The 115,343-nt window shown below is 61.8% G+C and carries 99 protein-coding genes and 1 pseudogene (1 of these 100 running past the window's edge); 58 read left to right on the top strand and 42 right to left on the bottom strand.

The window, feature by feature from the left end:
• Positions 1–108 precede the first annotated feature (108 nt).
• The 4 genes from NCT03_RS25155 to tssB all read right to left on the bottom strand — a co-directional run bounded on the left by NCT03_RS25155 (position 109) and on the right by tssB (position 6,982).
• Positions 109–2,151, bottom strand: coding sequence for a T6SS effector phospholipase Tle3 domain-containing protein (locus NCT03_RS25155; protein WP_250494344.1), 2,043 nt, complete (start codon positions 2,149–2,151; stop codon positions 109–111).
• Positions 2,144–4,627, bottom strand: a complete 2,484-nt coding sequence (locus tag NCT03_RS25160; RefSeq protein ID WP_250494345.1) for a type VI secretion system Vgr family protein — start codon at positions 4,625–4,627, stop codon at positions 2,144–2,146. Before NCT03_RS25160 ends, NCT03_RS25155 begins: the two co-directional genes overlap by 8 nt.
• 242 nt (positions 4,628–4,869) lie before the next feature.
• Entirely contained in the window at positions 4,870–6,423 is a 1,554-nt protein-coding gene (tssC, locus tag NCT03_RS25165; protein ID WP_250494346.1) for a type VI secretion system contractile sheath large subunit, read from the bottom strand.
• A gap of 46 nt (positions 6,424–6,469) precedes the next feature.
• The gene (gene tssB / locus NCT03_RS25170; protein WP_250494347.1) at positions 6,470–6,982 is read right to left on the bottom strand and encodes a type VI secretion system contractile sheath small subunit; all 513 of its coding nucleotides are present in this window, start codon (positions 6,980–6,982) and stop codon (positions 6,470–6,472) included.
• A 528-nt stretch (positions 6,983–7,510) separates the two neighbouring features.
• Here tssB and tssK point away from each other — a divergent pair.
• From tssK to tssE, 6 genes are all read left to right on the top strand, one after another.
• Positions 7,511–8,863, top strand: coding sequence for a type VI secretion system baseplate subunit TssK (gene tssK / locus NCT03_RS25175; protein WP_250494348.1), 1,353 nt, complete (start codon positions 7,511–7,513; stop codon positions 8,861–8,863).
• The gene (locus NCT03_RS25180) at positions 8,860–9,588 is read left to right on the top strand and encodes a DotU family type IV/VI secretion system protein (RefSeq protein WP_250494349.1); all 729 of its coding nucleotides are present in this window, start codon (positions 8,860–8,862) and stop codon (positions 9,586–9,588) included. Before tssK ends, NCT03_RS25180 begins: the two co-directional genes overlap by 4 nt.
• A 5-nt stretch (positions 9,589–9,593) precedes the next feature.
• On the top strand, positions 9,594–11,267 hold the full coding sequence (locus NCT03_RS25185; protein ID WP_250494675.1) for an OmpA family protein: 1,674 nt from the start codon (positions 9,594–9,596) through the stop codon (positions 11,265–11,267).
• A 93-nt stretch (positions 11,268–11,360) separates the two neighbouring features.
• Positions 11,361–11,846, top strand: a complete 486-nt coding sequence (locus NCT03_RS25190; protein ID WP_244829927.1) for an Hcp family type VI secretion system effector — start codon at positions 11,361–11,363, stop codon at positions 11,844–11,846.
• Between the two features lie 119 nt (positions 11,847–11,965).
• Positions 11,966–14,641, top strand: a complete 2,676-nt coding sequence (tssH, locus tag NCT03_RS25195; RefSeq protein ID WP_250494350.1) for a type VI secretion system ATPase TssH — start codon at positions 11,966–11,968, stop codon at positions 14,639–14,641.
• A 10-nt stretch (positions 14,642–14,651) separates the two neighbouring features.
• The gene (tssE, locus tag NCT03_RS25200; RefSeq protein WP_244831024.1) at positions 14,652–15,077 is read left to right on the top strand and encodes a type VI secretion system baseplate subunit TssE; all 426 of its coding nucleotides are present in this window, start codon (positions 14,652–14,654) and stop codon (positions 15,075–15,077) included.
• Between the two features lie 57 nt (positions 15,078–15,134).
• Here tssE and NCT03_RS25205 read toward each other — a convergent pair whose 3' ends face one another.
• Positions 15,135–16,193: an NAD(P)-dependent alcohol dehydrogenase gene (locus tag NCT03_RS25205; protein ID WP_250494351.1), complete on the bottom strand. Its 1,059-nt coding sequence runs from the start codon at positions 16,191–16,193 to the stop codon at positions 15,135–15,137.
• Positions 16,194–16,606: 413 nt separating this feature from the next.
• Between NCT03_RS25205 and NCT03_RS25210 the strand changes: the two genes are divergently transcribed.
• The gene (locus NCT03_RS25210) at positions 16,607–16,885 is read left to right on the top strand and encodes a hypothetical protein (protein WP_244829924.1); all 279 of its coding nucleotides are present in this window, start codon (positions 16,607–16,609) and stop codon (positions 16,883–16,885) included.
• A 17-nt stretch (positions 16,886–16,902) separates the two neighbouring features.
• Here NCT03_RS25210 and NCT03_RS25215 read toward each other — a convergent pair whose 3' ends face one another.
• Positions 16,903–17,223 (bottom strand): HNH endonuclease, encoded by a 321-nt coding sequence (locus NCT03_RS25215; RefSeq protein ID WP_244829923.1) that lies wholly within the window; start codon positions 17,221–17,223, stop codon positions 16,903–16,905.
• Positions 17,224–17,363: 140 nt separating this feature from the next.
• On the opposite strand from NCT03_RS25215, the gene NCT03_RS25220 reads away from it, so the two are divergent.
• Entirely contained in the window at positions 17,364–17,666 is a 303-nt protein-coding gene (locus NCT03_RS25220; RefSeq protein WP_244829922.1) for a hypothetical protein, read from the top strand.
• A gap of 30 nt (positions 17,667–17,696) precedes the next feature.
• Here the strand turns inward: NCT03_RS25220 and NCT03_RS25225 are convergent, their stop codons facing one another.
• From NCT03_RS25225 to NCT03_RS25235, 3 genes are all read right to left on the bottom strand, one after another.
• Positions 17,697–18,128, bottom strand: coding sequence for a hypothetical protein (locus NCT03_RS25225; protein ID WP_250494352.1), 432 nt, complete (start codon positions 18,126–18,128; stop codon positions 17,697–17,699).
• A gap of 117 nt (positions 18,129–18,245) precedes the next feature.
• Complete coding sequence (locus NCT03_RS25230; protein WP_250494353.1) at positions 18,246–18,458, bottom strand: DUF3079 domain-containing protein; 213 nt, start codon at positions 18,456–18,458, stop codon at positions 18,246–18,248.
• A gap of 116 nt (positions 18,459–18,574) precedes the next feature.
• Complete coding sequence (locus NCT03_RS25235) at positions 18,575–19,780, bottom strand: NAD(P)H-dependent flavin oxidoreductase (RefSeq protein ID WP_250494354.1); 1,206 nt, start codon at positions 19,778–19,780, stop codon at positions 18,575–18,577.
• A 556-nt stretch (positions 19,781–20,336) separates the two neighbouring features.
• On the opposite strand from NCT03_RS25235, the gene cyoA reads away from it, so the two are divergent.
• The 8 genes from cyoA to NCT03_RS25275 all read left to right on the top strand — a co-directional run bounded on the left by cyoA (position 20,337) and on the right by NCT03_RS25275 (position 27,944).
• Positions 20,337–21,221 (top strand): ubiquinol oxidase subunit II, encoded by an 885-nt coding sequence (cyoA, locus tag NCT03_RS25240; protein ID WP_244829918.1) that lies wholly within the window; start codon positions 20,337–20,339, stop codon positions 21,219–21,221.
• A 3-nt stretch (positions 21,222–21,224) separates the two neighbouring features.
• Positions 21,225–23,240, top strand: a complete 2,016-nt coding sequence (cyoB, locus tag NCT03_RS25245) for a cytochrome o ubiquinol oxidase subunit I (protein WP_244829917.1) — start codon at positions 21,225–21,227, stop codon at positions 23,238–23,240.
• Complete coding sequence (cyoC, locus tag NCT03_RS25250) at positions 23,241–23,849, top strand: cytochrome o ubiquinol oxidase subunit III (RefSeq protein WP_244829916.1); 609 nt, start codon at positions 23,241–23,243, stop codon at positions 23,847–23,849.
• Positions 23,849–24,181 carry a cytochrome o ubiquinol oxidase subunit IV gene (gene cyoD, locus NCT03_RS25255; RefSeq protein ID WP_250494355.1) on the top strand — a complete coding sequence of 111 codons (333 nt, stop codon included), beginning with the start codon at positions 23,849–23,851 and terminating at the stop codon, positions 24,179–24,181. Before cyoC ends, cyoD begins: the two co-directional genes overlap by 1 nt.
• Positions 24,182–24,370: 189 nt before the next feature.
• On the top strand, positions 24,371–24,898 hold the full coding sequence (locus tag NCT03_RS25260) for a 2,4'-dihydroxyacetophenone dioxygenase family protein (protein WP_244829914.1): 528 nt from the start codon (positions 24,371–24,373) through the stop codon (positions 24,896–24,898).
• A gap of 122 nt (positions 24,899–25,020) precedes the next feature.
• Positions 25,021–26,322 (top strand): MFS transporter, encoded by a 1,302-nt coding sequence (locus tag NCT03_RS25265; RefSeq protein WP_250494356.1) that lies wholly within the window; start codon positions 25,021–25,023, stop codon positions 26,320–26,322.
• A 15-nt stretch (positions 26,323–26,337) separates the two neighbouring features.
• Positions 26,338–27,066 carry an SDR family NAD(P)-dependent oxidoreductase gene (locus tag NCT03_RS25270; RefSeq protein WP_250494357.1) on the top strand — a complete coding sequence of 243 codons (729 nt, stop codon included), beginning with the start codon at positions 26,338–26,340 and terminating at the stop codon, positions 27,064–27,066.
• 68 nt (positions 27,067–27,134) lie between these two features.
• Entirely contained in the window at positions 27,135–27,944 is an 810-nt protein-coding gene (locus NCT03_RS25275) for an IclR family transcriptional regulator (protein WP_244829911.1), read from the top strand.
• 11 nt (positions 27,945–27,955) lie between these two features.
• Here NCT03_RS25275 and NCT03_RS25280 read toward each other — a convergent pair whose 3' ends face one another.
• Positions 27,956–32,983, bottom strand: a complete 5,028-nt coding sequence (locus tag NCT03_RS25280) for an autotransporter outer membrane beta-barrel domain-containing protein (RefSeq protein ID WP_250494358.1) — start codon at positions 32,981–32,983, stop codon at positions 27,956–27,958.
• A gap of 417 nt (positions 32,984–33,400) precedes the next feature.
• Positions 33,401–34,738 (bottom strand): AarF/UbiB family protein, encoded by a 1,338-nt coding sequence (locus tag NCT03_RS25285; RefSeq protein WP_250494359.1) that lies wholly within the window; start codon positions 34,736–34,738, stop codon positions 33,401–33,403.
• Between the two features lie 502 nt (positions 34,739–35,240).
• Between NCT03_RS25285 and NCT03_RS25290 the strand changes: the two genes are divergently transcribed.
• From NCT03_RS25290 to NCT03_RS25300, 3 genes are all read left to right on the top strand, one after another.
• Positions 35,241–35,633, top strand: a complete 393-nt coding sequence (locus tag NCT03_RS25290; protein ID WP_250494360.1) for a hypothetical protein — start codon at positions 35,241–35,243, stop codon at positions 35,631–35,633.
• Between the two features lie 541 nt (positions 35,634–36,174).
• On the top strand, positions 36,175–36,585 hold the full coding sequence (locus tag NCT03_RS25295) for a hypothetical protein (RefSeq protein ID WP_244829907.1): 411 nt from the start codon (positions 36,175–36,177) through the stop codon (positions 36,583–36,585).
• Positions 36,586–36,763: 178 nt separating this feature from the next.
• Positions 36,764–37,174, top strand: coding sequence for a hypothetical protein (locus tag NCT03_RS25300; RefSeq protein ID WP_244829906.1), 411 nt, complete (start codon positions 36,764–36,766; stop codon positions 37,172–37,174).
• A gap of 6 nt (positions 37,175–37,180) precedes the next feature.
• Here the strand turns inward: NCT03_RS25300 and NCT03_RS25305 are convergent, their stop codons facing one another.
• Complete coding sequence (locus tag NCT03_RS25305) at positions 37,181–37,618, bottom strand: response regulator (RefSeq protein ID WP_250494361.1); 438 nt, start codon at positions 37,616–37,618, stop codon at positions 37,181–37,183.
• 228 nt (positions 37,619–37,846) lie between these two features.
• Between NCT03_RS25305 and NCT03_RS25310 the strand changes: the two genes are divergently transcribed.
• Positions 37,847–38,089 carry a hypothetical protein gene (locus tag NCT03_RS25310; protein WP_250494362.1) on the top strand — a complete coding sequence of 81 codons (243 nt, stop codon included), beginning with the start codon at positions 37,847–37,849 and terminating at the stop codon, positions 38,087–38,089.
• A 10-nt stretch (positions 38,090–38,099) separates the two neighbouring features.
• On the opposite strand, the gene NCT03_RS25315 is transcribed toward NCT03_RS25310, so the two are convergent.
• From NCT03_RS25315 to NCT03_RS25325, 3 genes are read right to left on the bottom strand one after another with little or no spacing between them, the layout of a single operon-like run.
• Positions 38,100–39,674 carry an efflux transporter outer membrane subunit gene (locus NCT03_RS25315; protein ID WP_250494363.1) on the bottom strand — a complete coding sequence of 525 codons (1,575 nt, stop codon included), beginning with the start codon at positions 39,672–39,674 and terminating at the stop codon, positions 38,100–38,102.
• The gene (locus NCT03_RS25320; RefSeq protein ID WP_244829902.1) at positions 39,658–41,241 is read right to left on the bottom strand and encodes a DHA2 family efflux MFS transporter permease subunit; all 1,584 of its coding nucleotides are present in this window, start codon (positions 41,239–41,241) and stop codon (positions 39,658–39,660) included. Before NCT03_RS25320 ends, NCT03_RS25315 begins: the two co-directional genes overlap by 17 nt.
• Positions 41,242–41,251: 10 nt before the next feature.
• Positions 41,252–42,418, bottom strand: coding sequence for an HlyD family secretion protein (locus NCT03_RS25325; RefSeq protein WP_250494364.1), 1,167 nt, complete (start codon positions 42,416–42,418; stop codon positions 41,252–41,254).
• A 340-nt stretch (positions 42,419–42,758) separates the two neighbouring features.
• On the opposite strand from NCT03_RS25325, the gene NCT03_RS25330 reads away from it, so the two are divergent.
• Positions 42,759–43,292: a universal stress protein gene (locus tag NCT03_RS25330; RefSeq protein WP_250494365.1), complete on the top strand. Its 534-nt coding sequence runs from the start codon at positions 42,759–42,761 to the stop codon at positions 43,290–43,292.
• Here NCT03_RS25330 and NCT03_RS25335 read toward each other — a convergent pair.
• Entirely contained in the window at positions 43,259–44,005 is a 747-nt protein-coding gene (locus NCT03_RS25335) for an IclR family transcriptional regulator (protein ID WP_250494366.1), read from the bottom strand. The genes NCT03_RS25330 and NCT03_RS25335 overlap by 34 nt on opposite strands.
• Before the next feature lie 147 nt (positions 44,006–44,152).
• Here NCT03_RS25335 and NCT03_RS25340 point away from each other — a divergent pair, with 147 nt between their 5' ends.
• The gene (locus NCT03_RS25340; RefSeq protein WP_250494367.1) at positions 44,153–45,340 is read left to right on the top strand and encodes a fumarylacetoacetate hydrolase family protein; all 1,188 of its coding nucleotides are present in this window, start codon (positions 44,153–44,155) and stop codon (positions 45,338–45,340) included.
• 79 nt (positions 45,341–45,419) lie between these two features.
• Here the strand turns inward: NCT03_RS25340 and NCT03_RS25345 are convergent, their stop codons facing one another.
• Complete coding sequence (locus NCT03_RS25345; RefSeq protein ID WP_250494368.1) at positions 45,420–46,403, bottom strand: substrate-binding domain-containing protein; 984 nt, start codon at positions 46,401–46,403, stop codon at positions 45,420–45,422.
• Between the two features lie 302 nt (positions 46,404–46,705).
• Complete coding sequence (gene msrC / locus NCT03_RS25350) at positions 46,706–47,212, bottom strand: free L-methionine (R)-S-oxide reductase MsrC (RefSeq protein ID WP_250494369.1); 507 nt, start codon at positions 47,210–47,212, stop codon at positions 46,706–46,708.
• Positions 47,213–47,540: 328 nt separating this feature from the next.
• On the opposite strand from msrC, the gene NCT03_RS25355 reads away from it, so the two are divergent.
• The 4 genes from NCT03_RS25355 (at position 47,541) to NCT03_RS25370 (ending at position 52,398) form a co-directional block, all read left to right on the top strand.
• A complete protein-coding gene (locus tag NCT03_RS25355) occupies positions 47,541–48,782 on the top strand; it encodes an ROK family transcriptional regulator (RefSeq protein WP_250494370.1) in 1,242 nt (413 codons plus the stop codon).
• Positions 48,772–50,331 carry a sugar ABC transporter ATP-binding protein gene (locus tag NCT03_RS25360; protein WP_250494371.1) on the top strand — a complete coding sequence of 520 codons (1,560 nt, stop codon included), beginning with the start codon at positions 48,772–48,774 and terminating at the stop codon, positions 50,329–50,331. Before NCT03_RS25355 ends, NCT03_RS25360 begins: the two co-directional genes overlap by 11 nt.
• Before the next feature lie 19 nt (positions 50,332–50,350).
• Positions 50,351–51,367: an ABC transporter permease subunit gene (locus tag NCT03_RS25365; protein WP_244829893.1), complete on the top strand. Its 1,017-nt coding sequence runs from the start codon at positions 50,351–50,353 to the stop codon at positions 51,365–51,367.
• Between the two features lie 80 nt (positions 51,368–51,447).
• Positions 51,448–52,398: an ABC transporter substrate-binding protein gene (locus NCT03_RS25370; protein ID WP_250468890.1), complete on the top strand. Its 951-nt coding sequence runs from the start codon at positions 51,448–51,450 to the stop codon at positions 52,396–52,398.
• 75 nt (positions 52,399–52,473) lie between these two features.
• Here NCT03_RS25370 and NCT03_RS25375 read toward each other — a convergent pair whose 3' ends face one another.
• Positions 52,474–53,391 carry an NHL repeat-containing protein gene (locus NCT03_RS25375; protein WP_250494372.1) on the bottom strand — a complete coding sequence of 306 codons (918 nt, stop codon included), beginning with the start codon at positions 53,389–53,391 and terminating at the stop codon, positions 52,474–52,476.
• A gap of 135 nt (positions 53,392–53,526) precedes the next feature.
• On the opposite strand from NCT03_RS25375, the gene NCT03_RS25380 reads away from it, so the two are divergent.
• Genes NCT03_RS25380 through NCT03_RS25390 form a run of 3 tightly spaced genes read left to right on the top strand, consistent with a single transcriptional unit; the run spans position 53,527 to position 54,982 of the window.
• Positions 53,527–54,012: a molybdopterin-dependent oxidoreductase gene (locus NCT03_RS25380; RefSeq protein ID WP_250468894.1), complete on the top strand. Its 486-nt coding sequence runs from the start codon at positions 53,527–53,529 to the stop codon at positions 54,010–54,012.
• Positions 54,009–54,557, top strand: a complete 549-nt coding sequence (locus NCT03_RS25385; protein WP_250494373.1) for a nitrogen fixation protein NifQ — start codon at positions 54,009–54,011, stop codon at positions 54,555–54,557. Before NCT03_RS25380 ends, NCT03_RS25385 begins: the two co-directional genes overlap by 4 nt.
• 35 nt (positions 54,558–54,592) lie before the next feature.
• Positions 54,593–54,982, top strand: a complete 390-nt coding sequence (locus tag NCT03_RS25390; RefSeq protein WP_244829888.1) for a winged helix-turn-helix domain-containing protein — start codon at positions 54,593–54,595, stop codon at positions 54,980–54,982.
• On the opposite strand, the gene NCT03_RS25395 is transcribed toward NCT03_RS25390, so the two are convergent.
• Complete coding sequence (locus tag NCT03_RS25395) at positions 54,979–56,316, bottom strand: DUF2325 domain-containing protein (protein WP_250494374.1); 1,338 nt, start codon at positions 56,314–56,316, stop codon at positions 54,979–54,981. The two genes, NCT03_RS25390 and NCT03_RS25395, sit on opposite strands and share 4 nt — an antisense overlap.
• A 248-nt stretch (positions 56,317–56,564) precedes the next feature.
• Between NCT03_RS25395 and NCT03_RS25400 the strand changes: the two are divergent.
• Positions 56,565–56,783 (top strand): annotated as a pseudogene (locus NCT03_RS25400) (biotin/lipoyl-containing protein); the annotation flags it as partial.
• A gap of 171 nt (positions 56,784–56,954) precedes the next feature.
• On the top strand, positions 56,955–58,364 hold the full coding sequence (lpdA, locus tag NCT03_RS25405; protein WP_250494676.1) for a dihydrolipoyl dehydrogenase: 1,410 nt from the start codon (positions 56,955–56,957) through the stop codon (positions 58,362–58,364).
• A gap of 6 nt (positions 58,365–58,370) precedes the next feature.
• Here the strand turns inward: lpdA and NCT03_RS25410 are convergent, their stop codons facing one another.
• Entirely contained in the window at positions 58,371–61,856 is a 3,486-nt protein-coding gene (locus tag NCT03_RS25410) for a response regulator (protein WP_250494375.1), read from the bottom strand.
• Between the two features lie 427 nt (positions 61,857–62,283).
• On the opposite strand from NCT03_RS25410, the gene NCT03_RS25415 reads away from it, so the two are divergent.
• Positions 62,284–62,583, top strand: coding sequence for a DUF4148 domain-containing protein (locus NCT03_RS25415; RefSeq protein ID WP_244829885.1), 300 nt, complete (start codon positions 62,284–62,286; stop codon positions 62,581–62,583).
• 37 nt (positions 62,584–62,620) lie between these two features.
• Here NCT03_RS25415 and NCT03_RS25420 read toward each other — a convergent pair whose 3' ends face one another.
• From NCT03_RS25420 to NCT03_RS25445, 6 genes are all read right to left on the bottom strand, one after another.
• Complete coding sequence (locus tag NCT03_RS25420; protein WP_244829884.1) at positions 62,621–62,947, bottom strand: hypothetical protein; 327 nt, start codon at positions 62,945–62,947, stop codon at positions 62,621–62,623.
• Positions 62,948–63,040: 93 nt separating this feature from the next.
• Complete coding sequence (locus NCT03_RS25425; RefSeq protein ID WP_244829883.1) at positions 63,041–63,259, bottom strand: hypothetical protein; 219 nt, start codon at positions 63,257–63,259, stop codon at positions 63,041–63,043.
• 79 nt (positions 63,260–63,338) lie between these two features.
• Complete coding sequence (gene phbB / locus NCT03_RS25430; protein ID WP_244829882.1) at positions 63,339–64,082, bottom strand: acetoacetyl-CoA reductase; 744 nt, start codon at positions 64,080–64,082, stop codon at positions 63,339–63,341.
• An 846-nt stretch (positions 64,083–64,928) separates the two neighbouring features.
• Complete coding sequence (locus NCT03_RS25435; RefSeq protein ID WP_250494376.1) at positions 64,929–67,244, bottom strand: cytochrome P450/oxidoreductase; 2,316 nt, start codon at positions 67,242–67,244, stop codon at positions 64,929–64,931.
• An 80-nt stretch (positions 67,245–67,324) separates the two neighbouring features.
• Positions 67,325–70,861 carry an autotransporter outer membrane beta-barrel domain-containing protein gene (locus NCT03_RS25440; protein WP_250494377.1) on the bottom strand — a complete coding sequence of 1,179 codons (3,537 nt, stop codon included), beginning with the start codon at positions 70,859–70,861 and terminating at the stop codon, positions 67,325–67,327.
• 273 nt (positions 70,862–71,134) lie between these two features.
• Complete coding sequence (locus NCT03_RS25445) at positions 71,135–72,478, bottom strand: Nramp family divalent metal transporter (RefSeq protein ID WP_250494378.1); 1,344 nt, start codon at positions 72,476–72,478, stop codon at positions 71,135–71,137.
• Positions 72,479–72,641: 163 nt separating this feature from the next.
• On the opposite strand from NCT03_RS25445, the gene NCT03_RS25450 reads away from it, so the two are divergent.
• The 5 genes from NCT03_RS25450 (at position 72,642) to rpoD (ending at position 80,867) form a co-directional block, all read left to right on the top strand.
• On the top strand, positions 72,642–74,666 hold the full coding sequence (locus tag NCT03_RS25450; RefSeq protein WP_250494379.1) for a site-specific integrase: 2,025 nt from the start codon (positions 72,642–72,644) through the stop codon (positions 74,664–74,666).
• Positions 74,667–74,821: 155 nt separating this feature from the next.
• Complete coding sequence (locus tag NCT03_RS25455; RefSeq protein ID WP_309848244.1) at positions 74,822–76,000, top strand: ParA family protein; 1,179 nt, start codon at positions 74,822–74,824, stop codon at positions 75,998–76,000.
• Positions 76,001–76,972: a ParB/RepB/Spo0J family partition protein gene (locus NCT03_RS25460; protein WP_250494380.1), complete on the top strand. Its 972-nt coding sequence runs from the start codon at positions 76,001–76,003 to the stop codon at positions 76,970–76,972. It begins immediately after the preceding gene.
• A gap of 316 nt (positions 76,973–77,288) precedes the next feature.
• Positions 77,289–78,614, top strand: coding sequence for a replication protein O (locus tag NCT03_RS25465; protein WP_250494381.1), 1,326 nt, complete (start codon positions 77,289–77,291; stop codon positions 78,612–78,614).
• Positions 78,615–78,863: 249 nt separating this feature from the next.
• Positions 78,864–80,867 carry an RNA polymerase sigma factor RpoD gene (gene rpoD / locus NCT03_RS25470; RefSeq protein WP_244829875.1) on the top strand — a complete coding sequence of 668 codons (2,004 nt, stop codon included), beginning with the start codon at positions 78,864–78,866 and terminating at the stop codon, positions 80,865–80,867.
• Positions 80,868–80,942: 75 nt separating this feature from the next.
• Here rpoD and NCT03_RS25475 read toward each other — a convergent pair whose 3' ends face one another.
• Together NCT03_RS25475 and NCT03_RS25480 are read right to left on the bottom strand one after the other, a co-directional pair.
• Positions 80,943–81,296, bottom strand: a complete 354-nt coding sequence (locus tag NCT03_RS25475) for a hypothetical protein (protein ID WP_250494382.1) — start codon at positions 81,294–81,296, stop codon at positions 80,943–80,945.
• 292 nt (positions 81,297–81,588) lie between these two features.
• Entirely contained in the window at positions 81,589–82,233 is a 645-nt protein-coding gene (locus NCT03_RS25480; RefSeq protein ID WP_250494677.1) for a glutathione S-transferase N-terminal domain-containing protein, read from the bottom strand.
• Between the two features lie 460 nt (positions 82,234–82,693).
• Between NCT03_RS25480 and NCT03_RS25485 the strand changes: the two genes are divergently transcribed.
• The gene (locus tag NCT03_RS25485) at positions 82,694–83,191 is read left to right on the top strand and encodes a hypothetical protein (protein WP_250494383.1); all 498 of its coding nucleotides are present in this window, start codon (positions 82,694–82,696) and stop codon (positions 83,189–83,191) included.
• A 122-nt stretch (positions 83,192–83,313) separates the two neighbouring features.
• Positions 83,314–84,081 carry an SDR family oxidoreductase gene (locus tag NCT03_RS25490; protein WP_244829871.1) on the top strand — a complete coding sequence of 256 codons (768 nt, stop codon included), beginning with the start codon at positions 83,314–83,316 and terminating at the stop codon, positions 84,079–84,081.
• A gap of 18 nt (positions 84,082–84,099) precedes the next feature.
• Here the strand turns inward: NCT03_RS25490 and NCT03_RS25495 are convergent, their stop codons facing one another.
• Positions 84,100–84,330, bottom strand: a complete 231-nt coding sequence (locus NCT03_RS25495; RefSeq protein WP_244829870.1) for a hypothetical protein — start codon at positions 84,328–84,330, stop codon at positions 84,100–84,102.
• 198 nt (positions 84,331–84,528) lie between these two features.
• Between NCT03_RS25495 and NCT03_RS25500 the strand changes: the two genes are divergently transcribed.
• The 7 genes from NCT03_RS25500 to NCT03_RS25530 all read left to right on the top strand — a co-directional run bounded on the left by NCT03_RS25500 (position 84,529) and on the right by NCT03_RS25530 (position 92,750).
• Positions 84,529–86,532: a sigma-54-dependent Fis family transcriptional regulator gene (locus tag NCT03_RS25500; RefSeq protein ID WP_250494384.1), complete on the top strand. Its 2,004-nt coding sequence runs from the start codon at positions 84,529–84,531 to the stop codon at positions 86,530–86,532.
• A 225-nt stretch (positions 86,533–86,757) separates the two neighbouring features.
• Entirely contained in the window at positions 86,758–87,822 is a 1,065-nt protein-coding gene (locus NCT03_RS25505; RefSeq protein ID WP_250494385.1) for an ATP-NAD kinase family protein, read from the top strand.
• Between the two features lie 20 nt (positions 87,823–87,842).
• On the top strand, positions 87,843–88,847 hold the full coding sequence (locus NCT03_RS25510) for a thiamine pyrophosphate-dependent dehydrogenase E1 component subunit alpha (protein ID WP_244829867.1): 1,005 nt from the start codon (positions 87,843–87,845) through the stop codon (positions 88,845–88,847).
• A 35-nt stretch (positions 88,848–88,882) separates the two neighbouring features.
• Positions 88,883–89,899 (top strand): alpha-ketoacid dehydrogenase subunit beta, encoded by a 1,017-nt coding sequence (locus tag NCT03_RS25515; protein WP_250494386.1) that lies wholly within the window; start codon positions 88,883–88,885, stop codon positions 89,897–89,899.
• A complete protein-coding gene (locus tag NCT03_RS25520) occupies positions 89,899–91,026 on the top strand; it encodes an acetoin dehydrogenase dihydrolipoyllysine-residue acetyltransferase subunit (protein WP_250494387.1) in 1,128 nt (375 codons plus the stop codon). The genes NCT03_RS25515 and NCT03_RS25520 overlap by 1 nt, the downstream gene beginning before the upstream one ends.
• Positions 91,027–91,140: 114 nt before the next feature.
• Positions 91,141–91,890, top strand: a complete 750-nt coding sequence (locus NCT03_RS25525; RefSeq protein WP_250494388.1) for a lipoyl protein ligase domain-containing protein — start codon at positions 91,141–91,143, stop codon at positions 91,888–91,890.
• Between the two features lie 29 nt (positions 91,891–91,919).
• A complete protein-coding gene (locus tag NCT03_RS25530; protein ID WP_250494389.1) occupies positions 91,920–92,750 on the top strand; it encodes a hypothetical protein in 831 nt (276 codons plus the stop codon).
• A 60-nt stretch (positions 92,751–92,810) separates the two neighbouring features.
• Here the strand turns inward: NCT03_RS25530 and NCT03_RS25535 are convergent, their stop codons facing one another.
• The 3 genes from NCT03_RS25535 to NCT03_RS25545 all read right to left on the bottom strand — a co-directional run bounded on the left by NCT03_RS25535 (position 92,811) and on the right by NCT03_RS25545 (position 94,630).
• Positions 92,811–93,335: a YMGG-like glycine zipper-containing protein gene (locus NCT03_RS25535; protein ID WP_244829862.1), complete on the bottom strand. Its 525-nt coding sequence runs from the start codon at positions 93,333–93,335 to the stop codon at positions 92,811–92,813.
• Positions 93,336–93,351: 16 nt separating this feature from the next.
• Entirely contained in the window at positions 93,352–93,702 is a 351-nt protein-coding gene (locus NCT03_RS25540) for a hypothetical protein (protein ID WP_244829861.1), read from the bottom strand.
• 172 nt (positions 93,703–93,874) lie between these two features.
• Positions 93,875–94,630 (bottom strand): DeoR/GlpR family DNA-binding transcription regulator, encoded by a 756-nt coding sequence (locus tag NCT03_RS25545; protein ID WP_250494390.1) that lies wholly within the window; start codon positions 94,628–94,630, stop codon positions 93,875–93,877.
• Positions 94,631–94,710: 80 nt separating this feature from the next.
• Between NCT03_RS25545 and NCT03_RS25550 the strand changes: the two genes are divergently transcribed.
• Positions 94,711–95,373, top strand: coding sequence for an NUDIX domain-containing protein (locus NCT03_RS25550; protein ID WP_250494391.1), 663 nt, complete (start codon positions 94,711–94,713; stop codon positions 95,371–95,373).
• On the opposite strand, the gene modC is transcribed toward NCT03_RS25550, so the two are convergent.
• The 3 genes from modC to modA are packed head-to-tail and all read right to left on the bottom strand — an operon-like array spanning position 95,295 to position 97,845.
• Positions 95,295–96,407, bottom strand: a complete 1,113-nt coding sequence (modC, locus tag NCT03_RS25555; RefSeq protein ID WP_250494392.1) for a molybdenum ABC transporter ATP-binding protein — start codon at positions 96,405–96,407, stop codon at positions 95,295–95,297. The two genes, NCT03_RS25550 and modC, sit on opposite strands and share 79 nt — an antisense overlap.
• Positions 96,400–97,080: a molybdate ABC transporter permease subunit gene (gene modB / locus NCT03_RS25560; RefSeq protein WP_250468986.1), complete on the bottom strand. Its 681-nt coding sequence runs from the start codon at positions 97,078–97,080 to the stop codon at positions 96,400–96,402. The genes modC and modB overlap by 8 nt, the downstream gene beginning before the upstream one ends.
• Positions 97,081–97,089: 9 nt before the next feature.
• A complete protein-coding gene (gene modA / locus NCT03_RS25565) occupies positions 97,090–97,845 on the bottom strand; it encodes a molybdate ABC transporter substrate-binding protein (RefSeq protein ID WP_250494393.1) in 756 nt (251 codons plus the stop codon).
• A 304-nt stretch (positions 97,846–98,149) separates the two neighbouring features.
• Between modA and NCT03_RS25570 the strand changes: the two genes are divergently transcribed.
• From NCT03_RS25570 to NCT03_RS25580, 3 genes are all read left to right on the top strand, one after another.
• A complete protein-coding gene (locus NCT03_RS25570) occupies positions 98,150–98,935 on the top strand; it encodes an enoyl-CoA hydratase/isomerase family protein (protein ID WP_502800428.1) in 786 nt (261 codons plus the stop codon).
• A gap of 4 nt (positions 98,936–98,939) precedes the next feature.
• Complete coding sequence (locus NCT03_RS25575) at positions 98,940–99,620, top strand: glutathione S-transferase family protein (RefSeq protein ID WP_250494395.1); 681 nt, start codon at positions 98,940–98,942, stop codon at positions 99,618–99,620.
• 153 nt (positions 99,621–99,773) lie between these two features.
• A complete protein-coding gene (locus NCT03_RS25580) occupies positions 99,774–99,959 on the top strand; it encodes a hypothetical protein (protein ID WP_250494396.1) in 186 nt (61 codons plus the stop codon).
• A gap of 511 nt (positions 99,960–100,470) precedes the next feature.
• On the opposite strand, the gene NCT03_RS25585 is transcribed toward NCT03_RS25580, so the two are convergent.
• The 5 genes from NCT03_RS25585 to NCT03_RS25605 form a co-directional block, all read right to left on the bottom strand.
• Positions 100,471–100,764 (bottom strand): c-type cytochrome, encoded by a 294-nt coding sequence (locus tag NCT03_RS25585; RefSeq protein ID WP_350030047.1) that lies wholly within the window; start codon positions 100,762–100,764, stop codon positions 100,471–100,473.
• A gap of 20 nt (positions 100,765–100,784) precedes the next feature.
• Positions 100,785–102,050: a PQQ-dependent sugar dehydrogenase gene (locus tag NCT03_RS25590; protein ID WP_244829851.1), complete on the bottom strand. Its 1,266-nt coding sequence runs from the start codon at positions 102,048–102,050 to the stop codon at positions 100,785–100,787.
• Between the two features lie 209 nt (positions 102,051–102,259).
• A complete protein-coding gene (locus tag NCT03_RS25595) occupies positions 102,260–103,054 on the bottom strand; it encodes a hypothetical protein (protein WP_250494397.1) in 795 nt (264 codons plus the stop codon).
• 221 nt (positions 103,055–103,275) lie between these two features.
• Positions 103,276–103,452: a hypothetical protein gene (locus NCT03_RS25600; protein ID WP_250494398.1), complete on the bottom strand. Its 177-nt coding sequence runs from the start codon at positions 103,450–103,452 to the stop codon at positions 103,276–103,278.
• A gap of 218 nt (positions 103,453–103,670) precedes the next feature.
• Entirely contained in the window at positions 103,671–104,543 is an 873-nt protein-coding gene (locus NCT03_RS25605; protein ID WP_244829846.1) for a LysR substrate-binding domain-containing protein, read from the bottom strand.
• Positions 104,544–104,656: 113 nt separating this feature from the next.
• On the opposite strand from NCT03_RS25605, the gene NCT03_RS25610 reads away from it, so the two are divergent.
• The 8 genes from NCT03_RS25610 (at position 104,657) to NCT03_RS25645 (ending at position 114,791) form a co-directional block, all read left to right on the top strand.
• Positions 104,657–106,201 carry an MFS transporter gene (locus NCT03_RS25610; protein ID WP_250494399.1) on the top strand — a complete coding sequence of 515 codons (1,545 nt, stop codon included), beginning with the start codon at positions 104,657–104,659 and terminating at the stop codon, positions 106,199–106,201.
• A gap of 138 nt (positions 106,202–106,339) precedes the next feature.
• Positions 106,340–107,371 carry a TRAP transporter substrate-binding protein gene (locus NCT03_RS25615; protein WP_250469012.1) on the top strand — a complete coding sequence of 344 codons (1,032 nt, stop codon included), beginning with the start codon at positions 106,340–106,342 and terminating at the stop codon, positions 107,369–107,371.
• A gap of 5 nt (positions 107,372–107,376) precedes the next feature.
• On the top strand, positions 107,377–109,275 hold the full coding sequence (locus NCT03_RS25620) for a TRAP transporter large permease (protein ID WP_250494400.1): 1,899 nt from the start codon (positions 107,377–107,379) through the stop codon (positions 109,273–109,275).
• A 32-nt stretch (positions 109,276–109,307) separates the two neighbouring features.
• Complete coding sequence (locus tag NCT03_RS25625) at positions 109,308–110,360, top strand: LacI family DNA-binding transcriptional regulator (protein WP_244829842.1); 1,053 nt, start codon at positions 109,308–109,310, stop codon at positions 110,358–110,360.
• Between the two features lie 20 nt (positions 110,361–110,380).
• Complete coding sequence (locus NCT03_RS25630) at positions 110,381–111,406, top strand: hydroxyacid dehydrogenase (RefSeq protein ID WP_250494401.1); 1,026 nt, start codon at positions 110,381–110,383, stop codon at positions 111,404–111,406.
• Positions 111,403–112,197, top strand: coding sequence for an amidohydrolase family protein (locus tag NCT03_RS25635; protein WP_250494402.1), 795 nt, complete (start codon positions 111,403–111,405; stop codon positions 112,195–112,197). The genes NCT03_RS25630 and NCT03_RS25635 overlap by 4 nt, the downstream gene beginning before the upstream one ends.
• Positions 112,198–112,245: 48 nt before the next feature.
• On the top strand, positions 112,246–112,944 hold the full coding sequence (locus tag NCT03_RS25640) for an SDR family oxidoreductase (RefSeq protein WP_250494403.1): 699 nt from the start codon (positions 112,246–112,248) through the stop codon (positions 112,942–112,944).
• Between the two features lie 245 nt (positions 112,945–113,189).
• The gene (locus tag NCT03_RS25645) at positions 113,190–114,791 is read left to right on the top strand and encodes a tetratricopeptide repeat-containing glycosyltransferase family protein (RefSeq protein ID WP_250494404.1); all 1,602 of its coding nucleotides are present in this window, start codon (positions 113,190–113,192) and stop codon (positions 114,789–114,791) included.
• Positions 114,792–114,855: 64 nt separating this feature from the next.
• Here the strand turns inward: NCT03_RS25645 and NCT03_RS25650 are convergent, their stop codons facing one another.
• A protein-coding gene (locus NCT03_RS25650) for a sensor domain-containing diguanylate cyclase (RefSeq protein ID WP_244829838.1) crosses the window boundary here: on the bottom strand, positions 114,856–115,343 show its 3' portion. The gene runs 556 nt beyond the window's last position; the window shows 488 of its 1,044 coding nt (coding positions 557–1,044); its start codon lies beyond the right edge, outside the window; the stop codon is at positions 114,856–114,858.

Below are 115,343 nucleotides of genomic sequence, written 5' to 3' on the forward strand. Positions count from 1 at the left end.
TTGACGCGAGCGCGCCTCCACAAATACGCAGACGCGAAAACCATGAATGCGGTGCTACAGACCGGTACGGCCCACCAGACAAAGGCTGTATAAGTGGCACTCATCTTGTCAGCCCTCCAGCTTGGGAGCGGGCAAAGGCCATTGTCCCGTTCCACCTGTCGGCGTGGTAAGGTCGTCGTAGATATTGAGCATGCTGGTTACAACCGGAAATGCCAAGACATCTGCCTTCGCGGGTGGGGCGTATCGACTCACAAGTCCAGAAGGTAGGTTTGGTTTGTTCATTTCCTGCTTGATATCTGGAGGCAGGACCCCGCTTGCGAAATACTGCTTCGCATTTGAATCAGGATTATTCGGATGCCGCCAATCGGCTCGCCGTAAGAGTCTCCACCAAAATTTTTCGTCGTCAAAGGCCACGCTCAGTCCGACCGCAATGTCGTAGGCCATGCATTTTTCAATCGTCTCATGATTCAGCGTGATGGCGGAATGCTGCGACCATTCGCCCCGTCGTTGCGCCAGTCTCGAAAGCCCTTCGGCCTTTGTCTCGAAGCGATCCACCATGAGAAGATTGGAACTGCCGCGAACCTGCCATGCCCGCGTGACCTGAAATGGGTAGCCACGTGCTTGTAAGGCAGAGTTGACAACGCTAGCTTGAACGACGTTGGAAGGCGCCTGATTAGCCAACGGGTCACTCTCGACACCGGTTATCGAGTCCACCACTTTCCTGACCGTCTTCGCCCCCTCGGCCGCCAACGCCGTGCCCGCGAGATGTTCTCCTAGGCGATCTGTTCCTGTGAGTATGAAGAACTTGTACGGCTCCGGAATGGGCGGTCCGTTGATCGTTCGCTTGCCTTCATCGCTTGGAATAGGGAATTTCCCATGTGGCACAGTAAATTTTTCGGGAGCTGTGCCTACGATATGCCCGTCGGAGAACACGCGCTGGAGAAAGTTTTGGCCGACGGCTTTCGCCGCTGAATCTTCCACGCCTTGCCATCCCATTCCCTGGATATTAGGCAGACTCACGACAGTATCTTGAGGACAGAAGTAATTGAATACGCTACCGAAGTTATCCCGTGCATGCGCCGTTTTCGACCACGCCGCGGCGTTAGCAACACCCGTACTGACAACTCGCGCAGTGTCCACTGGCCTACGCGCAACCTGCAACATCTTCGAGAAATTCGAAAGGGTTTGCACACGCGCGTCCCGCGATTGATGCCGGCCTGGGTATTCCAACTCGATAGTGGTCGGATCCAAGGCATAGGGTGAATCGAAAAGAATCACGTTATCTACTGGACGCAATCCCGCTTCCCTCACCATAAAATTAGCGAGCATCGTAATCTCGGTACCCTGACTGTGCGCAATGATATTGATCGCATCATTTGCAGCAAGCGGATGTCGTCTAACTTCCAAAATAAGATCCGCCAACCGGCGTGCCGCGTGCACATAGTAAATGCGGTGCGGATTCTTATAGAGTCGCGCCTCCGAGCCCACACCCAACTTCGCGGCGGCCGCGCCGACGTTATACAGACGCCCCCCTACACCGGGTCCCCACATGTCAACCAGATTGGTCGTTGCATTCGGGAATGGGCCGCCGTCCTTCGAATAGCTTTCGCTCAGCCAGTTCTCAAAGTTGTCGCGGCAAGCGTAACCAGCCGCAGGATCGTCGCGGCGGTCGATATAGTACGCGTCATAAGGTAGATCAGGATTGCTATTTTTAGCGTCTAATTGGGCCTTATAACGACGCTGATCGTCCTGATAAAGCTTCTTATCGACCGCCCGGTAACCCCAATGGAACGGAATGACCGGCGAACGCCCCTCTTCCAGAATACAAGGCGATGACGGAAGCGCTCCGGGCGTGAGTTGCGGAAGGTTGTTTTCGGAGCCCTCGGTCCACGTTCCCCATTTATGAGGTGTGAGATCGTCTCGTCCCAACCGTTTGTTTAAACCCGCACAGATATGTTTGTCGACTAACGGCATGCACTGACCGTCATCGTTCACTCCATGAATCACGATGACAATGCAAGGCATCGGCCGTTTGGCAGGCACCTTGCAGGTGAGCATGGCGCCGCTGCCTGAAGGCATCGGCATGGCTTGCTGGCCGTGGCTCGCGTTACGCAGGCCGATCTGACTTTGGTTATTCGACGTATCACTCATGGCTAGCACCCAACACTTCAATACTCAAATTCTCGACATCGTCGCGGTTGAACAATTGACTCGTGCCGTTCGCGTCCGTAACTCCTTCGGTAACCGATCCATCCGGCAGATGAACGCGAAAACGATGATGTCCAAGCGGTGTTTCCGGGTCGCCCTCGGGATGAAGGAAAAACTTGCGTGCGAAAGAACCACTTGCAAACGACGGCATCGCAGCCGATGCGGTCTCGGAACCGGCCTTTGAGATAGAAGGCGTCTTGACTAGAAAATTGCTAGTGCCGCCGACTTGCGGCTGACTGCCGGAAAGCTTGAAGAACGCCCCACCGCCATTAGAGATGAGCACGTCTTCCTGGGCCGCGAACAGTAGGCGCTTTCCCTTGATCAAAACGTCGCCGTTTGCAGTCAATTCGATCGGCCCTGCTTGAGCCTGAATCTGAACCGGTCCTTTAACCGCGAAAAATTTCAGCCCGAGCTTGTGCGCCAGCAGTGATATGGCTTTGCCTGCTGCCACTGTGAACTTCTCGGTCACGCTGAACTCAGCGTTACCACCCGTTGTCGCGCTGATATGTCTGCCGCTGGAGAATTGAATATCAGCCGGCGTTGCCGATACGATTCCGTCCGGTGCGCTGACGAGCACGACAGCTTTCTTCAGTTCAGCATAGTCATTCAAAAGGCGCACTTGTTGTGCCTTGACATCGGCGAGCTCCGCCTGGGCGGCTTGCGCGATCGCAGACAACGAGGTGGCTTGATCTAGCGCTGCCTGTAACTGCTTCATGGCGTCTGGAGCGTCGAGTTGCTTACCCAAAGCGCCCGGCTTTGCCTCGGCGGTGATCAGTACGCCCTTACCGCCCCTGACCGCCACGCGTTCGTCGCTGCGCAATTCCGCGCCTCTGCCTCTCTCCTTGCGATTGCCATCGACCATATGCCCCAGATTCAGTTCGCTGGTCTGAAAAGGCGTGGTCAGGTGGATATGCTCGAAACCTTCTTTATCCTCCATGCGCAGTTCGTTCTGCGCAGCGGTGCGAATAAGATTTCGAGTATTGTTGAGGTTGTTGACGGGATCGGGATTCAGACTGTCGTGTAAAGCTCCAACGATGATTGGCCTGTTCGGATCTTGCGCCGTGAAAATAAGCGCTACCTCCGTCCCGTCGATCAATGGAAAGTGGTGCCCGTAATCCGCCCCTGCGTAGGGCTTCGCCATACGGATCGCACGGCTGCGCCCACCCGGACTCCATTCGTCCAGATCGAACGGCATCTTGGTGACATACAGCCCCGTTTCAGTTAGATAGCTATACTTATATTTCCCTGGCGAATCGATCCGCGCCGGCAAGATGCCTTCGATTTTCGGCCGAACAACCGAGTCGATACTTGTACGCCACTTGCGATTCGCTGGAATCGCCCGAAAGGCACACCAGTACGAAGTTCTCCGCCCGCCGCCGCAACGAACTGAAGTGATGAAAAGCCCATGCGGCGCGTCTTGCGGGTTCACGTCCAACCGGGTCACCTCGCCCGCTTCGAGCGAGAACGGATTACCCCGCCCTCGATAGCTAACTTGCATAGCCAGGTGTTCTTCATGCCGCCGGCGCGCGACTTCTTGCCCCTCTTCGATGGTTTCGTAATGTTCGCCCCAGGTGGAATCCACCCCGTTGGTGCTTTTATCACCCAGTGCAGCATTGGTCTCCACTAGCAGCGACACGTCCGCCTGCCGATGGTTGTAGTCGTTCAGTTGAATCGCTTCGGGCACACGCCGCGTAATCGTACGCAGTGACCGGACGGACTCCGCGCCCGCGCTTTCCAAGCCCGAGTGCGCACGAAATGGCACAGTCCGTTGTTTGCGCGCGTAGCCATCCAGATCGTCACCGAAAATGATTACGGCGCGATCATGCTTCTGCTCGAATCTGAACCACAGACCTTCCTCAGCACAAAGTCTTTGGATAAATGCGAAAGTGGTCTCGTGATATTGAGTGATGTACTCGTGGCGTTTGTACTTGCCACGCAGCCCTTTGAAATCGAAGTCCACACCCAGACGATAGCCATAGTGCCGCAGCGTATCCGTGATAATTTCGACCACGGATTGCTTTTGGAACAGCCGGCTTTTTCGGACACGTGCCAGATCCGAAATCCTAGGCTCGAGCTTGACCCGGTAATGTGTTTCGTCGGCAGATGTACCGAGTACCTCGAAACACGTGATGATCCCGTGCGTCAAATATGGCTTGGGCATCGTGCTGAAGTCTTTCGCCCTGTCGCCAAACATTTTTTCAAGGTATGCCCAGTTCGGATCGATCGGTTCAATCGTGAACGTCGCCGGGCGGCCGACCACCTGATTCATTGGGATGTCGGCAAGCGGACTAGTGAAATCAATCCAATACTCGTATAGCTGACTGATAGCAGCGAGTCCACTGAATTTAAGGACAGAATTTGGACCAGGTTCCGGCTTTAGGCTCAAGCTATACGCTTGACTTGGCAACACCATCGACATTGTTCAGCGTTCTCCAAATTCAAAACATGTATTCGACTGCGACACCGACGTCCGATTGCCTTTCGAATGGGCCCGGCAAACCACACCGCGATGTTACGGATTGGCGTGGTGACTGATATTGAATAGTTGCTGCTGCGGGGCACCCATCGCTCTATTCCAACTACGCCATAAAACAACGCCGGGGCGCTCAACTATGAGAACCCCGGAGGACCACACAGGAAATTACCGCGCGGAAATGACTGTCAACTCTTCGCCTTAGGCATCTGCGAAACCAGCGACAACCCAATATCCATGCCCTCCACCTGGAAGTGCGGCACGATAAAGAGCTTGATGCGGAAGAAGCCGGGATTGTCTTCGATATCCTCGACCATCACCTTCGCCTCGCGCAACGGATGCGACGCTTGCAACTCGTCGCCGGGGTCCTTCATTTCGGTGACGAGACTCTTGATCCAGTTGTTCAGCTCGAGCTCAAGAAGACGACGATCCTTGGTCGTACCGATGTTTTCGCGCTGAATCAGCTTCAGATAATGCGCAATCCGCGAGAGCAGGAAGATGTATGGCAGACGCGAGTTAATGCGACTATTCGCGGTGGCTTCCTTTGTTTCGTACAGCGCCGGCTTCTGTGCCGAGTTAGCCGAGAAGAAGCACGCAAAGTCGTGGTTCTTATAGAACGACAAGGGAATGAACCCGAGGTTGGCAAATTCAAATTCGCGCGTTTCGGGAATCAGCACTTCGGTCGGAATCTTCGGCTGCACACCGGTGCCAAGGTCATACAGATGAACCGGCAGATCTTCCACCTTTCCGCCAGCTTGCGGACCACGAATCTGCACACACCAACCGTTGTTCACGAAGCTACGCGTCATGTTCGCCGCAAACGCAAACGACGCATTCACCCACAGATAACGGTCATGATCAGGACCCTTGACCTGCTCTTCATAGTTGAATGCGCGGACGGGCGTGGTGTCCTTGCCGTACGGCAAACGGCCAAGCACGCGCGGCATGACCAGACCCACATAGCGCGAGTCATCGGTGTCGCGGAAGCTCTTCCATTTCACGTATTCAGCGCGATCAAAGAAGTTTCCGATGTCCTGGATAGCCGCGACTTCTTCCATCGACTTCTTGCCGAAGAACTGCGCGCCAACCGAGCCGATGAAAGGCATATGAGCCGCTGCCGCGACCTTCGAGATATTGCGCAGAAGCGCAACGTCCACCGGCGAGTTGGCGAATTCGAAGTCGCTGACCATCGCGCTGATAGGCTGGCCACCCGGCGTGTCGTATTCTTCGATGTACGTCAGTCGATACAGGCCGCTCTGGATCAGCTCCGGCGCGTCCTCGAAGTCGCGGCTAAGCGCGTCCTTCGACACGTCCAGCACCTCGATACGGGCATTCTTCCGAAAGTCCGTTCGGCTCACGAGCATCTTCAGACCGCGCCAGCGGCCTTCGAGCGCCTGGAACTCGGGGTTGTGCATCACTGCGTCGAGCTGCTTGCTGATCTGACGGTCGAGCTGACCGATGAAGAAATCTAGCAGCGACTTGTCCAGGCGATCCACCGGCTTGCTGCTTTGCGCCACGAGGTCGAGGAACGCGCCCATGCCGCGTGCGAGACGTTCGTCGGCAGACGCTTCCGACAATGTGTCGTTGTCACGAAACGCTTCCAGCGGCCGAGCCTGCGCAACCGGCGTAAGATTGATCTTGTCGCAAAGCGATGCATAGACGCTCTCGCCATGCGCATCACGAGGTGCGTCAAGCACGACGGTCTCTGCCGCGGCGCTCTGGCGTGCGGGATTCTTGCTCATTTTCTTGTCCTGTCTACGGTACTTTTCGAGAGGTGCCGAGGGCGCGTTAAGCGTTGCCTTCGGGCTGCGTGGCAGCCGTGGCGATTTGCGATAGTTCGCCGCGCAGCTTGTCCGACATTTCCTTGTTCTTCAGAATCTTTTCGAACTCGCGGCGGAAGGTGCTGTTGTCCAACAAATTCGACTTCAGATCGCGCAGCAGATTGCGCACGGCCAGAAGTGCCTGAAGTTCCGGAATCTGACGCGCCACCTGTTCCGGCTCGAAGTCCTTCATCGAACGGAACGACAGGTTCATTGGCAACTCAGAGCCGTCGTTCGCGAGCGTATTGTCCGCACCGAACTTTAGGTCTGGCGCGTAATCAGCAAGCACCGCGTCGAAGTTGTTCTTGTCGATGTTGACTTTCTTTCGTTCGGCGAGCGGCGCTTGCTCTCGTCCCGCGCTGAAATCGCCTGCAACGAGTAGCTTCAGCGGCAACTCAATTTTCTTTTGCGCGCCGCCGGTATGCAGGTCGAGGGTGATCGAAACCCGGCTCTTCGGGATTTCGCGCTGGAAGCTGTCCATAAATAGTCCTTATTGATTAGCCATAAGCGCCACTCGATCTGCGAACACGCAGGAACCTCTCGAAGAAGATTCGTTGCGACAACGAGCCGCACTACTTGAAGGCGCGACTCTCGAGCACGCTCATGGATCTGTTCACTTGATTGTGATTCTCATTGGGGCACTATTAGAACAGGTTCCACATCAACTGCCAATGATCGTACGGCGTGACTAATAGTTAGGCAACGAAGGTTTATGCAAGGCCTTAATCTTTGTCCCTTCAAAGACTTAGTACTACTCGTGTAAATCGACGGAAGCTGAGATTCGTCGGTCCCTCAACTCAAATGCAACACCATTTGACAATTTCCACGTCGCGCACTGGACGCGCTTCATATCTCGAAATAAATGTTTCGCGTCTCCGGCGAAACGGTACACAGAATGTCCTCGTTAGCAGATATGATTCGTCGCTTCGTTTTAGTTATCAGCTATACGAACTAAGTGGTGAGAGATAGAATTCTCAACTGATGGCAACAATAGCTAGAGAAGAAAGACATGCGGATCGAAAAACCGCTTTGGCATGAAGGCCTGATCCTCACGCAACAGCATTTTCAGCAACAGGACCGTTGGAACGAGTTCGCCTTGAGGCAAGTCGCGACGGCCGCGCTGGCTCAACCATGGGGCACCCTGTCCGTCGAGGTAGATGAAGACGCGCTCGCGTCCGGGCGATTCAAACTGACTCGACTCAAGTTGCGTTTTCCGGATGGCACTCCCATCGACACGACGCTTGCTCAGGCGCTGCCTCCGGCGCGCGATTTGCTCGAAGGCGTCGGTGCTAATCGGCAAAGCGTTACTGTGCTGGCCGCGCTCGCGCTTCCCGATGCAAACGGCAGCAACTGCCGCATGGATGAGACAGCGTTGACTCGTCCGCGCCGCTCCTATCGTGAGTTCGTGAAAGTCGTCGATCTCAATGGCTCGGATGAAGCGGAGATCGCGGCCGAACGCCATGCCCTTAGGCTGCTGTTCGACTTCGAACCACACGCCGACGACACGGTATGCGCCATCGCACGCCTGTCGCGTTCAACCAGCGGACAGTTCCAGCTAGTCTCGCAATACGTGCCACCGTGTCTGACGTTGGGCGCTCATGCTTTGCACATGGAGCGCATCAATCGTCTAACCGACATTCTGCTGGCAAAAAGTCTCGCGCTCGGTGCGCGTCGTAGTGAGCGGGTCGATCAGGTGACGGAATACGGCGTGGCCGACGTACAGCTGTTCTGGCTACTGCATTGCATACATGCAGCCTGGCCGAAGCTGCGCTTTCTTGCATCGAATCCAAACCAGCCTCCTGAGCGGCTGTACGCGATCATCGCCGAACTAGCGAGCGCGCTGATGACCTTTTCGACCGGATCTCAGCTTACCGATATCCCTCTCTACGATCACGCACGCGCCGATGAAGTCTTCACGGAGCTGGAAGCGTTGATTCGCCAATTGCTCGATGCAATCATCCCGTCGCGCGTGGTGTCGATCGGGCTGTCTCGTGACAATGCGACGACATGGTCAGGCAAGATTCTGGACGAACGTATCGCATCGGATGCAGCGGACTGGTATCTGTCCGTCAACTCATCACTCCCGGCGTTCGAACTCGTCGAACGCATCCCGCGCTTGTGCAAGATCGGCGCGCCCGACGATGTCGAACACATCGTCAATTCCGCGCTTGCGGGCATCGCACTCAAGCCTGTGCAACGGGTGCCGTCGGCTATTCCGGTCCGTCTCGACAATCACTATTTCGCGCTGGACGCCGCGAGCCCCGCGCACGCCCGATTGCTGGCTGCCCGCGCGTGCCAGATCTACTTGCCCTCATCCGTGCCGGATGCGGCGCTTGAACTCTACGCGGTGCTACGCGCATGACGACGCTTACTTTTTCGCCGGCGCGCGGCGACATGTTGCTTCGGTCGACGAAGCCGACCATCGAGCCGGCTGCGGGTCTGACAGGCTTGCTACGCGCGTCCGCTCTTCTCGTTACCACACTATCGGCCGGTGGCAAAGCCAGTGACTTCGACGTGCTGCGCCACCGTTGCAAGGAACTTGTCGAAGCGTTTGAGACGGCGCTTACGCAGCATGGGTATTCGCACGACGTAGGCGACGACGCAATCGTCGCGCTTTGCGCACTGCTTGACGAAACCGCCTTGCGTCATCTCGATCCTGTGAATAAGAACAAGTGGATCGCGGAACCCATTCAAGTCGAGCGTCTGCAGCACCATAACGCTGGCGAATACGTATTCGAGCGAATGGCAATTCGCATGCGCGAAGCGGCGCCGAGTGTCGACTTGCTCGAATGCTATGCAGCAATCCTCGGTCTTGGCTTTCGGGGTCGTTATGCGTTAGAGGACGAGACAAAACGCAACGCGCTCATTACTAGCCTTAATGCGCAAATTGAGCAGTTACGCCCGTCTCAACAGCCTGTGTTTCTGATCGAACATGGCGGACGCCGCCTCGGTAGCTGGTTTCAGCGCCTGTCGCCTTGGGGTATTGCCGGATTGTGCGCCGTAGTTGCGCTGGCTGTCTGGTTTGCGTGGCACGTGGCGCTCGATGCTCAACTGGTTAGCACGATTCCGTCGGGCATCAAGCGGTGAATTCAATGCAACGGCTGGGGTATCCCTTTCGCACAGTAGTCGGTATCGCCGCAGCGCTGATGCTCGCCGTGCTTTGGCTCGTCATGCCGGTGACGACGACGCTCGCCTGGTCATTGACTGCCGTCGTCGTGCTGGCGGCACTACTCGCCATCGGTTTGCGCACGCATCAACAGACACGTGCGCGTCAGGCCAGTGAACACGTTTTGACGGCGCTTGGCTCCGCCACGGCGGAGGTACCAGTCAGGCTTCGCACGCGCATGCCGCTCGTCCTGGTGACGGGTGACGCCCTGCCATCGATCTTCAATCATGAGAGCGGCAGGGCACGCCTTGTTCATGTCGGAGAGGGAGCCATCTGGGTACGTGCGGATCGTATCCAGGATCTGCCGCGCCTCGCGCTCGCCATGCGGCAATGGCGCGACGGTCACGCACCTGACGGCGTCGTGCTGAGCGTGGCGCCTGCGCTGCATGCCGACGCTGACGCGCTGTCACAGTCGCTGCGGATCGTCCGTCAGGCAGTCGCCGATGCCTCTCGCATGATCGGTGCACCGTTGCCCGGCTATGTCGCCGTGTATCAACGGCTGGTCAGAAACGCGCAGACCGATGCGCTCGCCGCCGTGCAGTGGCACGGGATCTCAAGCGGATCGCCGCTCACCGACATGAAGCGCTTCGATGCGGTAATCGAGAGTTCCGAAACGGATGCACGCCGGCACGCAACAGACCCATATGCTGCCGCAAGCGTTGCCGGACTGGCTTCAATTATCGGATGGACCCAGCGCGTGATATTCGACACACTAGCCGATTCCCGTCAGCCGGCAGCCCCGTGGGCGCTTCACGGCGCCGGGTGGATCGACTGCGGTCCCGCAAGCAATGCCGATAAACCGTGGGAGCGCGACGTCCAGATGCAGACGCGCGTTATACCGGCGGTCGTCGCGGGCTCGCCTGCGCCGTGGCCTCTGCCACAGCCGTTGATCGCGGCTATGTCGCAGCGCGTGAGAGCGTCGCCGCGGCACGTAGCACTCGCGCATGTCGGCGCAATGTGCGCGCTCGCGCTGGCCGTCGCATTTTGGGGCGCAGGCCGGAACAACGCCGCGTTGCTGACACGTATCGGCGGACATATGGAGCGCTATGCGGGCATCGCGCCCGAGCAAGATGCCGGTCGCCGCGACGCGCTGCACGCGCTTATCGCGGATCGCGACGAACTCGATCGTTACGGGCGTTCGGGTGTCCCATTGCGGCTGTCGCTCGGCGAATATCACGGTGCGCCGCTCATGCCTTCGCTCAATACCGCGATCGCCGCATATCAGCCACCTGAACCGCCGCCTGCGGTCGTGACACTCGACAGTATGTCGTTGTTCGATAGCGGCAAGGCAATGCTTAAGCCTGGTTCGAATCGGGCATTGGTCGACGCCGTGGAGATGATCAAGGCGCATCCGGACAAGCGTATTCTGGTCGCGGGACACACGGATAACGCAGGCAATCCGCGTAGCAACTTGACACTTTCCATGGCGCGTGCAGCGGCGTTACGTGACTGGTTAATCGACGCGTCGGGTATCTCCGCCACGCAGTTCGCTACGCAAGGATACGGCGACACGCGCCCGATTGCCGATAACAACACGCCAGAAGGGCGTGCGAAGAATCGACGCGTGGAAATTACGCTTGTGCCTGAAACGAACAAGTAGATTTTAGAATCCCCGGGGCTACGGCCTTGGGATCTTGAGGCCCGGGAGAACGCTCTCCCGAGCACGTTTTGTTGTACTAAGAAGGAGCAGTAAATGGCAATTCCCGCATACATGTGGCTCAAGGATGACGGTGGCGCCGACATCAAGGGTTCCGTTACCGTGCAAGATCGTGAAGGCAGCGTCGAAGTCGTCGCTTTCGATCACGGCATCCACATCCCGACCGACGGCAACACCGGCAAGCTGACCGGCACGCGCGTGCACGCGCCGATCACCTTCACGAAGGAAACGGACGCGTCGACGCCTTATCTGTACAAGGCTGTGACGAGCGGTCAGACGCTGAAGTCGGTCGAGATGAAGTGGTACAAGATCGACGACGCGGGCAAGGAGAAGGAATACTTCAACACCAAGCTCGAGAACGTCAAGGTCGTCGCTGTGCGACCGAAGATGCACGACATCAAGGTTCCCGACTACGAAAAGCACAACCACCTCGAACAGGTGGAACTGCGCTACGAGAAAATCACGTGGGCCTACAAGGACGGCAACATCATTCACGCTGACACGTGGAACGAGCGCTCGTAATTCAGGCGCTTGAGTTGCAAACGGATCTGATCCGCTGATCGGGTCCGTCGCCGGTCCATATCGAATGGGCCGGCGATTTTTCATATTTCGCCTCCTTCGGTTTTCTTCGCTTTCCCGTTATGACATCCCGAGATTCCACGCAATTGCTTCGCCGGCTCAACCCGCACTGCTCACGTACGCTTGAAGCGGCCGCGAGCCTTTGCCAAACGCGTCTATCCGACGAAATCACGGTCGAGCACTGGCTTTTGAAGCTGATCGAGGCCGATGACGGGGACATTCCGGCGATCCTCAAACACTACGATATCGATATCGACGCGGTGTGGAACGCACTGCTCGCAGCCATCGATCGGCTGCCACGCAATCTGCGGGGCATGCCTTCGATTTCAATTCAGCTCGCGAGCGTGCTGCAAGACGCGTGGACCTTGGCATCACGCGAGGATATCGACGGCAAGATTCGCTCGGCGCACTTGCTGCGGGCGATCATCGACGCGCCGCACGTGCTGCGTACGAAAGACGCCTGGCCGCTGCTGTCGCTGTCCAGCATGCAGATCGAGCGGTTGCTGCCGCGTCTTGGCCGTCTGTCGTGCGAAAACCGCGTCGACGAACCGGAAGCGGAAGACGAGGCGCGCGAACAGGCAGCATCGGCATCCGAAGAAAATACGCCATCTGCTACACCCGCGCCGCCACGCTCGACCGAAGGCGAAGCCCTTGCGCGCTTTGCTATCGATCTGACAGAAAAGGCCCGCCGTGGCGACATCGACCCCGTGTTCGGACGGGATCGCGAGATTCAACAAATGATCGACGTGCTCGTGCGCCGTCGCAAGAACAACCCGATCCTCGTCGGCGATCCGGGCGTAGGCAAGACCGCGATCGTCGAAGGGCTGGCCCTGCGTGTCATCGACGGCAGCTTGCCCGCAATCCTGCGCGACGTACGCATTCTCACGCTCGACCTCGGCCTGCTGCAGGCGGGCGCTGGCGTGAAGGGCGAATTCGAGCAGCGTCTGAAGAACGTGATCGACGAAGTGCGCGCATCGAGCACGCCGGTTCTATTGTTCATCGACGAAGCGCATACATTGATCGGCGCGGGCAATTCAGCAGGCGGATCGGACGCCGCGAACCTGCTCAAGCCGGCGCTCGCGCGTGGCGAACTGCGCACGATTGCAGCAACGACCTGGGCCGAATACAAGGAGTATTTCGAACGCGATGCAGCGCTCGAAAGGCGCTTCCAGCTCGTCAAGGTCGAAGAACCCGGCGACGATGCCGCATGTCTCATGTTGCGCGGCCTTGCCACGCGTTACGCACGGCATCACCACGTGCACATTCGCGACGAGGCACTCGTCGCCGCCGTCAAGCTGTCGCGCCGTTACATTCCGTCGCGGCAGTTGCCGGACAAGGCCGTCGATCTCATCGACACCGCAGCGGCACGGGTTCGCATGGGACTCGATTCGCCGCCGGCCGAACTGCAACGCGCGCGAGCGGCAGTGGCTGCGCTGGAACTCGAGTGCGCGACGCTCGATGCCGACGAGCGCGCCGGTGTTGCCGACGTGGCGGCCCGTCGCGCGGCACTCGATGTATCGATCATGCACGCGAAGCAAGAAGCGAGTGACCTGCAAGCGCGTTATGAACGAGAACTGACGCTCGTGCGGAGTCTGCTGGAACAGCGGGGCGACGGCAGCACTAAGCCGCATGCCGATGCCTTGTCGCAAGCCCGCCACGCGCTCGCCGACGCGCAAGGCAAGACTCCGCTCATCTTCGCCGATGTCGACGCCCAAGCCATTGCCCGCGTCGTCGCGGAGTGGACAGGCGTGCCGGTGGGCAGTCTGGTCGAAGACGAGCTTCTGAGCCTGCTCGCGCTGGAGGAGCGCATGGCCGCACGCGTGGTTGCGCAAAACGACGCGCTCGGCACACTCGCGCAAAGCCTGCGCACGGCGAAGGCGGGACTCAAGAGCGAGCACGCGCCGCTCGGCGTGTTCCTGCTGACAGGACCTTCGGGTGTCGGCAAGACCGAAACCGCGCTCGCGCTTGCCGATGTCCTCTTTGGCGGCGAGGCCGCCCTTACGACGATCAATATGTCGGAGTATCAGGAGGCGCACACGGTCTCGCAGCTGAAGGGTTCGCCACCAGGTTACGTCGGTTACGGACGCGGCGGTATTCTGACCGAAGCGGTGCGGCAACGCCCTTATAGCGTCGTATTGCTCGATGAAGTGGAGAAGGCGCATCGCGACGTGCTCGATATCTTCTATCAGGTGTTCGACCGCGGCACCATGCGCGATGGCGAAGGTCGCGAAATCGACTTCCGCAACTGCGTGATTTTGATGACGTCGAATCTTGGCAGCGCGCAGATCGACGAAGTGACGACGGACAATCCGGACATTGCCCAGGCGGCGCTCCTCGATGCGATCCACGAGCCGCTCGTCAAGCATTTTCAACCGGCTTTGCTCGCGCGCTTCCAGACGCTCGTCTACCGGCCATTGGCCGCCGACGCTCTGGCGCAGATCGTTCGGCTGAAACTCGGCAAGATTTCGGACCGCTTGCAAAAGCAGCATGACGTCAATCTCGTTTGCGACGATACACTCATCGCCTCGCTCGCAGAACTGTGCCTCGCCCGCGAATCCGGCGCGCGCAATGTCGACACGTTCCTCGATCAGCGCATCCTGCCGACCGTTTCGCGCGAACTTCTGACACGTATGGCCACCGGCACGACGCCGGCCGAGGTTCGCCTTGCAAGTTCGGAAGAAGGCAATCTGACGATTGAATTCGTCGATCGCGGCGAAGTTGTCGCTACACACGGCTGAGCGCTGCGTCATGGCGGCCGGCCCATCGCTCTACGACATGCTCCTCGGTCAGATTGACGGGGAGTCGATCGACCATTTCGACGACCGCACGCTCGAAGCCTTGAGCGTGCAGCAAAACGTGCGGCGTATTCTCAATACGCGTGCGGGCGCACTGAAGCATCTACCAGACTACGGTCTGCCGGATCTGACCAATGTTTACAAGGAGTTGCCCGGCTCGTCACACGCGCTCAAACAGCAGATGGAAGCAACGCTTTTGAAGTACGAGCCGCGGATTCGCTCTATCGATATCGGCATCTTGCAAAACGACGACCCCGGCTTGCAGGTGAGCTTCGAGATGACCTGTCATTTGAAAAAGACGGGGCTCGTGCGCTTTGGCACGTACTTCGTTCCGCCGGGCGTATTCCGCCTGGAACGTCGCGTTCGCGAAGGTCGCTAAACACCACGGAACAAGCCCGCTCACGCGGGCTTTCCTTCACCTCACCAAATAACTCCCCTACTGCGCCAACGTCCCCATATCCACCACGAACCGATACTTCACATCGCTCTTCAACATACGCTCGTAGGCGTCGTTGATCTGATCCATGCGAATCATCTCGATGTCGGACGTGATCCCGTGCTTGCCGCAGAAATCCAGCATCTCCTGCGTCTCCGCAATACCGCCGATCAGCGAACCCGCAATCGACCGGCGCTTGAAGATCAGGTTGAACACAGCCGGCGAAGGATGCGGATGCTCCGGCACGCCAACCAGCGTCATCGTGCCATCACGCTTGAGCAAGACCATGAACTGGTCGAGATCGTGCGATGCCGCCACCGTGTTCAAAATGAAATCGCAGCTGTTGGCGTGCGCCGCCATCTGCTCCGGGTCTTTCGAGATCACCACCTCGTTCGCGCCGAGACGCTTCGCATCCTCGATCTTGCCCGGTGATGTCGTGAACAAGACGACATGCGCGCCCATCGCCGCCGCCAGCTTCACGCCCATGTGGCCCAAGCCGCCCAGTCCGACGACGCCCACCTTATCGCCCGGCTGCACGTTCCAGTGACGTAACGGCGAGTACGTGGTGATGCCCGCGCACAGCAACGGTGCGACGGCCGCCGGGTCGAGGTTGTCAGGCACCTTCAACGTGAAGGCTTCGTCGACGACCATCGAGGTCGAATAGCCGCCGTACGTCACGCCGCCCGACTTCTTGTCGGGCGAGTTGTACGTCTGCACGAAGCTTTCCGGGCTCTCGCAGAACTGCTCCTCGCCTTCCTTGCAAGACGGGCACACGCGGCAAGAATCGACCATGCAGCCGACGCCCGCCAGATCGCCCACCTTGAACTTCGTCACCTCGGCGCCGACTTCCGCCACGCGCCCGACAATCTCATGGCCCGGCACGACCGGATAGTTCGTGCCGCCCCACTCGTTGCGCGCCATGTGCAGGTCCGAGTGGCAGACGCCGCAAAACAGCACGTCGATGCGGACATCGTTCGGGCCGACATCGCGACGCTCGATTTCAAGCGGGCCGAGCGGTTTGTCGGCGGCGGATGCTGCATAGGAATACGCCTTGCGCATGATTGTTTTCCCTCTTGAGTTTCAGGCTTATGACAGGAACCGCGTCCTTGCGACACCTCAGGGACACGGTCGAAACGGAAGTGCGCGCGAGAGCGCGCATCGTTTTTTTATGTGCGACAGCGAACGTTCGCCGCGCTGTCGCACACGTGTTGCGGTGATCTTGCCGATCGCGCCGATGTTTCGGCGGCAAATCGCAACTTCAGTACTGTATGCCTATAAGCATCTTTCTGCACGACCGATGGGGACCTCCCCCGTCCGTCTCCCTGCGCAAGCGGGACTATGCGTGCAAAAGTTGCAGATCTAAGGTTTGGGTAAGCGCGGAAGCCAAGGAACGTTCGGGGCGCTTCCGAAAGCAACGGAGTAGCTGGCGTCGGGGCGCCGGCATCGAATCGATATCACACGAGAGCGAGACCATGAATTCGAAGGCGGTAACAGCGAGCATCGACACGCAGAGCGGCACGATAAGCGCCGAGTTTCACGTCGACACGGGGCGGTTGAGAATACTGGAGCGCGGGCTATTGCGCGTGGAACTATTTCCGCCGCATTCGTGGTTCACCATCGCATCGGTGGCGGGGAACAGCCGCTGGGGCACGCGGCCGCGCGAGCGCGACCTGCAACTCGTCGTCGAGAGTTACATCATGCAGCGCTTCGGGATGTCGGCGCTGCGCGCGGATGTCTCGATGGCGCAATGACGCAGACGCGGTCCGCGTCACCGCTTGCGCGCCGAGCGTCGGGTGCGCTGATAAAAACTATTCGGCTTGGTGCGCACCCAGTCGACGAAGCTGCGCACTGCTTCGTCCTGCATGAGCGCGTCGATGGTGGCGAATCGTTGCGCGAGTTCCTTCTCGGTAAAGAGCGCATGCAGTTGCCGATGACAGATGCGATGCAGCACCGCCGTCTGCCGTCCGCCCTGAGACTTCGGCACGAGATGATGCAGGTCGCGCTCGGACGCGGGCACGGGTCGCCCGCATAGCGCGCACGTTTCTTCCGGTAACGGCCGATACCACGGTTCGGGCGCGGGCTTTGCCATTCGGCTCCTTTTCTGGCGCTGCGTCGTTGCGTTGGAACTGATCGTTTCGAGTGTACGCCGAGGCTGTTTTGTTTTCTGGCCGGACGTGGCACCATGGAACTGCTAGCTCACCGCTCACGCAAGTCGACGTCGGAGAAGCCATGGAAGTGACCATCAACGAATTGGCCGGCCTGCTCGAAGAACTGGAACAAGAAGATCCGGTCGATTACGGCGACCTGCCGTTCGGCGAACCGGAACTGCGCCGTCTCGTGTTGACTTCGCTTCTGGAACGGCATCGCGGTCTGCAAGACAGCGGCCTCAATCCCGGCGATGTCAGCCTCACCTACATGCTCACCACCGCGCTGCTCGTGCTCGAAAACCTCGTGCTGCATGCGCGCATCATGCTGCTGCAAGGTCAGCGCATCGACGTGAATGCGCTGTTGCGGAAGTATTCAGGCAGTTGAGCTTCGCGACAGACTTTCGATAAGATCGGCTCAGCCGTGCGGTTCTGAAGGCGGACGGTAGCCGGGAATACGCATCAGCGCTTCATGGCACGAGACGGCGAGCGCCGCGAGACGGTCCACGCTTGCACGCATGTCCACCTGCGTCTGCGCGATCGTTTGACGCAATGCGTCGAGCCGCGGCGTGATGGTGTCGTCTATCGTCTCACCCTGGCTTCCCAGCAGAAGGATGGCTTCCGCGTCCTCGCGCATCTCGCGCAATTCCATGATCGTCACCTTGCTCTGCGCCTGCACGCGTGCATGTGCTTCGGCAATTGCGCCAAGCCCCATGCGGCGCATGCGTTCGACGAGCTCGCGCATCGAGCGCATGGCGAGTTCACCGGCACCGTAAGCCATGAATTCGACATCGTCGATAGACAGGAAAAGACGGCCTTCGGGAGATTCGAATTCGAGCTTCGTGGACATGTCGGGCATCGCTGTGTTTATGAGATGCCCGAATTCTAGGGATGCAGCCTGCGCCTGAGGTTCGGATTAGTTCTAAAGCGCTGGTCGCCGCGTCGATTGATCTATTTCGAGAACGCGTTACTTGGCGGATGGCGCCACGGAAGTAGCGTTTTCGAGCACGCCGAGATCCCAATCGCCGAACTCGTACCAGTCTTCTCCGAGCAATTCGGCCGGATGCTGCGTGCGATTCGAGCCATTGCCGCAGCGCATCGCTTTCTCGGAGCAGTAGTGGTCGCAGCCCCAGCAGTTACGCTCCGGGTGGCTGGGGTGAAGGGGAAATCGCTTCGCCATGGTCGACATGCTCCTGTTGCAATGGTCACGCAGGTTAGGGCGAAAGCCCCGCGCGCATCAATAGGAGCAGGGCCGAGCTTCGTTGCGCGGCGCGACGAACATCGTTTCGGCGGAATTTATCGGAGGCTCAGTAACGGCTTCGTCGCTCCGGTCAGAAGAAGCTCGATCAAGTCGCGCACGCTGCGAATGGCCGGACCGAATGGCAAGGTTTCACGTCCACGGAAGAAGAGGCCGTTGTTGACATCGCCACGCAAAGCCGCCGCGAGCCGGGTATCGATACAAAAGTGCCCGAACTTCTCGATGCCATCACGCAAACCGCATGCGCTCAAACATTCGAGCGCCGACGGACATGTCTGCTCGCGCGCGCCGATCTTCATGCGGATGCGTTCCTCGTTGCGCAAATAGCGCATGAGCCACGGCGTCTTGACCGCACGCGCGGGCAACCCCGTCACGCTGATGAACTCCACGATGTCTTCCGGCGTCGCTTCGGTGAGCACGCGCTTGAACTCGGGATGCGCGTCGCCTTCCTTGGTGACGGCAAAGGGCGTTCCAATCTGCACGCCATTCGCGCCCGCCGCCAGCCACTTGCTCACCGCTTCATGACTGTTGATGCCGCCCGCGACGATCACCGGCACGTCGCCTCGGTTCAGCCCGAGCGATTCGAACACGGTCTGCAATTCGCCGAGTACACGTTCGAAGCCGAAGCGCTCGTTGTGCATGTCGGCGACGTCGTTGACGCCGAGATGTCCGCCCGCATGCGCGGGATGTTCGATCACGATCGCGTCGGGCAGGCGGCCTTTCTTCATCCACTTCTTCAGCACGAGCGCGACGCCGCGACTGTCCGAAAGTATGGGAATGAGCGCAATGTCGTGGCCTTGCGTGAGATCGGGCAGGTCGAGCGGCAAGCCCGCGCCCATGACGATTGCGCCCGCGCCTTGCTCGCACGCGACGCGCACGTAGTCGGCGTGCGCGCGCACGGCTTTCATGACGTTGACCGCGATCATGCCGCGCCCTTGCGACAGTTCACGCGCGGCCTGAATCTCGCGTTCCAGCGCGATGAGATTGACGCGTTCGAGCGTATCGCGCGACGGATCGGCGCGGCACATCGCGAGAAGATCCTCATGATGATGCCGCAGGTCGATGCTCGCAATCGTGCCGAGCGCGCCCTCTCTCGCGACGCTGCCCGCCAGCCGATGCGCCGACACTCCAACGCCCATGCCGCCCTGCACGATAGGCAAGAGCGTGCGACCGCGAATGACGAGCGGCGCAAACAAATGTGAGGAAGCGCGCGACGCGCCGTTTTCAGCTTGATGTCGATTCATGATTGGACTGCCCGAATGAAATGTGCTGCGTGATTCGATTCCACCTGCGCTTGCACCCGATGGTATGGGCAGCTTTCTCGCTCGACAATCGCATGTCACGCGCTGATGTTGACGAATGTCACACGAGGCCTTTCTTTGGATCGGGTGTGCGCGAGGTTGCGCGTCTTGCGAGACCGCTTTTCTACTCATCCCAACCGGTACCATCACTTCTTGCAACATGATTTGACACACGATTGCCAATCGTCTGTCAGCATGGCACACCGTCTGGTTAATTCGTTTTGCTTAGGCCTTGGACAAGACCGCTCAAAAGCAATAAAAGCCGCTAAAACAAGCGCTTCGCTTGCGAAAAATCAAGCCTTCAAGACATATAAATTCGTCACAAATTAAGCGGGCAATAAGCGTTCGCGTGACACAGCGTCGCACGCACTTCAAATGAAACGCTTTTCCATAGATTAGCGTTTTCGTGCTCAATGCTGCATGGCATCATCGTGGCGCGGCGCAACGCCGTGCACGGCGTTCTTCCAGAACGCTTCGATCAAAGAAACCAGCGAATGCAATGAATGAGAAAACCAAACGTTTAGCAGCGCCACTGTTAGCGGGGGTGGCCAGTCTCTGTCTCTCGGGATGCAAGCTGGAAGTGTTGGACTCGAAGGGCAGCATCGGCAAAGCGGAAGCTTCGTTGATCGCTCTTTCGACTTACACCATGCTTCTCGTCGTCATCCCGGTCATTTTGATGACCCTGTTCTTCGCGTGGCGCTATCGCGCGTCGAATAAGAACGCTACCTACGCGCCCAAATGGACGCACTCCACGGCAATCGAAATCGTCGTCTGGGCGATTCCCGCTGTCATCATCCTGTACCTCGGCATTTTGACGTGGAAAACCACGCATGAACTCGATCCGTACAAGCCGCTTCAATCGGATGTCAAGCCGATCAACGTAGAAGTCGTCGCGCTCGACTGGAAGTGGCTCTTCATCTATCCGGATCTCGGCATTGCGTCGGTGAACCAGTTGGCCATTCCCGTTGGCACGCCGGTGAACTTCCGCATCACGTCGGATTCGGTGATGAACTCGTTCTTCATCCCGCAACTCGGCGGCCAGATCTACGCAATGGCCGGCATGCAGACGAAGCTGCATCTGCAAGCGGATCACGTGGGCGACTATGCGGGCATCTCCGCGAACTACAGCGGTCAGGGCTTCTCCGACATGAAGTTCCGCGCGCTCGCCATGTCTTCCGCCGATTTCGATGCATGGCAGAAGAAGGTCAAGACCGCGCCCGCGCGTCTGGACATGGACGTCTACGCCGGCGTCGCGAAACCGAGCGAGAAAGATCCGGTGAAGTACTTCTCCACCGTCGATCCCAAGCTCTTCAACAACATCGTCGGCAAGTACAACAACGGCCGTTTCGATGTCAACGGCGAAAACTGCGTAACCAAGGGGTAAGCCATGTTTGGCAAATTAACGCTCGAGGCGATCCCGTACCACGAACCCATCATCATGGGGGCGACGGTCCTCATGGCGATCATGGTGATCGGTGCGGCCGCCCTTCTCACTAAATTCGGCAAATGGGCCTGGCTCTGGAACGAGTACCTGACGTCGACGGATCACAAGCGCATTGGCGTCATGTATCTCGTCGTGGCGGGTCTCATGCTGGTGCGCGGCTTCGCGGACGCCATCATGATGCGCGTGCAGCAAGCCATCGCGCTGAATAATCCCGGCATCTTCCCGCCGCATCACTACGACCAGATTTTCTCGGCCCACGGCACCATCATGATCTTCTTCATGGCCATGGCGCTGCTGGTCGCATTCTTCAACCTCGTGGTGCCTTTGCAGATCGGCGCGCGCGACGTGGCGTTTCCGTTCATCAACTCGCTGTCGTTCTGGATGACGGCCGTGGCCGCCGTCCTGATCAATCTCTCGCTCTTCATCGGCGAGTTTTCGAAGACGGGCTGGCTCGCGTATCCGCCGCTCTCCGAGACGCAATTCAGTCCGGGCGTCGGGGTCGATTACTACATCTGGGCCTTGCAGATTTCCGGCGTCGGCACGTTGCTGACGGGCGTGAACTTCTTCGTCACCATCGTGAAGATGCGCGCACCCGGCATGACGTGGATGAAGCTGCCCGTGTTCACATGGACGGCGTTCTGCTCGAACGTGCTGATCATGGCGACGTTCCCAATCCTGACCGTCGCGCTCGCGCTGCTCGGTCTCGACCGCTACCTCGGCATGCACTTCTTCACGAACGACGGCGGCGGCAACCCGATGGTGTATCTGAACCTGATCTGGGCTTGGGGTCACCCCGAGGTCTACATTCTGATTCTGCCGGCTTTCGGCATTTATTCGGAAGTGGTCTCGACGTTCTCGAAGAAGCCGCTGTTCGGCTACAAGACGATGGTCTACGCGACGTGCTGCATCATGGTGCTGTCGTTCCTCGTGTGGCTGCACCACTTCTTCACCATGGGTTCGGGCGCCAACGTCAATGCCTTCTTCGGCATCATGACGATGATCATCTCCATCCCGACCGGCGTGAAGATCTTCAACTGGCTGTTCACGATGTACCGTGGCCGCATCCAGTTCACGACGCCCGTGTTGTGGACCATCGGCTTCATCATCACGTTCACGCTCGGCGGCATGACGGGCGTCATGCTGGCCATTCCCGGCGCGGACTTCGTGCTGCACAACAGCCTCTTCCTGATCGCGCACTTCCATAACGCGATCATCGGCGGCGTGGTGTTCGGCTACTTTGCCGGCGTGCAGTACTGGTGGCCCAAAGTGTTCGGCTTCAAGCTGGACGAAAAGCTCGGCCGCAACGCCTTCATTTGCTGGTTCGTGGGCTTCTTCGTGGCGTTCGTGCCCATCTACATCCTCGGCTTCATGGGCATGACGCGCCGTATCAACCACTACGACAACCCCGCATGGCAGCCGTATCTGATGGTCGCGGCTGCGGGCGTCGGCATCATCGCGTTGGGCGTGGCCTTCCAGGTCGCGCAGATCGTAGTCAGCGTGATTCGCCGCAACCAGCCGGCGTATCGCGATGTCACGGGCGACCCGTGGAACGGCCGCACGCTCGAATGGGCGATCAGCTCGCCGCCGCCGGTCTACAACTTCGCGCATATTCCAGCCGTGCGTGAACTCGACGAGTTCGCCCACATGAAGGAAACCGGCCGCAGCATGGCCGATCAGGGACCGTACCGCGCCATCCACATGCCGTCGAACACGAGCGCGGGTCTTGTCGTCGGCGTGTTCGCGCTGGTGCTCGGCTTTGCCGCCATTTGGCATATCTGGTGGATGGCTATCGTCGGTCTGGTCGGCATTGCCGCGACCGTCATCGGCTACAGCTTCCGTGCGAACGCTGGCTACATGATCCCCGCCGCGACCGTCAAGGCGACCGAAGAGCGGAACCGTCCGCCGAAGTCGCCTGCAAAGACCGGCGTCGCGCGCGACCTGGAACTGGAGGTGCTGTAAATGTCGCAATCGACACTATCCGCGCATCACGCGCATGACCATGAGCACGAACACTCGTCGCATTCCGTGTTCGGCTTCTGGGCCTACCTGATGACCGACTGCGTGCTGTTCGCCTCCCTTTTCGCGACCTTCGCGATGATGGGGCATCAGTTCGCGGGCGGCCCGACGGCAAAGGATCTCTTCAATCTCAACGATGTCGCGATCGAAACCGCGCTGCTGCTCACGAGCAGTCTGACGTTCGGCTTTGCGATGATTTTTGCGCAACGCAAGAAGACGGGCGCCGTGCTCGCGTGGCTCATCGTCACGTTTCTGCTGGGCGCGGGCTTCCTGTGGCTGGAACTGCACGAGTTCGCGCATCTGATCGCCGAAGGCGCCAGCCCTCAGCGCAGCGCGTTCTGGTCGTCGTTCTTCACGCTCGTCGGCACGCATGGTCTACACGTCACCCTCGGCATGATCTGGCTGATCGTGCTTGCGGTGCAGATGATCGCCAAGCCGGGCATGGGCGAACGCGAACTGCGCCGGCTCGCCTGTCTGAGCCTTTTCTGGCACTTCCTGGACATCGTCTGGATTTGCGTGTTCTCCTTCGTCTACCTTGCGAGCCTCGTCTAATGGCACATACGCATTCAACACATGGCGATATCCCGCATGTCAGCGTGCGTGGCTATCTGATCGGCTTCGTGCTGGCGGTCGTGCTGACCTTGGCGTCGTTCTGGCTCGTGATGTCGGGCACGTTCAGCGGCGAGCGCGCGATCACGGCGCTTGCAGTGCTGGCCGCTGTGCAGATGATCGTCCACGTGGTTTTCTTCCTGCACGTGAACGCATCGAAGGGGCAGCGCTGGCACGCCTTGTCGTTCGCCTATACGATTCTGATGTCACTCGTCGTTGTCATCGGAACGGTATGGGTCATGCATAACGTCCACATGCTGATGATGGCGCGTTAAGCCCATCGGTCCTTCCCAAGGAACCGTATTGCTGCGTCAAAGCGGACCTGCCTCGCAGGTCCGCTTTTTTTTCGTCGGTGCGAATCCCTATTTTTAAGCGCGTGATGAATCTTGACAATTTGTTGCAGCCGCGTGAATATCTGTCCATAATTTGGTTTAACCATCCACAATATGGACAAGGAGACGCGAATGCCCGCGCCCAAGAATTCGGCGGATGCCCTCACGCCGTATCAATATCCCAATCCCAAGGAAGCGCAGAAGGAAATCGTCGTGAGTCACGCGATTCCAACCGACGAGCGCGAGTGGGTCCCGCAAGCCGAGAACGTCTGGTTTCGTCCGCTGTGCCTCAATGTGTCGACCGGTTACTGGATGAACCTGCTGCGCGTGCGCAAGTCGGGCGTGCTGTCGCGTCACCGTCATCCGCAAGCCGTGCACGGCATGGTGCTCAAGGGGCGCTGGCGCTATCTGGAGCATGACTGGGTTGCAACAGAAGGCAGCTACGTGTTCGAGCCGCCCGGCGAAACGCACACGCTTTACGTGCCCGAAGACGTCGAGGAAATGATCACCTACTTTCAGGTGAACGGCGTGATGTTCTATTGCGATCCGTACGGCAACTACACCGGTTATGAAGACGTGTTCACGAAGGTGGACATGTGCCGCAAGCATTACGAAGCCGTTGGACTGGGCGCGGATTTCGCCGATCAGTTCATTCGCTGAATAACGCTTGATGCAACGGCTTGAAGCAACGGCTTAAAACACGGTCTGAAGCAACGCAATTTCCGCAGCACCTTTCGCCAACCGAACCGAAGCATAAAAACAAGGCTTTCGGAGGAGACAACATGCAGAGTAAATCGCCGCGCCTGAAGCGCATACAGTGGGTCGCGCTCACGTTCCTGACGCTTGCCGGGATCGTGAACTATCTCGACCGCAGCACGCTTTCCATCGCGAATCATTCGGTCACACAGGAGCTGGGCCTGTCCGCTTCGCAGATGGGCTTGCTGCTCTCAGCATTCTCGTTCGCGTACGCGTTTTCGCAGTTGCCCATCGGGGTGATGCTCGATCGCTTCGGCGCGCGCATCATGCTCGGGCTCGGCATGTTCGTGTGGTCGGTGGCGCAGTTGTTCGGCGGCCTCGTCACGACGCTGCATCAGTTTCTCGCGGCCCGCATCGCGCTCGGCATCGGCGAGGCGCCTCAATTTCCGGCGGGCGCCAAGGTCGTCAGCGAATGGTTCGCGCAGCGCGAACGCGGCAAGCCGACCGGCATCTTCGTGACGTCGTCGACCATTGGCCCGGCGCTCGCTCCGCCCATTCTCACCGTGCTGCTGCTCAACTTCGGCTGGCGCAACATGTTCGTCATCATGGGCGTACTCGGCATCATGGTGTCGGTGGGCTGGTATGTGGTGTATCGGAACCGCAAGGACATCACGCTCGATGCGCAGGAAGTCGCGCATCTGACCGAAGGCGAACCCGCACAGCGCGCCGAACGCAATATGACCTTCGCGGAATGGCGCGGTCTCTTCGGCAAGGCGACGACCTGGGGCATGATCTTCGGCTTCATGGGCGTGATCTACATGGTGTGGCTGTATCTCACGTGGCTGCCGGCGTATCTCGAACACGAGCGCCATCTGACGATTGCGAAGACCGGCTGGGTCGTGACCATCCCCTATCTTGCCGGCACGCTCGGCATGCTGTCGTCGGGCTTTATCGCCGATGGTCTGATGGCGCGCGGCGTTGCGCCCATTCGCAGCCGCAAGTGGCCGATCTGCTCGGGTCTCATCGGCGGCGCGCTCTTCACGGTGCCGGCCGCGTTCACACCGAATCTCACGCTCGCCATCGTGTATTTGTCGGCGGCAATGTTCTTCGTCAACATGGCGAGCGGCGCGGCGTGGGCGCTCGTCTCGGTCGCGGCTCCGCGTCATATGGTGGCCTCGCTCGGGAGCATCCAGAACTTCGGCGGTTACTTCGGCGGCTCGTTCGCGCCGTTCATCACCGGGCTCGTGGTCGACAAGACGCATTCGTTCGTCAACGCGTTCCTGATCAGCGCGGGCGTGGCGTTCGCCGCCGCGCTCGTGTACATGTTCGTCGTGCGCTCGCCGATTCAGGATTCCGAGGCGCAAGCCACCGCCGTTCCCGTCGTCTGATCATTCAAGCTACTCATGACCTTTCAACCTGATCTGTACAAAGGCAAGACCGTCGTCGTGACGGGCGGCACGCAAGGTATCGGCGCGGGCATCGCGCAGGAATTCGCGACGCTCGGCGCGCGCGTCATCGCGGCGGGTATCGCGCCGACGGCAGCGCAGAAGGACGCGCTCGGCGCGGGAATCGAAGTCGCCGCGCTCGATGTCGCCGATGCCGCCAGCACCGCCGATCTTTTCGCGCGTCTCGATTCGCTCGACGTGCTCGTCAACTGCGCGGGCATGATCAAGCGTGGCGACGAGCACGACATCGAAACCTTCGAGCGCGTGATCGCCGTGAATCTCAACGGCACCATGCGGATGTGCTCGGCGGCGCGACCGTTACTCGCGAAAAGCCGGGGATCGATCGTCAACACGGCGTCGATGCTGACGTTCTTCGGCGGCGGTCTCGTGCCCGCGTACAGCGCGAGCAAGGGCGGCGTCGCGCAGTTGACGAAGTCGCTCGCGATTGCTTACGCGGCAGAAGGCATTCGCGTGAACGCGGTCGCGCCCGGCTGGATTGCCACGCCGCTTACGCAGGCGCTGCAGGAGGACGACGGCCGCTCGCAAGCCATTCTCGAGCGCACGCCCATGAAGCGCTGGGGCTTGCCGGAGGATGTCGCGCGCGTGGTGGCGTTTCTGGCGTCGCCGGCGGCGTCGTTCATGACGGGAACGGTCGTGCCGGTTGATGGCGGCTATCTGATCGCCTGACGCGCCAATCGACGGATCACGCGGCGTGCCGATATACTCGGCGCGCCGTCGCACTCAGGTTTCCAAAAATGTCCGCAGCCTCCGACTCCTCTTCCTCCTCCTTCGACGCGGCGAAAGCCAACGGCACCGCCGCGTTCTCGAAGTTCATGGTGGTGCTGCAACTCATCGCCGATGCCGACGAACCGCCAACCGTCGCCAGCCTCACGGCGGGATCGGGTTATCCGCGTCCGACGGTGTATCGCATCGTCGGCGCGCTGATTGCCGAAGGGCTCGCGGTCGAGAGCGCACGTGGTGGAAGTTATGCGCTCGGCCCGCGTCTGATGTCGCTTGCGAGCCGAAGCTGGGAGCGCTCCGATCTGCGCATCGCCGCCACCGACGCGTTGCAGGCTCTGCGCGACAGTACGCAGGAAACCGTGCATCTCGCCGTGCGCAGCGGCGCGGAGATGGTGTATATCGAAAAGCTCGAAAGTCCTCATGCGGTGCGCATGGCTTCACGCATCGGCACGCGCGTCACGCTCTATTCGAGTTCGGTGGGCAAGGCGTATCTGTCGACGCTCGGTCGTGCCGAGCGCGATGCGTTGTTGCAAGGCATGGCGTTCGAGCGCTTTACGTCGAATACGATCACCGAGCGTCGCGCGCTCGATGCGGAGCTCGATGCCTGCCACGCGCGCGGCTATGCGGAAGACCGCGAGGAAAACGAAGCGCAGATTTTTTGTTACGGCAGCGCGATCGTCGGGGCGAACGGCACGACGCTCGGCTGCGTAAGCGTGAGCATTCCGCTGTTCAGAAAGAGCGCGACGCCTGTCGAAACTTATATCGAACCGCTCAAGGCCGCGTGCCGCGCGATCGGGGAGCGCATGAGTCCGGGTACGCGCTGACGCGCGCGTGCTCACCAGATGTACCGCGCGCCCAGCAAACCTTGATAGCTGCGATAACCGCCGTCGCCTTGCTGGTAGCCGAGGTTGCCCCACAGACGCCAGTTCCGCGCGAGTTGCGCCTGCGCGCCGACCTTTACTTCGAGGCGATTTCTCGGGCCGTCCTGCGACACCACGATCTGATTGAAGGCGATGGAATTGCCGCTCGTGTCGTGCCACCAGTTGACTTCCAGATACGGCAGCCAGCCCGGCGCCGCGGCCGATCCCGGCGCGTGAAGAACGCGCATGCCCACGCGCGTCGTCAGTGCATTGATATTGCCGCCATGGACGATCGTGCCGCCAGACTCCACGTGATCGTCGGCGGCATAGTTCGAATAGATGACTTGCGCTTGCGGTTCGATCAGCACCGGGCCGCTCGACGTCTGACCTACCGCGAACGCCCATCCGCCTTCGACCGATCCGCCCCACGTATGGCTCGCGTAGCTCTCGCCATTCAGTTGCGCGCCCTTGACCGTGTTGTCGAAGTGCGCATATTGCAGCCATGTATCCACGTAAGGTCCGACAGGCGAAAGCGCATTCGCGCGCCAGGTCGCGTAGACGCCGGCGCTCGCGCCGTTCACATTGCCTCGCGCGGTGGCGGGATTGTTACGCGCGGTGGCATCGGTCGTCGACGAACCATAACCCGCCATGATGCCCGCCTGCCAATGCTGCGCGTTCGACACGCGATGCAGCAAGTCGATGCCCGCCTGAAAGAGCGCGGTGTCGGTGGATTCGGCAAGCCGCCCGCCGGCCGCGTTGCCGTCGGTGTGCGCGGCGCGAGTGCGCACCCAGGCCGTCGATTCGTTGCCGCTCATGCCGTCCACGGCGAAGGGATCGGGGAAGCCCGCGCGGTCGTGCAAGGTCATGACGAACATGTCGCGCGCCGCTGCCTGATTGCCAAGATAGCCGCCCGGTTCGGGTCGTGGCGCGGGTGTCGGTGTAGGCGACGGTCCGTCCGTCAAGGTTCGCAAATACCAGTTGCCATCGACGGGTGTGCTCGCGCCGCCTTTGTACAGGTTGTATTCGTATGGACCCGCGACGACGCGGCCATCGAGCGTGAACTGGCCGTTCGACTGACCATCCACCTGAACGATGCGGATTCCGTTGCTCGTTATCGCCCCCGCGCCGCCTGCGTTCCGCACTTTCACGGCGGTCTGACCGGCACTGTCGCCATGCACGATAAGGCGATCTGTCGCGGAATCGTCGCTGCCCAGCGCCGTGCTCAACGTCAGCAATCCATTGTTGCCGATGTAGTTGCCCGCGACCGTCAACGTACTCGTGGGCGTCGGGCTGCTCATGCGGATTTCGCCGTTGTTCGTCAACGTGCCGCCGATACTGAACGCGCCAGCCGCGGCATTCGCGAAACCGGGCGCGGCATCCGCGACCGCGAGCAATCCGTTGTTCACCACCGCGCCGCCCACGCCGCCATAACCGCCGAATGTCGCGCCCTGCGCCACCGATACTTGCGGCGTGTTCGGCAATTGCGCGTTGTCGGTCAGGATGAGCGCGCCCGAGTTCACTTGAGTGGTCCCGCTGTATGTCTGGCTGCCCGGCAGCAATAGCGCGCCAGAACCTTGCTGCGTCAACGCGCCGGTTCCGCTGATCGAGTGGCCATAGACGTAGCGATCGCTGCGATTGAACACCAGCGCGCCGTTGTTGACGATATCGCCCGCGACGCTGCCCGACGCGCCGCCCGTGCCGAGCTGCAGCACGCCTGCGTCAATGGTGGTCGACGCCGTGTAAGTGTGGTCCGCGCTCAGAATCAACCGGCCGGCGCCGGTTTTCGTAAAGCCGCCCGAGCCGCTGATGACACCGTCGAACACGGTGTTCGTACTGTAATTTGCCGTGAACGTTGCCGTGCCGAGCGAGACGTTGCCCGCGCCTGCGAGGCTCGTGACCTGCTGATTGAAACCGTTCAAATCGAATGTCGTGCCCGGCGACAACATCACGCGCGAACTCGGCGCGATGACATTCTCCGCTCCGGCTTGCAGCGTCCCGCCTTCGATCAGCGTCGCGCCGGTGTACGTGTTCGCCTTTGACAATTGCAACGTGCCCGCGCCTGCCTTGGTGAGCGTCTTGCCGTCCCAGCCCGTCGTCTGATTGGCCGTCTCATTGGCAAGAACGACGTCCATGTCGAACGAATCGCCGGGTTGCACGAGCGTGAAGACGCCGTTCGCCGTCGCGGGCGTCGTCCCGTGCGCGGCATACCACGTGAGCCCGACGCCCACGTTGTAGGTCTGGGCAGTATAAGCGGACGAGAGCGTCAGGAAATCGACGGAACTGGCCGTGCCGCCGATGCGCGTCGATGCGAACGTTCCACTAAGCCCGCCGGGCGTGGTCGCGTGGATTTCCGTGAATGCGCCCGCTGCCAGTTGCGCGGCGCTCGTCGCGGGCGCTGCCGTGTAACCCGCGAGGTTGAAGATCGCGCCAGGACCGATCGATGCCGTGCTGGCCGAGATCACCGGTTCGGCAACCCCCGCGATGCTGGACAGTGTGCCGGTCATGGTGAAGGCGCGGCCGACTTCGAGCTGGCTGCGGCTCGACAGCGCGGTGGTCGCGCCGGACGCGGTCGTCCAGTCGGCCGCAGTCGTGAACGCGCCAGTTTGCAAAAGCCGTAATGTGCCGGCTTCGACGCTGACCGCGCCTTGCGTCGAACCAGAGGCGGCGAGATTCGCCGCGCCGACGCCCGTCTTCAAGAGCGCGCCTGAGCCGCTCAGTGTGTTGAGCATCAGGGCGTCGTTGGCGAAATCCAGTTGCAGGATGGCGTTATTCGTCACCGCGCCTGCGCCGAGCGCGGTCCCGGTTGCCGCGATCAGCTTGCCCGTAGCGATGGTCGTGCCGCCGCTATACGTGCTCGCGCCACTTAGGCTCAGGGTCGCCGGGCCGGTTTTTACCACGCTTCCGCTACCGCCGATCGTGCCGCTGAAAGCGGTATCGGCGAGATTGACGGCGGTGAGTGCCGCACCGCCGAGCGCGACTGCGCCCGCGCCGCTCAACTGGTTGATTTGCTGCGCGAAGCCGTTCATGTCGAGCGTGGCGCCGCTCGCGATGTTGACATTGCTGCTGGTCGCGAGCGAGTCCGTCACATCGGTTCTCAGCGTGCCGCCGTCGATCAGCGTGTCGCCGGTGTGGATTAGCGGCGCCGATACGATCAACAGGCCCGGACCTGTCTTCGTCAAGGTGCGGCCGTCCCAGCCGCTCGCGAAGACACCGACCCGGTCAGCCAGCGGCACGTCGAGGTTGAAGGTACTCGCGGCATCGGCGAGAGTGAAGGTGCCGTTGGCGATAGCGGCCGGTGCGCGCCACGTCAGGCCGAAGCCAACGTTATAGTTCAGGCCATCGGGGCTTTTCGCGCCGGTGAGCGTCAGGTAATCGGCGGGGCCTTGCGTGCCCGAGAAGCCGACGCTGGCGAAATCGCCCGAGATCCCGCCTGTCGTCCGAATGATGTTGAATTGCGTGCTCGTAAGCGCGCTGGCCGTATTGGGCGCGTCGGCTCCGAAACCGCTCACGGTCAGCGCGCCCCTGAGTGTCGCCGTGCTGGCCGTGATGATCGGCTGCACCTTTCCTATGCCCACGTTCAGCGCCGAGCCTACTTCCTGCGTGAAGTTCGTGGCGATTTGCAGACTCGACTTGTCCGAGATGCTTGTCGTCCCACCGACGCGCGTGGTGTATACGCCGGCGTTGAAGGCACCCGGATGGTCGAAGCCGAGCGTGCCTGCTTCGACAACCACCGTGCCTTGGCTAGAGCCGGCTTTCGTCAGGTGAGTGGCGCCACTGCCAGCCTGAATGAGTGTGCCGTTGCCGACGATCTGCCCCGCGAATGTCGCCACCGTATTGCGATTGAAGCGCAGCATGCCGTTGTTCACGACGTCGCCGTCGAGCGAGCCGCCCGCGCCGCCAGTACCGATCGTGAGGCTGCCGCTGTTCTGCACCGTGCTTGCCCCGCCGTGCTGCGTGAGCGTGCCGCCGAGCGTCAGATCGCCGATCACGTTGAGCGCGTCCGGCGTCGTGCCACCTATCGCGATGTTGCCGGTCAGCGTCCAGACGCTCTTCACGCCGGAGGTGAGCTGGCTCAATCCCGGCCCGCGGCCCGTCGCGATGTTCCCGGACTGCACGGCCGAGCCGGTCAACGCGAGCGTGTTTCCCAATCCTTCGATGTCGAGGATATTGTCATTCGCGCCTTGCAGCGACGACCCCGTTCCCAGCGTCACGCGATTGTTCGAACCGACGAGAAGAATCGCCGCCGATCCCGCACTCGCGATTTTGCCGTTATTGACGAGTGTGCTGTCCTGTTGAAGTTGAACACCTGCGCCAACGGTGCTCTGGATGCTTCCGGTCGAGCTGTTCACGACCGACATCGGAAGCGTTCCGGTGTTGACCACGCCAGCCTGATAACCGGTCATCGATCCATCGTTGTTGATGACGACCGAGCCTGTCTCGACGAATATTCCGTCGCCATAGGTCGCATCGCCCACGCCGGAAGCAATCGATGCCTTCGCGTGATTGTTGATGATCACCGTTCCGGTCGAGCCGATATAGACGCCATTGGGCGTTTGCTTGATGGGCCCGGCGACCGCGCCATTGATCGTGCCGAAGTTGTCGAACGTCCCACCCGACGCCTCGATATACGCGACGCCGTGACTGGTTCGTGCGCTTATGTCGCCACGGTTGATCAGATCGTTGGAATTTCCGCCGCCGTCGAAGAGCACGCCGAACGTATTGCCGAGCAGCGCGCCGCCCGCGTTATTGGTGAGCGTGGCGGGCACATAGAATTTGATCGCGGCCGCCTGGTTGTCGACCGCACTGACGATGACTCCCGCGTTGTTGAACGTGACAGGCGCGATGGCCGTGACATCGATTGCGTTCTCGGACTGCGTTGTGATAGTCGTGCCCGGAGGAACCACATAAGAGCTGTCATCCGATAAGACAGCGCCCGTCGTGCTCGACGCAACCTGTCCCGCTTGGGAGGGCGTCGCGAACCCAATCAGGGCGGCGGCCGCCAATGGACGCAGTCTCGTGTTGAACGATGCGCAATGACGTGTTCGAGCGCGACGTGTTTTCATGCGAATCGGCCTCGCCCCGGTGCGTCGTGTTCATGCCGGCGTTTGTACAAGTAATACTTCGGCTTATCGTTACGAATCTCCGGTGCTTTACCGGGGTGTAAGCGACCCGTGTCATTCTAGGACACAGTTCCCGATAAAATTCTCGTTACCTAGGATCACTTATGAAATTAGCTTCGCTTATTTTGTTAATGATCGCAGACGTCTTACCGTTCGATGTCATGTTTGCCATGCATACTCGGAACGCCTGTAGATCGAATCACTCCGACCGTTTCGATGAAAAGCGACACCGTGCCGAGGCGCGCGAGCCTGCGCATGACCGTCAGCGTGGCCCGCGCATCGCCACGCGGATTGCTTCGCTCACCGCTGCTCCGCACCCGCCCGCTGCGCGATAAGCCGGGGCAAACGCGGCAGCATATGCGGCCAATGAGTGGCTTCGTGCGCGAGCCGCGTCGCGAGACTATGGCAGCCGAACTGATCGCGCGCCAGCCGAGCGATGACCTTGCGCGCGATCTTCCACACGTCGATGTCGGGCGCAACGTCATGCGCCATGTGCTCGACCGCTTCCATCGTGCGCGACAGCAGCATCGCCCGCGACGCGATGCGCCCGTGCGCCGCGCTGTACATGTGCTCGACGGGCGCCTTGCCGATGGCATCGAATAAATGTGCCACGCCCACACCATGCCGCGTGTGCTTCGTGGAGAAACGTTCCGCCTCGCGCCGATACGTGGCCTCGACACGTACTTCGTGATGGATGGAGTGCGTGTCCGGCCGTCCGTGCTCCAGATGCACGCGCGCAGCCGCCTTGTGATCGCCCTGCAATAGCGCATCCGACACGCCGACGATGAACTCGCGTTCGTGCGCGGCGAAAAACATCGTCGGATTGTCGGCTTCGAGGACGATCTGGCCGAACGTGTCGGTGTCGATGCTCACCCGTGCGCCGGCGGCATCGAGTCCGGCGTGATAGAGGCCCGCGCCGAGCGCCATTTCGAAGAACGCTTCGATGAGGGTCGCAATGAGATCGGCCTGATCCAGTCCGTGACGCGCGAGCGCTTGCGCGTCCGAAAGAGAAATGGTCGCGATGGAACGCGTGGTCAGAACGGCGTCGTTGCAAAAGTCCCAGAGCACTTCCGGCACGGCGAGCCGGTTATCGTCACGCAACCGGTAGCGCAAAAAGCTCTGGTCGGCGGCGCGCTGGCGTAGGTCGATCATTGCGTCGACGGTTTCGGTGACGCGACGCACCCATTCGGACGGATGCATGTCGCGCGCCTTGGCCGAACGGCGTTCCGCAAAACGCGCGGCGGCGAGCGCGAGATCGAGATCATCCGCGAGTTCCTGGCGTGCATCCGGACGCAGGAGCGTTACGCGCACCGCCATTTCGCCGATGCGCGCCGCATGCGTCTGCTCCGCGATGCCCGAGCGCAGCGGCGCGGCGCTCACCTGCGTCAGCGCAACGCCTTGCGCGCGCAAAGCGGCGGCGGACACATCGCGGAACTGCGTGGCATCGTACGGCGTGAAAAGCCCGTCCATTTCGGTCAGCGCAACGCGCACCGCCGTTTCCGCCAGCGCGGGATGACGTGCGAGCGCGCCGGACGTCGCGTTCAGGACGCGCGGCAACTGCCGCAGCACGGGCAAGCTCGACGCGAGCGGCGCGGCACGCGCTCCATGTAGCGCGAAGAAGCGGGCGACGCGCTGCATCGAGGCACCATCCTCGCTATGGTGACTTTCCCGTATGAATGCACGGCCTAGGCGCCAAAGGGTGGCGAGTCGTCGCATGGCAGAGTCGGGCTCGCTGAGTAAGGTTTAAGTTCGCAAACGTGCAATAGACATGCCTCGGTGCAGGCTTTTGAAACGCGTTTTGTCTTCCATGTGTAACACGTTTCAGCCAGCCGTGCGTGTGCTTGGCTTTGTTGCTAGTCGCCTCGAAAGTCGATGGCCAGCTTCTTACCGTCCCGTTTTTCATGTGCTAATTTTATTTAGTACGAGGGATTCGCGAATCTCGTCGAACGCGTCGAACGCGTCGAAGCGACGACGACATCATGAGCAGTCCGTTGGTCGAAGCCGGATCGCGCATGTTTCACCCGCTCTTTCGACAATTCGCTCCGTTGCATCGAGCGATTCGGATACTCGGATGTGTCTCATTAGATTCTTAAGCCCGATCGAGTTTAATGACACTCATCCCAAGCAAACAAGGTCAGCGATGAAAGCCCCTCAAGTCACGGTAGATGCGCAAGGCAACACGATTGTTTCCCATTCGACACCTATCAGCGAGCACTGCAAGAGCCGCGTGCGTTTGCTTGCATCGCTGGTCGAGATGATTGCCGCGCCCGGTGCCTACGAGCAATTCGCAATGTTTTCGGACGTCATGCAGCGCGATCTTCTGCATCTCATGCACTCGCTTGCGGAAGAACAAATGCCGCTCGTCGAGGCGCTCGAAAAACACACGGCGCAGGTTTATTACGAGAAGGGCGTAAATGCGGCGCTCGAGCATCGCAGTCGTCAGCAACAAGCGGAAATCGCTGAACCGCCGCCGGTCGAATCAGCGGACTACCCGCACATTTCAATGCCGGCTTTCGAAGAAGTTCGGCATTAATAAGGCAGTGTTGTCCTGTTGCAAATGGAAGGATGGATCGTTGAAGCAGTTGAGGTGGCATCGGATGCAAACCGGTACTAGCATTTTGAAGCACCGGTCGCATCCGCAGTACGCGGTAGTCGAGTAGTGTCGGAAGTAAAGCAGCAGCAGTACGAGAAGTGAGCAGTAACTGTAGCAACGCAGTACCAGTAGCATCTGAAGCACCCGCAGTATCCGCCGTACGAGAAAGTGAAGCAGTATCAGAAGCAAAGCAGCACCCGTAGCAAAACGCAGTACGAGAAAGTCAGCAGTACCCGAGCCCCTGCCCTAAGCCAGCAGGGGCTTTTTTCATTTTCGCGTCCGTTTTCAGCGCACCGTTACTTTGTATTATTTTGTCGGCACATGCTGCACATAAATTTCGATACGGTATCGTAATCCCTGCTAGCAACACGTTAGCAATATAAAGAACGACGAAGCCGCGTACTTCATCGAAAAATCATGCTGAGAGGCACTTTTGAGCGCCAGCAATATCATTCCCATCCGCACAAAAGACAGAGGCGCCATGCAGAACCAGGCCGAACAACCAGTCGAGCAAGCCATGTATATCCTCGGGCAGATCGGTGCCGTAATCTGTCACGACCATGGGCCGCGTCCCAACACATCCATCCTCACCAAGATGGCCTCGCGTCCCGCCGAAGGTCTGTGGTTCGCGGTCGCGCGCATGGACGAATTGTGTCCGCCGCAACGCGGTTCGAGACGCACGCTGCTTCGCTGGAAGCATGAGGAAATCGGACGTCTGAGCCGTCTGTTACCGCATCCGCTACCGGCGGATGCCTGCGCCAAAACCCAGATGCCCTTCTGGGCCGGCTATTGTCAGTACTGGGAAGACGTGCTCAAGCAGCATGTGCAGCGCGACATCGACAGACTGAGCATCGAACTCAATGGATTGCAGCGCAAGAGCGCGAACCTGTGAGTCGCCGCGAGCCTCGACAGCGTCAGGTTGCGGCCCAGGGGCAACTCGGGCACACTCGCGCGCTCGCCCGCGGCAGTCGATCACCCTTGAGGAATGCTTCCTTGCCGTGCTCGAACGGCATGCCGCGTCGCACTGCATCGGCGTGCTCAGCCCGAGTTTCAAGGTAAAGGAACAAACGATGGATGAAGTAAAGGTCACGGTCGACAATGACGGGCATCCCGTCATCGGCCATTCGGAATCGATAGAACAGCGCTGCAACCATATCGCGCAGGCCATTGCCGCGCTCGCCGATAGCGTCGCGGCCGCCGACAGTTCCACACAGCGGTCGCTCATGGCGCTTTTGCGCACGCTCACGCACGAGCAACTCGCGCTGACCGCCGCGCTCGGCGACCACGCAGGCGAGTTCTCATCCGACGAAGCGTATCGCAGGACGTACCGCCGTGCCTTCAGAAAAGGGTATAGCGCGGGATTGCAGCGGACCCTGCCGGCGCGTCAGACCGAGACCGTGGAACGGCCGATCAAATCTTCGGGCATTGCAACGAAGCGCCTGCGGCAGGACGCTCTGCGCAACACGGTTCTTGAGCATTGAAGAGGCTCATGCCTGGCGCATCGAATAATACTCATGCAGCACGGCGATCAGCCGGTCGAGTTCGGTCGGCTTGACGAAGTATCCATTGAAGCCCTTCAGCCGCGCGCGCGTTTGATCTTCCCGGCTCGTGCGGCTCGTGTGCGCAATCAGCAGCATGGCGGGATCGGCGGCGCGGATGACTTCGGCGACTTCCCAGCCATCGCCGAGCGGCATCATCAGATCGAGCAGCACCACGCCAGGACGCCACTTGCGCACGGCCGTTACGGCGTCGAGCCCGGTATGGGCGGCGCGCACGGTCAAATCGGCGTCCTCGAGCGCGAGACAAATGGCGCGTGTCGCGTTCATGTCGTCGTCGGCAATCAGCACGCGTGGTTCGCCGCTGTCGGCCGAGCGTTCGGGCATCTGCCAAACGGCTTCATCGGTGAGACGGTCAAGTCGTTGCATGTCGTTGCCCTCAGGGAAGCAAGGACGAAAGCAACCCGCGTTCCCTGTTTGGAGCAATTGGCTGTCCTCAGGCAGCATATGGCTCACGGCGATTACACTCGGGGATTACCCGATGCCCATGACACGCGCCGTCAGGCGACACGTCGAGCGTTTTTTGCACCGCCGTGACGCCTTCGCTCCCGACATTGGCGCGTCGATGACGTCGCCGCACAACCCGAGGTTCACACGATGTTCGTCGTCTACTGGCTGAGCGGCACATTGAACGAGGCAACGCCCCAGGCCGAACACCGAAGGTTCGATCCCACCGCGCTCGCGGATGCGCTGCACTACGCCGAAGCACTTCGCCGCCGTCAGGCGCAAGGCGAGGACATCGCGTTCGTTACTTTGTGCAGCGAGAATCCTCAGTCCGTTGGCAAAGCCGGAGCCGCCGATCCACCCGCCGATTACGCATGGAAGAAACGTCGACGCTAAGCCTTGCGCGTTACGAACGTGCGTCCTTCTGCGCCTGCGCCACGTTCGGGTCGTCGTCCTGCCATCCGCCGCCCAGTGACTTATAGACCGCGATGAGATCGGTCGTCACATTCACCGTCGATTGCGCAAGCTGCTCACGGGTCTGCGCAAGCTGGCGCTCCGCGTCGAGCACCGTAACGAATGCGGTGATGCCTTTGCGATAAGCATCGGTCGCGAGTTGCAGGCTGATCTGATTGGCATCGACAGTCCGCACGAGCGCCGCACGCCGGTCCTGCTCCGTGCGATACGAAATCAGCGCGTTATCCACGTCCTGCAACGCATTGAGCACGGTCTGCCGATAAGCCAGCCCCGCTTGCGCGGCCTCGGCTTTCGAAATGCGTATGTTGGCGCGCAGCGCCCCGCCTTCGAAGATCGGCAGCGAGATACTCGGCCCGACCGACCAGAACAGACTCGACCAGCGTGCAAGATAGTTCGCCTTCAACGCGCGCGTGCCGACCTGACCCGTCAGCGAGATATCCGGATACAACTGCGCGACGGCCACGCCTACTTCCGCGGTCGCGGCATGCAACTGCGCTTCGGCGCGACGGATGTCGGGGCGACGCCGCGCGAGCGTCGAGGGAAGCCCGATCGGCACCATCGGTGGAACGGGCGGCACGGCGCGCGCATCGGACAACTCGGCGTCGAGCGTACCGGGCGGACTGCCTATCAGCACGGCGAGCCCATTCAGCGCCTGTGCGATTTGCGCGTCGAGCGTCGGCAGTTGCGCCTGCAGCGTGCCGACTTGCGCACTCGCGCTTTGCACGTCCTGCTGGCTCGTCAGGCCCACGCGCGCCTGCTCGCGCGTGAGATCGAGAATTTGCTGCTCCGCGTCGATCTCGGCGAGCGTGATCTGCTTGATGGACTGTGCGCCGCGCAACTGCGCATACGTGCGCGCCACTTCCGATTCGAGCGAGACGAGCGCGTCGTTGCGGCTTTCCATCTCTGCCTCGGCCTGCGCATTGGCGGATTCCACCGAACGTCGCACGCGCCCGAAGAGATCGAGTTCCCACGATGCATCGAAGCCATCTTGATAGATCGTCGCCGGCCCGGTGGCCGAATCGAGACCCTGACGCAGCGTCGCGCCTTGCGCGCCAAGCTGATCGATCTGGTTATAGACGCCTTGCGACTGGAGGATGCCCTTGAGCCCGAGCTGCTCGCGCATCACGCTGGCGCTCGCGCTGATTTGCGGCAAACCCTGCGCCGCTGCTGACACGCTCTGTTCGCGCGCCTGCGCTATCCGCAACACGGCTTGCTGCAAGTTCAGGTTGCCCGCCGCCGCGCGGTCGATCAGCGAGTCGAGCATCGGATCGTCGAACTGCTTCCACCAGCGCGGATCGGGATCGGCGGCAGTCTGCACGACCGATGGCGCATCCGCATGCGGCACGCGCGCATCGTTCTGCGGATTCTGCGAGCGCTGCGTGTCGCTCCAGACCTCGGGGACATCGGCGCTCGGCGCCTTGTAATCGGGTCCGACGGTACACGCGCTCGTCAGCAAGGCGAGCATCAGAATGGAAAGACGCGGCTTCATCTCAATGGCCTCCCGCACCGCCAGCAGCTTTCACCGGCGAGAAGAAAAACGTGAGCGGAATGAACATGAACGAAAAGATCGCGCATGCGGCGAAGACATCGAGATAGGCGAGGATCGTCGCTTGCGAAACGAGCGTCTTGTACATTTGACCCGTTGCGGCCGTCATCGCCTGCGACATGGTCTGGCCCGTGTCCATCAGCGTGCGCGCAATGCGCTGCACCGCGTCGTTGTACGGCTGGTTGAGCGGCGTCAGATGCTCGACCATATGCGCCATGTTCGCCTGCGTGCGCTCGCGGATCATCGCGGTCGCAAGCGAGATGCCGATGGAACCCGCCACGTTGCGAAACATGGTGAAGAGCGCGGAGGCGTCGTTGTTCATCGACTTCGGCAGCGAGAGATAGGCGAGCGTCGTCACCGGCACGAACAGAAAACCGATGGCGGCCGACTGCGCGCTGCGCATCATCGTCAACGTTCTATAGTCGATGTTCGGCACCAGTCGATGCGAGTAGAGCAGCGCGACGCCCATCAGAAAGAAGCCGAAGCCGACCAGATAACGCGTCTGCACGTAGCTCATCAGCTTGCTGACGACTGGTATCAGGAACACGATCAGCAACGCGCCCGGCGACAGCACGAGACCGGCAAGCGTGGCCGTGTAACCGAGCTGCTGCTGCGCGAGTTGCGGTATCAGCACCGCGCTGCCGTACAGCACCGACGCGAAGCCGACGATGGCCGCCGACCCCAGCGCGAAGTTGCGGTCTTTGAGCACGCGCAAGTCGACCACGGGTCGCTTCGCATACAACAGCCAGAATGTCGCGCCGACGATGCCGACCGCCGCCAGCACCGCGAACGTGATGATGAAGTTCGAATGGAACCAGTCGTCGTCCTCGCCGCGATCGAGAAACACTTGCAGACAGCCGAGTCCGAGCGCGATCAGGCCGATGCCCACGCCGTCGATACCCACGTCCTTGTGGCTCTGCTTCTTTTCCCACGGCGGATCTTCGACGAACTGCATGACCGCGATGGTCGTCAGCACGCCAACCGGCACGTTGAGCAGAAAGACCCAGCGCCAGGTGAAGTTGTCGGTGATCCAGCCGCCGAGCGTCGGCCCGAGAACGGGCGCCACGACGATCGCCACCGCCGAGATCGAAAACGCGCGGCCGCGCTGCTCGGGCGGGAAGGTATCGAGAATGATCGACTGCTGGCTCGGCTGCAAACCGCCGCCGAAGAAGCCCTGCAGAATGCGGAAGATGATGAGCTGCCCGAGATTCGTCGCGATGCCGCACAGAAACGAACACACGGTGAACGCCGCGATGCAGATCAGGAAGTAGCGCTTGCGCCCGAGGATCTTCGAGAAGTAGGCGGACAGCGGCAGCACGATGCCGTTCGCGACGAGATAGGACGTGAGCGTCCACGTGGCTTCATCGTAGCTCGCGGACATGGTGCCGGAGATGTGCGGCAGCGCGACGTTGACGATGGTCGTATCGAGCACTTCCATGAATGCCGCGAGCGTCACCACGACGGCGATCAGCCACGGGTTCGACTTCGGCTTCCAGTTGCTGTGATCGTGCGCGGCGGTATCGCTCATGGCTCGGTTCTCAGTGCGTGAGCATCACGGTCGGCACGACCGACAGACCGAGCGGCAGCGACGTGCCCGGCTTCATGCCATCGTCGATGACGATTTTCACGGGCACGCGCTGCACGATCTTCACGAAGTTGCCCGTGGCGTTCTCCGCCGGGAACGCGGAGAAACGCGAGCCGCTGCCGAGTTGAACGCTGTCGACGTGACCGTGCAGGTCGAGGCCCGGATAGGCATCGACTTCGAACTTCACCTTGTCGCCGGGACGCATGCGGTCGAGTTGCGACTCCTTGAAGTTCGCCGTGACCCAGACGCGCGTGGTGACGAGCGTGAGAATCGACGTTCCAGCTTGCAGGAAGGTGCCGTATTGCACGTTGCGCCGCGTGATCCAGCCGTCGGCGGGCGCGCGCAGTTCCGTGTACGAGAGATTCAGTTGCGCGGCTTCGACTTGCGCCTGTGCCTGACGCACTTGCTGGCGCTTCTCTTCGACGGCCGCGATCACGGTGGCTATCTGTTGCGGCACGAGGCTCGCCGTGCGCACTTGCGCACGCGCCTGCGCGACGTTCGCCGCAGCGCTCTTTTGCTGCGCGGTCGCGGTATCGATGTTTTGCTGCGACGTCGCGCGGATATCGACTGATTGCTGACGCTGATACGCCGCGCTCGCCTGCGCGAGATTCGCCCGCGCGTTCTGCTCCTGCGCCTGTGCCTGCGCGAGCTGCGCCGGATACTGCACACGCGCCACTTCGAGCTGCGTTTCCTGCGCATGCAACTGCGCCTGGGCAAGCCCGAGCTGCGCGTTGGCTTGATCGAGTTGCGCCTGATAGTCGCGCGGATCGATCTTGATGAGCAGATCGTCCTTATGCACGAAGCGATTGTCGTCGATGTTCATCGTCACGACATAGCCCGATACCTTCGGCGCGATGGTCACGGCGTCGCCATCGGTGTAGGCGTCGTCGGTGCTGATCTCGTTGCGCGTCATGAACCACCAGACGAAGGCGCCGATAGCCAGCACGACCACGACGACGCCAAGGATGATCAGGGGTTTCTTGCCAGGCCCCTTCTTTTCGCCCTTATCGTCCTTACCGTCTTTACCGTCCTTGTTTTCCTTGCTGTCTTTTTCTTTTTCGCCGTTGTCGTCGCGCTTGCGGTCGTCGTCTTGGGCTTCGGAGTCGTGTTGATCTGGCATCGCCGCTCACTTGTCAGGTTGAAACCCGGACGATGCGCCGGGTGGAACCTCGGGTTCTGGACCTGCGGATGGACCACGCGCAATCGCACGCCGCGTATGCGGGGCGCCCGAGCGGAATCATCCGAGGGCAGGCAGTAAGCAAATCGTGTTCCGCGATGGCATTTGTCGGCCTGGCGCGAACGTGCGGGCGGGTTGGCATGAATTTGCGCTTGCCGCGTAAGTGCGACGGCCGGAAGCTTTTAAATGCGCGTTGTAGAAGTTTCCACGCCGCTCATTCGCTCCTAACTCTGTGCGCCGATCATGCGTTTCATCGAATCGAAACCCTGCAACGGAGGCCATCATGTACAAGCACATTCTCGTCGCGGTCAGCACGAGCCTCAGCGAAAGCGCCCTGACCACTGCCATTTCGCGCGCCCGCGACTGCAACGCGCGCCTCACCGCGCTGCATGTGGTCGATCAGACGCCGTGGTGGGCCGTCGTCACCGCCGAGTGCAATTTCGCGGAGACCGCCGCGGTCATCGACGATCACGCGCGCGCCGTCACGCGCTATAGCGTCCGGATGATCGAGCGCGCGGGCATCGATGGCGTCGCGCGTAGCATCACGCTGCCGCCGCATGGCGTGAGCATCGGCGAGGCAATTGCCGATGTTGCAAGCGAGATCGGCGCGGACCTCATCGTTTTAGGCGGCGAAGCGGAAACCGGCTGGAGATTTGGCGAAGCGCGCGTGCGCGACGTGATCTGCACGCATACGGCATGCGACGTTCTGATTGCATCGCATGGCGTGGGGCACGTGTTCGATACGGGCGAAATGCAGGCGATCGAAGCGCGCTTCACACAAGCTCACAGCGCCCCGCGCAACAACGCCGCAAGCTGAACGATGCCCATCGAAATCTGCTTTTCGCGCTTTGCATCGAGCCTTCCGATGGGCACGCTCGTCGATACCGCCACGCGCTTGCCCGCCGGCGTCATGCCGACATAAGCCGCGAAACACGCAAGCCCTTCCGTCACTTCCTCGCGTTCGAGCGCGAGACCGCTCGTGCGAATGGACGCGAGCTCGCGCAACAGCGCCGCGCGCCGCGTGATGGTGCGCGGCGTTACCGCTTCGAGACGCTCGGGCAGGCGTTCGCTGATGGCATCGTCTGTGAGACCGGCCAGCAGCGCCTTGCCGAGCGCGCAGCAATGCGCGGGCAGCCGCGAACCGAGATCCGATACGAGCCGCACCGGCCGATGCGCGTCCTCGCGCGCGACATACACGACCTGCACGCCATCCAGCACGGCAAGCTGCACGACCTCGTTATGCGTGTTGATGAACGCGCCCGCGCCCTCGCGAAACGCCGCCTGCAGCTTGTCGTGACGCACGTACGCGTTGCCGAGCTCGAACAGGCCGACGCCGACCACGTAGCCATCGTCGCGCTTTTCGACCCACTGCATGCGCGCAAGCGTCTCCAGCAGCAAATAGAGCGTGCTGCGCGACAACCCGGTGGTCTCGGCGAGCGTGGCGGCGCGCACGGGCTTGGCGGCGTCGGCGAGCGTCTGAAGAATGTCGTTCGCGCGGCGCAGCGCGGGCACGTCGTAGGCTTTATCCATGTCGATGGTCGCGGTTCCTACTGAGCCGGAAGCGAGATTGAGACCGCGCATATTCCAACAGGTTGGATAAACATGCAACCCAATGGACACTAACGCACGTGCGGGCTACGATCGTTTTCCCTTTTCCCGTGCACGGTGATCCCACTCATGCAGCCCGTTTCCCTTTCCGCGTATCTGCCCGAAGACTTTGCCGATGCCTTGCTGATCGGCCGCGTATGGCGTCCCGCGCCGGTGAACGGCCCAGCGGTCATTGCCGTGCGCCGGGGCGAAGTGTTCGACATTACGCGCGCCGCGCCGACCACAGCCGATCTCTTCGACAATCCCGACGCCGTGAACATCGCGCGCACGGCTGAAGGCGAACGCCTCGGCACCGTGGAAGATTTGCTGCAAGCCACGCTCGATGCCGCAACCGACAGTCCACGCCTGCTCGCGCCCTGCGACGTGCAGGCGGTGAAGGCGTGCGGCGTCACCTTTGCGGTGAGCTTGCTGGAACGCGTGATCGAGGAACAGGCGGGCGGCGATGCGACGAAGGCGAAGGAAGTTCGCGAGACCATCAACAAGTTGATCGGCGCGGATCTTTCGAAGATCAAGCCCGGTTCGGGGAGCGCGGCCAAGTTGAAGGCGGAGCTGGAGCGGCGCGGCGCGTGGTCGCAATACATGGAAGTGGGCATTGGGCCGGACGCGGAAGTGTTTTCGAAGTCGCAGCCGATGTCGTCGGTGGGCTTTGGCGCGGACGTGGGGCTTTATCCGACATCGCAATGGAACAACCCGGAGCCGGAGATCGTGCTGGCGGTGAACGCGCGCGGAGAGATCGTTGGCGCCACGCTTGGCAACGACGTGAATCTGCGCGATATCGAAGGCCGTAGCGCGTTGTTGCTCGGCAAGGCGAAGGACAATAACGCTTCGTGCGCGATCGGCCCGTTCGTGCGCCTGTTCGACGAGCGCTTCACGTTGGACACGGTGCGCGGCACGACTTTGTCGCTGCGCATCGAAGGCGCGGACGACGATTTCGTGCTCGAAGGCGTGAGCCATATGAGCGAGATCAGCCGCGATCCCGCCGACCTCGTCAAGCAGACGCATGGCGCGCATCACCAATACCCGGACGGCTTCATGCTGTTCCTCGGGACGATGTTTTCGCCGATCAAGGACCGCGACACGCCGGGCGGCGGCTTTACGCATCATCTCGGCGACGTGGTGACGATTGCCACGCCGAGTCTGGGCGCACTCGTGAACACGGTGCAGCTTTCGACGGAAGTCGAGCCCTGGACGTTTGGGGTGCGCGCGTTGTATCGGAGTCTGGCGGCGCGTGGGTTGTTGGGTGGGGCGGCGGGTTGAGCGTTAGAGGATCGGCTGAACTTCAGCCTGCGCGCATGGCCCATCTGGCGACGCGCAGGTCATCGAGCGACAGCAGGCATTACGAAGACGCGCCCAGCCTCGGCGGGCGCTTCATCCCCTTCGCCACCACCTGCACCGGCGTCTCCATGTACGGCGACAAATCCCGCTGTCGCCGTTTCTCCAGTAGCGCCTTCACCGCGACATCCACGCCGAATACCGCCTGACGCGCACCGAACTGCTCGACCGTCGCAAGCAGGCGCCCGTCTTCCAGCATCGGTTGCACGGCGTCGATGTTGTTATAGCCCGTGACCAGCACGCGGCCTTTTTTCCCGGCGATGCGAATGGCATCGATCGCGCCCATCGCGAGGGTATCGTTCGCGCACAACATGCCGCGCAAGGTCGGGCGCGTGTAGATCATCTGCAGCGCAATGGACTTGCCGCTCGCGAGACTCCAGTCGCCCGCGTCGGCGGCCGCGACACGCACGTTCGCCGCGTTCATCGCATCCCTGAAGCCGATGGCGCGCTGCTGCGCGTTGCGGTCGTTCGCCGGTCCTCCGATGATGCCGACTTCATCGCCCGCTTTCAGCTTCGAGCCGAGATAATTGCCGACGAGCCGCGCGCCCCGGCGGCTGTCCGGACCAACGAAGGGAATGGTGAACGCCGGGTCGTCGGCGTCGTCGTCGAATGCGTTGTCGATGGCGATCACGATGATGCCCGCGCGTATCGCCTTCGTGGCCGAGGGAAGCAGCGCTTTCGAGTCCGTCGGCGCGATCACGATGGCCTGGACCTTCGCATCGATCAAAGACTCGACGATTTGAATTTGCGCGGCGACGTCGTTGTCGCCCTGCGTGCCGCGCGCGATCAAATCCAGCTGCGACGCGAAATGGCGCTGGTAGTTGTTTGCGCCGTCGATCATGGACACGACGAAAGGATCGTTCACCGACTTCATCACGAGCGCGATGGTAGCGCGGCCATCGGCGGCGCGCGCATCGCGAACACGTACCAGGCCGCTCGCGCTCAGGGCGCACGCGGCAAGCAGACGGCGGCGGGCAAGGCTCGGCATCGGAATGGAGGGCGTTAGGGTCGCCCCATTGTAGCCGCAGGCGGGGAAGACGCTTGCCGAAACGCAGCGAACTACCGCGTGGCCACGTTCGACAGATGGATTGCGTTGAGCGGAGTGATGACGCGCACGGCCAGCGACCTATTGCGTGATCGCTCCCACTGCGTGAGGTGCGTTGAGCGGAGTAGCGCCGCAGGCGTCCAGCGAACTACCGCGTGATCTCGACCGAGAGCGTGTCTCGCGTCGAGCTAAACGGAAACTGCAAGCGCGTACCGCGCCGATTGCGCGCTGTCCGATGTCCGCCATCAACCCTTCGCGCGCTTGCTCCACGCAATCGCTACGAACGCCGTGCACAGCGCTTCCATGCCCGTGGCGTCTTCATCGTCGAAGCGGCCGGGAATCGGGCTATCCACATCCCATACGCCGATCAGAGCGCCAGCGGCATCGACGAGCGGCACGACGATCTCCGAACGCGACGCCGAGTCGCACGCGATATGACCCGGAAACGCCTCGACGTCCGGCACGACCTGCGTGCGCCGGTCGCGTGCCGCCGTGCCGCACACGCCGCGTCCAAGCGCAATTCGCACGCACGCCGGCTTGCCTTGAAACGGCCCGACGACGAGCTCGGCGCCGTCGAAAAGATAAAAGCCCGCCCAATTCACATCAGGCAGCGAGTGAAAAATTAGCGCCGAAAAGTTCGCCGCGTTGGCGATGAAATCGCTTTCGTCCGCCAGCAGCGAGCGCGCCTGTTGAAGCAGATCGTCGTACTGGGCAGTTTTACTCGCGTGGGCCGACTGAGAGATCGAAAACATGATGGCGCAACCGCAATGTCGAAAAGTGTCGCCGACGATAGCACAACGCTCATCGCCACGCAGGCAAAGGCACGGACGCCCGAAACTTGGAACTGAAGGGTCTATCGCCTAGTGTGAAAGGCGCACATTCGTCGGGAGCGTTGCTTGCATCGCATGCCACGAATGGTTTTCATCCGCTGCTTAAAAGCAGGCTTGGGGAATTCCCTCTCTTTACAAGAACGCGCTGCCGTCTTTAAATAAATCAACTTGATTTAATTAATGCCCCGCATGAGGGCGATACGAGACAACGAGCGGCGCTTCGTGCGCTGACTCGACAGGAGACAGGCGCGTGAAACCAGCAAGCGGCAGAGGCAGCAACTCCGCGAACGTCCGGCGCTACAACGAACGCCTGCTGTTGCAGGCGTTGCGGCGCACCGAGCCCGCATCGAAGGCCGATCTCGCGCGTCACGCGAATCTGACGAGCACGGCGGTCGGCAGCATCATCGAGTCGCTCGGCAAGGCAGGGCTCATCGAGTACACCGGACGCCGGATCGAAGGCCAGCGCGGTCAGCCGGCCGCGCTGATCCGGCTCGATCCGCGCGGCGCGTTCGGTATCGGCGTGCGGCTGGACCGCACCGGCATCGAGACGGTGCTCGTCAATTTCGCGGGCGACGTGCTCGGGCGCAGCGCCATCGACATGGTGCTGCCGCATCCGTCGGTCGTGCTCGAAATCGTGCGGCGCGATGTCGAACGGATGCTCGCGCTGCTTAGCGCGTCCGAACGTGAACGGCTCGCGGGCATCGGCATCGCGCAGCCGTTCAATCTCGGCAGCTGGCTGCGCGAACTCGGCCTGCCCGCCGAAAACTTCCGCGCCTGGGACGAAACCGATTTCCCCGACGCCCTCTCGCGCGCGCTCAACCTGCCCGTCTTCAGCGAAAACGACGGCAACGCCGCCGCCACCGCCGAACTGTTCTACGGTCACGGCCGCACGTGCGACGACTTCATCTACCTGTTCCTGGGCTCGGCGATCGGCGGCGGCATTGCCATCGACGGCGATTGTCTGCGCGGCGCATCCGGCAACGCGGGCGATATCGGCGTGATTCCCGTGCCGCCAAGCCGCCTGCCCTCCGCCCCGCAACCCGCTGGGCAGTGGGACATTTTACTGTCGCGCGCCTCGCTCAATGCGCTCGTGCGGCATCTGCACTACAGCGGCGCGGCGGCGGACAACCGCGTCGACTTGCAGGCGTGCATCGAACAACGCCTGCCCGCCGTCGACGAATGGATCGAGGACTGCATCGAAGCTCTCGCGCCCGCGTTGCGCGCAACCTTGTGCGTGCTCGACGTGCCGATGGTCGTGATCGATTCCGACATCGACGGCGGCCTGCTCGACCGGCTCGTCGCGCGCCTCCGGACCACGATGACCGCCAACGCGCCCGAGGCACGCGGCACGCCCGCGCTCGTGCGCGGCACCTTCGGCCCGGATGCGGGCGCGATCGGCGCCGCCACGTTGCCCATGTTCTACAACTTCTCCCCGCGCGCCGGCTTTCGCCACGCGGGCATCAAAACGCAAGAGGTGAACCATGCCGCATGACACCGCGGACCCGCGTACGCCGCTTCTGGAAATGCGCGGCATCAGCAAGACGTTTCCGGGCGTGCGCGCGCTGAACGACGTCCGTCTTTCGGTCTTTCCAGGCGAAGTGCATTCGCTGATGGGCGAAAACGGCGCGGGCAAATCCACGCTCATGAAAATCCTGTCGGGCGCGTATCAGGCCGATGCAGGCGGGCAAATTCTCATCGATGGCAAGCCGGTCGTCATCGACGGTCCGCTCGCGGCGCGTGCGCTCGGCGTCGCCGTGATTTATCAGGAACTGAGTCTCGCGCCCAATCTTTCGGTGGCCGAGAACATCTACGCGGGCCGCGAACTGCGCAAGGGCCGAGGTCCGTGGTCCGTCGTGGATCGCGCCGGCATGGAGCGCGGCTGCGTGGACGTATTGAAGCGGCTGGGCGCGTCGTTCAAGCCGCACACGCTCGTCGGCGATCTTTCCATCGCGGAACGGCAGCTCGTGGAAATCGCGCGCGCCGTGCACGCCCACGCGCGCATCCTCGTGATGGACGAGCCGACCACGCCGCTCTCATCGCGCGAAACGGACCGGCTGTTCGAGCTCGTGCGCACATTGCGCGCGGAAGGCATTGCAATCATCTACATCAGCCATCGCATGGCGGAAATTTACGAGCTGTCGGATCGCGTTTCCGTGCTGCGCGACGGCAGCTACGTCGGCACGCTCAAGCGCGACGAACTCTCCGCCGAGAGCCTCGTGAAGATGATGGTGGGCCGCGACATCTCCGGCTTCTACAAGAAGGAACACGCGCCTTACGATCCCGGCAAGGTCGTGCTGTCGGTGCGCGATATCGCCGACGACCGCCGCGTGCGCGGCTGCAGTCTCGAACTGCACGCGGGCGAAGTGCTCGGCATCGCGGGACTCGTCGGCGCGGGACGCACGGAACTCGCGCGCCTCATCTTCGGCGCGGAAGAACGCACGCGCGGCGACATCCTGATGCACGGCAAGCCGCTCAAGGTGCGCACGCCGCGCGATGCCATCGACGCCGGCCTCGTCTATCTCACCGAAGACCGCAAGGGTCAGGGCTTGTTTCTCGACATGAGCGTGCGCGACAACATCAACGTCGCGGTCGCCGGACGCGATTCCAAGATGGGCGTGATGGACATCGCGCACGGCAACAACCGCGCGCGCGAGGCAATCGCCGCGCTCACCATCCGCGTGCCGAACATGCGGGTGAACGCGGGCGCGTTATCGGGCGGCAACCAGCAGAAGGTGCTGCTATCGCGTCTGCTCGAAACGCGACCGCACGTGCTGATCCTCGATGAACCGACGCGCGGTGTCGACATCGGCGCGAAGTCGGAGATTTATCGAATCATCAACGAACTGGCGCGCTCGGGCGTCGGCCTCATCGTCATTTCGAGCGAGTTGCCGGAAGTGATCGGCGTGGCCGACCGCGTGCTCGTCATGCGCGAAGGCCTGATAGCGGGCGAACTCGGCGGACATTCCGGCAAGCCGATTTCGCAGGAAGGGATCATCGAACTGGCGACGGGCTCGAAGGTCAAGCTCGATCAGGCCGCATAAAAGCACATTGGAGAGAGACATGGCTAACACCACCAAGCAGGACAACGTCGGGCCAGGCGCGGCGGAACGGCAGACGCGCATCGAACATCGCGAGCGCATGCAGGTCCTGATGCGCACCGCCGGCATGTTGCCGGTGCTGATTCTGCTGTGCATCGGCTTCGGCATCGTCACCGATGGCTTCTTCAGCCTGCAGAACATGTCGATCGTCACGCAGCAGGCGTCGATCAACATCGTGCTCGCGGCGGGCATGACCTTCGTCATTCTCACGGGCGGCATCGACTTGTCGGTCGGCTCGATCCTGTCCGCGGCGGCCGTCACCGCGCTGCTCGCGTCGAACCTGCCGCATCTCGGCTGGCTCGGCATTCCGGCCGCGCTTGCCGTGGGTCTCGGCTTCGGCGTGGTCAACGGGCTGCTGATCTCGCTGCTCAAACTGCCGCCGTTCATCGTGACGCTCGGTTCGCTCACGGCGGTGCGCGGCATTGCGCGGCTCATCGGTAACGATACGACCATCTTCAACCCGCAACTTTCGTTCGCGTTCATCGGCAACGACACGGTGCTCGGCGTGCCGTGGCTCGTGATCATCGCACTCGCGGTCGTCGCGATTTCGTGGTTCATTCTGCGCCGCACGGTGCTCGGCCTGCGCATCTATTCGGTCGGCGGCAATCCGGAGGCGGCGCGGCTCTCGGGTATCAAGGTGTGGGGCATCCAGCTTTTCGTCTACGCGATGTCGGGACTGCTCGCCGGTCTCGGCGCGGTGATGTCGGCGGCGCGGCTCTATGCGGCGAACGGTCTGCAACTCGGCCAATCGTATGAACTCGATGCCATCGCCGCGGTCATTCTCGGCGGCACGAGTTTCGTGGGCGGCGTGGGGTCGATCGTCGGGACGCTGGTCGGGGCGCTGATCATCGCCGTGCTGTCGAATGGACTCGTGCTGCTCGGCGTGTCGGATATCTGGCAGTACATCATCAAGGGGCTCGTCATCATCGGCGCGGTGGCGCTCGACCGTTACCGCCAGCGCGGTTCGGCCCGAACCTGAAGTTTCGCTTTGAAAACACCGGGCGCATGCAGGTCCGCCTGCGCCCGTCCAACTCGAATGGACCCACTGGAGACAACAACATGCGCAAACACAACAAGCTTTTCGCCAGCGTCGCACTCGCAGTCGGTTTTTGCGCGGCGCTGCCCGCCGCGCAGGCCGCCGACAAGCAACTGAAGTCGGTCGGCATCACGGTCGGCTCGCTCGGCAATCCGTACTTCGTGACCATCTCGCGCGGCGCGGAAGCCAAGGCCAAGCAGATCAATCCGAACGTCAAGGTCACGGCGGTATCGTCGGATTACGACATGAACAAGCAGTTCACGCAGATCGACAACTTCATCTCCGCGCACGTCGACATGATCCTGCTCAACGCGGTCGATCCGAAGGCGATCGAACCCGCCGTGAAGAAGGCGAAGGCGGCGGGCATCGTGGTGGTCGCGGTCGACGTGGCCGCTGCCGGAACGGACGCCACCGTGCAGACCAACAACGTGCAGGCGGGTGAACTCGCGTGCGATTTCCTCGCGAAGAAGCTCAACGGCAAGGGCAACGTGGTGATCGAGAACGGGCCGCAGGTTTCGGCCGTGACGGATCGCGTGAAGGGTTGCAAGGCGGAACTGGCGAAGAATCCGGGCATCAAGGTGCTATCCGACGACCAGGACGCGAAAGGTTCGCGCGAAGGCGGCATGAACGCGATGCAAGGTTATCTCACGCGGTTTCCGAAGCTCGACGGCCTCTTCGCGATCAACGATCCGCAAGCCATCGGCAGCGATCTCGCGGCGAAGCAACTGCGTCGCAACAATATCGTGATCACGTCGGTGGATGGCGCGCCGGATATCGAAAACGCGCTCAAGACCGATACGCAGATTCAGGCTTCCGCGAGTCAGGACCCGTGGTCGATGGCGCAGCAGGCGGTGAGCGTCGGTTATGACTTGATGAACGGCAAGAAGCCGAGCAGCACGATGATCCTCATGCCGTCGACGCTCGTCACGCGCGAAAACGTGGCGAATTACAAGGGCTGGTCGTCGCCGCGTTGAGGTTCGACGTGACGTAGGCGCGAAAGAAGGCGGCGAATGCGTCGCCTTCTTTTTTTGGGTCGACCTTGGGCTCGCTCATCTGATCGGCAACACGCGCAGCGCGCTCGTCTTGCCCGACGACGCACCCGCGCGATCCACCGCGATCAGCCGCTTGCGCGCGACATCGACGGCCACGCCGCGAGGCGCGTCGAAGTCGCTGGCGATGACCGCCGCCGTACCGCGCTTCGACACACTGCACAACGCGTGCGCGCCGCATTTCGTGTAGAGCGTGCCATCGGGCGATGCGGCCATGAGATCGGGCGCATCGACGGTGGCGAACACATTGGTGGCCTGCACCGGGCCGCCCGCCGTGCGCGCGTCCTGCAGATCGACCTTGAAGATGCGGTTCGCCGCCTGATCGCTGATGAACAGCGTGTCGCCGACGACCGCGAGGCCCACCGGCTTCTTCAGGCCGATGACGAGATCGCGCTCGGTCACGCTGCCCGGCGTCGCGCCGCGCGTGATCAGGCTAACGCCGCCCATCGACGGCGCATCGCCTTCCTTGCCGAACCAGCTCGACAAAAACGTGCCGCTGTCCAGCACGACGAGCCCGAGGCGGCGTCGCGACGGGTTTGCATCGGCGGCAAGTGCGACTTGTCCGCTCGCGGCGATGTCGAACACCGCGCTGTTCTTGCCGAAGCCGAAGCGCTCGACGAGCAGATGTCCGTTCGGCGCAAACGCAATCTGACTGAGCGCGCCGCGCTCGCCTTCCTGCGCGGGAATGCGCGCGTAGAGCGAAAAGTCGGGCGATGCAGCGTCGAGATTCGAGGTCATCACGATGCTGTTGGTCTTGTCGTCGGTGACGAACACCGCGCCATCCGACGCGCGCACCGCGACGCCGTTCGGCGAGCCGGAAAGCTGGACCGTCTGCGGCGCGCTGACCGAGCCTCCGCCCGAAGTGCATGCGGCGGTGACGAACGCCAAAATCGCGATCCACGCAGGACGACGACTCATGAAGGCTCTCCCGTTGGCCGGAAACGATAGTTGTGAATAATGCCGCATCCATGATCATCATGCCGCGAAAGGCGTGGCATCGTACAATCTGCCGTAATATATTCAGCGATACATCGCATCTGCCCGGTCATCGCCATGAATCACGCGCATTCGCTCAGCCTTTCACCTGTCGTTCAGATTGGCGGCGCGGTCGAACGTCCGCTCGTGCTCGATGTCGCCGCCTTGCGCGAGTTTGCGAGCGCGAGCATCGATCCCTTCGATCTCGTCTGCTTTTCGACCGGCCGTTATATTCGACCAGTGGAACGATATCAGGGCGTGCAGTTGCGCGTGCTGCTCGACGCCGCTGGCGTGCGCCGTCCCGGGAGCACGGATTTCAAGCGCACCGTGTTTCTCGCGCATGCGCACGATGGCTATGCAGTGACGTTTTCCTGGCATGAGCTTTTCAACACGCCCGTGGGCGAGCAAGTGATCGTGGCGTATGCGTGTGCGGACCGCGAACTCGGCGTCGAAGATGGCCTGCCGGTGCTGGTGTCCGGCGCGGATACGGTGCACGCGCCGCGCCACCTGAAGCGGCTGGTACGCGTGGATGCCCACGTGCTCGGCAGCGGCCACTCGCCATGAACGTGAACGCGGCGGCGCGCGCCCTTCTCGCCCGTGCGGCCCATGCAGCCGTGCCCGACACGGTGTTGTTCGCGCGGTTGATCGGCGCGCACATGGAAGCCGGCGATGTATCGCTGCTCGGTCTTAACAAGCCGGAACTCGATGCCCTGACCACGCGCCATTTCAGGCAGACGATCGACGGCGATCATACGCCGCCGTGGACGCCGCACCGCGTGTTCGTACACGATCTTCATGCGCTTCTGATGCGCCATGACGTGACGCTGACGCATTCTCCCGACGACGCGCATTGTCTCGCGATGATCATCGCCACGGCGTGCCTGCGTCCCGACCATTTATGGCGCGATCTCGGACTCGATGGCCGCGCCGATGTCAGCGCCATGCTCGAACGCCATTACCCCGCGCTCGCCGCGCGCAACGTCGACGAAATGCGCTGGAAGAAGTTCCTGGCGTACGAGGTGGCGAGCGCAAACGGCGTTGCGCCGACCTGCGCGCCGGGCTGTCCGGGTTGCGAGGATTACCGCTTCTGCTATCCGTTTCGCCAGTAGCGTTCGGAGGGTCTCGTTCGTGTATTCTCTCGGGCATGGCCACATCCCTCAAAACGAAACCTGCGGCGACGGCCCAAGAAGCCGTCGAAGTGCGCTTTCGCATGCGCATCCGCAAAGGTGAAGCAATCGCGCTCGGGCCGGGCAAAGTGGTGCTTCTCGAAGCCGTGCGCGAACACGGTTCGATCTCGGCGGCGGCGCGTAGTCTCGGCATGTCGTATCGGCGCGCGTGGCTGCTCATCGACGAATTGAACCGCTCGCTGAAGTCGCCCGCGACCGTCTCGGAGCAAGGCGGCCAGAGCGGCGGCGGCTGCGTGTTGACGCCCGTGGGCGAACGCATCGTGCAGCTTTACCGCGATATCGAAACCGAAGCGCACGCCGCGTGCGCCGGACACATCGGCGCACTGACGAAGCTCCTCAAGTCCTAACCGTGGCGCAGGCAGAACGCCGAACGCGGCGGCGCGCTCGTGCGGGTCACGCGCTCGTCGACGTCCAGCCGCGCGACGAATTCCACGAAACTCGCCACGCTCGCCGTGCGCAACGGCGCGTAGTCCACGCCGTGACGGTCGCAGACGCGCTTCAACGTGTTCATCGAATCATGGTCGATGCAGTCCACCGGAAACAGCACCACGTCCGCGTTCGGCAGCGCGGCGGCGAGCAATCCCTTGCGATCCTCGATACCGCCATCGTGCACGGTGAGCGCGCCGCCTGCCGTTTCGACGAGCGACTTCAACACGGCGTTCGAGTTCGGTCTGCCGCCCACATAGACGATGCGTTTGCCGTTCACCCAGTCGAAGGCGCGCTGACGCGTGTCGGACGCTTCGGCGTTATCGAGCGTCGCGCGTTCCAGCGCCGCGCATTCCGCCTGCACGACTTTCAATAGCGCTTGTGCCTCGGCGAGCCGCGCGCGCAGCGTCTCGGCTTCGCCCTCTTCCTGCTGCGCGCGCCGTTCCGCGGCTTCGCGACGGCTCGTATGCAGCGCGAGACGGCGCTCGCCTTCCTCGGCCTTTTCGCGCAGGCGTCGCACTTCTTCCTCGAGTTCGCTCGGGTCCGTCTCCGGCTTGCGTTCGCCTTGCGCCGCCAACTCGCTCAACTGGCGCAGCGACGCGTCGCGCTCGCCGCTCACTTCCAGCAGACGCGTCTGCTGCCGTTCGATCTTGTCGCGCAGCTCCGCGTTCTCTTTTTCGAGCGCCACGAGACGCCGGATATCCGCGCGATTCGCCGCGCCCACGAGATGCGAGAGCATGTGCAGCTCGCCAAACGCCGACTGCCGCACTTCGATATTCGCGTGCGGATGCGTCATCAGCGCCCAGTAGGCGGGCGGGACGTCGCCGGATTTGAGCGCATCGGACCAAAGGTCGAGGAGTGCGTCGCTGCTGCGCGCGGCATCGAAACGGCGGAGCGCGCCTGAATAACGTTCGTCGAGCGCCTTGTTGAGCGCCTTCGCGCCCGCGCCGCCCGCAATCGCCAGTTCAACCGCCGCGTGGTGAATGTCGAGATCGCTCGCGTGATGACGATCCAGGTTCGTGAACTTCGGCACCAGCTTGCGCAACTCGTTGGTGGAGAGACAAGTACCGATAATCGAGCAATGCAGATGCGAATCCAGCTCGGAGAGCCGCACGCGCTTCCTCGCGCCGCGCGCGTCGGCAGCCACGGCCGCGACTCGTTGCGGCTGCGGCTGCGGCTCGCAACATGCGTCGGACGTGTGCGCGTGCATGCCGGTGCGAGTCGGGCGGGCAAGTGGAAACGGAGGGGCCTGCATGATCACCTCATGTTCGATCGGGCGGGAATGGTCGGTCCGCGTCTGTTTTCGCAATATACCACCGAATATAGCGAGGGCCGTCCGGCAAGCGGCAGTGCGGCGAGCGTGCCGCACACGGCGTATCCTGTGGCTTCTGCGCGGCCGGGACGGACAAAACGGATGCAAACAGATGCAAACGGAGGCAAGCGCCCCGCCCTTCGCCGCCGCACGGTTTCCATCGCACAAGCATGCTCACAAGGAGAATCTGAATGGCAAGGGTTGAAGTCAAGGTTCCGCAGCTTTCCGAGTCCGTCACCGAGGCAACGCTGTTGCCCTGGAAAAAGAAAGCGGGCGACCCGGTGACGCAAGACGAAATCCTCGTCGAACTGGAAACCGACAAAGTCGTGCTGGAAGTTCCCGCGCCGTCGTCCGGCGTGCTGGGCGAACTTCTCAAGAAGGAAGGCGATATCGTCCACGCGGATGAAATCCTCGCCGCCATCGATACGGAAGGAAAAGCCGCGGCAGCGCCCGCGCCGGCTCCGGCTGCCGAGAAGCCGGCCGCCGCGCCTGAAAAGCCCGCCGCCGAACAACCGGCCGCTGCCGCAGCACCCGCGCCCGCGCCTCAAGCCGAATCCAGCGAGAAAGCCGACTACGACGTCATCGTGATCGGCTCCGGTCCCGGCGGATATATCGCCGCGATCCGCGCCGCGCAACTCGGCTATTCGGTCGCGTGCGTCGAAGAGTGGATCAACCCGGCCGGCAAGCCGAAGCTCGGCGGCACGTGCCTGAACGTCGGCTGCATTCCGTCGAAGGCGCTGCTCGCATCGTCGGAAGAATTCGAGAATGCGCGACTGCATTTGGGCGATCACGGCGTGAACGTCGAGAACGTGAGTTTGGATCTGACCAAGCTGATCGGCCGCAAGGAAGCGATCGTCGAGAAGATCACGGGCGGCGTCGAGTTCCTTTTCCGCAAGAACAAGGTCACCTGGCTCAAGGGCCATGGCAAGCTCGCGGGCAAGGCTGGCGGCAACTTCACTATTGAAGTGAGCGGCGGCGACAAGGACGGCAGCCATACGGCGAAATACGTGATCATCGCGACGGGGTCGAAGGCGCGTCATTTGCCGAACGTGCCCGTGGATAACCGCATCGTCTCCGACAACGAAGGCGCGCTCGCCTTCGATTCCGTGCCGAAAAAGCTCGCCGTGATCGGCGCAGGCGTGATCGGTCTGGAACTTGGTTCGGTGTGGCGGCGGCTCGGCGCGGAAGTGACCATACTCGAAGCGCTGCCGGACTTCCTAGGCTCGACCGACACCGCGCTGCAAAAGGAAGCCGCCAAGCAATTCAAGAAACAAGGCTTGACGATCCACCTCGGCGTGAAGATCGACAGCGTGAAGACGAGCGACGCGGGCGTCTCCGTGTCTTACAAGGACAAGGACGGCAACGCGGCGACGCTGGATGCGGACCGTCTGATCGTCTCCATCGGCCGCGTGCCGAATACGGCGAATCTCGGTCTCGACTCGATCGGGCTCGCCGCCGATGAGCGCGGCTTCATCCCCGTCGATGGCCATTGCGCGACCAAGGTGCCGAACGTCTACGCCATCGGCGACGTCGTGCGCGGTCCCATGCTTGCGCACAAGGCCGAGGACGAAGGCGTGCTGGTGGCGGAGATCATCAACGGTCAGAAGCCGCACATCGATTACAACTGCATTCCTTGGGTGATCTACACGCATCCGGAGATTGCATGGGTCGGTCAGACCGAGCAGGCGCTGAAGGCCGAGGGCCGCGAGTTCAAGGCCGGCCAGTTCCCGATGATGGCCAACGGCCGCGCGATGGGCATTGGTGAAACGGACGGCTTCATCAAGGTGATCGCCGATGCGAAAACCGACGAGATTCTCGGCGTGCATATCGTCTCGGCAAACGCGTCGGATCTGATCGCCGAAGCCGTGGTGGCAATGGAGTTCAAGGCGGCGTCGGAAGACATCGGCATGATCTCGCACCCGCATCCGTCGCTGTCGGAGGTGATGCGGGAAGCGGCGCTTGCGGTGAACAAGCGCGCGCTCAACATCTAAAGCCGCTCAGACTCGCCGCGGCATCCACACCCGCAACAGCGAATACAGCCGATCCACATCGATCGGCTTCGCCAGATAATCGCTCGCGCCCGCGGCGAGGCATTGCTCCTGATCGTCCTTCATCGCCTTCGCGGTGATCGCGATGATCGGGAGCTTCTTAAAGCGCGCATCTTCGCGGATGCGTCGCGTCGCTTCCAGTCCATCCATGCCGGGCATCATCACGTCCATCAGTACGACGTCGATGTCCGCGTGCCGGTCGAGCGCCTCGATGGCTTCGAAACCATTGCGGCCGATCGCCACTTTCAAACCCTGATGCTCCAGCGCGCTCGATAACGAAAAGATGTTGCGGATGTCGTCGTCCACCAGCAGCACGCGGCGTCCGTCGAGCACGCGGTCGCGCGAACGCGAGACGTGCAGCATCGCCTGGCGATCCGCCGACAGGTCGGATTCGACCTTGTGCAGGAACAGCGTGACTTCATCGAGCAGACGTTCCGGCGAACGCGCACCCTTGATGATGATCGACTGCGAATAACGCATGAGTTCCGCTTCTTCGTCGTGAGTCAGATTGCGGCCCGTGTAGACGATCACCGGCGGAAACGACAAGGCATCCGTCGACGCCATCTGCCGCAGCAGATCGCCACCCTGCATGTCGGGCAGCTTCAGGTCGATGATCATGCAGTCGAAGATGGTCGTCTTCAGCAACTCCAGCGCGTCCTTGCCGAACTCGACAGGCGTGATTTCCACGTCCTGATCGCTGATGAGTTCGACGATGCTTTGCCGCTGCCGCGCATCGTCCTCGACCAGCAGCACGCGCTTGATCTTCTGACTGCTCTTGTCGGCGAGCCGCTGGAAGATGCCCATGAGTTGTTCGCGCGTGGTCGGCTTGACCGCGTGGCCGATCGCGCCGAGGTGCAGCGCGGCCTCGCTTCTGTCCGACGCCGACACGACATGCACGGGAATATGCCGCGTCTTCGGGTTCGCCTTCAACTCTTGCAGAACGACGAGCCCCGAGCGATCCGGCAAGCCGATATCGAGCAGAATCGCGCTCGGCGAACGTTCTTGCGCCAGCCGCAGCGCTTCGCCCGCCGTGCCGCTCACGATGCAGCGATAACCCAGCTCGTGGGCCAGATCGAGCAGCACTTGGGCGAAGCTCGCTTCGTCTTCGATGACGAGCACCAGGCGCCGGCCGGCGGCTGCGGCGTCGAGCCGGTCGTCGTCGATCACGGGCGTCGGTGTGACCAACGCGGCCACGTCATCGAGTGACGCACTGGGCGTCTCCACCGGAACGGGCGCGGGTGCAGGCACAGGCGCCACGAGTTCGAGCGCGTTTTGCACGGGCGGCGTGAGGGCGTCATAGATGACCGGCATCGTAAGCGTAAAGGTGCTGCCCACGCCCGGCGTGCTCTGCAACGCAATCGACCCGCCGAGCAGATGCGCGAGACTGCGCGAGATCGACAAGCCCAGACCCGTGCCGCCGTAGTGACGGCTCGTGGTGCCATCGGCTTGCTGGAACGCTTCGAAAATCGCTTCCTGCTGATCCGGCGCAATGCCGATGCCCGTATCCGTCACGACGAACTGCACCGCGTCCTTGCCCGCGTTCTTCAGCGTGAGCGAGACCGTGCCCGAGTCGGTGAACTTCACCGCGTTGGCGAGCAGGTTCTTGAGTATCTGCTCGAGCCGGCGGAAGTCGGTCGTGAGCGTCGGATATTGCTCGATCTCGTTGCGCAGTTCGAGCTTCAGCTTCTTCTGGCGCGCGAGCGGCTCGAAGGTGCGCGAAAGCGTATCCACGATGCGCTGCACGGGCACATGCTCGATGTGCAGATCGAGCTTGCCCGCTTCCACCTTCGACAAGTCGAGAATGTCGTTGATCAGATTGAGCAGATCGTTGCCCGCCGAATAGATCGTCTGCGCGTACTTGATCTGATCCTGCGTGAGATTGCCGTGCTTGTTCTCCGAGAGCAGTCTCGCGAGAATCAGCGAGCTATTGAGCGGCGTGCGCAACTCGTGCGACATGTTCGCCAGGAACTCGGACTTGTAGCGGCTTGCGCGCTGCAAGGCCTCGGCGCGCTGCTCCAGCACTTCCTGCGCCGAGTTCAGCGCCGCGTTGCGTTCGTCGAGCACGCGCGCCTGTTCCGCGAGTTGATCGTTGGTCTGTTCGAGCTCGGCCTTCTGGTTCGCGAGATACACCTGCGCCTGCGACAGCGCGTTGGTCTGTTGCTCCAGTTCCTCGTTGGTCGTGCGCAGTTCTTCCTGTTGCGTCTGCAACTCTTCGTTCAACTGCTGCGTCTCTTCGAGCACTTGCTGCAAGCGCTCGCGATACTGCGCCGCCTCCACGAAGTCGCCGATATTCCCCGCCACCGACAACATGAACTGGCGCTCGCGTTCCGTGAGCGCGTGCATCGCGCCGAGTTCGATGGCGCCGTTTGCCTCGCCCTCGTTTTCGATCGGGACGACGACGAGGCTCGTCGGCGTGGCCGAGCCGAGCGAAGAGGTGACCTTCCAATAGCCGGCCGGCACTTCGTCCACGTTCGTCAGGCGCTTCGAATGCACGGCCTGCCCGACGAGACTCTTCACGCCCGCGAGCGTCTGCGGCGACGTCTCGCTGTCCGGGTCGAAGCCGAAGCTCGCGGTGCGCCGGAGCGCGCCGTCGACATCGACGACGTAGAACGCGCCTATCGATACCTTGAGGTAGTCGGCCAGAAAGTCGAGCACCGTCTGGCACAACTGGTCGAGCGACTGCCTGCCGATCACCTGCGCCGCGAGCAGCGTCTGTCCCTCGCGCAGCCACGCCTGCTCCTGCAACGCGCGCGTCTGCTTCTCGTGTTCGCTGAGCGCCAGGCCATACGCGTTCGAAAGCTGCAAGAGTTCGCGGCGGCCGAAGACCGCCAGAATCACTGAAAGCGACAGGCTCAACACGAGAAACACGATGACGGTAATGGACGTCAGTTCCTTCGCCGACTCCACGCGCTGAATTCGCAGCGTCTGCTCGATGTTGAGAAACGCGTCCAGCTCGCGCACCGTCTCGGCGCGTTCCGCCGCACCGCCTCCGGCACGCATCTGCGCGAGCGCATTACCGTTGGCGCGACGCTCGGCGATCACGGCATCGGCGACCTTGTCCCATTGTGTCTGCAACGCGCGGATGCGGATCATGCGGTCCACTTGCGGCGTGTTGTCCGAGACGAGCGCGGCGAGCGTATCGATATCGGCGGTGAGCTTGGGTTTGGCGGTCTCGTAAGGCGCGAGGAAGCTCTCGTCGCCGGTGAGCAGATAGCCGCGTACCGCGCTTTCCTTCTCGCCGACGAGCCGCCCGATTTCCTGCGTATTGCCGATCACGCGTTCCGAGTGCTCGACCCAGTCGATGCCCGAGAGCAGATACAACACGAGAGCGACGAACGCGACCGCGGTGACGATGCCCGTCCCCAACGGCAGCGCGATATTTCGCAAGAGAATGCGACGAAACGTGGTTTCATCGACACCGGACCGCAATGGCATGGACAACTCCGATGGATATGGTTTCGTGAATGACGCTCGGTACGCGGCGCACGTATTTGCGCGCTTCGGCCGACGCGCATGTGAAGATTTTTTTCAAATCAGGCCGGTGCGAATCATAACCGGTCGGCGCTTGGAAACGCTTGACGGCGCTTGAAGGCGCTTGATGGCATCGCCCAATACGAACACGCCTTTCGACCCGCGACGTTGCCCAAACCGGCACGTCCGTTCGCGCTCTTTCACTTTGCTGAACAATTGCGCGGACCACCTTACAATGCACGGCAGCGGCGGGCGGCGCAATCCAAAATGGTGAGCGCACGCCGGTCGCTTGGCTTTGGCTGTTCGCTGGTGCTTCTGATTGTGACTGTGCTTATAACCGACCTCGGCGGCCGGTCCCGGCCGCACGAATCAATCGACTTTTGGAGAGGATATGAAAGCAACGCTTGCCAGTAAGCTCGTCGTTTCCGTCATCGTGGCTGCATTCGGTGTTTCCGTCGCGCCGCTGTCTTTTGCCCAGACCAGCAGCACGACGGACGCGACTCAAGCCGCACCGTCGACCAAGGCGCAACGTAAAGCCGCCCGCAAGCAGGCACGCGCGAAGAAGAATGCCGAGCTGAAGAAGCTCGAAGACGCGGGCTACAACCCCGCGAAGCGCGATGATTCCACGTATCCGCAAGACGTCCAGAACGCTCAGAAGAAAGCGGGCATCGGGCAAGGCGCAAGCCAGTAAGTCGCTGTGAAGCTCCCGCGCCTTCGGGTGCGGGAGTTTAATCGCGCGCTGCTTGCTCCGCGCGCGCCACGCAACTGAACGATACCGTCGAAGTCTGTTCTTCGAGCGAGCGTATGCCGCTCGTCGCTTCGGATCGGATCGACACGCGTTGATCGCGTTGCTTGCAGTAGTCGTTGGCGGCGTCCATTGCGGCACTGCGCGCGGTCGACCAGGACATGCGAGTGCCGGTCGCCTTGCCGGTCACGGTGTAGACATCTGGCTGCGAGCCGGCCGTGACTTCGCTCGTGGTCCCGCACGCGGTGAGTGAAAGAGCGAACGCGAGCGCGCCGCACAGACGCGCGAGTGTGAAGAATGGTAAAGACATACGCTTGAAATGAGCCGTGATTGATGTACGGCCCGCATATTACAAGCGCCCGCGATTTTCTTCACGGGTCAGAGGAAACACAGCGCCTGCGCTTCAGGATTGCGCGATGCGATCGAGCAGCCGCTGAAGCCGCGTATGCTGACTCGGCGCGAGTCCCGGCGTCGATAGCGCCTGCACGACGCGATTGCGCCAGTAAGTCTTCGAAAAAAGCGAATTCGCGCCTTCGAGATTCAGCACCTGTTCGAGATGCTCGATCGCGGAATCGAGATGACCGATGTTGTAGACGGCGGCATCCGCGCTGAGTTGGTTCATGGACTCACCCGTATCGACATGTCGGACGTCATCGACGCGCCACGCGCGATTGAACGCATGACGCGTCGCTCCTTGCTCATCAATGCATGTGCTGGCCGCCGTTGATGGCGATATTCGAGCCGGTCACAAAGCCTGCGTCTTCCGAGCACAGGAACGCGACGAGCGCCGCGACTTCTTCCGGCTTGCCAAGTCGCCCGGCTGGAATCTGCGGAAGGATCTTCGAGTCGAGAATGTCTTGCGGAATCGCGGTCACCATCTTGGTGGCGAGATAGCCCGGCGAGATCGTGTTGACCGTCACGCCCTTTTTCGCCACTTCGAGTGCGAGCGACTTGGTGAAGCCATGCATGCCCGCCTTCGCCGCCGAATAATTGGTCTGCCCGACTTGCCCCTTCGATCCATTGACCGACGAAATATTGACGATGCGGCCCCAGCCGCGCGAGACCATCTCCTCGCAAACCGGCTTCGTCATATTGAAGACGGAATCGAGGTTCGTGCGCAGGACGGAATCCCAGTTCACCTTGCTCATCTTCTTGAAAGTCGTGTCCTGCGTGATGCCCGCATTATTCACGAGGATATCGACGGGACCGACTTCATGCTGGATTTTCGCGACGCAGTGCTGGCTGGAATCGTAATCGGCGACATCCACTTCGTAGGCGCGAAAGGCGCGGCCCTGACGATCCATGTTCGCGAGCCACTCGGACGCCGACGCGTTTCCCGGCGAATGCGTCACGACGACAGCGAAACCCGCATCGTGCAATTTGATGCTGATGGCTTCGCCCAGTCCGCCCATGCCGCCCGTTACCACTGCAATTCGCTTGGTCATTGATGATAGCCCTCGTTACGTTTCTCTCAGATTGATGATGTTCAATTGCTTCTCGCGCCGCACTTTTGGTTTGCGGTCTCGCGGCGCGAAGTTGTCATGCAAAAGCATGCTTGCCCGAAATGTTCGGAAAGCGCCCTCCAGTTCGCGGCGATGCAGCCTTTAGCGCGCTGCGCCTATGCATTCAGTCGACGCAACGACAAATTCAGTAATGTCGATTAAGAAAGTTTTGCACCAAACGGTGCACCAACTTGCTTGCAAAAATCGAGTGGTCCATTTAATGGACCTTATTGAAAATCTCTCAGGTTCAGCGTTTGACCTCGCGTACCTCCGGCTGTGCAAGAATCGCGAGCAAGCGACTCCGTCGCACGGATATTGTGCGAATGCGCAAACGGAGACGTGAAGTTGTTCGATGAATGGTGCTTGTGCGTCGCACCAATTGAGACTGATTTTAAACGACAAAGGTGGACAATAAATTACATATTACTAGGTAATAACCCTAGTTGGAGTAAAAAAGTCCTTTGAATTGCAGCAGATGCATTGTCTAAAGGACCGCACGGCCGTTCATTAATCATCTTATTCAGTCGAAATCTTGCATGACATTAACCCGTCCGTATAAGGACGGGCAATCTGCAGATAAGACGTGTGATCACAATTCACTAATTGGATCGTTACAAATATGCTTTGGTTATCACAAAACATTCCAAAAACTTATACGAACGATGACGGAGCGGAATATCAACATTTCACCTTCGGGTTAATCGGCTTTACGATTGATAAAGATCGGGCGTATGAACGACCTTTTAAATGCGCTCGAGCGCCGCACAGAAAGTTCGCCCCAGCCGATTATCAAAGCTCCAAAACGAGCCGCGGTCTTTTCGCGCGTGAGCAGCATGTCATCATGCGGCGATTCGATTGCCGCTCTGCTCTAGTCAGGACCACATCGCGATGATCGATTTCTCCGTCGAGCACGCGCACTTCGCAAGAGCCGCATAAACCTTCTTCGCAATCGCTTTGCACATCGACGTTTGCGCGCCTCAATGTCGCAAGCAAAGTTTCCCCCGCTCCAACCGTCAGCGTGAAGCCGGAGTCCTTCAGTTCCACTTCGAACGCGTGCTCGCTGCCGGGATCGAGTTCACTGAGTGTCGATTCGAAATGTTCCGTGGTGAGCGCGTCTTCCGGCCACGCGTCGCTGACTGCGGCGAGCGCATCGAGCATGCGCGCGGGACCGCATGCGTAGACTTGCGTGCCGCCATCGACGTGCAGCGACGCGAAGTCGATGCGCTCGCCTTCCGCCGACACATACACACGCAGACGGTCGCCATGAAGCGCGGTGAGTTCATCGACGAACGCCATCGACGCGCGCGAGCGGCCGCTGTAGTGCACTTCGTATTCGATGCCAACGGCGCGCGCGCGCCGCGCCATCGCACCGATCGGCGTAATGCCGATACCGCCCGCGATCAGCACGAGCCTGTCAGCGGTCTCGTCGAGCCGGAAGTGATTGCGCGGCCCGCGAATGCGCCAATGCGCGCCGGGCTTCGAATTGCCGTGCACCCATGCCGAGCCGCCGCGACTCTCCGTCTCGCGCAGCACGGCGATCTCGAACACGCCGCGCTCGTCCGGGTCGCCGCACAGCGAATACTGCCGCGATAGTCCCGTGTCGCCGCAGACGACATCGATATGCGAACCCGCCGTCCAGCGCGGCAACGCGCGGCCATCGGCGGAAGCGAGACGCACGCGCACGACGCGATCCGCGCACGCCTTTACGCTTTCGACGATCACCGGCCGGCTCACCGCATGCGCCGACGGCTCGCCGATCCGCACCACTTCGCGCGCCTCGCGCACCGACGCGTCCGCGCGCTCCGGGTTCATCGCCGGGTCCCATTCCACGAACACGTGTTCGGGTCCGCGAAACGAAGTGTTCGGCACATAGGTAAAGCGCTGCTTCGCGAGCTTCATGTGCGGCAAACGGCGCGTGAGTTCGTCGAGGAAAATCTGCATCTCCATGCGCGCGAGATTCTTGCCCATGCATTGATGCGCGCCGTAGCCGAAAGTCAGTTGATCGCTGGCGTTTTCGCGGCGGATGTCGAAGAGGTCGGCGTCGGCGAACTGATGCTGATCGTGATTCGCCGATGAGGTCACGATCAACAGCTTCGAGCCCGCCGGAATCGCGATGCCGCCGATGACCACGTCCTTCGTCGCGAGCCGCCGCCACGCCGCGACCGAACCGTTGTGGCGCAGGCATTCCTCGACGGCGTTGGGAATGAGGCTCGGGTCGTCGCAGATGTCGCGCCACGCGTCGGGATGTTGCAGCAGCAGCTTCATGGCGTTGGCGGTCGCGTTTGCGGTGGTTTCGTGCGCGGCGACGATACCCGCCATCATCATCGAATGCAGATAGGAGTCGGTGACGACTTCGGGCTGCTCCTTTTGCTTGCGGATGCCGTACTGCATCCAGCCGGGACCGGACGGATCTTCGCGCATCTTGTCGAGCACCTTGCCCGCGTACTGCCAGAAATTGCCGACCGCGTGCGCCACGGCGACCTGCTCTTCGGGCTTCGGACGACCCCATGTATTGACCGTATGCGCGATCGAGTAGCGGCGCAACGTGTCCATGTCTTCCTCGGGCACGCCGAGAAAATGCAGCGCGACGGTGAGCGGCACTTCCCAGAGCATCTGATCGACGAGATCGGCGCGGCCATCGTCGATAAAGCGATCGACGTAGCTGCGCGAGAGTGCGCGGACCATCGGCGCGTGATGCGCGAGCTCGTCGGGCGTGAAGGGCTCCATCAGCGCGCGGCGGCGCGGCATGTGCGCGGGCTCGTCTTCGTTGACGAGCGTGCGGTTGAGCGCAAACCCGTAGGACGCGAGGACGGCGTTGGCTTCGGGACCCGTGGGCGTGATCTTTTCGAGCGCGATCGACGGACTGAACGTGAGGTTGTCGCGGAAGATCGCCTTGATGTCGTCGTAGCGCGTGACGACCCAGTAGCCGAGCTTCGGACTATAAAAGACGGGCTCCTGCTCGCGCGCCCAGCGAACATATTCGGGCGGGTCTTGCTGATAGCCGTCGCCGAAGGGATCGAAACTGGCCGCGCGCGAGCTGACAGGGCAGCCGTTCGGGGCGAGAGAGGCATCGTCGTGCAGGGGGCATTGCGGCGCGCTGCTCATCTTCGTCTCCTGTGTTCGTGCTCTTTTAGTCTCCAATAGTATGCATGGAGTCACGCGAGCGAACAGGTTTCAACGAGCGCTCACCACTTCCACCGCACGCCGAGACCGCCTTCGATCGCGCTGCGACGCGCGCCGCCGATATTCGTCGTGTAATTCACGTTGGCGAACGCGCTGCCGCGTGCGCTCACCTTCGCGACGATACCCGCACCGAGTTGCGCGGTCGTGGCGGATACGCTCGTCGGAATCACGGTCGATGCGGCGAAGGTCACGGTATCGGTGGCGCCGAAGTAGCGCCAGAGGTTCGCGCGCAAATAAGGCTGCCACGAAGTCCCGGCCGCATCGAAGTTGGCGAACAAACGTAGGCCGAGCCGCCCGATCAGACCGCTCGCTTCATCGAACGATACGTGCGAGATGCCGTCATCGATATCGTCGAGACTCGCGTGCTGCCAGATCAGTTGCACTTGCGGCTCGATGCCGAGGCCCGCGGGCAGCGCGATGGGCAGCCCTGCTTCGAACGATGCGGCGAATGTCGTGCCGTGTGTGCTGGCGCCGACGCCGCGGTTCGATACCGGATCGGCGGCGAGCGTGCTGCCGAGCACGACGGCATCCGTGTACCAGCCGCCGGGGCCGACATGCGTCCAGTAGAGGCCGGCGCTGTAGGCATCGACCGAGAGATGGCCCACGGCTGAGTTGGGGAAGCCGAGCGCGAAGCCGCTGACGTCGCCGCTTGCGCGCGCGAAGCCGAGGAAAAAGCCATAGTGATTGCGATGACCGGTGGAGCTGGCATCGGCGTACACATCGTGTCCAACTTGCGCGCCACCGATTCCACCGCTGAATTCCGGGTCCGCCGCGCCGCTGTTGCGCAGCGTCGCGTGGCCGCCCCAGACGCGCGCCCATGCGGCGGGCAGCGCGCCGGTTTCGCCTAGCAATGACTGCTCGCCCTGACGTTCGTGGAATGTGCCGATTTGCTGGATCGCCAGTTCGCGCATGATGATCGGCACTTCGGTGTAGACGGGCACTTCGGTTCGATAAAGCGGCGTCGGAGCCGCGCCAGGCGGTGGCGGCGGCGGAAGCGGTGGTGTTCCGGCGGCGGCGGTTGGAGTCGGTGGGTTTGGTGTTGGTGTCGGTGTCGGTGTTGGCGTTGGCGTTGGCGTTGGCGTTGGTGTTGGTGTTGGTGTTGGCGTTGGTGTTGGCGTTGGCGTTGGCGTTGGCGTTGGCGTTGGCGTTGGCGTTGGCGTTGGCGTTGGCGTTGGCGTTGGTGTCGGTGCCGGTGCCGGTGCCGGTGCCGGTGCCGGTGCCGGTGCCGGTGTCGGTGTCGGTGTCGGTGTCGCGGGCGTAACCGGAGCCGGAGGCACGCTCGACCGCAGATACCAGTTGTCAGCCGTTCCGTCACTGACACCACCCTTGAACAGGTAATACTGGAAAGCGCCCGCCGCTACCGGATGCGCCAGCGTGAACGCGCCCGCCGATGTCGTCGCGCCGCTGGTTGCCTGCACGACCTGGATCCCGTCGTTCGCCGTGAGCCCGCCAGCGCCGCCGACGTTAGTTACGCCAATCGAAGTCGTCCCGGCGCCCACGCCTTGCGCAATCACGAGTCTGTCGCTCGGCGCGCCGTCCGCGCCTACGACGCTCTGCACCAGCAGCCGGCCGTTGTTGCCCGTGTAGTTGCCATTCACGACGAACGCGTCGCTCGTACTCGCGCCGCCGTTCGTCAGGTCGATCGTTCCCGCGTTGTTCAGCGTAACGAGTTGTCCGACGACGGCGGGCTGGATCGCCGCGCGCCCGATGCCGCCCGCCAAAATCGTGCTCGTCGCATCGAGATCGAGTAATCCGGCGCCGGTCGTGGTATCGCCGAGCGTCAGGCCGTTTGCATCGAACGTGAGTTGCGTTGCATTCGATGCAGTAATCGTCTCCCAACCGACGAAGCGGTTCAGCCCGCTCACTTGCGAATTGTCGAATGTCAAAGCGTCGATGCCCGCGCCGCCGTCGATGCGCGTCGTCGCGGCGAATGTCGCATCGGTCAGATTGCGAATCGTGGCAGTGTCGTTGCCCGCGCCGAGCGACACCGGCCCGCTGATCGTGCCGCCGCTCCAGGCGAGCGTGTCCGCTCCGCTCGTCGTCGTCACGCCCTGACCGATCGTGCCGCCCGTGATGGTCAGCTTGTTCGTGCCGCTGCCGAGATCGACCCGTCCGCCAATCGTCCCGCCCGAAAGCGAGAAAGTGTCGTCGTTCTGGGCGGCGGTGACGTTGCCGTCGATTTGTCCGCCAGACATCGTGAAGACGTTGTTGCCGATGTTCAGGTCCGCTGTGCCGATGCGCCCGCCCGTGATTTGCGCAACATCGCCATTCGCGAACACGCCGACGATGCGTCCTCCGGACATCGTGAGCGTGTCGCGTCCATCGCCTTGATCGAGCGAATCGAGCTGGCCCGCCGTCATCGTGAAGGCGTCGATGCCATCGCCCTGGCGGACCTGTCCCGTGACCGTTCCGCCGTTCATGTTGAACGTGTCGCTTCCGGTATCGGTGCGCACGGCAACGCCCGCGCTTCCGGCAATCACGCCCGTATTGCTGATCGACACGTTGATGCGCCCGTTCGCCACGACGGCCTCACCGGTGTCGCCGCGAATCGTCCCAGAGTTGCTGATCGTCTCGGCTCCATTGGCAATCGTCACGCCGGTCGCGCCTTGAATCGTGCCGGCGTTGTCGAGCGTGCCGCCGCCGTTCGCTGCGATCCCGCTTGCCTGCTGACTCACGATGCTCGCGCCCGCCGCATTCACGAAGGACACGCGCCCGGTGATGGAGGCGCCCGTTCCGCCAGCGCCGCGCGCGGTGATCGTGCCGGTGTTGGTGATTGCGCCTGGCGAGGCATCGAGCGAAGCGATGCCATGCGCACCATCGCCCGACACGTCGATCGCGCCATTGTTCGTGATGAAGTTTCCGCCCGCACTGGCGTTGGCAAAGACGCCGTGCGCCAATGCACCGGTCGTCGTGATCGTGCCGTTGTTCACGAGGGAATCGCCATGCGTCACGGCGGCCATGCCGTACGAGTTCGCGCCGCTCGTCGCGACGCCTCCGTCATTGATCAGCGTGCCGCTGCCCGAACTTTGAGAGTCGATCATCGCTGCGGCGTTCGCACCGTTCGTGCGGATGACGCCCGTCGATTTGTTGTGGATCGTGACCGCGGCAGCGGAGTTGAAGATGCCCGCTGCGCCCGAGCCGGCGGTAAAGACGGCGCCGCCGTTCAGCAGCGTATTTCGTCCGGCGCCAATGCCTTGACTGGTCATGGCATTGGCGCCGCCAGCGTTGATCCGCAGCGTGCCGCTGTTGCTTGCGAGGCTCGTGTCGCGGATGAGGATGCCGCTGTTGCTACCGACATCGAGTTCGGCGCCGGGCAACACGTCGATCGTCACGTTGACGCTGCCTGAAACCGCGATGACCGGCAAGGTCGAGGGATTGGGCACGCGGGTATCGCACGTAGCCGTCTCGCCGGATTGCGGTGCGTTGTTATCACATGCGCCCAGAGCCGGCAGCGCACGCGAAAGACAAAAGACACCGAACGCGAGCGATAACCCTCGAACGAGCGGCGTCAGGTGAACAGCGGGCCTTAAGCAGTTCATGTTTTTTCCGACGCCCCGACTGTTTCGTTTTTCCTGGCGTGGATGCGGAGAGTTGCACGCACGCCAACGACCGACTCACCTGCTACCACGGTGCAAAGGTCAGGTTAGTGCACGGGTTTCATTTAAGCAAAGCATGCTGAAAAATCTATCGCGTCGGCGTTTTCAGGGACTTCGTCTTTGATGGATGGTCGTTGAAAGGCTTTGTGCCATCACTCCGTCCTTAAGCCATTTCGACTACTCGGCCGTTCTATCTATATAGAGGACGTGGCGCGTTCAAACGAAAAAGGTATCGACGAGCAGTTTCACGTTGAGCACGACGATCACCGCCGCAACCAGCCACGCCAGCGCGGCGGTCCAGCGCGAAACGACGAAAACACCTAATTTGCGTCGGTCCGAAACGAATCGGACGAGCGGGATGACGGCAAAAGGCAATTGCATCGACAGGATCACCTGACTCAGGACGAGCAGATGCGTCGTGCCCTTCTCTCCATACAGCGCGGTAACGACAACGACCGGCACGATAGCAAGACCTCGCGTGATGAGCCGTCGCGCCCAGTTCGGAATGCGCAGTCGCAGAAAACCTTCCATGACGATTTGGCCGGCGAGCGTCGCGGTGACGGTCGAGTTCAGGCCCGACGCGAGCAGCGCGACCGCGAACAAGGTCGATGCAATGCCGAAACCCAAAAGCGGCGACAAGAGCCGGAACGCTTCCTCGATCTCGACGACTTCAAAATGGCCCTTCGCGTGGAACACGGCGGCGGCCACGATCAGGATCGCCGCGTTGACGAAGAGCGCGAGGGTCAGCGCAATCGTGCTGTCGATGGTCGCGAAACGGATCGCCTCGCGGCGGGCGGGAATCGAATCGCCGAACGCGCGCGTCTGCACCACCGAAGAATGCAGATACAGGTTGTGCGGCATGACCGTCGCGCCGAGGATGCCAATGGCCACGTACAGCATTTCGCGATTCGTCACGATTTCCGTCGATGGCACGAAGCCGCGCATGACCTCGCCCCAAGGTGGCGCGGCTGCGGCGATCTGCAAGGCAAAGCAGCCTGCTATCACGACGAGCAACACGATGACGAACGCTTCGAGCAGGCGAAAACCCTTGTTGATCAGGAAGAGCAGCAGGAAAGCATCGAGCGCGGTGACGAGCGCGCCGGCGATCAACGGAACACCGAACAGCAACTTCAGCGCGATGGCCGTGCCGATGACTTCGGCCAGATCGCACGCGATGATCGCCGCCTCGCAGGCGAGCCAAAGTGCGAGATTCACCGGTTTCGAATAATGATCGCGGCACGCCTGCGCCAGATCGCGGCCGGTCGCGACGCCGAGGCGCACGGCAAGCGATTGCAGAAGAATCGCCATCAGATTGGAAAGAAGGATGACGGCGAGCAGTGTATAGCCGAAGCGCGATCCCCCCGCGATGTCCGTCGCCCAGTTGCCCGGATCCATATAGCCGACCGAGATCATGTAGCCTGGCCCGGCGAAAGCGATAAAGCGCCTGAACCACCATCCGCCCACCGGAACGCGCACCGACGCGAAGACCTCCGGAAGACTCGGGCGGGGAACGTCGTCCTCTCCCGATTGCTTCAACTCGGGGCGTCTGGGTTCGCGCATCGGCACGTGTCTCCTGAAAGTCCGATATGAACGTGCTGGAAATATGCGCTTTGCGAATTGAACATTCAAGCTGACGGTACACTCGACGCTGGTCTTCGAATCGCACAGTCTGATAAATCTACTTATCAGACTGTGCGATTTTCCTTGTCAAATTCGAAGCTGGTTGATAACCTTCCCGCAAATTGTTGAATACAAAGGGAAATCAAGCAGGATGGCAACAGCTAACCCGGCGAGTATAACCAATCCGGCTGCGGACACGCCCCGCTTTTCGCCCACGCGCCGCCTGACTCGCCAACACTTTGCGCTGTATCGCGGCTATTTAGATGGCGTCTCCGAGGCGAAACTTCACGCGTCTTATGGCGATGCCGGTACGGATGTCCGCACCACGCGTCGGCTTATCGTCACGTTGCGCGACACGCTTTCCGTGCTGGCCCGACGCGCGCACGACACCGACGCCGCTTACCTCTTACGGTTGCGGCCGGGCAGTATCCCGCTTTTCGAGCCGCCACAAACGCAGGACACGCCATCGCTCGATGAATACCGCGAGCGGATCGACCCCGACGGCGTCTATAGCGAAGCCGAATTACTAGCGCTCTACGAGGAAGAATATCCGCCCGGAGCCACACCGGCGCTGGATCGGCGGGCTTCCCGCAATCTCCGGCTGCGACGGCGGCAAACCGACGCGCTTTCGCGAATGGAGGCAAGTCTCGCGCAAGAGCCACGGCCGGATCACCCGCTGGACGGCTGGTTCGAACCGGCTGTGACCGCGCGGCTCGCGGCGGCTGGGCTTTCCACCGTCGAGAACGTCGTTTCGCTGATCGAAGCCCGGCGCCAGCGCTGGTACACGGTGGTTCCACGACTCGGGCCGAAAGGCGCGCAGCGAATCGTGGACTGGTTGCAGCTTCACGCGCACTCGCTTCGCCATACTTTTTCACCGTTGGCTCTTGTGCCGCGGCGCGATTGGCCGAGTGACGCATCGGCACGAGGTTCAGAATGGACCGGGTCGCGGGACGAGACGCTTCGGATTGCCCCGCTCGAAGCGCTGCGAGTTCCCGCAGCGCTCGATGGATCGAAGGGGACGAATCGGCGGCCGTCAGAATTTGGCACGGATCTGCAGGCAATCCACGCGTGGCTCGCCGCGCGAACGGCCAGCGCGCACACGCAAAGGGCTTATCGCCGGGAAGCAGAACGGTTGCTGCTCTGGGCCTTGGTGGAAAAACACAAGCCGATGTCGTCTTTGGACGAGGCCGACTGCAACGAGTACATCACGGCTTTTTTACCGAATCCGCAGCCTTCTGCGCGCTGGGTGGCAAAAGGTCGCGTCGATCGATGCCTTTCGAGCTGGCGGCCTTTTGCCGGGCCACTTTCTGATCGAAGCCGGGAATCCGCGCGCGCAATTTTAAGCGCGATGGGCGCGTGGCTAGAGGCGCAGGGGTATCTGGCGACAAACCCATTTATTGCACAGACGCGTGTGGCCGAACCGCCGGTCTTCGACGCCGTGGACCGCTCACTCGATACGGATCAGTGGCAGATTGTGCTGCAGTCGGTATCGCGCGATGTCTATGGTTTCGCCGAGCATCGTGACCGCCTGGCGCTGCTTTTGGCTTATGCCACCGGCATGCGTCGGGGAGAACTAGCCGCAGCGACCACGGACGCGCTATCGGTCGGACGGCTTTCCGGCGTTGCCGATCCGATCTGGCGAGTAAGCGTCGCGCGTCAGCGCGGCGAACCAAGAACAGTGTTTTTGCCGCCGGCCGTTGCGGAAGCGCTGATCGAAAATCTGGCGCTTCGCGGTTTGTCTGATCCCTTGGCCTGTCCAGAAGGCACGCCGATTCTCGCGCAGACTCGCGGCGGCAACGCCCTTGGGCCGGATGGCATCGGCAAACTGTTCAAGCGGGTGTTCGCAAATGCGGCCGCTCTCGCCGAGGGCTATGTTCCCGGCTCCGGGAAGCGCCTCGCACAGGCCAGCACTCATTGGATTCGACACACGCACTCCGTTCATGCGCTCACGCACGGCGCTGCGTTACCGGAGGTCAGCGCTAACTTGGGTCATTCGAAACTTTCGACGACGAAGGTTTACTTGGAAAATCAGGATTCGTCCAAACTACTAGGCGTCGAACGATTGATTCGGAGGGCAACATTCGCCGCTCAAGGGCCCTTGTCGACTGATTCGCTGCCCGTCAAGTAAACGTCGTGTTGTAAAAACGCCCGATTTCGGGATAAAACAACTTCAGAGTTTACTTGAGGTTTACCGGTTGGCCGTTTATTCTTCGGTTTGCAGCATGTTTTCCACAAACCGAAGAATCTATAGCTTACTCAGGCCCGCCAGTGACCGCGAATTCAATGCTAAGCGCTCGGCTTCCCGAAGTCGATCAATCCGTCTCAATCGAGACGCTCTTGGGAGTGGCCGCCCAAGCCACTGACATTCTTAATCAGATCCGCGACGCAATGCTGGAGCCGTATCCCCGCAAAAGCGCGCCGACTTTCACGAGTGCTCAGGTGGCCTCGCTTTGCGGAGTTGATAAGCAGCGGTTTCAGTACCTCACGACCAAGGGTGAACTTCCCGCTGGAACGTCGAAAGGCGCCGGCCGGAGTAAGGAGTTCACGCTTGAAGAAACGTTGACCTGGATTCGGGCGACCAAAGAGCGCGCGCGAAGACCCGAGGGTAAACGCGGACGTATCGTTACTGTCGCGAACTTCAAAGGTGGTGTTGCGAAAACCACCACTGCAGTATCCGCCGCCCAAGCGCTCACTCTGCTCGGCCGGCGCGTGCTGGTAATCGATTGCGACCCGCAAGGCACGACTACGCAGCTTTGCGGCTGGGCACCGGATGCGGAGATCTCCGACGATCAGACGCTCCTTCCACTTATATACGGCGATCAGCAAACGCTGCACTACGCGGTGCAGGAGACCTATTGGCACAACCTGGATCTCGTCCCAGCGTCATCGTCCTTGTTTGACGCCGAGTTCGAGATTCCTGCCAAGGTTCTCAACGACAGCACGTTCGAGTTTTGGGAGATTTTGCGCAAAGGCCTGTTGCCGCTAACGGCGGAGTATGACGCCGTTGTCATCGACACGCCGCCTGCGCTTAGTTACCTCACGATCAACGCCCTGCTCGCTTCCGACGCAATCTTGCTGCCCTGCCCGCCCGAGGCACTCGACTTTGCCAGCTCGACTCAATTCTGGCATCTGTTCGCTGACATCGCGAAGAAATTGCCTGGCGTGCTCGAACAGAAGCGCTTCGACTTCGTCAATGTGATTCTGACCAAGGCAAAGTCCGACGATGTGTCGCGCGTCGTGCGCGGCTGGCTTCAGAAGGCTTATGGCGATCGCGTCCTTCCGTTCGAGATTCCCGAGTCAACGGTACCGAAGGGCGCTTCTGCTCAGCTGTCCACGGTCTATGACTTGTCGAAGCCAGACGGAAGCACTGCCGCGTACAACCGGTTCAAAGAGCCACTCGATCGGCTCGCCGAACATCTCGACGCGCAGTTCGTCCGCGCCTGGAATCAATCGGAGGCTTAAATGGGTATCGGCGACAGACTGCTGGCAAAGACCGCAAACATTGGAACCAAGCCGGCCGAGCCAAATCAGCCGCGTGTCACGAGCACGGAGGCACGGACGTCACCCGGAAGGTTGATGGACGCGCAGCATCGCATCAACACGGCGCAGGCGCGCATCAAAGAATTGGAAACGCAACTCGAGGAGCGGGCCGCCTTGGAAGTACCGCTTGACGCGCTGATCGAGGTCAGCGGGCGGCGGCGGAAGCTGACCAGCGAACAGTTCCAGGAACTGAAGAGCAACCTTTCCCAGCACGCTCTCGCGACGCCAATTTTGGTGCGCACGCTTACCGATGGGCGTTATGAAATCGTGGCTGGTCACAACCGTGTGGCCGCATATCGCGAGCTCGGTCGCAATACCATCCGCGCGAACGTGGCGTCGATCGAAGAAGGTGAAATCGAGTTTGCGGCGTTCTTCTCGAACCTGCTTTCACCGTCTCTGACCGACTTCGAGAAGTATTGGAATTTCAAACGCCTGCAGGAGCTGAGCGGGCTTTCGCGCACCGAAATTTCGGAAAGCGCGGGACTTAGCAAAAGCCACGTTACCCGCATTTTTTCGTTCGACGCTCTGCCGGAGGCTGCGAAAGCGGCGCTTGCGGAAAAACCGGAAAGACTCGGTAGCAATGCTGCGCAAAAGCTCGCCGCTTTAACGGAAGCAGGCAAAGCGGAAAAAGTCGTTGAAGCAATTCGTCGATTGATTGATGACGAGAACTTTACGCAAGACAAAGCGGTGGCGCTGGCGGCGGAGAAGCCTAAGGCGGTCGCACCTAGTACTACTGTTGTTCGCGCGGGACGGAGAAAGGTCTGCGAGGTCTCAACGAGAAACGGCGTAGTCGGAGTTCGATTCTTCGAGAACGACGCAGGTGACGCCGAGCAATGGGGGCGACGAATTGCAGACTTCATCAACAAGACGTTGACCGATATCGAAAAAAACTAAGGCTCTAGAAGATTTTAGTTTCAAATCAACGAGTTACTTCAAGCTTAGATGGCGCCAACCGATGAGCCTACTAGAAACTCGTTAATAATCAATCACTTGAAAAATATAAACGCGAGGCAACGATGTAAGTAATTTGCGTTAGAAAGACAAAAGCCTTCGGCGCCAACCGAAGGCTTTTGAATTCGGGCTCAACTGCTGCTCGCCCGGTCCGCTTCCCGACGCCAATCGGGTCACGAAGTACACAGATCGAAGTTTAGCGGATCGCGATCGGCAGTCAAGCGTTTGTCCTCCATTTTCAAAAATGGATGTACTTGACATGCATATCGCGCAACCTTCCGTTGCAGGCGAGGACTTCTCTCGCCTCGAAAACCACGAATCATCCGAGAACTTTGCGGACCAACAAGCGCTCGATGACTACGCTTGCGATCGGTCCAATCTTCCCTGGGTCATCTTTCGAGCCGCTCACCGAGCGAATCATCTCGCCGCACTGCCTGCCCGCGCTCGAGCCCTACTGGCCGCTCTGGCTCGCACTGTCGACGCACGTCGTCCCTACGCGGCAATCTTCGCTCGCCGTGAATTGTTAACCGGCCGCGCAATGCAGTCCATGCGTACGTTCTATCGGAGCCTTGAGGATCTGGAGAAGGAAGGCTTGATTACACGCCCGCCTCAAACTCGCTACGGCGCCGCTGGGCTGTTCGGACGTGCCTACCTACATCTCACGCCAAAGGTCGTTACCCTTCTAGGTCTTGTTGAGTCAGGTAGCGATACGACAACTAATGCTCAAAATCCAAACGAACGGAAATCAAACCGCGAGCAACCTTCTTCTTTGGCCTCGCCGTCTGCCACGGTGGCAGACCGCACTATATATAAGGATCTATACCCTACTAATCAAAAGAGACAACCAGGAAAGCTTCCAGCGGACCTCGAACGCCTGCGCGGTCTGGGCTTTCGTCATTTCCTGATCTTCCGGCTTATGCGCGAAGCGTCCGAACACGCCAAGCGTCTGTCCGATGTAGTCGAAGCCTCCTGGAAACACCTCCAACGGGCGAAGCATCCGATCAGCTATCTTCGGGCACTACTTCGGGCCCCCGTCGACTTCGCATACCGCGTGCAGACCATTCACGAAGGACACGTTGAGACGCAAACGCAAATAGCTCGCGACATCGAACTGCAAAGAGCCTCTGCCGAACTTGCCGGTCAATCCTTTATGAGCCATGACGGAGCAAGAACATTCCTCGTTTCTGAGGACGCAAAATCCGTCACGACGCATCATCGCGACGAGCGACACCCCCGCACTAGGGCTGGCGCTTGGGCGACCGACTTCCTCGCGGCCATCAAAGCCGGGAAGATCGTTCCGCACACGTCTGATGCGCCGCCAGTGCAAGGATCGCGCTCCAAACCTCAAATCGATGACACGCATGACCTAAAGACGTCGACTTGCTCGCACGCGGCGCAGTCACGCTTGAAAGCGCTGAAGTTGCTCATACTTGCTAAACAGGCCGGCGGGCCAAACGGACTACCAAGAGCGTTGAACAGTGCGTCCGTCATCGAAAAGGCGAGCATCGAACAAGTGCCAGCGCGTACGCAAATTCGAGCCTTGTCGCCGACACTGGCTATGTTAGAGCCCAAGCTGGCATATTGAAAAAACAGCCCACATCGTAACGAATGCTGATATAGTCTAAGGTTGCGCCCGCTAGGGCGAATGGAAGGTGCAGTACGTCGAGCTAGACGGGACTGTGCATTTTGCTCGAAGCGATTTTCAGCCACCCGTCCATATAGAGTCAGCAGTCTCGGCAGCGAAAAGCGTGCGCCGAATGCTTACCAAAGTCAGCGAGCCTTTTTGCTCGCGCACGGACCTGTCATCGTCGAGCAAACCTGTCGAGGAGAAAGTATGGCAAGTTTTGATCGGGAAGATTCGGAGCTCGATATTGTCGCGCCGGCGCGCAGGTCCGCGGGTCGACGGGCAGGGAAGGGTAAGGGCCAGACCGGCACGATGCAGCCCGATGTCCCCACGACGGCGGAGCAGGAAGAGGAGCGTCAACGCCAAATGCGCGCGCTCATTCAGTTGGGCAAGGAGCGGGGGTATTTGACCCACGCCGAAATCAATGACCACTTGCCGGACAACTTCGCGCAAACGGCGGCGATGGAAACCATCGTCAGCACGTTCAACGACATGGGCGTCGCTGTATATGAGCAAGCGCCCGATGCTGAAACACTGCTCTTGAGCGATAACGCGCCTGCTGTCGTCGCCGATGAACAGTCGGAAGAAGAAGCCGAGAACGCGCTGCAAACCGTCGATTCCGAGTTCGGCCGCACGACGGACCCCGTTCGCATGTATATGCGTGAAATGGGCGCAACCGAGCTGTTGACGCGCGCTGGCGAAATCGCCATTGCGAAACGCATTGAAGATGGCTTGCATGAAATGATTCAGGCCATCGCTGCGTGCCCGTCCACGGTCGCCACCATTCTGGCGGACGCGGCTCAGGTCGAATCGGGCGAGATCAAGATCGACGAACTCGTCGACGGTCTGAAGGAAGACGATACGGTGGAAGAAGATATTTCGGCATCCGATACATCGGACACGTCCGAGATTGATACGGACACCGACGAATCCGGCGACGACGAAGACTCCGAAGACGACCTCGAAGGCGGCGATTCCGCTGCATCGAATGAAGCGCGTTTGAAGCAACTCAAAGCGGATTGCCTGGAAGTTTTCGCGCGCGTGAGCGAGCTTGCCGAACAAGCAAGCAGTCCGAAGAGTTCAGGCGCCGCGGCTTCGAAGGCCGTCGAACGGGCACGCGCGGAGATTCAACGCGAGCTCGGTTCCATTCGCTTCACGGCGAAGACCATCGACCGTTTGTGCGCGGACGTCCAGCAGCAGGTTGCGCAAGTTCGCGAGATCGAGCGTCGCGTGCTGCAAATCGCGGTAGATCGTTGCGGCATGCCGCGCGACAAGTTCGTCGAATCGTTCCCGGGCAACGAGACCGATCTCGAATGGACGGCGCGCACGGCGGCGGCTTCGCGTCAATACGGCGCGTCGCTCGAGCGCAGTTTGCCGGCCATTCAGGCTGAACAGCAAAAGCTCATCGACATCGAAGCGCGTGTAGCCTTGCCACTCAAGCAGCTCAAGCAGATCAATCGTCAGATGACGGCTGCCGAGTTGAAAATGCGTCAGGCCAAGCGTGAAATGATCGAGGCAAATCTGCGTCTCGTGATTTCGATTGCGAAGAAGTACGTCAACCGCGGCATGCAGTTTCTCGACTTGATTCAGGAAGGCAACATCGGCTTGATGAAGGCAGTGGACAAGTTCGAATATCGTCGTGGCTGGAAGTTTTCGACGTACGCAACCTGGTGGGTTCGTCAGGCGGTGACGCGTTCGCTTGCCGATCAGGCGCGCACGATTCGCGTGCCGGTTCACATGATCGAAACGATCAACAAGCTGAACCGCATTTCGCGTGAAATCCTGCAGCAGACGGGACAGGAAGCGCATCCGTCGGTGCTCGCGGAACGCATGGAAATGCCGGAAGAGAAGATTCGCGGCATCCTGAAGATTGCGAAGCAACCTGTGTCGCTCGAAACGCCGGTCGGTGAAGATGCCGACGCGACGCTCGGCGACATGATCGAGGACCAAGGCGCGGCATCGCCGGCGGATGCGGCCGTGCACGCGAATATGCGCGCCGCAATCGACGATGCGCTCAATGCGCTTTCGCCGCGCGAAGCGAAGGTTCTGCGCATGCGCTTTGGTATCGATACGGCGTCCGACTACACGCTCGAAGAATTGGGCAAGCAGTTCGATGTGACGCGCGAGCGTATTCGCCAGATCGAAAGCAAGGCAATGCGCAAGCTCATGCATCCGAGCCGCGCGGACAAGCTGCGTCCTTTCCTGGATCGCTGATCGTTTTAAGGGCTGTTGAGGCATCGAAACGCGCCGCCAGTTTTGGCGGCGCGTTTTTTTTCGTCCGCGATTTTCTCAACCGTGCGATGTGCCTTTCGGCGCCGACGTCGATGAACACGTCTGCAACGCGTCGATTGCCTTATGCGCAAGGTTGAGCGTTTCCTCACACGCGCGAGTGTTGGCGAATATCGAGCAGCCGCCGCCCGCATCGATTTTCGATACCGCTTTGCGCACCCGATCCAGCGCAAGTTGCGGCGACCCGGTGTCCTTGATGATGCCAGCCAGATCGAACGCGCTGCCGGCGCCGGTTTCGACGTAACCCGGACACTGCGTTTCCGCATGAGCGACCACGCAAATCAACGCAAACGCGGCAACGGCGAATCGGTGGCCGGGCCGCTTCGCAGTTTGGGAACAGGAAATAACATTCATGGGTTGCCGGCTCCCGAAACGGTTGCATTGAAAAGGCGCGGTTCGCTTTTTATCCACAGCCGCACTGGACAAGCTTGTGGATATCCTGAGCAACGCCGGGGCAAACTATTGACGCGAAAGGCTTTAAACCCGACGTCTGATTTTCGCGCGATGCCCCACATTGTGGACCTGTCCCAGCGAACGCGTCTAACGTGTCAAAAAGCTGCAACTGGCGCGCGCGTTCGCCCTTAACCGTTTCCGCACGATTTCGGCAATATCGTCAGCGACGGTTGATCAAGCAAAAATCCAACGATCACACACGCTTCGGAATCTCTAGTCCACGTTGAACCGCCGGACGCGCGAGGAACACATCGAGCACGCGCTTTACGTTCGCAAAATCGTCGAAACCGACGAGATCGCGTGCTTCATAAAATCCGACTAGATTGCGAATCCACGGAAACGTCGCGATATCGGCGATGCTGTACTCATTCCCCGAAATCCAGTCGCGGCCGGCGAGGTGTTTGTCGAGGACTGCGAGCAGGCGTTTCGCTTCGGCGACGTAGCGATCGCGCGGACGCTTGTCCTCGTAGTCCTTGCCGGCAAATTTGTTGAAGAATCCGACCTGGCCGAACATCGGGCCGACACCGCCCATCTGGAACATCAGCCATTGAATGGCTTCGTAGCGTTGCGCCGGGTCTGCCGGAACGAATTGGCCGCTTTTATCGGCGAGATAAATCAGAATCGCCCCGGATTCGAAAAGCGGCAGCGGTTGACCGTTCGGACCGTTCGGATCGATGATCGCAGGAATCTTATTGTTCGGATTCAACGACAGGAATTCGGGCGACATTTGATCGTTGGTATCGAATCGCACGAGATGCGGCTCGTAAGGCAGCCCTGTCTCTTCCAGCATGATCGACACCTTCACGCCATTGGGCGTCGGTAGCGAGTAAAGCTGAATGCGTTCGGGGTGTTGTGCTGGCCACTTCTAGGTGATCGGAAAATCGACTAAAGAAGTCATGCTGGTTCCAGAAGAAAAGAATTGCTCAATATAGCCGATGGTAATCAACAGCTCGCATCATTAGCTGGCCTGGGCGCTTGCGATTAATTCTATCCAAAGGCCCCGTTGTTTCGCCGACGCGCACTCGGGCCAACTGTCGTTTCACATGCAACTTTGTCGTCCAAACCCAACACATCGGGTATCGAAGCAATTCAATCGCGCTTACAAAACCGCACGAATCAACTACACGCGCAATTGTAAAAACCACAGCGAAGACAAGCAGTTAGCGCACACCACCGTCACGACTCACCGCCCAGGCAACCGCAAACAAAGACGAACTAAAAAATTGGCTTGCTTATTGCATTACACAAAACGTAGTCCATGTCGTGTCGATCAACTCAACCGTTGAATTGCTGCTGCCATGAAAACCGTCCCTTTCGCGACGCTTACCGTCCTTGCCGCTCTCGCCGGCGCGCTGATACCCGGCCTCTCGACTGCCCGTCCGCTCGAAAGCCAGCTCGACTGCCAATCCAGCGCGCATCGCTTCATCGCGCCACTGCGCGACGACCGCTCGATCGACGCTGCGCCGATGCGCGTCGAAGCCAACTCGGTCAACGCGTTCAAGCCGACTCAAGGCAGCGAACTCACGGCCTACGGGTTTCGCGTATATGCCGTGCTCGGCTACGAACAGGGCGATGCCATGTTCAAGCAGGGCAACGGCCGTCCGATCAACGACTCGGCTTACGGCGTAGTCGTGCTCGGCGCGAAAGATACGGTCGAGGATCGCGTGCGCGAGTCCGGTAGCAACGCAATCGTCCATGAAGTCGTGCCGATGATGATGACCGTCGTCTTCTGCGATGGCAGCAACATGCGCAACACCGCGCGCACGGTGGCGACGGAAGCATCGAGTAATCGTTGAAACGTCTTTGAAAGCGCTCGCTGAAAAGCGCCGCGCTTGTCTCCGCATTCGTCGATAATGTTCTTCCAATCGCGCGATGCACTCACAAGGGTGCGCGCGCACCACAACAGGAGAACGCCGACATGTCCGACGCAGTGAATCAGCAGAAGCGCATTGCCATCGTCACCGGAGCAGGGAGCGGTATCGGCCGTGCGGCGGCGCTTGCTCTACTCGGCGACGGCTGGTCGGTCGTGCTCGCGGGCCGACGCGCGGCGCCGCTCGAAGCGGTCATCGGCGAAGCCGACGCAAGCGAACGCGCGCTTGCCGTTCCGACGGACGTCTCCGATCCGCAATCGGTCGAAAAGCTCTTTGCGGCGGCAGTCGAGCGCTTCGGACGCGTCGATCTGCTGTTCAACAACGCGGGCGTGAGCAATCCACCAGGACCGTTCGAGGAATGGACGCCCGAGCAATGGCAAGGCGTGGTGAACGTCAATCTGAACGGCATGTTCTATTGCCTGCAACAGGCGTTCCGGACGATGCGCGCACAAACACCGCGAGGCGGCCGCATCATCAACAACGGTTCCATTTCCGCGAGCGCGCCGCGTCCGAATTCGGCCGCCTACACGGCGACCAAGCACGCGGTCGGTGGACTGACGAAATCCGCATCGCTCGATGGCCGCAAGTACGACATCGCGGTCGGTCAAGTGGACGTCGGCAACGCACTGACGGATCTGTCCGAGCGCATGTCGCGCGGCGTGCCGCAGGCGAACGGCGAGACCGCCATCGAACCGATGATGGACGTGAAGATCGTCGGCCAATCGGTGCTTTACATGGCGAATCTGCCGCTCGAAGCCAACGTACTGTTCCATACCGTGATGGCGACCAAGATGCCGTTCGTCGGTCGCGGCTGATTCAGTCGAACGCGCCTTTCATGTGGTGCGATACCAGACGCGAATGCCCGAGTACCAATGGCTGACGCTGGTATCGTCGCCCGCGCCGAACGTCGAGAGGCTCTCGACGTTCAGTACATCCACACCGTTTTCCTCGATCCACCGGTTCGCGCGCTCGACCAGCGTCGCACCGTTCTCATACACGTTGCCTTTGATCAGGTGATGCTGCACGACTTGCCGCTCGAAGTCTTCGTAGGCGATTTTTGCCATCGCTCGTCTCCTGTTTTTCCACGTTGATTGCTGCGGCGCAACCAGTGCGCCGCATGACGCGTCCTGCCGATTCGAGCATCATATGGCCTGAACGACGCCGCGCGCGGAGCGGTTTACCCGCGGTCGCACGACCGTGCGCGAGCGACAAAAGACGCCAGCCAACGAGCGTCCGGGCACGAGACACCCAGGAGAGCACGCATGGACATGCGGCAACGCGAGCACATCGAGGCAGTCGTCGCGGCGACGACGCGCGCGCAGATTCTGGCGCCTGCGCGCACGCAGGAAAGCATCATTCAGACTTCATGGCGTCGTTGCGTTCATCAATACGGGCTCGATCCGTCGCGCATGCAGGAAGCGCGCATCCTGACGCAGACGCGCTTGCGCGAGCATCAGCAACGGATCGACGATTTCGCGCGCATCGCTCGACATGGACTGGAAACACTTTACGAGCAGGTCGCGGGGATGGGTTACGTCGTGCTGCTGACGGACGCGCTCGGCGTGACGGTCGATTACATTGGCGACGCGAACACCGATACGGCCTTGCGTCGTGCCGGGCTCTATCTCGGCGCGGAATGGAGCGAGGACGGCGCGGGCACGTGTGCGGTCGGCACTGCGCTCGCGACGGGGCAGGCGCTGACCGTGCATCAGATCGATCACTTCGACGCCACGCATATCCCGCTCACTTGCACGGCCGCGCCGCTCTTCGATTCGCGCGGCGCGCTCACCGCGATCCTCGACATCTCCGCGCTGACTTCACCGCAAGCGCGCGACAGCCAGAACCTCGCGCTGCAACTCGTGCGAATCTACGTGCGGCATATCGAGAACGCGATTTTTCTGCGCACGCATCGGCAGGACTGGATTCTCAAGCTCAACACATCGCCCGAATTCGTCGATGTCGATCCTGAATATCTGATCGCGCTCGATGAGGGCGGGCGCATCGTCGGACATAACCGGCGCGCGCACGAAATGCTGGCGGCCGAGATCGGGAAGCCTATCGCGCCGGGAGAAACGGCGGCGTCGCTTCTCGGCATGCGTTTCGATGCGCTCTTCGAAGCGCGTCTGGAAGATTTGAGCCGTTTCGTCTATTCGCGGCCGAGCGAACTGCGCGCGCTGCCGCTTGCGCGCAGCGGCGCACTGCTTTATCTGAGCGTGATGCCGCCCGCGCCATGTTTCGCGCCATCGACGCAAGAAAAATCCGCAGACGCGCCCGGCATTCCCTCGCCGCTGGCCGCCCTCGGCGGCGGCGATCCCGCGCTTGCGCGGCAACTCGAACGCGCCGCCAAACTTGTCGATTCGCCGATCAATCTGCTCGTGAACGGCGAAACCGGCAGCGGCAAGGAATTCTTCGCGAAGGCGCTGCATCGCGCGAGTGCGCGGCGCGCGGGTCCGTTCGTCGCGGTGAACTGCGCGGCGATACCGGAGACGCTCATCGAAAGCGAATTGTTCGGGCATCTGCCGAACAGTTTTTCCGGCGCGGGTCCAAAAGCAAAGCGCGGCCTGATTCAGGAAGCCGATGGCGGCACGCTTTTCCTCGATGAAATCGGCGACATGCCGCGTGAGTTGCAATCTCGTCTCTTGCGCGTGCTGGCCGAAGGCGAAGTTCTGGCGATAGGCGCGTCGCGTCCGGTTTCCGTGGACGTGCGCGTGATTTCCGCGACGCATCATTCGCTCGACGCGCTGATGCAGGACGGCCGCTTTCGCGAAGACCTGTACTACCGTCTGAACGGCGCGCGCTTCGCGTTGCCGCCGCTGCGCGAACGATCCGATCTCGACTGGCTGATCCGCAAGTTCCTCGATGCCGATACCGCGCATGGTCCCGTTGCGTTGTCGCCGGCGGCGCGGGTTTGTTTGCATCGGCATGAGTGGCCGGGAAATCTGCGCGAGCTCAACAACGTGCTGCGCTACGCGCGCGCGGTGTGCGCGGATGGCGTGATCGAGGTGGCCGATCTGCCGGATGGTTTCGTCGAATCCACCGCGCGCGACGCCGCGCCGCAACCGCCGCATGCACATGTGGCCGACGAAGCGTTCGATACACATCGCCTGCCGCCCGAAGGCATGTTGCTGATGCAGTATCTGCGCGCGGCGAGCTGGAACCTGAGCGCCGTGGCTCGGCAGATCGGCGTGAGCCGCATGACGCTGTATCGGCGCATGGCGCGCTATGGCATTCGTTCGCCGAATCAACGTGACGCGGGCGAACGTTGAGCATCCGCATTTCGCGATACGCCTGTACTCCATGAGACACCTGCCGCTGTGACACCTGTCACGGCGGCACGCGTGCAACGTGCCCTTCCTCTCGTAAAACACCCGTTATTTCCGGGTAATCCCTCGCTATTCCAATTGGCATAGCGCTTGCCTTACTCGCCTCACAACCATTCCAACGCCCGACGAAGCGTCTTTCTTTCGGCCAGGGTCAACGGAGACACCAGCATGCGTGACAGCGTCGAGCCGCTCGTCGGCATCATCGCCAATCCGGTTTCGGCGCGCGACATCCGGCGCGTGATCGCCAACGCGAACAGCCTGCAACTCGCGGATCGCGTGAATATCGTGCTGCGGCTCTTGTCGTCGCTTGCGGCGTGCGGCGTCGAGCGCGTCCTGATGATGCCGGATCGCGAAGGGCTCAAGGTCATGCTCGCGCGTCATCTCGCGCGCAAGCACGGGCACGACGCGGATCTCGCGAGCGTCAAATTTCTCGATATGCCCGTGACCGCGCGGGTCGACGACACCTTTCGCGCGGCGCGCATGATGCAGGACGCGGGCGCGGCGGCGCTCATCGTGCTGGGCGGCGACGGCACGCATCGCGCGGTGGTGCGCGAGTGCGGCGCGGTGCCGCTCGCGGGTTTATCGACGGGCACGAACAACGCCTACCCGGAAATGCGCGAGCCGACCATCTCCGGGCTCGCCACGGGTCTTTACGCCACCGGCCGCATTCCGGCTGCGCAGGCGCTCATGTCGAACAAGCGCCTCGACATCGACATACGCGATCAGAACGGCGCCGTGCGCCATGACATCGCGCTCGTCGATGCCGTCATCTCGCACGAAAAATTCGTCGGCGCACGCGCGCTCTGGAAGATCGACACGCTCGCGGCCGTCTACGTGTCTTATGCCGATCCGCAGGCCATCGGCATGTCGGCCATCGCGGGCTTGCTCGAACCAATCGGCCGTCACGAGCCGGGCGGCCTCGCCGTCGAACTGGCCGCATCCGGCAAGGGCGAATTCGAACTTTGCGCGCCCATTGCGCCGGGCTTGATGGAGCGCGTGCCGATCGCAAGCTGGCAGCGCCTTGCCGACGGCGTGCCGCAACGCGTCAAGCAGCGCGCGGGCATCGTCGCGCTGGACGGCGAGCGCGAGCTTGCTTTCGGCCCCGGCGACGAAGTGACCATCACCTTGCGTGAGAACGCGTTTCGCAGCATCGATGTCGCCGCGTGCATGCGCTATGCCGCGCGCGCCGGACTCATGCGCTTATCCGGCAACACTGCCAGCACCGTCGTTTAACCCGATCGAAGGAGACAGACATGACATCGTCGCAAACCCCGCAGCATGCGGGAGGCTTGCCGTTATCGAAGGAAGAACTGCTGAGTGTCTACCGCAAGATGCGCACGATCCGCGATTTCGAAGAGCGTCTGCACGTCGATTTCGGTCGCGGCGACATCCCCGGTTTCGTCCATCTCTATGCGGGCGAAGAAGCGGCGGGCGTCGGCATCATGCATCACCTGAACGACGGCGACCGCATTGCGAGCACGCATCGCGGACATGGGCACTGCATCGCGAAAGGCGTCGATCCCGTCGCCATGATGAAAGAGATCTACGGCAGAAAGGGCGGCTCGTGCAACGGCAAGGGCGGCTCCATGCATATCGCCGACCTGTCCAAAGGGATGATGGGCGCGAACGGCATTCTCGGTGCGGGCGCGCCATTGATCTGCGGCGCGGCGCTCGCGGCGAAGTTTCGCGGCAAGGGCGAAGTGGGCATCACCTTCGCGGGCGATGGCGCGTCGAACCAGGGCACCTTTCTCGAAAGCCTGAATCTCGCGGCGGTGTGGAATCTGCCGGTGATCTTCGTGATCGAGAACAACGGCTACGCGGAATCGACCGCGCGCGATTACGGCACGGCGGTGGATAGCTACGTGGATCGCGCGGCGGGTTTCGGCATTCCCGGCGTGACGGTGGATGGCACCGACTTTTTCGCGGTGCACGAAGCAGCGGGCGAAGTGATCCGCCGAGCGCGTGAAGGCGGCGGCCCGGCGCTGCTCGAATGCAAGATGATCCGCTTCTACGGCCACTTCGAAGGCGATGCGCAGACGTACCGCGCGCCCGGCGAACTCGACGATATCCGCTCGAACAAGGATTGCCTGAAGAAGTTCGCGCATGCCGTGACGCAAGCCGACGTGATCTCTCCCGGCGAACTTGATGCCATCGACCGCGAAGTCGCCGCGCTGATCGACCGCGCCGTGCAGGAAGCGAAGGACGCGCCACTGCCGGCCGCGGCCGACCTGCTCACCGACGTGTACGTGAAGTATTGATCGCCCATTCAAAACACTTAGCGAGACAAATCATCATGGCCCGAAAACTGAGCATGAAGATGGCGATCAACGAAGCCATCGACCAGGAAATGACCCGCGATCCGAGCGTGATTCTGCTTGGCGAGGATATCGTCGGCGGCGCGGGCGCGGACGGCGAGAAAGACGCGTGGGGCGGCGTGCTGGGCGTCACGAAAGGACTGTACGCCAAGCACGGCGACCGGCTGCTCGACACGCCGCTCTCCGAATCGGCGTACGTAGGCGCGGCAATCGGCGCGGCGGCGTGCGGCATGCGGCCGATCGCGGAATTGATGTTCATCGACTTCATGGGCGTGTGTTTCGACCAGATCTTCAATCAGGCCGCCAAGTTCCGCTACATGTTCGGCGGCAAGGCCGAAACGCCCGTCGTGATTCGCGCGATGGTCGGCGCGGGCTTTCGCGCGGCCGCGCAGCATAGCCAGATGCTGACGCCGCTTTTCACGCATATTCCCGGTCTCAAGGTCGTCTGTCCGTCCACGCCTTACGACACCAAGGGCCTCTTGATTCAGGCGATTCGCGACAACGACCCGGTCATCTTCTGCGAACACAAGAACCTCTACGGTTTCGAAGGCGAAGTGCCCGAGAACTCGTATGCCATTCCGTTCGGCGAGGCCAACATCGTGCGCGACGGCAAGGATGTGTCCATCGTCACTTACGGGTTGATGGTGCACCGCGCGCTGGAGGCGGCCGCGACGCTCGCGAAGGAAGGCATCGAAGCCGAGATCGTCGATCTGCGCTCGCTGTCGCCGCTCGATATGGACACCGTGCTCGAAACGGTCGAGAACACGGGAAGACTCGTCGTCGTCGATGAAGCGAGTCCGCGCTGCAACATCGCCACGGATATCTCGGCGCAAGTCGCGCAGCGAGCGTTCGGCGTGCTGAAAGCGGCCATCGAAATGGTTGCGCCGCCGCACACTCCCGTGCCGTTCTCGCCGACGCTCGAAGATTTGTACATTCCGAGCGCTGCGCAAATCGCCGATGCCGCGCGTAAAACGATGAGAGGAGGAAAGCACTGATGCCCGCAATCACACCGATCGTCATGCCCAAATGGGGCTTGTCGATGAAGGAAGGCACGGTAAACGAGTGGCTAGTGGAAGAGGGCGCGCAGATCGCCGTCGGCATGCCGATTCTCGATGTCGAAACCGACAAGATCGCCAACGCGGTGGAAGCGCCCGACGCGGGTACGTTGCGCCGCAGGGTTGCGTCGGCGGGCGACACGCTGCCGGTGAAAGCGCTCCTCGGCGTGCTCGCGCCGGCCGAGGTCAGCGACGCCGATATCGACGCCTACGTGTCGTCCTACGAAACGCCGCCGGACGAGGAAGGCGAGGGCGACGAAGCGGCGTCGGCGTATCACTTCGTCGATGTCGACGGCATTCGCGTGCGCTATGCCGCGCGCGGCGGCGACGATGCGGGCAAGTCCGCGGTGCTGTTCATCCACGGCTTCGGCGGCGATCTCGACAACTGGCTCTTCAATCTCGACGCGCTCGCCGAACACAATCGCGTGTTCGCGCTCGATTTGCCGGGCCACGGGCAATCGACGCCCAAGGTGCCGGGCACGACGCTCGCCGATCTCGCGCGCTTCGTCGCGCACTTCATGGACGCGGTGGATATCGAAAAGGCGCATCTCGTCGGGCACTCCATGGGCGGCGGCATCGCCGCGCAACTCGCCGTCGATGCGCCCGCGCGCGTGCAATCGGTCGCGCTCGTGTCGCCCTCCGGTTTCGGCGATGAAGTGAACAACGCGTACACCGAGGGTTTCGTGAGCGCGCAATCGCGTCGCGAGCTGAAGCCAGTGGTCGAGCTGCTGTTCGCCAATCCGGAGCTCGTCAGCCGCCAAATGCTCGACGACTTGCTCAAATACAAGCGTCTGGATGGCGTGAGCGAAGCACTGACTGCGCTCGGTGGCGCGCTCTTCGGCGGTGGCAGCCAGAGCGGTCAGCCCGGAAGAAAGCTTGCGGAAAGCGGCAAGCCGGTGCTCGTGATCTGGGGCGCGAAGGACCAGATCATCCCGGCGGCGCATGCCGAAAACGCGCCGAAGCATGCGACCGTGCGCGTATTCGACGATGCCGGGCACATGAGCCAGATGGAGAAAGCCAACGAGGTCAACGCGTTGTTAAAGGAGCATGTGGGCAAGACCGTCTGATCGCGCGCAGGGTCGAGGCAACGCGCCGTCGCGGCGGCGCGTTCTCAGCCGCGCGCCCGCTTCTTCGCTACTATGTGCGATGTCGCTGTCACCGCGCGTCCTGACATCCACTCCATGCCCTTCGAATTGCTCGATTTCGAAACGCTGCCCGGGAATCCGCTGCAAGCCGAGGAAGCGCTGCTCGACCGCGCGAAAGCGGGCGATGCGGTGGCGCATCTGTGGGAAGCGCCGCGCTCGCTGATCGTGCCGCGCAGTTATCAGCGTTATGCGCCTTTGGCCGATGCTTGCGATGATTTCGCGCGACGCGGCTGTCCCGTCTGGCTGCGTTTGTCGGGCGGCGGGCTGGTTCCGCAAGGTCCCGGCATTCTGAATCTGAGTCTCGCGTATCCCGTGCACGCGCCGATGGGCGCGCTTGCCGAGCCGGTCTATCTGCATCTGTGCGGCATCATCGCGGATGCGCTCAACACCCTCGGCGTGCTCACGCACTGGCAAACGGTCGAAGGCTCGTTCTGCGATGGCCGCTTCAATCTCGCCTGGGGTCCCGGCCACGATGCGCGCAAGATAGCCGGCACGGCGCAATACTGGCGGCGCGTGTCGTCGTCCCTCGACGAGCAACCGCGCCATGCCGTGCTGGCTCACGCCGTTCTGCTCGTCGATGCCGATCCCATCGAGATCAACGAGCGCGCCAATGCGTTCGAGGCGCTCATCGGCAGCGGGCGGCGCTATGAAGAGATGAAAGTGGTGACCGTGGTGCAAGCGCTCGCCTACGAAGGTTTCGGCATGCCGCCCGGGCTGCGCGAGCGCGTGCGAAATGCCATCGCGGCGCGCGTCGTGGCAGCCGATTTGCCGCAAGCTCCTCTCTAACGCAGCGCTCATCGACCATCGAGGTCATCATGCCGTTCAGACTCGCTTCGAACGGTTTCTTTTTTGCGCTGTGGGTGGCGGTGTGCGCCGCCGCGCCCGAGTTTCTCTGGCAAGGGCTGTTCTCGCTCTTCGGACATTTCTCCTTCAGGGATGCCGCCGCCGCGTTGCTCATCGGCGCGATTCTCGCGTTCTTCGTCGAGCCGCTGCTGGAGCGCTTGCGCGGGTTGCAGGGACACGTGCATCGCGCGGAGAAATCGCCCGCCTTCGCCGCGTGCGAAGCGTTGAGCTTCGCGGTCGTCGCGGTGTGCGTGCACGAAGCGATCACCGTGTATGTAGCGGCGAGCCATTCGAACGAACAGGCCAGCGAGAACCTCGCGAAGGCGGTGGGACAGGCGCTGCAATGGGCGGCGATCCCGTTCGTCATCACGATTGCGTGGATGTCGGCGCGCGGGGCAGTCTGGATGATGTGGACCGCAGCCGGGCTCGCCGTGATCTTCAGCTATCTGACCGGCGTGCTCTTCGAATGGCAGACGCACGTGCTGGTCACGAGCGTGATTCCGGCGATTCTCGCGCTGATCTCGGGATGCATCATCGTGCGCGAACAGTGGGATGCGGACACGTTTCGCCGCTGCGCACGGGCACTCGCGGTGATCGCGCTTGCGTGGCTCGTGCTCTCGGGCGCGGTGCAATGCGTGCTATGGCTCGCGCACGTGCAGTCGTTTCGCCTTTACGACACAGCCGAATTCTTCAGCGATCTGCGGTTTTATATCGGCTGGGTGACCGGACTGCTCGTGGCGCCGGGAATCGTGGCGCCGGCACTGGCGCGCCCCGACGATGATCAATGGAAACCGCGTCTCTGAGATGCGATGCCTTCGTGAAAAAAGCGCCGCTGAGGAAGGCTCAAGCGGCGCGTGTCGGTGTCAGCTCGAAGGCGGAGGAGGCGGTGGCATGCCCGGCGGAGGTGGCGGTGGCGGCGCGTAATACGCCGCGCCGTTCGGTGGCGCCGTGCGCAACGGACCTGCGACCGGAACACGATCGCCCGCTGCGTACATGCACTGCAGATACGCGTAGTCGTAGCGGCGCTGCACGCCGTAGCCCGACGTTTGCGCCGCGCCCATGCCGACCGCGCTGCCGGTCAACAATCCCGCGCCCGCGCCGATAGCCGCACCCGTGCCGCCGCCGAACGCCGCGCCCGCTGCCGCACCGATGGCGGTCCCAACCACGGCGCTCCCCACCGCGCTGTTCGTCGCGGCCTGATCTGCGGTGACGCCACCCGTTTGCTGAAACGCGAACTGACGGCACGACGCGTCGTCCGCGCGAAACTGGTCGAAGGTCTTGCCGGTGCCGGGCAGCGCCATCACGCTGGGTCCGGTCGGCATGACCGTGCACGCGGACAGACCCAAGCCTGAGAGCGCGAGAAAAATAACGAGCCTGCGAGTATTCATAAAAGCCAGCTTCGATTCAATTCGATGGCGGCGGGGGTTGCGCCGGAACTTCGCGCCATCCACCGGGACACTGCTTGACATACGGGTAGTACGTGCGCGATCCCTCGCAGTAATACCAGGTGCCGCCCGACTGAGCCTGAGCCTGTGATTGGTCGGGCTGGCCTTGCTCGACATAAGTGGTCGGCGCGGCGGGCGCCGGAACGATGACCTGCGGCGGCGCATAGTAGTACGGCACGGGCGCGACCGGATACGGGTAGTACAGCGGCCCGCCGATAAACACGCCGACGTGACCGCCCGCGTGCGCCGTGGCGGCGAAACCCGCCGCGGCAAGCGCCGACAACGCGATGAGAGCCTTCACGCGATTCACGACATTTCTCCAAAAAATTTCGCCTGCCCCGTTACCCGTACAGCATGGAGAATTCCTGCCCGGACCGCGTTTGGCGTATTTTTCTACGCTATTCCAGTTGCGGAGGAAATTCAATTACGGCTCTCCCGATGATTCTTTCGGCGCGTTACCCCGTAACAAGTTGCGGCATCGATCAGGCGCGAAGGATGGTTACGCCTGCTTGTTCGATGGGATCGGTGAGACGTGCATCCGTCGCACTTTCGACGATGACCGTCTGTGCAAGCTCGATATCGCCGATACGGTATGGCGATGCCGCGTTGAGTTTGGCGGCAGACGCGAGCACGACGGTCTCCGCCGCGCGCGCCGCGAGCGCGCGCTTGATATGCGCTTCCTCGAAATCGCCGGTGGTCAGCCCGGCAGTGGGATGAACGCCCGTGACGCCCATGAAATACAGATCGGCGTGGATATGCGACATCGCTTCGATGGCCGCCGCGCCGACCGTGACGATGGAATGCTTGAAAAGCTTGCCGCCGATCAGCACGACTTCCACCGTCGCGTGTTCGGCGAGCGCGACGGCCACGCTCGGACTATGCGTGACGATCGTAACCGCGAGGCTCGCGGGAAGTTGCTGTACGAGCAAGGCCGAAGTCGTGCCGCCATCGACTATCACGATTTGCCCCGGTTCGATCATCTCCACGGCGCGCCGCGCGATACGGCGCTTCGCCTCCGATTCCATTTCCTGCCGACGCGCAAACGGCGCCACGGCCGGAGAAGCGGGCAGGGCGCCGCCGTGCACGCGTTGCAGCAGACCTTCCGCGGCCAACTCGCGTAGATCGCGGCGCACCGTGTCTTCCGACACGCCGAAGCTCGCGCTCAACTCGCTGGCGAGCACCTGACCGTCGCGCGCGAGGGCGTCGAGGATTGTTTTCTTGCGTTGACTCGTGAGCATGATCGTTGCACGAATTTGCTTGTAATTGCACGAAACTGCACGTTACCATGGAAGGCACCACCACGCCATGGAAGACTGCAATGACTGAGACCAAGGAACGAATACGCGTGCTCGATACCGCTGTTTTATCCGACGACTGGTACGTGCTGAGAAAGGTGACTTTCGACTTTCTGCGCCGCGACGGCACGTGGCAGCGCCAGAGCCGTGAGACCTACGATCGCGGCAACGGCGCGACCATCTTGCTGCGTAACCGGCATAACGGCCACGTGCTCCTGACGCGCCAATTTCGCATGCCGGCTTTCGTCAACGGCCACGACGGCATGTTGATCGAAGCGCCCGGTGGCCTGCTCGACAACTCGACGCCGGAAGAACGCATCCGCGCCGAAGTCGAGGAGGAAACCGGGTATCGCGTGCAGCACGTCGAAAAGATCTTCGAGGCGTTCATGAGCCCCGGATCGGTGACGGAGAAACTCTACTTTTATCTCGGCGAATACGACGGCTCCATGCGCGTCAGTGACGGCGGCGGCGTGGAGGACGAAGGCGAGGAAATCGAAGTGATCGAGGTGCCGTTGGAGAAAGCGCTGGCCATGATCGACAGCGGAGAAATCGCCGACGGCAAGACCATCATGCTGCTGCAATACGCCGCGCTAAAAGAGCGCCGCGATCAGGCGAGCAGCGAGACGGCCTTTACCTGCGCCCAGACCCGCACGCCCGCGATAATCCCTAGCCGGTCCAGCGAATAACGCGTGATGCGCGCGAGGAGCGGCGAGCCGTCCACGTCGAGGCGCACGACGACTTGCGCGGGGTCGGCATCGTCGGCGATGTCGGACACGACTGCGGGCAGCAGATTGAGAACGCTGCTCGACGTGTGCGGTTCATTGCCGGCGATCAGGCTTACGTCGCGCGCTTTCACGGCGACACGCATCGCGCGGCCTCGTTCGACTGGCGCATGCACGACGGTGAGCGAGGCGCGGCCGCCCGGCAGCGCGAGCAACAGCAAACCATAACGCGCATCGTGATCGGCGACGATGCCTTCCAGCACCACCGATGCATCGTCGGCGAGCGCGAGCGGCAGATCGAGCCGCGCGAGCGTATCGGCAATTGCGCCGCTCGCCAGCGCGCGGCCGGCTTCGAGCAGAACGAGGTGATCCGCGAGGCGCGCGACTTCCTCGGGCGCGTGGGTCACGTACAGCACGGGAATATCGAGTTCGTCGTGCAGACGTTCGAGATACGGCAGGATTTCGAGCTTGCGCTTTTGATCGAGCGCGGCGAGCGGTTCGTCGAGAAGCAAGAGACGCGGACTCGTCAACAGCGCCCGCGCAATGCCCACGCGCTGGCGTTCGCCGCCCGACAATCCGCCCGGATAGCGCTCCAGCAGATGCCCGATGCCAAGCAGTTCCGCCGCCTGTTCCAGGTCGACGCGTCGCTCGCTTCCCGCCACGCGATCGAGCCCATAGCGAAGATTCTTGCGCACGCTCAAGTGCGCGAAAAGACTGGCTTCCTGAAAAACGTAGCCGAGCGGACGCTTGTGCGTCGGCAGAAAAACGTTGCGGTCGGTATCGAGCCACAGTTCGCCATTGACGACGAGCCTTCCCGCGCGCGGCCGTGCGAGTCCCGCGAGACAGCGCAGCAGCGTGGTCTTGCCGGAACCCGAATGGCCGAAGAGCGCGGTCACGCCGCGTCCCGGCAAGCGCAGATCGACATCGAGCGTGAAGCGGCCTTGTTCGACGAGAAAGCGCGCCTCGATGGCCTGACCGGTTGACGAGATTTCAGGCATGCACCGCCGCCGATCGACGGCTCGAATAGAGCAGCAACAGCACGATGAACGAGAACAGCACCATGCCGCCCGCGAGCCAGTGCGCCTGCGCGTATTCGAGCGCTTCGACGTGATCGAAGATCTGCACGGAAACCACGCGCGTGCGCCCGGGAATATTGCCGCCTATCATCAGCACGACGCCGAATTCGCCGACCGTGTGCGCAAAACCGAGGATCGTCGCCGTGATGATGCCCGGCCGCGCAAGCGGCAACACGACAGTGAAGAACGTGTCCCACGGTCCCGCGCGCAAGGTCGCGGCGGCTTCGAGCGGACGGCTGCCGATGGCTTCGAACGCGTTCTGCAGTGGCTGCACGACGAACGGCATCGAATAGATGACCGAGCCGATTACGAGCCCCGCGAACGTGAAGGGCAAGAGGCCGATGCCCGACGCCTGCGTGAGCTTGCCGATGTAACCGTTCGGCCCCATCAGCACGAGCAGATAAAAGCCGATGACGGTAGGCGGCAGCACGAGCGGCAACGCCACCACCGCGCCGACGACACCCTTCGCCCGCGAGCGCGTGCGCGATAGCCACCACGCGACAGGCGTGCCGATGACGAGCAGAAGCGCCGTCGCCAGCGACGCCAGTTCGAGCGTCAGCGTGATGGCCTGGAGATCGGCGCTATCGAGCGGCATCGCGAACAATCAGAGCTGATAGCCGAACGAGCGGATCACCTCGGCAGCCTTCGGTCCCTTGAGGTAATCCTCGAACTGCTTCGCGACCGGATTGCCCTTGCCCTTGTTGAGAATGACCGCGTCTTGCTTGATCGGCTCGTGCAGCGATTCCGGCACGATCCACGCCGAACCGCTCGTGATCTTGCCGTTCTTGTAGATCTGCGAGAGCGCGACGAAGCCGAGTTCGGCATTGCCCGTCGCGATGAACTGCTGCGCTTGCGAGATGCTCTGCCCTTCGACGATCTTCGATGCCACCGCCTGCGTGAGCCCGAGCTTGTCGAGCGTCTGCGTGGCGGCAAGTCCGTACGGCGCGGCTTTTGGATTGGCGATCGCCAGATGCGTGAACTGGTTCTTCTTCAGCACTTCGCCTTTGTCGTCGACGTAACCTTCCTTCGCCGACCACAACGCGAGCGCCCCGGTCGCGTAAGTGAAGCGGCTTCCCGGCACCGTCATGCCTTCGCTTTCGAGCTTGGCGGGCGTGGTGTCGTCGGCGGCGAGGAATACTTCGAAGGGCGCGCCGTTCTTGATCTGCGCATAGAACTGACCCGTCGCGCCGAACGAAGCGACGACCTTGTTGCCGGTATCCTTTTCGAAGTCCGCTGCAATGGCCTGCACGGGCGCCGTGAAATTGGCCGCCACGGCGATCTGCACTTCGCCTGCAAACGCCGACGAAGCGGCGAAGCCCACCGCCAACGAAAGCAAAGTGCGCAACAAACGAGTCTTCACGTAAAGCTCCTTGGGTTCTGTTTTATTGGCTGCACCGGATTGCGCGCTGCTGGTCTTGGATCTTCGCGCGGTCATGCAATCCGGCGAGCACCGTAATATATACGACTATATTGCGTTCGGGCATGCTCGCTGCGTCACATGACGAGTATGGGTCTCCTCGGATGATTTCGTGTGAGTGAGACTCATGAAAATCGATTGACCGCCGCCGCGATGTTCGCCGAAACTTTGCAAATGATCCGCCTGGAACTGAGCACGGCTCAACTTTCGGCGGCAAGCTTAAGGAGACAAGGGCATGTCCGACGCCATGAATCTGCAACGCATCAAGCTCTCGGTGACGGGACACGTCGCCCGCGTGACGCTGGATCGCGCCGATGTACGCAACGCCTTCGACGACGCGACCATCGTCGAACTGACTGCCGCCTTTCGCGCGCTCAACGACGACACGAGCGTGCGCGTCATCGTGCTCGCGGCGAACGGCCCGGCCTTTTGCGCGGGCGCCGACCTCAACTATATGAAGCGCATGGCCGGATATTCGGAGGCGGAAAACCGCGCGGACGCGCTCGGGCTTGCGACCATGCTCAACACCATCTACACGAGCGCGAAGCCGGTGATCGCCAGCGTGCAGGGCGATGCCTACGCGGGCGGCATGGGCCTCGTCGCCGCGTGCGATATCGCGGTGAGCGTGGACAGCGCGAACTTCTGCCTATCGGAGGCGAAGCTCGGGCTCATGCCCGCGACCATCGCGCCTTACGTCATTCGCGCGATGGGCGCGCGCGCCGCGCATCGCTACTTCGTGACGGCCGAGCGTTTCGATGCGACGGAAGCGCTGCGTATCGGCTTCGTGCATCAACTGACGACGAGCGGCGAGCTCGACCGAACCGTCGATGCAATGGCGAACGGCATCGCGTCCAACAGCCCGAACGCCGTGGGCGAGTGCAAGCGGCTGGTGTCGGAACTCGCGGGCAAGGTCATCGACGATTCGTTGATCTCCGATACGGCCGAACGCATCGCGCGCATTCGGGCATCGGACGAAGGGCGCGAGGGCGTGCAGAGCTTCCTCGAAAAGCGCAAGCCGTCATGGCTCGGGTGACGCGATGATCACGCTGCATCATTGCGTGAGCGCGCGGTCGTTCCGGCCGCTTTGGGCGCTCGAGGAAATCGGCGTGCCGTACCAACTGAAGATGCTGCCGTTTCCGCCGCGTGTGGTGGCGCGCGAGTTCATGCAAGTGAACCCGCTCGGTACGATTCCGGCCTTCAATGACGACGCGCTTTTCATGACCGAATCGGCCGCGATTTGTCAGTATCTTGCGGCGCGTTATTCGCCCGGCGCCCTTGATGTCGCTTCGCACGAAGCGGACTTCGGCCGCTATCTCAACTTCCTGCACTTCGGCGAGGCGACGCTCACGTTTCCACAGACGCTCGTCTTGCGTTACACGCATCTGGAGCCGCCCGAGCGCCGGCAGCCGCAAGTCGCCGAGGATTACGCGAAGTGGTTTCATGCGCGTCTGCGCACGCTCGTGCCGCTGCTGGAGCGCGAGGCTTTTTTGTGCGCGGGGCGGTTCACGGCCGCGGATATCTCGGTTGGTTATGCGTTGATGCTCGCGGAGCATATCGGTTTGCACGAACGCTTCGCGGAGCCGATCGCGCGCTATTGGTCCCGATTGCGCGAACGCGATGGTTTCCAGCGAGCCATGCGCGCGCAAAGCGACGCGGCTGTCGCGCAGGGCGTGTCGCCCGATCCATCGCCGGATATGCGGCCGTTCGGCTCGCGCTAACAGCCTTCCGGCTCGACGCGTGAAGGCGGGCGCACGTCGTCCCTCCTTCACGTCCCCCCATCCGCGGGGCTGTGCAGAACGCCATCGAACCTTAATCTGCTCATCAGGCGCTCACGTTTGCGAGCGCAAATCAGACAGACGAGGTAACTGGCGATGTACGTCTTCTCCTGGCTCTTATCGATGATCGTCGCGCTCGTGGCAACGGGCACGATCGTATTGGCGATGCCGCGCTCGGCCGCCGACGAACTCAGCGTAGCGACCGCGCCGCACACTTTCTTCAGCAGCGAATTGAATCGCATGACGACGATGCTGGCGTCGTGCGTGACAGACGCAGACTGACACTAATCGAGGCGCGCCGCACGATGCAAAGGCGCTCCCGGTTAGCGGTTTCGAATCAACACGTTGCACTGATTTCCATAACGATATCCACAGGCTTGTGCAGAAGATCTGTGGACAACCAGGGCCGGGGGCGCCCTGGAAACGAAAACCCCAACCGGCGCGCGGGGAGCGCTGGGGAGACCACATACGATGAGACGCGAAGGCGTCCAGGCGAGCGGGGCCAATAGGTTCGATGTTCGATACGAACGAAAATTCACCGCGCGGAAAAGCGCAGGGGAGACCAACAGTCAATGCGGGGAACGAGGCGCGCGGGGGTGCGCTTCGGCGGTGAGACGTGCGTAAGCGCCGCAAGCGGGCGAAAAAAAAGCCCGCTGCATTGAGCGGGCTTGAATCCATATCGGTTGAGACATGGAGGAGACAAGGCTTAGTATAAACCCTTACCCATCGAAGTCAAGCGCCAAACCAAAAAATTTGCGCTGGGGAAGGGCATCGTCAAGCAAGTCTGCCTCGGTCATTGCTTGCCGAGACTGTGGTAGTACGCCGCGAGATTGGCGATATCCGCCTCGGACAAGGGTTTCGCGACCATCGACATCATTTCGTTCTGGCGCGCGCCCGTGTGAAAGTCGGTCAGCGCCTTCACGAGATACTCCTCCGTCTGCCCCGCGAGGTTGGGCGCTTCCGGCAGCTTCGACATGCCGTCGAGCCCGTGGCACGCCTGACACTGTGCCGCCTTCGCACGCCCCGCCTTGATATCGCCCGCTGCGAGCGCGACGCTGGATACCGCCAGCATCAGGCTTGCCACCACGGCTGTCTGCGCCGGCCGCATCACTTCGACCCCGAATACGAAATACGATAGATGGCGCCGGCATAGTCGTCGGATACCAGCAGCGAGCCGTCCTGCAATACCTGGACATCGACCGGGCGTCCCATGTACTCGCCGCTCGAAGTGAGCCAGCCATCCGCGAAGACTTCCGGTTCGCCCGCCGTGCCGTCGTCCTTGACGGGCACGTACATGATGCGTGCGCCGATGGGCTTCGTGCGATTCCACGAACCGTGTTCCGCGACGAAGATGCCGCCCTGGTACTTGTCCGGGAACGTCTTCGCGTTATAGAACGACATGCCGAGGTCGGCCGCGTGCGCCGCGAATTCGACTTGCGGATACACCAGGTTCGCCGGCGGATTCTGATCCTTGTAGTCGACGGTCCGCACCTTGCCGCCGCCGTACCACGGGAAGCCGAAGTTCTCGCCCGCCTTGGTCGCGCGGTTCAGTTCGCCCGGAGGAATGTCGTCGCCCATGCCGTCGACCTGGTTGTCGGTGAACCAGAGCGTCTTGTCCTTCGGATTGAAGTCGAGGCCGACCGAATTACGCACGCCGTGCGCGTAGGTTTCGCGGTTCTTGCCGTCTTGATCCAGACGGATGATGCCCGCGAGCCCGTTCTTGTCGATATCGGCGAGTTTGTCTTTCGGCGGCACGTTCCACGGCTGGCCGAGCGCGATGTATAGCTTCTTGTCAGGCCCGATACGGCACGCGCGCGCGCCGTGATTGAAGCTCTCGAACGTCGCCGGGATCAGCTTGCCTTGCGGCACGACGACCGCCGCGGCCACGTCCGGCCCGCCGTCGCCGAAGAACTGGGCCGCCGGGAAACCGAGCACGCGATTCTGCTCGACCACGTAAAGCACGCCATCCGGCGAGAAGCAGACGCCGTTCGGCACCTTGAACGTGACCGACGAGGCGAATTGAACGACGTCATCCGCGACGCGCCTTTTGGTTCGATCCGTCACCTGCCATACGCGATTCTTGCGCGTGCCGACGAACACCACGCCCGTCGAAGGCTCGATAGCCATGTGCCGCGCTTCCGGCACGATTGCATACAGGTCGATCTTGAAGCCTGGCGGCAGTTTGATTTGCTTGAGATTTTCGCGCAGCGCGTCGGCGGTCTGGCCGCCTTGCGGCACCTTTTCGGCCTGACTCGTGCCGGTCTGCTTGAAGTTGGACAGCGAATTGAGATTGTCTTGCGCGGCGTTCGCATACGGCAGGCAGGCGAGCATGGCGCCGACCGCCAACGGCAAAAGCTTGAGCGTTGCGTTCATCTGGTTGTCTCCTTGTTGTTACGGCTTATTGAACCTCACTGAACAACACGACTGATGACTCTCGCCGAAGGAGACGGCGTCACGCGCACCTCGACCAAGCACGCGTATCACGACGCCGCTGCCTACGGTAGCAACAATCTTAGAATACGAATCGCCCGCTGCAAGCAGCGAGCCGGCTTTTTTCACGCGCTGATAAAAAGCGTCGGCAGCTATTTCCTGCCATCGAAGAGAAAGACGTTGGCACGGTCGGGGCTCGGCAGCGCGACCAGCAGGCGCGGGCCGTCGAGCACGGCGGCGCCCTTGACGGTCGCGTCGGGCAGCGGGCAGGGCGCGGGGCCGAACGTCACCGAGACGTCGTAGGCGTTCGCGCCGGGACGCGGCGCCACCGTTCCCTTGAAGATGCAACCGGCGCTCGTCGTGCCGGCGGCGTAGCCATCGGCGGCGACGGTGATGCGCGTGGTCGTCGCGCCTCCGAGCGACATTCCGCGGCCGCTGTAAAGACCGCCCGCGTTGGCGAGGCTCGGTCCGGTGTCGAGCATCGGCGCGGCGTTCACGTTGAAGGCGAGGCCCGCGCCGCCGTTTTTGCTTGCGACCGTGCCGCTTACGGCCGGCGCTTGCGCGAAGTTTGCGCTGAAGTTGGCGGCGGTGGCGGGCGCCCGGCCCACGCGATAGTCGAACGCCGAGGTGCTCGCGAACTTGCCGTCGCTCGTCTGCGTGCCGCCCGCGGCGATGGCGACGCCCGACAGGTTCGTGCCGCGCGTGTCGTTCGGAGTGCCGTAGAAGAGATACGCCGAGCCATCGAAGAGCACGAGCAGCGTGGCATCGGCCTGACCGTTGTCGATTGTCCCTTTGTAGACGCCGCCCGATGGCAGCGTCGTCGTGACGGTGCCGGGCGGTGGCGGAGCGGAAGAGTCGGTTGCGCAGGCCGCGAGCGCGAGACTCAGGGCGAGCGGCAATGTGAAAGTCAGCGGGACTGGCGGCTTGAATCTTGTGGTTATCGTCACTCTGGACTCCGGTCTCGATCGAGGCGGCATCGTGCGATGCGCGCGGTGAACGTCCTGTATAGGCGCTGAAAAAGCACAGGTCAAGCGCGATGCACGACCGTGCGGCGCGCCGAGTCTTCCTCGTTCAGCGTCTTTACGACGGCTTCATGGCGATGCGATCGGAATGCAGACGTGGTGAAACTCGTAAGTGACGCCGTCACGTTCGAACATGGCTTGTTCGCTTAGTAAGCGCCTGCGATCGGCAACAGCAGATAGGGCAGCAGCGCTTCGTAAGACATGGCCGTCGCTTGCGTGTCGGGCAAGGTGGGCGCGGTATCGATCACGGGTGCGTCGCGCCCGATGTCGATGTCGATGTCGACGAGCGATGCGCCTGCGATGGGTGTCGGTTCGATCTTCATTTTCCCCTCCTGTCATGCAGCGTGTGAGGGGAAGTCTGGGCGCGAAGAGTTAGGACAGTGTGAGGCCGCAAGGCTCTTGCGTCAGGACGCGGATCTCAAGCGGGACCGTCGAGCCAGTTTTCGATCTTGACGCCTGATCAGAAAACTACCCCGATCGGCCAATCCCATTTATGTATCGATCATCCAAGCAAAGCCAACAACGCAACCGGAAATGCGCTTCACGCCTTCGAAGCCATTTCCAAAAACCCCTTCACCGCCGCCCCTTTCTCGAACCGCCGATACACCACCGCGACTTCCGAAGGCACCGGCTTTCCCGCGATCTCGCGATACTCAACGCCCGGCACCGTCACGCATTGCGCGAGCGATCGTGGCACGACCGCCACATCGCCGCCGAGCGACACATGCGCGAGCACATCCGACAGCGTGCCCGGCTGTCCGGCGATGTGCGGCTCGAAGCGCCCGCGTCTTCCAACCTCGAGCGTGCCGGACTCCTGCTCCGGCAACACGAACGACTGACCACGCAGTTGCGCGGGCGTGATGGTTTCCGTTTCCGTCAGCGGAGAATCGGCCGGCAGCGCGACGATGAACGCATCGCGACGCACCGTGCGCACCTCGACGCCATCCGGATACGGCACGGGCGGCCGCACGTAAGCGATATCGATATGACCGTCGATGAGCAGCGCGCCCGCCTCGCGCATGACGATCTCGCGGATACCGATGGCAACCTGCGGATAGCGCGCACGAAAGCCGCGCACGTGTGTCTGCAGCACGCCCGAATAAACCGCCGAACCGACGTAGCCGATCACGATCCTGCCCAGCTCGCCGCGCTCGGCCAGCGCCGCGCGCTCGGCCCCGCGCGCGAGATGATCGAGCGCGCTCGATGCCTCGACGAGATACGCCTCGCCCGCCGCGGTCAGCGCCACCGAGCGCTTCGTGCGCTGAAAAAGCCGCACGCCAAGGAGCCGCTCCGCTTCCTGAATTCGTCGCGTGAGCGCGGGCGGCGCAATGCCGAGTTCATCGGCGGCACGCGTGAAATGCAGATGCCGCGCGACGCTCAAAAAGCAGCGCACATGGCGCAATTCCACTGGCATGAGAGCCTCGCTTCGTATTGTCGAATACATCAATAATTAAGCGATTTTATGTCAATGACAGACAAGAGCGATCTCACTAGCATCGATAGCTTCATCGTCAACATTCGCCCGCCATGTCCGACACCGCCGATGTCTCGCCGAACCGGTCCGCCGCGCGCTTCGTGCTTCTCACCGCATCGGCGACTTGCGCGCTGATCACGCTCGATACCAACGTCGTCGCCGTGGCGCTGCCATCCATCGCGCGCGATTTCCACGCCGGTTTCGCCGATGTCGAATGGGTCGTGAGCGCCTACATGGTCGCGTTCGCCGCGTGTCTGCTGCCGGCGGGCGCGCTCGCCGACCGCATCGGCAGAAAGAAGATGCTGATCGCCGGGCTCGCGGCGTTCGCGCTGGCCTCGCTCGGCTGCGGCCTCGCGCCTTCCGCGTTCGCGCTGAATCTGGCGCGCGCGGCGAAGGGCGTCGGCGCGGCAATGCTGCTCACGTCCGCGCTCGCGATCATCGCCAACACCTTCCACGAAGGCGCGGCGCGCGCTCGTGCATGGGCGATCTGGGGCACCTGCATGGGTATTTCGACGACCGTCGCGCCACTCGTCGGCGGCGCGATCACGCAATGGTTCGGCTGGCGTTGGATCTTCCTCATGAACCTGCCGATCTGCGCGCTGCTCGCCTGGTGCGCGTGGCGCGGCATGCGCGAGTCGCGTAATCCGCATGCGGGATCGCTCGACCTGCTCGGCAGCGCGATCTTTGCCGCGTCGCTTTCGCTCGGCATCTGGGCGCTGATCGGCGGTCAGGCCGATGGCTGGACGAGCTGGCGCACCGAAGCGCGCCTTGCCGCGTGCGCGGCGCTCCTGGTCGTGTTCGTGCGCGTGCAACGCTCGCGCGCGCATCCGATGATCGATCTCTCGCTGTTTCGCGAACCGCGCTTCGTCGCCGCCGTGCTCGCCATGTTCGGCTACGCGGCCTGCGCGCAAGTCATGATGACGTTCCTGCCGCTTTATCTGCAAAACGCGTTCGGCTTGACCGCGGTGCGCGCGGGCGTCGGCATGTTGCCGTTCGCGCTCGCGATGATCGCCGGGCCGCATCTCGGCGCGGCGCTCGGCAAGCGCGTGCCTGCAATGGCGCTGCTCACGTTCGGGCTTGCGACCATCGGCGTGGGCAATCTGCTGACGGCGTGGTTCGCGTCGATGTCGTATTACGGGCTCATCGCGGTCTCGATGATCGTCACCGGACTCGGCGCGGGCATCCTCAACGGCGACACGCAGAAGGCGATCATGGCGTGTGTGCCGGCGCATCGCACGGGCATGGCGTCGGGTATCAGCACGACGACGCGCTTTACGGCCATCGTCACGTCGGTGGGCGTGCTCGGCGCGGTGCTCGCGGCGCGCACGAAAAGCGCGCTCGATCTGCATGCGAGCGGTTTCCCTGTCCTCATGCACACGTTCGATGAAACCTTCCTCTCGCGCGTGCTTGCGGGCGATCTGGCACACGCGGGCGCGGGCGGCAACGCGGCTGTCGTCGCGATCGCACGTGCGAGTTTCGCGAGCGGGTTCGCGGCTGCGTTAGGTGTGGCGGGCGTGAGTGCGTTGCTCGTGGCGTCGGCGGTGTGGGTGCTTGCCGGACGCAGCGAGCGGGCTAGCGCTGTGCGAGTCGACGCGTAGAGAACCATCCGGTGCGCGGCAGAATCAACGGGATAACCCCTATGGGTGAAGATTCGCCCGCCGTTTACTGTATCGATACACTAAATCGATACAGCCGCGACCAGCGCACTGCGATCCGCGGCTCTCAGGAGACAAGACATGCAATCGACATCCCGGCGACGCTTCCTTCAAACCGCCTCGGCGGCCTCGCTCGCGGTGGCGGGCGGTGCGTTGCCGTCGCTCGCACGCGCGCAGGCGCCGGTCGCGCTGCGGCTTTCGTCGTCGATGCCCGCGAATCAAAACGCCGCGCATTACGTCTGGTATCAGTACCTGGCTGAAAACCTGAAGGCGAGCGTGGGCGAGCAGATCCGCATCGACTATTTTCCGAACAATCAGCTCGGCAAGGAAAGCGACGTCGTTCAGCAAGTGAAGGTCGGCGCGGTCGACATGATGGTGACGGGCTCGTCCATCTGGGCAACGGTTCTGCCCGAACTCGGCATGCTCGACCTGGGTTATGTCTTCGATAACTTCGATCACGTCGGCCGCGCGATGGACGGCAGCGTCGGGCAGAGCTTCGACAGCCTGCTGCAAAAGCGCGCGGGTTGCTCGGTCATCACGTGGGGCTATTCGTTCGGCGGCCGCAACGTGTTCACGAAGAAGCCCGCGCACTCGCTCGCGGAGATCAAGGGCGTGAAACTGCGCGTGCTGCCCACGCCCGCTTTCATGGACACGTTCAAGCTGATGGGCGCGGTGCCGACGCCCATTCCCATCGGCGAGTTGTACATGGCGGCGCAAACCGGTGTAGTCGACGGCTTCGAGCACGATTGCGCGACCGTGCTCGCGAGCAAATACGACGAAGTGGTGAAGTCGTGCTGGCAGACGCAGCACGTGTTCAGCCCGCTCGTCGTCGTGATGGGCCGCCGCTCGCTCGACAAGATTCCCGCGAATCTTCGGCCGGCCTTCCAAAAGGCCGCGCAGGATGCGACGGCGAAGCAACGCACGGTAGCCGTGCAGACGGCGGCGCGCGCCGAGCAGGAACTGAAGCAGCGCGGCATGACTTTCTTCCCGATGTCGCCCGCGGACCGCGAGACCGCGCGTCACGAAATGCAGACGCAGTTGTACGCGAATTTCGCGAAACAGTATCCCGCGACCGCGCCGCTTTTTCCGGCCATCGCCGCCGCACGAGGCTAAACGCCATGACCTCTTTCTCCGCGACGCCCGGCCCCGAAGCGCAGCTTGCGGCCGCGCCCGGCTTCGGCCAGAAGACCGCGCTCACGCGCGCGCTCGCCGTCGTCATGCGCTGGATCGAATACCTTTGCGCCGCCGTGCTCGCGGCCGATGTGATCGTCGTGTTCGTCTCCGTCATCTATCGCTACTTTCTGCACGATCCAGTCGATTGGGCCGAGGAGATCGCGCGTGCGTTGATGATCGTGCTGGTCTTCTTCGGCGCGGCGACCGTGCTTGCGCGCAGTCAGCATGTCGGCGTCGATCTGTTTCGCGCGGCGCTGCCCGCACGCTGGCAACCGGCGCTGATTCAGGCCGGGCACTGGATCATCGCGGCCGTGGCGGCCAATCTGTGCTTCTCGTCGTGCCTCTTGCTCGTCGATTCCTACGGCCAGATGACGCCAAGCGGCCTGCCCGCGTGGATCAACGTGTATCCGCTCGTCGCGGGCAGTGTGTTCATGGCGGTGTTCGCGCTCGCCAATGCATTGAACGGGCCGCGCAAGACGGTGTTCGGCGCGCTCATCGGTTGCGTCGTGGTCGCGGCGGCGCTGTTCGGCTGGAACGCGCTCATGCCCGATCACGCGATCAAGCCGGGCATTCTGCTCGCGGCCGGTTTCGTCGGCGGACTCGTGCTCGGCGTGCCCATCGGCTTCGTGCTCGCGTTCTCCGCGCTGCTGTATTTTCTCGCCGAGCCGACCCTGCCGATCCTCGTCTACTCGCAACAGGTGATGGCCGGCGCCGACCACTTCGTGCTGCTCGCCATTCCGTTCTTCGTGCTTGCGGGCTTGCTGATGGAAACCAACGGCATGTCGTCGCGGCTGATCGAACTCCTGCTGCGTATTTTCGGTCGCGTGCGCGGCGGGCTCGGTCTCATCACCATCATGGCGACGGCGTTCTTCTCAGGCGTGTCCGGCTCGAAGCTCGCGGATATCGCGGCGGTCGGCGGCGTGGTCATGCCGGCCGTGCGTCAGAGCAAGCAGGACCCGAACGAAGCGGCGGCGCTCCTCGCGTGCAGCGCGGTGATGGCCGAGACCATTCCGCCGTGCGTGAACATGATCATCATGGGTTTCGTCGCGAACATTTCCATCGCGGGGCTGTTTCTCGCGGGCGTGGTCCCGGCGGCGGTGCTGGCGCTCGCGCTTGCCGTCGTCGCGGTGATCTTCGGGCGTCGTATCAACGTGGCCGATGCGCTCAAGAACCCGCGTGCGTTTCTGCCGCTGATGGGCGGCGCGTTCGTCGCGCTCGTGATGATCGCGATGATCGGCAAGGGCGTGACCTCGGGTATCGCGACATCGACGGAAGTGTCGGCGTTCGCCGTGGTCTATGCGCTCGTGGTCGGCTGGCTCGCGTTTCGCGAACTCACGCCGCGCAAGGTGGCGCGCGTGTTCGCGCGTTCGGCGTCGATGGCAAGCAGCATCCTGTTCATCGTGGCGGCGGCGTCGAGCGTGTCGTTCGCGCTCACCATCGAGCAGATCCCCGCGCTCGTCTCCGATGCCATGATCAACTTCGCGCATCAATACGGGCCGACGATGTTCCTGCTGCTGTCCGTGCTCATCATGATCGTCTTCGGCGCGGTGCTGGAAGGCGCACCCGCGCTTATCATCTTTGGACCGCTTCTCACGCCGATCGCCACGCAGCTCGGCATCAACCCGCTGCACTTCGGCACAGTGATCGTCGTGGCGATGGGGCTCGGTCTGTTCGCGCCGCCCGTCGGCTTGGGGCTTTTCGCGACCTGCGCGATCACCGGCACGGAAATGAAGGCCGTCGCGAAACCGATGGTCAAATATCTGGTGGTGCTGTGCGCCGCGCTCGTGGTACTCATTCTGGTGCCATCGTTTTCTCTGTGGCTGCCGACCCGGCTCGGCCTGTAGCCTGTTGTCCGAAGTCCGAAACAAGAACTGTCATGAGCACCATTCAGGACGTAGCCCGCCACGCTGGTGTATCCGTGAGCACGGTTTCCAACGTGCTCAACGGCCGCACCGACCAGATGCGTCAGGAAACGCTCGCGCGGGTGCAGGCCGCGATGACCGCGCTGCAATACCGTCCGAGCACGCTTGCGCGCCAGCTGAAGACCGGTCAGACGCCGCTCGTCGGCTTGCTCGTGCCGTCCATCGCCAATCCGATGTACGGCTATATCGCTCGCGAGGTCGAGACTTACGCGCAAGAGCGCTACGGTTATCGCGTGCTGATCGGCAATACGTATCGCGACCCGGCGAAGGAAGCGTCGTTCTTCGAAGATTTGCTCTCGCACGGCGTGCGGCGCGTGATCGTGATCTCATCGCTCGCGGATGAGCGCCATCTGGAAACCGCGGCCGAGCGCGGCATGGTCGTCGTGAGCTACGACCGGCGCGCGACCGAAGGCGAGACCACGCGCATCGATCACGTCACGCCGGACAATTTCGAGGCGGCGCGGCTCGCGACGCGGCATCTCATCGCGCATGGTCACACACGGCTCGGTTATGCGACGCTCGCCGGCATGACGCTGAGCCGGCGCGACAAGATTCGCGGCTTTCTCGCCGCCGCCGAGGAAGCGGGCCTCGGCCACGGCGCGCGCGTGCTCGACAGCGGCCCGGTGAACGAATACGGCGACTCGATGATCGCGGAAAACGGTCGCGCGCTCGCACGCCAACTCTCGGAAGACGCCGCGCGGCCGACCGGAATCGTCGCGGTCAACGACCTGATGGCGCTCGGTCTGATGGCGGGTCTGCGCGAATCGGGCTTGCGCGTACCGGACGATATGTCCGTGGTCGGCATGGACGGGCACTTTCTCGCCGCTATCTCGAACCCCGCGCTCACGACCGTGCAACTGCCCGTTCCTGCGATGGCCGCGGCCATGGTCGAGCGCGTGATGCGTCAGCAAGACGACGCTGTAATCGATTCCGCGCAGGCGCTATTCACCGACATCACGCTCGTCGAGCGCGAATCCGTGGCGCCGCCTGCCGCAAAAGCAACGTAGAAGCCCTTCAGGACCGAGACATGAACAAGGTTTTCGTGAGTCATCCCCGGCACATGCTGGAACACTATTTCGGCGCACGCGCGAGCGCGGCGCTCGACGCCATCGCCGATGCGACCTACAACACGGAAGACCGCGAACTCACGACCGCCGAACTCATCGCGGCCGCGCGCGATGCCGACGTGATCATCGGCTACCGGCAGACCCCCGCGCCACGCGAACTGTTCGCAGCCTTACCGCGGCTTGCCGCGTTCGTGCGCTGCGCGGTGGATATCCGTACCATCGATGTCGATGCCGCCAGCGATCATGGCGTGCTCGTCACGCAGGCGAGCGCGGGCTTCGTGCCGGCGGTATCGGAATGGGTGATCGGCGCGATGATCGATCTGGGCCGCGCCACCACGGCTTATGCGTCGGCATACCATCGCGGAGAGATGCTGGCGCCGAAGATGGGTCGCGAGTTGCGCGGCAGCATGCTCGGCGTGATCGGCTACGGGCAGATCTCGCGCTATCTGTGCGAGCTTGCGCTGGCGTTCGGCATGCGCGTGGTCGTGTCCGATCCGCACGCGAAGATCGACGATGATCGCCTGAGTCAGAGCGATCTTCCGGCCTTGCTCGCCGCCGCCGACTTCGTGGTGTGCCTCGCGCCCGCGAACGATGCGACGCGCAATCTGATGAACGCGCAAGCCTTCGCGACGATGAAGCCGGACGCGTATTTCATCAATGCGGCGCGCGGCGAACTCGTCGAAGACAATGCCTTGCTGGCCGCGCTGCAAAGCGGCCGTCTTGCGGGCGCGGCGCTCGACGTGGGGCGTGCGCCGGACCAGATGCCTTCGCCGGCGCTGTGCGCGCACGAACGTGTCATCGCGACGCCGCATGTCGGCGGCCTCACGCCGGCTGCGATCGAGCACCAGTCGATGGAAACGGTCGCGCAAACCGAAGCGCTGTTTCAAGGGCGCATGCCGATGGGCGCGGTCAATCCACGGCATGCGTTCAGGCTCGCGCAGCGTGAAGCGCCGAAAGTCGACGCCATTTCGAGCGACGCGCGATGAACGCCTGCGATTGCCACCTCCACGTCTACGACGACGCTTACCCGCTTGCACCGAGCGCGACGTTCCGGCCGCCATCGGCGCCCGCATCGGCTTATCGCGAAGTACAGCGCGATTTGGGCTTGTCGCGTGCGATCGTCGTGCAGCCGACCGGCTACGGCTTCGACAATCGCTGCACGCTCGCGGCCATCGAACAACTGGGCGAGGGCGCACGCGGCATCGCGGTCGTTCCGCCCGACGTCGACGATGCCGAATTGCAACGCCTGCACGAAGCCGGCATACGCGGCGTGCGCTACATGATGTTTCCTGGCGGGCTGCTTGCGTGGGACAGCATCGAGGCGATGTCGGCACGTATCGCGCCGCTTGGCTGGAACATCGATCTTCAGCTCGACGGACACACGCTGCCGCAACACGAGGCGCTGCTCGCGCGTTTGCCGTCGAAGCTCGTGATCGATCATATCGGCAAGTTTCAGGGGCCGGTCACGCCTGCAAGCGATGGCTTCGCGTCCCTATGCCGCCTGCTCGACGGACCGCGCTGCTGGATCAAGCTCTCGGCGCCTTACGAGAGTTCACGCAGCGGTGCGCCGGAATACGACGACATCGCACCGATCGTGCGCACACTGGCCGCGCGCTATCCGCAGCGCGGCGTGTGGGCGTCGAACTGGCCGCATCCGAACGTGCAGCCGGTTCCGGATAACGCGAGCCTGCTCGACTGGTTTTCTCATTGCATGCCCGATGAAGCCACGCGCGGCAAAATCCTCGTCGATAACCCCGCCGAGCTTTACGAATTCTGAAGCCTGTTCCATCCTATGCTTGAACAGCCACGGCTCAAGGAGCACGCGATGAACACACTCGAAGGAAAGACCGTTGTCATCACTGGCGGCTTCGGCAGTCTGGGGCTTGCGACCGCGCGCGTGCTGGCCGAGCGCGGGGCACGAATCGCGCTCATCGGCAAGGACCCGCGGCACGACCCGTTGCCCGCGCCGCTTGCGGATGCGTTCATCGTCACGGGCGCCGATTTGTCGGATGCAAAAGCCGCGCAAGCCGCGTTCGACGCAATCGCGCAAAAGTTCGGCGGCGTGCAGGCGCTGGTGAACGTGGCGGGCGCGTTTCGCTGGGAAACCATCGCGGATGGCAGCGTGGACACATGGAACCTCATGTTCAATGTGAACGTGAAGACGGCGCTCAACGCATCGAAAGCCGCCCTCGCGCTCATGCGCGAGGGCGGCGGGCGAATCGTCAATGTGGGCGCGCTGGCGGCGTTGAAAGCGGGAGCGGGGATGGGCGCTTATGCGGCTTCGAAGGCGGCGCTTCTGCGTCTGACCGAAGCGCTTGCCGAAGAGCTCAAGGATCGAGCCATTACCGTGAACGCGATCCTGCCTTCGATTATCGATACCGCACAGAATCGCGCCGATATGCCATCGGCGGATTTCTCGCGCTGGGTGCAGCCGGAGGAACTCGGCGCGGTGATCGCGTTTCTCTTGTCGGACGATGCGCGCTCGATCACGGGCGCGGCGATTCCGGTGGCGGGGCGGGTTTGAGCACGCTCAATCGTCCGGCTCTGTACTCTGCAGCCAATGATCTGGCCCATGTGCGCTTCATCAATCGCCTCCTCTCGACAACCGCTTGAAGAATTTTGTCGCTGCCCTATCCTTTCTGCGTCGAGTGTCCGAAGCTACGCAACCACGGCGAACCAATATTCGCCAAGCCGCCCGTTTTTGAAACCCAAGGGCCGGTGCAGCGACAGTTTTAGCAACTGAACTACCTGAGAACGACGCAACACGCAATGATGGACGATCTTCAAAAGCAAGCAGAACTACTCCGTCAGAAGCTTAACCAAGCTCCGAACTCGCCAGCCGCCCATAACAACCTTGCCCTAGTGCTTCGCCGATTGGGCCAAACATCGGAATCCGAAGCGTTGCTTCGAAAAGCTTCAGCCCTAAATCCAAATTCGCCGGATATCGCGTTTAATTTGGGCCTTGTACTACTCGACGAAAAGCGCAACGAAGAAGCAGAGTCGGCGTTTCGTCGCGCGCTCGAGCTTCGACCGGGCTATGCCGAAGCAAGCCTCGTGTTAGGTGCCTCGACCAAGACTTCGGGTCGTGTCGTGGAGAGCGAAGCGCTTCTGCGGGTGGCTATCGCCGGGCTTCCTCACTCGGTCGATGCTCATGAGTTGCTTGGAGACGTGCTCCGTTTGTTAGGTAGATGCGATGAAGCCGAGGCCGAACTGCGTCAAGCGTTGTCGTTGAACCCGGCCTCTTTTGAGGCGAACATCTCGCTCGGACTCGTACTGTATGCGCTCAATCGCCTGCCTGAGGCTGAAGCTGCCGCCAGACAGTCGCTCGCGTTGCGCCCGGGCAGCGTGCGTGCCCGCTTGATGCTTGGCCTGACGTTGCTGAAGGACGGAAAATATAAAGACGGACTGGTGAATTTCGAGTCTCGTTATGAGGAGTCGCCGGAGTGGGAAGCGGCTGGCGCGGTATCTCCCTACGTACATGCGTCGAGGATTCCGATTGCGATGTGGCGAGGGGAATCACTTGAGGGCAAGTCGCTCGTCATCGCGCCTGAGCAAGGGTTAGGCGATGCAATCCAGTGCATTCGCTTCGTGCCGTTACTTCGACGGCTTGGAGTCTCCAAACTGACCGTGGTGTGCGACGCCGCGCTCATGCGCCTGTTTTCTCTCGTCGATGGCGTGGATGCCGTGAGCGACGTCAGGCATCCGCAAGAACTGTCCGGATGCGATTTCTGGTGCTACATGATGAGTCTGCCTCATAGGCTCGGCATCACACTGGACATGCTGCATTCGAACGGACGCTACATCGACGTCCCTGAAGAGAATGTGCAGTTTTGGAAACAGCGGATCAACGCGTCATTAACGAATGGCAGATACAAGATCGGGCTTGCTTGGAGCGGTTCAAACGATCTTGGCAACCCTTCGTCGGTGCTTCCGCCCGAGTTACGCGAAAACATTCGCCGTTCCGTGCGCCTCCAACAACTTCTTCCTCTTCTTCGTATTTCGCAGTGTACGTTTTTCAGTCTCCAGAAAGGCGGAGAAGAAAGACAGCTCGCCGAGATTCCCGAAGCCGTTCGACCTCTCGACCTTATGAGCAATGTTACCGATTTTCTCGACACGGCCGCGATCATCGAGAATCTGGATCTCGTCATCACCGTGGATACCTCGGTTGCGCACTTGGCTGGCGCGCTCGGCAAGCCGGTGTGGATACTGTCGCGATTCGACGGCGACTGGCGCTGGCTGCTCGATCGCGAAGACTCGCCGTGGTACGCCTCGGCGCGCGTTTTCACGCAAAAGACACGCGGCGACTGGGACGAGGTGATCGCAGGAGTAAAAGAGCGGCTGACAGCATTTTGCAGTGGCTTGAGCGGGTAAGGGTTTCCAACTCCGCGTCGAGGCGTTCGAAAGCCTTTACTGTGTCGAGAGGCAGTGTTACACCTCATCGCGACTGCAACCTGAACGCCTCCCCACGAATCCCCGCCCGATCCACGGACGCGATGCGATTGCGCCCGTGTTCCTTCGCCTGATAAAGCTGTGCATCGGTCAGATTGATGAACGTCGTCGGATCGATGCCATCGGTCGGCACGACGGTGCCCACGCCGAAACTCGCCGTCACGCGCTGATTATGCGGCGAGCGCAGATGCGCGATGTCTTCATCCGCGATCAATTCCCGGCAGCGCTCGGCAATACGCATGACCGCTTCGGCGTCGGTATCCGCGAGCACGAGCACGAACTCCTCACCGCCGAAACGGCCGAGAAAATGCCGTGGCCCGGCCGCCTCGGCGAGCACGCGGGCAACGCGCTTCAGGCATTCGTCGCCTTGCAGATGGCCGTAGTAATCGTTGAAGGACTTGAAGAAGTCGATATCCACCATCACGAGCGACAACGGTTTGCCCGACTCCTTCGCGGCCTGCCATTCGCGCTGCA

Origin of the sequence: Caballeronia sp. GAWG1-1 (genome assembly GCF_023631465.1) — a bacterium.
GTDB lineage: Bacteria > Pseudomonadota > Gammaproteobacteria > Burkholderiales > Burkholderiaceae > Caballeronia.

What these genes read in the sequence shown, in the direction of transcription:
- NCT03_RS25155 (WP_250494344.1), bottom strand. Translation starts at nt 2,151, where the DNA reads ATGAGTGATACGTCGAATAACCAAAGTCAGATCGGCCTGCGTAACGCG.
- NCT03_RS25160 (WP_250494345.1), bottom strand. Translation starts at nt 4,627, where the DNA reads ATGTCGATGGTGTTGCCAAGTCAAGCGTATAGCTTGAGCCTAAAGCCG.
- tssC (WP_250494346.1), bottom strand. Translation starts at nt 6,423, where the DNA reads ATGAGCAAGAATCCCGCACGCCAGAGCGCCGCGGCAGAGACCGTCGTG.
- tssB (WP_250494347.1), bottom strand. Translation starts at nt 6,982, where the DNA reads ATGGACAGCTTCCAGCGCGAAATCCCGAAGAGCCGGGTTTCGATCACC.
- tssK (WP_250494348.1), top strand. Translation starts at nt 7,511, where the DNA reads ATGCGGATCGAAAAACCGCTTTGGCATGAAGGCCTGATCCTCACGCAA.
- NCT03_RS25180 (WP_250494349.1), top strand. Translation starts at nt 8,860, where the DNA reads ATGACGACGCTTACTTTTTCGCCGGCGCGCGGCGACATGTTGCTTCGG.
- NCT03_RS25185 (WP_250494675.1), top strand. Translation starts at nt 9,594, where the DNA reads ATGCAACGGCTGGGGTATCCCTTTCGCACAGTAGTCGGTATCGCCGCA.
- NCT03_RS25190 (WP_244829927.1), top strand. Translation starts at nt 11,361, where the DNA reads ATGGCAATTCCCGCATACATGTGGCTCAAGGATGACGGTGGCGCCGAC.
- tssH (WP_250494350.1), top strand. Translation starts at nt 11,966, where the DNA reads ATGACATCCCGAGATTCCACGCAATTGCTTCGCCGGCTCAACCCGCAC.
- tssE (WP_244831024.1), top strand. Translation starts at nt 14,652, where the DNA reads ATGGCGGCCGGCCCATCGCTCTACGACATGCTCCTCGGTCAGATTGAC.
- NCT03_RS25205 (WP_250494351.1), bottom strand. Translation starts at nt 16,193, where the DNA reads ATGCGCAAGGCGTATTCCTATGCAGCATCCGCCGCCGACAAACCGCTC.
- NCT03_RS25210 (WP_244829924.1), top strand. Translation starts at nt 16,607, where the DNA reads ATGAATTCGAAGGCGGTAACAGCGAGCATCGACACGCAGAGCGGCACG.
- NCT03_RS25215 (WP_244829923.1), bottom strand. Translation starts at nt 17,223, where the DNA reads ATGGCAAAGCCCGCGCCCGAACCGTGGTATCGGCCGTTACCGGAAGAA.
- NCT03_RS25220 (WP_244829922.1), top strand. Translation starts at nt 17,364, where the DNA reads ATGGAAGTGACCATCAACGAATTGGCCGGCCTGCTCGAAGAACTGGAA.
- NCT03_RS25225 (WP_250494352.1), bottom strand. Translation starts at nt 18,128, where the DNA reads ATGTCCACGAAGCTCGAATTCGAATCTCCCGAAGGCCGTCTTTTCCTG.
- NCT03_RS25230 (WP_250494353.1), bottom strand. Translation starts at nt 18,458, where the DNA reads ATGGCGAAGCGATTTCCCCTTCACCCCAGCCACCCGGAGCGTAACTGC.
- NCT03_RS25235 (WP_250494354.1), bottom strand. Translation starts at nt 19,780, where the DNA reads ATGAATCGACATCAAGCTGAAAACGGCGCGTCGCGCGCTTCCTCACAT.
- cyoA (WP_244829918.1), top strand. Translation starts at nt 20,337, where the DNA reads ATGAATGAGAAAACCAAACGTTTAGCAGCGCCACTGTTAGCGGGGGTG.
- cyoB (WP_244829917.1), top strand. Translation starts at nt 21,225, where the DNA reads ATGTTTGGCAAATTAACGCTCGAGGCGATCCCGTACCACGAACCCATC.
- cyoC (WP_244829916.1), top strand. Translation starts at nt 23,241, where the DNA reads ATGTCGCAATCGACACTATCCGCGCATCACGCGCATGACCATGAGCAC.
- cyoD (WP_250494355.1), top strand. Translation starts at nt 23,849, where the DNA reads ATGGCACATACGCATTCAACACATGGCGATATCCCGCATGTCAGCGTG.
- NCT03_RS25260 (WP_244829914.1), top strand. Translation starts at nt 24,371, where the DNA reads ATGCCCGCGCCCAAGAATTCGGCGGATGCCCTCACGCCGTATCAATAT.
- NCT03_RS25265 (WP_250494356.1), top strand. Translation starts at nt 25,021, where the DNA reads ATGCAGAGTAAATCGCCGCGCCTGAAGCGCATACAGTGGGTCGCGCTC.
- NCT03_RS25270 (WP_250494357.1), top strand. Translation starts at nt 26,338, where the DNA reads ATGACCTTTCAACCTGATCTGTACAAAGGCAAGACCGTCGTCGTGACG.
- NCT03_RS25275 (WP_244829911.1), top strand. Translation starts at nt 27,135, where the DNA reads ATGTCCGCAGCCTCCGACTCCTCTTCCTCCTCCTTCGACGCGGCGAAA.
- NCT03_RS25285 (WP_250494359.1), bottom strand. Translation starts at nt 34,738, where the DNA reads ATGCAGCGCGTCGCCCGCTTCTTCGCGCTACATGGAGCGCGTGCCGCG.
- NCT03_RS25290 (WP_250494360.1), top strand. Translation starts at nt 35,241, where the DNA reads ATGAAAGCCCCTCAAGTCACGGTAGATGCGCAAGGCAACACGATTGTT.
- NCT03_RS25295 (WP_244829907.1), top strand. Translation starts at nt 36,175, where the DNA reads ATGCAGAACCAGGCCGAACAACCAGTCGAGCAAGCCATGTATATCCTC.
- NCT03_RS25300 (WP_244829906.1), top strand. Translation starts at nt 36,764, where the DNA reads ATGGATGAAGTAAAGGTCACGGTCGACAATGACGGGCATCCCGTCATC.
- NCT03_RS25305 (WP_250494361.1), bottom strand. Translation starts at nt 37,618, where the DNA reads ATGCAACGACTTGACCGTCTCACCGATGAAGCCGTTTGGCAGATGCCC.
- NCT03_RS25310 (WP_250494362.1), top strand. Translation starts at nt 37,847, where the DNA reads ATGTTCGTCGTCTACTGGCTGAGCGGCACATTGAACGAGGCAACGCCC.
- NCT03_RS25320 (WP_244829902.1), bottom strand. Translation starts at nt 41,241, where the DNA reads ATGAGCGATACCGCCGCGCACGATCACAGCAACTGGAAGCCGAAGTCG.
- NCT03_RS25325 (WP_250494364.1), bottom strand. Translation starts at nt 42,418, where the DNA reads ATGCCAGATCAACACGACTCCGAAGCCCAAGACGACGACCGCAAGCGC.
- NCT03_RS25330 (WP_250494365.1), top strand. Translation starts at nt 42,759, where the DNA reads ATGTACAAGCACATTCTCGTCGCGGTCAGCACGAGCCTCAGCGAAAGC.
- NCT03_RS25335 (WP_250494366.1), bottom strand. Translation starts at nt 44,005, where the DNA reads ATGGATAAAGCCTACGACGTGCCCGCGCTGCGCCGCGCGAACGACATT.
- NCT03_RS25340 (WP_250494367.1), top strand. Translation starts at nt 44,153, where the DNA reads ATGCAGCCCGTTTCCCTTTCCGCGTATCTGCCCGAAGACTTTGCCGAT.
- NCT03_RS25345 (WP_250494368.1), bottom strand. Translation starts at nt 46,403, where the DNA reads ATGCCGAGCCTTGCCCGCCGCCGTCTGCTTGCCGCGTGCGCCCTGAGC.
- msrC (WP_250494369.1), bottom strand. Translation starts at nt 47,212, where the DNA reads ATGTTTTCGATCTCTCAGTCGGCCCACGCGAGTAAAACTGCCCAGTAC.
- NCT03_RS25360 (WP_250494371.1), top strand. Translation starts at nt 48,772, where the DNA reads ATGCCGCATGACACCGCGGACCCGCGTACGCCGCTTCTGGAAATGCGC.
- NCT03_RS25365 (WP_244829893.1), top strand. Translation starts at nt 50,351, where the DNA reads ATGGCTAACACCACCAAGCAGGACAACGTCGGGCCAGGCGCGGCGGAA.
- NCT03_RS25370 (WP_250468890.1), top strand. Translation starts at nt 51,448, where the DNA reads ATGCGCAAACACAACAAGCTTTTCGCCAGCGTCGCACTCGCAGTCGGT.
- NCT03_RS25375 (WP_250494372.1), bottom strand. Translation starts at nt 53,391, where the DNA reads ATGAGTCGTCGTCCTGCGTGGATCGCGATTTTGGCGTTCGTCACCGCC.
- NCT03_RS25380 (WP_250468894.1), top strand. Translation starts at nt 53,527, where the DNA reads ATGAATCACGCGCATTCGCTCAGCCTTTCACCTGTCGTTCAGATTGGC.
- NCT03_RS25385 (WP_250494373.1), top strand. Translation starts at nt 54,009, where the DNA reads ATGAACGTGAACGCGGCGGCGCGCGCCCTTCTCGCCCGTGCGGCCCAT.
- NCT03_RS25390 (WP_244829888.1), top strand. Translation starts at nt 54,593, where the DNA reads ATGGCCACATCCCTCAAAACGAAACCTGCGGCGACGGCCCAAGAAGCC.
- NCT03_RS25395 (WP_250494374.1), bottom strand. Translation starts at nt 56,316, where the DNA reads ATGCAGGCCCCTCCGTTTCCACTTGCCCGCCCGACTCGCACCGGCATG.
- NCT03_RS25410 (WP_250494375.1), bottom strand. Translation starts at nt 61,856, where the DNA reads ATGCCATTGCGGTCCGGTGTCGATGAAACCACGTTTCGTCGCATTCTC.
- NCT03_RS25415 (WP_244829885.1), top strand. Translation starts at nt 62,284, where the DNA reads ATGAAAGCAACGCTTGCCAGTAAGCTCGTCGTTTCCGTCATCGTGGCT.
- NCT03_RS25420 (WP_244829884.1), bottom strand. Translation starts at nt 62,947, where the DNA reads ATGTCTTTACCATTCTTCACACTCGCGCGTCTGTGCGGCGCGCTCGCG.
- NCT03_RS25425 (WP_244829883.1), bottom strand. Translation starts at nt 63,259, where the DNA reads ATGAACCAACTCAGCGCGGATGCCGCCGTCTACAACATCGGTCATCTC.
- phbB (WP_244829882.1), bottom strand. Translation starts at nt 64,082, where the DNA reads ATGACCAAGCGAATTGCAGTGGTAACGGGCGGCATGGGCGGACTGGGC.
- NCT03_RS25435 (WP_250494376.1), bottom strand. Translation starts at nt 67,244, where the DNA reads ATGAGCAGCGCGCCGCAATGCCCCCTGCACGACGATGCCTCTCTCGCC.
- NCT03_RS25440 (WP_250494377.1), bottom strand. Translation starts at nt 70,861, where the DNA reads ATGAACTGCTTAAGGCCCGCTGTTCACCTGACGCCGCTCGTTCGAGGG.
- NCT03_RS25445 (WP_250494378.1), bottom strand. Translation starts at nt 72,478, where the DNA reads ATGCGCGAACCCAGACGCCCCGAGTTGAAGCAATCGGGAGAGGACGAC.
- NCT03_RS25455 (WP_309848244.1), top strand. Translation starts at nt 74,822, where the DNA reads ATGCTAAGCGCTCGGCTTCCCGAAGTCGATCAATCCGTCTCAATCGAG.
- NCT03_RS25460 (WP_250494380.1), top strand. Translation starts at nt 76,001, where the DNA reads ATGGGTATCGGCGACAGACTGCTGGCAAAGACCGCAAACATTGGAACC.
- NCT03_RS25465 (WP_250494381.1), top strand. Translation starts at nt 77,289, where the DNA reads ATGCATATCGCGCAACCTTCCGTTGCAGGCGAGGACTTCTCTCGCCTC.
- rpoD (WP_244829875.1), top strand. Translation starts at nt 78,864, where the DNA reads ATGGCAAGTTTTGATCGGGAAGATTCGGAGCTCGATATTGTCGCGCCG.
- NCT03_RS25475 (WP_250494382.1), bottom strand. Translation starts at nt 81,296, where the DNA reads ATGAATGTTATTTCCTGTTCCCAAACTGCGAAGCGGCCCGGCCACCGA.
- NCT03_RS25485 (WP_250494383.1), top strand. Translation starts at nt 82,694, where the DNA reads ATGAAAACCGTCCCTTTCGCGACGCTTACCGTCCTTGCCGCTCTCGCC.
- NCT03_RS25490 (WP_244829871.1), top strand. Translation starts at nt 83,314, where the DNA reads ATGTCCGACGCAGTGAATCAGCAGAAGCGCATTGCCATCGTCACCGGA.
- NCT03_RS25495 (WP_244829870.1), bottom strand. Translation starts at nt 84,330, where the DNA reads ATGGCAAAAATCGCCTACGAAGACTTCGAGCGGCAAGTCGTGCAGCAT.
- NCT03_RS25500 (WP_250494384.1), top strand. Translation starts at nt 84,529, where the DNA reads ATGGACATGCGGCAACGCGAGCACATCGAGGCAGTCGTCGCGGCGACG.
- NCT03_RS25505 (WP_250494385.1), top strand. Translation starts at nt 86,758, where the DNA reads ATGCGTGACAGCGTCGAGCCGCTCGTCGGCATCATCGCCAATCCGGTT.
- NCT03_RS25510 (WP_244829867.1), top strand. Translation starts at nt 87,843, where the DNA reads ATGACATCGTCGCAAACCCCGCAGCATGCGGGAGGCTTGCCGTTATCG.
- NCT03_RS25515 (WP_250494386.1), top strand. Translation starts at nt 88,883, where the DNA reads ATGGCCCGAAAACTGAGCATGAAGATGGCGATCAACGAAGCCATCGAC.
- NCT03_RS25520 (WP_250494387.1), top strand. Translation starts at nt 89,899, where the DNA reads ATGCCCGCAATCACACCGATCGTCATGCCCAAATGGGGCTTGTCGATG.
- NCT03_RS25525 (WP_250494388.1), top strand. Translation starts at nt 91,141, where the DNA reads ATGCCCTTCGAATTGCTCGATTTCGAAACGCTGCCCGGGAATCCGCTG.
- NCT03_RS25530 (WP_250494389.1), top strand. Translation starts at nt 91,920, where the DNA reads ATGCCGTTCAGACTCGCTTCGAACGGTTTCTTTTTTGCGCTGTGGGTG.
- NCT03_RS25535 (WP_244829862.1), bottom strand. Translation starts at nt 93,335, where the DNA reads ATGAATACTCGCAGGCTCGTTATTTTTCTCGCGCTCTCAGGCTTGGGT.
- NCT03_RS25545 (WP_250494390.1), bottom strand. Translation starts at nt 94,630, where the DNA reads ATGCTCACGAGTCAACGCAAGAAAACAATCCTCGACGCCCTCGCGCGC.
- NCT03_RS25550 (WP_250494391.1), top strand. Translation starts at nt 94,711, where the DNA reads ATGACTGAGACCAAGGAACGAATACGCGTGCTCGATACCGCTGTTTTA.
- modC (WP_250494392.1), bottom strand. Translation starts at nt 96,407, where the DNA reads ATGCCTGAAATCTCGTCAACCGGTCAGGCCATCGAGGCGCGCTTTCTC.
- modB (WP_250468986.1), bottom strand. Translation starts at nt 97,080, where the DNA reads ATGCCGCTCGATAGCGCCGATCTCCAGGCCATCACGCTGACGCTCGAA.
- NCT03_RS25570 (WP_502800428.1), top strand. Translation starts at nt 98,150, where the DNA reads ATGAATCTGCAACGCATCAAGCTCTCGGTGACGGGACACGTCGCCCGC.
- NCT03_RS25575 (WP_250494395.1), top strand. Translation starts at nt 98,940, where the DNA reads ATGATCACGCTGCATCATTGCGTGAGCGCGCGGTCGTTCCGGCCGCTT.
- NCT03_RS25580 (WP_250494396.1), top strand. Translation starts at nt 99,774, where the DNA reads ATGTACGTCTTCTCCTGGCTCTTATCGATGATCGTCGCGCTCGTGGCA.
- NCT03_RS25590 (WP_244829851.1), bottom strand. Translation starts at nt 102,050, where the DNA reads ATGAACGCAACGCTCAAGCTTTTGCCGTTGGCGGTCGGCGCCATGCTC.
- NCT03_RS25600 (WP_250494398.1), bottom strand. Translation starts at nt 103,452, where the DNA reads ATGAAGATCGAACCGACACCCATCGCAGGCGCATCGCTCGTCGACATC.
- NCT03_RS25605 (WP_244829846.1), bottom strand. Translation starts at nt 104,543, where the DNA reads ATGCCAGTGGAATTGCGCCATGTGCGCTGCTTTTTGAGCGTCGCGCGG.
- NCT03_RS25610 (WP_250494399.1), top strand. Translation starts at nt 104,657, where the DNA reads ATGTCCGACACCGCCGATGTCTCGCCGAACCGGTCCGCCGCGCGCTTC.
- NCT03_RS25615 (WP_250469012.1), top strand. Translation starts at nt 106,340, where the DNA reads ATGCAATCGACATCCCGGCGACGCTTCCTTCAAACCGCCTCGGCGGCC.
- NCT03_RS25620 (WP_250494400.1), top strand. Translation starts at nt 107,377, where the DNA reads ATGACCTCTTTCTCCGCGACGCCCGGCCCCGAAGCGCAGCTTGCGGCC.
- NCT03_RS25625 (WP_244829842.1), top strand. Translation starts at nt 109,308, where the DNA reads ATGAGCACCATTCAGGACGTAGCCCGCCACGCTGGTGTATCCGTGAGC.
- NCT03_RS25630 (WP_250494401.1), top strand. Translation starts at nt 110,381, where the DNA reads ATGAACAAGGTTTTCGTGAGTCATCCCCGGCACATGCTGGAACACTAT.
- NCT03_RS25635 (WP_250494402.1), top strand. Translation starts at nt 111,403, where the DNA reads ATGAACGCCTGCGATTGCCACCTCCACGTCTACGACGACGCTTACCCG.
- NCT03_RS25640 (WP_250494403.1), top strand. Translation starts at nt 112,246, where the DNA reads ATGAACACACTCGAAGGAAAGACCGTTGTCATCACTGGCGGCTTCGGC.
- NCT03_RS25645 (WP_250494404.1), top strand. Translation starts at nt 113,190, where the DNA reads ATGATGGACGATCTTCAAAAGCAAGCAGAACTACTCCGTCAGAAGCTT.